This is a genomic window from Vibrio sp. OPT18 (assembly GCF_015163615.1).
GTDB classification, from domain to species: Bacteria; Pseudomonadota; Gammaproteobacteria; order Enterobacterales; family Vibrionaceae; genus Vibrio; species Vibrio coralliirubri.
In genome coordinates this window covers 228612-343954 of the sequence record NZ_JADDYK010000021.1, presented here as the reverse complement: position 1 = coordinate 343954, position 115343 = coordinate 228612, and the positions used below count along the sequence as shown (strand labels likewise).

Genomic DNA, 115343 nt, shown 5'->3' with positions numbered 1-115343 from the left:
GGTTGGTTCGTCGGGTGCGATTCTGTCTTACATCATGTGTAAGGCGATGAACCGCTCTTTCATCAGCGTTATTGCTGGTGGATTCGGCCAAGAAGTGGTTGTGTCTGATGGCGATGAAGAGCAGGGTGAACACCGCGAAACATCAGCTGAAGATGTGGCTGATATGCTGAAAAACTCTAAGTCAGTAATCATCACTCCAGGGTACGGCATGGCAGTAGCTCAAGCTCAATACCCAGTGCATGAAATCACTGAGAAGCTACGAGCGCAGGGCATTAATGTTCGATTTGGTATCCACCCAGTAGCAGGTAGGTTACCGGGTCACATGAACGTACTGCTTGCTGAAGCTAAAGTGCCTTACGATATCGTTCTGGAAATGGACGAAATCAACGATGACTTCGATGAGACAGATACTGTATTGGTAATTGGTGCGAATGACACCGTAAACCCTGCAGCACTTGAAGATCCAAACAGCCCAATTGCTGGTATGCCAGTGCTTGAAGTTTGGAACGCTCAGAATGTTATCGTATTCAAACGTTCGATGAACACAGGTTACGCCGGTGTGCAAAACCCACTGTTCTTCAAAGAGAACACGCAGATGCTGTTTGGCGATGCTAAAAAGAGCTGTCTAAGCATCTTAGAACATCTATAGAGATCACCTCTAAGCAATCTGTAATAACTCGATAAGGAGCTCATTTGAGCTCCTTTTTTTATCTTACGAAAGCGATTCTATGTGTGAGCTCAGTTGCTACTAAGTTAACGAAGCTTATGCAAAACTTGTCGCAATTGAGGTTGGGCTGGTCAATCAGTCTACTAGTACATCTGTACAGTATGGCCGTAATATATCGGACTTTATCTCTGTAACTCGCCATTCTCACTGTTTTTCATGCGGTTAAAAATTTATCTTTGATAGCGAATGGTATATATTTGGTTGATCTATATGAATTTGCGTTGGTTTGTGATCATCAAAAGAACATTTACTCTTCTTATCGCTACGTTGTCTGTGTCTGCAAACGCATTTGCTGACTCTTTACCTGAGCGTATCGATAATTTCACCAAACTCTTTGATCATGAAACGGCTATCGAATCTTACGATATTCGAGTGCTACAGGCTGATTATCCAACACGTTTGATCATGCCGTCTTCTATGCTGCCGCAAACAGCAGAGTACCCGTTAAAAGACATCCAGCGCTTATACCAGTTATCAAAAACCTGTAGCGGTAAACTACCGTTAAGCCCGTTGATTACTGAGCCTTTAGTTTTTACTCGTGCAATGTGTAAAGGCACCAAGCTTTCTGACCGTTGGTTTAGCCGCAGTGGTTTGATTCACCCTGGTGGTGGTTCTTATGCGGCACGATACGTTGAGAAGTACCCAGAAAAGTTCGACTCTCTGAAGCGCTTTATGCATATTCAAGAGCGACCAAACACTGAACACGACGAACTGCTGTCTCGCTTGCAGCAAATGGACAGCGAAGCCATCACCGCGCTGCTTGCTGGTGCGAGTATGTTTGTTGAGCTGGATGAGATGTGGGTAAAACGCGGCGACAGATATTACCTGTATAAAGAATCAGTCTGGAATGAAAACGCCACGCTTGCTGGGTTATCGTTTAGCTTGTCTTCAGAGGGCAACAGCTGTTTTGTCCAGCGTGGTAACGTGTGTTGGGAAATAGAAGATCATTCAGAGCTTCTGCAAGTTGCCATGTTTATCTTGGTTATTGCCAATATCATGCTTGTCTTAGGTTGGGCGATTTACCGCTGGAACAGCAAGAAACAAGAGATGAAGAGTCGCATGCTGGTTCTTCAAATCCTAACGCACGAATTAAGAACACCGATTGCGAGTTTGTCATTGACGGTGGAAGGGTTCAGACGTGAGTTCGAACACTTACCAGAATCGGTATATGATGAGTTCCGTAGGCTGTGTGAAGATACACGCCGTTTAAGACAGTTGGCGGAAGCAAGTAAAGATTACTTGCAATCAGATAACCAACCGCTCGCAACAGAGTGGGTGCCAAGTGTTGAAGAGTGGCTCCAATACAAAGTTGAAGAAGACTTTGCGCCGGGGATTGAACTCCGTGTAAACAAAGATATAGCTGCAAAAGTGAACGTATATTGGTTAGGAACGTGCATCGATAACCTAATCAGAAATGCCGTGAAATACGGCGTGGCTCCAGTAATTCTAGAACTGAATACTTCTGACAAGAAGCTGACATTCAAAGTTATAGATAATGGAGACTTGTCTCGCAAAGATTGGGGGCAACTAAGAAAGCCATTCGTAAGTAAGAGTGGACTCGGTTTAGGTCTGACGATAGTGGAATCTATGGTTGGAAAAATGGGCGGTCACATGACGCTTATCGGCCCCCCAACAACATTTATTTTGGAGATACCTTGTGAAACAGACATTGCTTCTCGTTGAAGATGATAAAAATTTAGCTGACGGTTTATTAGTTAGCCTTGAGCAAGCTGGATATGAATGTTTGCATGCAGAACTGATCTCTGAAGTTGAAGGCTACTGGGAACAAGCGGATCTAGTGATTCTAGACCGTCAACTTCCTGATGGCGACTCAGTAGATTCACTCCCAGGTTGGAAGAAAAAGAAAGATATCCCAGTTATTTTGCTGACGGCTCTCGTGACAGTAAAAGACAAAGTAGCAGGCCTAGATTCAGGTGCAAACGACTACTTAACAAAGCCATTCGCAGAGGCTGAGCTATTTGCTCGAATTCGTGCTCAACTTCGCCTGCCAGATTCTGAAGAACAAGATGCATCAAAAGTTATTGCTCAAAATCTTGTTATCGATAAAGCGACACGTGAAGTGTTTTTCAATGAACAGGAAGTAACGTTAACGCGCACTGAATTTGATCTATTACTGTTCTTGGCAAGTAACCTTGGACGCGTATTTACACGTGATGAACTGCTTGACCATGTATGGGGTTACAACCATTTCCCAACAACACGTACGGTGGACACACACGTTCTGCAACTAAGACAGAAACTGCCGGGTCTAGAAATTGAAACGCTGCGTGGCGTTGGTTACAAGATGAAAGCGTAATGAGAATAGCCTTACTTCCACTATTACTGTTTTCTTGCGTAGCGAATACCGCGCAAGCAACGGATTGGTTTAAGAGCAGCGATGCTCTGACTCAAGTTCATAAACATCTGCTAGATAATGATTTACCCCAGATGTTTGATTCATTAGTGGAAGTTTGGCAAATCAACTCTTCTCAATCACGAGAAGATCACCTCAATGAACTGTTCGATCAAGCATTGAACAAAGATTGTGGTAAAACCCTCACCAGAAAAACACTACCGGATTGGATCAGTTCAGTCGTCGTTAAAAGACACATCATTCAAAGCCCTGGTCGAGATACCTTTCGAGTATCGATTAATGTCGAATCCGAAAACAACATTCAAGACATTACCTTCGAGAAGTGGGTCGATAAGATCGTTTCTTCGGACAGTGAGCTAACCAAAGACAGTGAAGTGGTAAACAACGCATCGGTGAGTCTATACCGCAAGCGTTACAATTTAGCCTCTCAACTTGAATCCGGTTTATATCGTTTAAGCGTAAAAGACGATGGCGGGAAGTCTTGGAGCACTTGGGTTGTTTTGGGGGAAGTCGCCATGCGTCAACAAGTTCGCTGGGCATCAAAAGACACTTGGCGAATCGATAAAAAAGAACTACTCAATCCTTATTGTCCGCTCCCTAAGCTCGAAATCGGTTTGTACGATTACGTTGATGAACACTATGAGCAGGTGTGGGGCAAGAGCTACGAATCTGATTATCCAATGAACCTCACTGGCGAAGAACTTCCCAATGATCGCTATGTTTTGGCGGTTTCAATGGTGCATTCACGCTGGCAAGGCGACATAGCGATAGAACAAGCACAAACTATCAGTAAAACTTATGATATTTCTAGCGAAGAAGAGTTAAAGTAATTTAAAATTGTGCCGTTAACTATGTAAGGGATCTAACAAAGATAAACGGCATGAAAAAAACTACAAAACTACTCGCAGCGTCAATTGCATTCGCCAGTCTTCCTCTTTCAGCAGCAAACTACGCCATTGAAGCGCGTGGTGATGCGATGGGTGGTGTTGGTGTTGTTTCAGCAAACTTCCTAACAGCTCCATTCTATAACCCAGCACTTGTTGCGATTTATCGTCGTAATGATGACATGGGAATGATCACGCCAAGTTTCGGCGGTAACTATAATGACCCTAACGACATGAAATCGAATATCGATAGTGTCGTTGATGCGTCAAACACCGCAGACTTAGATGCAGCGCTTAACAAACTTGATGGCAACCAAGCTAATGTAGAATTGGGTGGTGTTGTCGCGTTTGCTCTTCCTAATCAGTTTGTCGCGGCGAACCTTTTCGCTAAAGCCTATACAGAATCATTTGCGACTCCTAACGTTTACACGACAGGTTCAGATGAAGACAAAGTAGAACTGTCTACTGTTGAAGCGGTTTCAATCGGTGTAGCAGAAGTTGGCCTTTCTCTAGCAAAATACCAAACCTTTATGGGGCAACATATCTCTTTTGGTATCACACCTAAGATCCAACGTATTTACACGTATAACTATGTTGCGTCGGTTAATGATTACGATTTGTCCGACGTTAGAGAAAACAGCGATGGCGACACTGCATTCAATATGGATGCCGGTGCACTTTGGTTCTTCGGCCCGTTCCGAGTAGGTGTTGCAGCAACTAACTTGATCTCTAGAGATATCGAAACCAAAGATACAACAAGAACACTTACCAGCAGCACAAGTAGTGCGACACACCAAGTTGGTGGTAAATACACTTACCAACTAGAGCCGGTTTACACAGTGGGTGCAGGTATCGTATCGGACTACTTTTCTTTTAGTGTTGATTACGACCTAAACGAGACTGAGAAGTTTACTTCGTTCGAAGACAACGAGCAGATGATTCGTGTTGGTACTGAAGTCGACCTGTTACGTCAGCTTAAGCTAAGGGGAGGGTATTACAAGAACCTGGCTTACTCTGATTCCGAAGGAACAGTGACAGCTGGTATTGGTATCTCGCCATTGAACTTGTTTCAGCTAGATCTAAGTGCTAACTACACAAATGAAAATGCAATGGGTGCATCAATCAATTTCCTTGCTAGTTACTAACAGTCCTTATATAGTTCTGCTCCTAAATAAAGGAGCAGAGCATGCTAAACGACTTACCAACCCTTTCTCACGAAGAACAACAGAAAGCTGTTGAACGAATTCAAGAAATGATGACCCAAGGCATCAGCACAGCACAAGCTATCAAAATCGTTGCTGAGCAAATTCGTGAAGAAATGAGTAATAAAGAAGAGTAGGGCATCAGCCCTTCTTTTTTAACACCTTAGTGCACTATAACTAAATATTTTACCCTATAATATATTATCTCGTACATCCCAACTCTTTAGTTACCCTAACCCCCGATCTACCCAAAACCCTTAAATACCATTTATTCAATTAGTTACGTCAGAGTAATCCACTTTTCAGGCCTTTCTTGGTTTTGAGTTGTAATTAAATTACAGTAAGATATGAAAGTAAAACAATCGCCATTATGGGTGTCAGTATTTATGTCGCCGCATCTAAGTGGTTAAATATATTGCGTTTTTTATGGCTAGTGACGTTGTGACTTGTATTTTGAACGGATGAGAATCCATGAATGCTCAGAAGCAGACAAATGAGGATTTCATCGAAGAACAGGGCGAGACAAGCCACAGCGGTAATGTACAAAACCGATACCGCGAATGACTTACCACTGCTTAGAGTAAGCTTCGTTGCCACATATGTGCTTTACAGAACAAATATTTAGGTAGCTTACGAGGCGTAAAGGAGTTGTGTTGAAGTCGATAAAGGAACGACACGTATCAATTTGAGAATGTTAATGATGGCGGTATTACGGATAGTGTGTGCGAATCGATTAGAATTCTGATGAGAGAGCAAAGTTTATGGGCTTGTTAAGTCAGCCGTAAAATGTAATTGCTGACTAAATAGAGAGTAGATATCGACAGGGTATTGATGCGTGTTGATAGAGCATTGAATATTGAGCTGCATGCTAGTCTGGCTAGGCTTAGTCAAACCTAACGACTTGGTTTCGTCCGTTATCTTTAGCTTGATAGAGTGCCTTGTCTGCACGCTTAATGGCTGAACGAATCGATTCATTCTGTGTAAGTTGGGTAAAACCAACGGATGCGGTGATGATAAGCCCTTTGGGCCAAGTGGTTTCGTCCATTGAAGAGTAGAGTTGAGCAATAGTCTCGTTACACTGTAGCGTTGTTTGTTCTATGCAAACTAACAAGAACTCCTCGCCGCCCCAACGATACAATAAGTATTGCTCACCAAGGTTGTCGTTCACCGTTGAGACAAACAGAATAAGAACTTGATCACCGGTTTCATGACCGTATTGGTCGTTGACCTGCTTAAAATGGTCCAAATCAAACAGAGCAATGTGAATTGTCTTTCCTTGTTGTGCGAGGCGTTCAAAATCGTAAAAGGTATCTAACGCTTCGGTTCTGTTACGACAGCCAGTTAGAGGGTCGGTAGTCGCCTTTATCTTTAATTCTTCGATTTCTTGGGCTAACAAGCGCTGTTGGTTTACTGAAAGCATTCTCGCTCGTCTAGCTACGTATGACGCCCCACAGACATAGCAGACTGCGTAGATTACCCATAAGCTAATCAAGATCTGCCATAACATAACCTTGTCCATAATCTTACCGTGGAAAACGATGCTCTCGACCGTGAGAGTATGGTGGCCATCGAGCGTGCTAGCTCCCAGCCCCAATTCAACTGAAACAGCGTTAGTAATATCGACTCCGCTGTTGGTTATCGGGTGGTTGTAGTAGTCAATCCACCATAAAGGGACATTGAAGTAATCTAAATCGATATGTTTTCTATCGGGGAATGAGAAGTCTAAGCGATTGAACTTGTTAGAAATAGGGTCGCCTTGGACGCTGTAGTTGTCGTCGTGGTTACGTATGTAGAATCGAAACCTTGGATCCTCTTGACCTTCATATTCCATATTGATGGTGACAGAATCAAATGTGGAGAGATCTAAGCCTTTACCTTCAGTAGAGAGAACAAATTCAACCTCACAGAAAGGTGAACTATAGGTACGATTAAAGTCACACTGTAACTCAATTTTGTCTTTTGACTTGTATAACGACCCTATGGTGCCGCCATCATGGTCTCTATCTGTGTTTACGCGTGTAGGGTATCTGTCTGGTGTGATGATGTAGTTCTTATCCATGATGGTATGGAAAGAGATCAGCGACAGCACGGTCATTGCCAGGCAAAAAACAGAGAAGAAGATGTTGAGTTGTCTGAATGCTTTGTCGCTCATAATATATTTCGTACGTAAACCTGTAACATTATGCGTGATGGAGTATGCAGGCGCAACTAGGGATTCGATTTTGGATTGAGTTTGGCAAGTATCGTTTGGTCAACAAGCCAGATACAGTCGTTCTTCACCAAAAAATACGCGCCCGGCGATCGATATATGCCTTAATAGCGTTGTTTTTGTTCGGTATTTATACGAGAGGTGACGTTTTTAAGGGGGTAATAATTTAACTGTATAAATAAACAGTATCTATTTGGTTCTTTATTTTGTGTTCCATACGACCAAGCTTTCACCTGTACAGCAAGTTACAGTGTCACTTTATTTGATAATTACATGGGTCGATAGACCAATAAACGCTTTCTAAGTTTTCTAATCTCAGGCGGTAACACCATTGCGACTTCAAAAGCGGGCATATCAGTTAGAGAAAACAAGTAAAGAAGAACTAAGCGCAATGGGTTTAAAGTAACTCTTAGGTTTATTACCAAAGCTACCTAAATTTAATTGAACGTAATTTTAGGGTAAACCGTGATTATGGAACTCCCATGTATCGGTGTTGTGTACTAGCGAATAAGTGTAATGAATCTATGCTTGGCATGGTGTTACAAACAAAACATTGGACAGACATTGCCGTTTAATAATCCCACTAAACACAAAGTACTAACGCTAGAGAGTCGTTAGACAGGTTTGAAAAATGTGTGTGCGAATCTACGTAAGACACACGAACTTTATTAGCTGATGGATTTAAATGAAAGCTCAGCATGTGCCGTTGATAAGAAACATTGGTCGCGTGTGTGAAATCTGAAAAAGAAACAACAGCAATGCCAATGCTCACAACAATTACACACGGCGCAGCGAACCGTGAGTGCAAACAGAGAAGTGGTAAGATAAGTTAAACCAGATGGACAAAGTTTCTCGTCAATCAGATTTGCTGAATGAAGGTTGGATTGTGTAGATGTTGGCCGCACATATAATTATTTGATTTCAAATGCGCTAAGAAAACTCTGAACGGCGCAAGAAGCGTGAGAGTCAGTTGAAACTAAGGTTTTAAGGACAAACGATGAGAATACTACCTTTAGAATTAACTATACGTGACTGCGTATTATGTACGTTATGTTAAATTGGTTTTGGTGTTTATAAGGCAGGTATCTTTGTGTGATGCCCTGCCTTTGTATAGTGTCGATATTCTCTAAATTATACTGTGTATTTAACCATATTGGCTATTTACCATAAAATACCTAATAACCAGTGATAATAATCTTCGATTTTAACCCTGGTATTAGTTAGAGATTAACCGCCAGCAAATTTAACTTTGTAGCCTTTCTTTTCAAGGTGCGCTTTGATCTTATCACGAGCGTCACCTTGAATTTCGATGTTGCCGTCTTTTACTGAGCCACCGCAGCCGCAAACTTTCTTGAGTTCTGCTGCCATTAGTTTTAATGGTGCGTCATCTAGGTCTAAGCCAGTCACGACAGAAACGCCTTTGCCTTTGCGGCCTTTGGTTTCTTTTTGGATTCGAACGATACCATCGCCTTTAGGGCGTTGGACTTTCTCTTCTTCAGGCTTAATACGACCTGTTTCTGTTGAATATACTAGGCTCATAATTTACTTCTTTTGTTGCTCTGCTTTTTGTTTTGCGAGTAAGTAAGCTTCTATATGGCGTTGGATTGCAACCTTGCCGCCTTTAATTAAGCGACCGTTAAACATGCAATACCACGCATTAGGCTCACCGGTGTCATTCTTGATTTGGTAGCCGTTGAAGTTTTCAGTCGAGCCACCAGTTCCTCTCGACTTATTTAATGACATGAATTCTTTTGGATCAATAATAGATGCGGTATCAATCCACCAATCAATACTCTTTTTCACGGCAGCTAGGTTGCCCTGAATAACGTTGTTTTTTAACTTAGCACGCCAAACTGTGTTGTTAGCATCTATCGATTGAAGATGGACGCTTCGGTAAATTGAATTAGCCATATCTATTAATCATCTTTCTGTTTTCACTGCATTAATCATAAGTATACTAATAATGATATCAAGCATAATATGGTAAAAACACCTGTCGAGGTATGGTAATTTGAGAAAAAAAGTCCCTATTTTAACCGACTCTGTGATAATCAATTCATTTGTTGAAAAATTAAACAGTAACGCGACAATAGAAATTATAGATGAGTTGACAGGATTTCAATACTCTCGCAATTCACTGTTAGGCATTTATAGTGATTGGAATCGCTATCATGCGTTCTGTACCAAACATCGTATTAACACACTTCCCGCATCTATAACTGCTGTTCGTCGTTTTCTTGAAACGGAGTCCAACGATAGAAAATACGCATCGCTAAAACGTTACACTGCAACGCTTAGCATGTTACATACTGTGTTGAGCTTTGCTAACCCGATCAAGCACAGGCAAGTTCGCTTTACCCTACTCCACTTACAATCTCAAATGGCCGGTGACGCTAAACAAACCAATGCTATGACATCTGCGCATCTCACTGATTTAAATACGCTGCTCTCCCATGAGAAAGCAAACCTGAAAGAGATCAGAGACATCGCTATTTATAACGTGATGTTCGAGTGTGCTTTAAAACGCTCAGAGCTTAAGGTGTTATCGATGAGTGATGTTGATTACGTTCAAGATCATTACCAAGTAACAGTCAAAGATTCGGCTTATCAGTTGTCACAAATAGCCAGTGCTGCACTTCAACGTTGGTTTTCGTTTACTGGTATACAAGATGAGTTGTCAGTATTTCGAGCGATAGACAAGCATGAAAATATTGGTTTGCAGCCTTTAGATGATTCGTCCATCTATAGGATATTGAGAAGAGCTAGCGACTTACTTAAATTGCCAGAAAATCACCATTTCTCTGGAAACTCGATTCGTGTTGGTGCTGCACAAGAGTTGTCGAAACAAGGTCTTAAGGTTAGAGAGATTCAGAACTTTGGTCGTTGGCTCAGCCCTGCAATGCCAGCCCAATATGTAGGTTTCACGGGAACGGCTGAGAGTGAGAAAATGAAGTTTAAGGCGTTAATACCTTGGCAATGACGGTTCGTAGATTACTGGGATATCACTATTTTGATATAAGTTGTGGTTAAAACGATCGATTTTTAAAATAGCTGGCTTTAAAAACAACAAGTGCTTTGGCAGAAAGCTCAAGGCACTTGTTGGTTCAGCTCTAAGTGAACGAAAATGAGTCAGAAAACCTAAGAAAGGCTCGTTCTCACGCAGTTCTCCAAGAACTGGCTGAATTTGTGGCCGTCATGCTCAACCATTTTAGGGAACATGGAGATTGGCGTCATACCTGGGAAGGTGTTGACTTCGTTTAGGTAGATCTCGTTGTCTTGCGTTAAGAAGAAGTCGATACGAGACAAGTGACGAAGCTTCATCTGAGTGAAGACTTTTCGAGCGCTGTCTGCAATTAATTCACGCTGTTCGTCTGTTAAGTTACTTGCTTCAACTTCAGTAATCGAGTGACTGTCTGCACTGTACTTCTCTTCGTAAGAGTAAAATGCGCCGTTCGGTGCAATCACCTCACCCGGCTTGCTGATATGTAGCTCGCCATCGATTTCATAAGCAGCAATTTCTAGCTCTCTAGGCACCACTGATTTCTCAACCAATACTTGGTCCGAGAAAGTGAACGCCTTGTTGATAGCCTCGCTTAACTCTTCTACTTGGTTAACTTGGTAACAACCTACAGAAGAACCTTGACGAGCCGCTTTCACAAACACTTTACCCCACTTTTCAAATGCTTGAGTTGCTTGTGAGTGATCTTGATCATTGTTGTCTGATAAGAACAGGTACGGCGTGTTTGGAATACCGAGTGCGTCGTACCAAAGCTTTGACGTGATTTTGTTAAAGCTGTTGTTACTCGCTTCTGAACCACAACCTAGGTATGGAATTTTAGCCATTTCAAACAGGGATTGAATGTCACCTGTTTCACCTGGGAAGCCGTGGATGCAAGGCACAATGAAATCGACTTTAGATGCTAAATTGTCACCGCGTAAGGTTTGGTCGTTAATATCAAGATAAACCAATTCACCAGAATCAAGACACCAGCCTTCGTTTTTAATTTCAACTCTTACAACGTTAAAATCTGCAACGCTATTGAGTTGTTCAAAAAGGTAATTGGCTGAAACTAAAGACACTTCATGCTCTGAAGATCCACCGCCGCAAAGTAGAAGGATGTTTGTGGTGTTCATGGGTAAATTCGGTCCTTGAAACTAGGAGTACTGACTTCAATGATAAACAAAAGTCGAGATAGGTACAGTGTTTTGATTGTTAAAATTGCGTTCGAAAGATCGAGCGATTAACTATTAAACAAAACAGCGAGTCTTAAAACAAAAGAAGGAGCATTTGCCCCTTCTTTATGAATCAAAACTTAGTTCAACTTGTTAAGCGTAGGGTATTCAGAGTTCTTGATGTCATCAATGCTCTTAACGAACGGCTTCAAGTTTTGGAAAGTGTTCGGCAGTGTTGAGATTGCCTTTTTAGCTTCTAAGCGTGTTGCGTAGTCACCATAAAGTACCGTGAACCACTTAGTGCCGTTAACCATTTTGTAGTTTTCCCAAACTGGTTGAGAAGTCGTAGGTAGCATTTTCACGAAAGAATCGACTTTACTTTGGCTGCCAACAGCAACAACTTGAACGGTGTAACCAAAACGTTGGTTCATGTCTTGTTGTTTCTTGGTTGGGCCTGTCACTACGGCAACTGGCTTCGCTTTAGTCGTTTGAGCGACTTTCTGTTCAACAGGTTCGGTTCTGATAACGTTGACAACATTTTCTTCAACAACGCTTGTTTGCTCAGATTGAGATACAACTGGAGCTTCAACTTTTGCCGTTTTGTACTCTTCTTGATAACTATCTGAAGTGACATTGGTAACGTAGTCGTCAGATACACATGCAGCCAAGAGCAGTGGCAAAGTCACAATTGCAAATTTTTTCATGGAAAGCTCTATATCCTTAATAATAATTACTATAAATCATGCCGATACGTCGGTTTAGAATCAAGTTAACTTTGAGATTATACACCATTACTGGGTGACCTATTTCACAAACTTTATGCAGTGTTTGCTTATTCATCTGAATTCGGTGAATTTGCCATCAACCCGTAAGTGCAAAGTAAGTTACGATGAACTTACGTGCATTGCTAGGATATGTCTATGAATCATCTTGATCCCCTACTTAAACCCCGTTCAATCGCTGTTGTTGGTGCTTCTCAACGAGAAACGCGCGCAGGTTATATTGTTATGAACAACTTATTGCACGGGGATTTTAAAGGTGCGGTGATGCCGGTTACGCCGAAATATGATTCAGTGGCCGGTGTGCTTTCTTACAAGAACATTTTGTCGTTACCGATTGTTCCTGATCTCGCAATCTTGTGTACCAATGCGACTCGCAATGTCGCTATTTTTGAAGAGCTGGCTGAGAAAGGTATAGCCTCTGTCATTGTGCTTTCTTCAGACATGCAGCAAGAAAGCGATAATGGTGAGACGTATGATGAACGATGCCTAGCGATTGCAAAAAAACACAGCATTCGAGTGTTGGGTTCTAATAGTTTGGGGGTAATTGTCCCGTGGTTAAATTTGAACGCCTCATTCTCTCCAGTGACAGCATTACCCGGTAAGATCGCCTTTATTTCTCAGTCGGCAGCTGTGTGTACCACTATTCTCGATTGGGCTAATGACAAAGAGATCGGTTTCTCGGCTTTTATCTCTATAGGCAATGGCAGCGATATCGAATTCTCGGAGTTATTGGATTATCTGAGCACCGACTCTCACACCGAAGCGATATTGCTCTATGTAGACAGCATTACTGATGCGAGGCGCTTTATTTCTGCAGCGCGTGCGGCTTCGCGCAACCGACGAATTCTGGTGTTGAAAGGCGGTCGAACGGCGAAAGGCAGAGCCGCAGCAATGGCTCACACTGGCGGAGCCGACACATTAGATATTATTTATGATTCCGCAATCCGACGCAGCGGCATGCTACGAGTTAAGAACTTACATGAACTGTTTGCTGCGGTAGAAACACTGACTCATTCAGTCCCCTTGCGTGGTGAGCGTTTAGCAATTGTTACCAACGGTGGCGGCCCTGCGATTATGGCGGTGGATACCCTATTTGACCGCGGTGGTAAGCTCGCAGAGTTTTCAGAAGAGACACTTGATAAGTTGAACAAAGTGTTGCCATCGAGTTGGTCTCATAGCAATCCTATCGATATTGTTGGAGACGCTGGTGATCAGCGTTATATCGACACCTTAAACATCTTACTCGATGGTGATGAAGCGGATGCGATTCTTATCATGCATAGCCCTTCAGCGGTCGCACATTCCGCTAAAACGGCAGAACGAATAGTTGAAGCGATTAAGAAGCACCCTCGCCACAAGCGCTTTAACATCCTGACGAATTGGTCTGGTGAGCTAACAGCAAGGCCCGCACGAAAGCTGTTTACCGAAGCGGGTTTCCCAACTTATCGGACCCCTGAAAGCTCTGTGGTCGCATTCATGCACTTAGTCGAGTACAGACGTAACCAACGTCAGTTAATGGAAACGCCGACTACTGCAGAAAAAGTACACATTGAAGATCTAGCAGATGCGAAAAGTTGGATAGAAAGACAACTACTGGATAAAGATACAGTTAGCCTTGATACTCACCAAAACAGTCAGTTTTTCAAGAGCTTCAACCTCGATGTGTTACCAACTTGGATCGCTTCTGACCCAAGTGAAGCAGTACACATCGCTGAAACGATTGGTTATCCCGTCGCAGTAAAATTACGTTCTCCGGATATTGCACATAAGTCAGACGTACAAGGCGTAATGCTTAATTTAAGAAACAGTAGTGAAGTTGCCAATGCGGCTCAGGCAATTCTCGATCGTTCTCAATTATCCTTCCCTACAGCAAACATCCACGGCTTGTTAATTCAAGGTATGGCCAAACTCGCGGGCGGCCAAGAGTTGCGTATTAAGGTTACAACAGACGAAACCTTTGGCCCAATTATTTTACTTGGACAAGGTGGTTCGGAGTGGGATGAATCGATTGATGCTGCCGCTGCTTTTCCACCGCTCAACATGACACTGGCGCGTTACTTGATTATACGGGCGATAAAAAGTGGCAAGATTCGTCTACAAAAGCTTCCTAACCCGATTGATATAGAAGGCCTTTCTGAATTATTGGTTCGCATATCGCAGATGGTGGTTGATTGCCCTGAAATACACGATTTGGATATCCATCCAGTACTGGCCAACGGAGACAAGTTCACGATATTAGACGCCGATATCATATTGAAAGCCTACGAAGGGGATCCGCAAGAGAGGTTGGCCATTCGCCCTTACCCAGTTGAGCTTGAAGAACGTATCCAGCTAAAAGATGGAACCGAAGTGTTGTTACGCCCTATTCTTCCCGAAGATGAACCGCTTCATGCTGACTTCATTAACCGAGTTTCTAAAGAAGATCTCTATAAGCGTTTCTTTAGTGATGTCGGTGAATTTAATCATGAGGCGTTGGCGAATTTCACTCAGATTGATTTCGATAGAGAAATCGCCTTTGTGGTCGTTCGCGAGGAACAAGGCGTTCCAGCGATCATCGGCGTGTCCCGTGCGCTGATTAACCCAGAGAACACGGACGCCGAATTCGCAATATTGATTCGTTCTGACCTTAAAGGTGTTGGTCTAGGTCGCATTCTTATGAGCAAGGTTATCGACTATTGTCGAGCGAAGCAGACTAAACAGATGTCGGGTATGACGATGCCAACCAATAGAGGGATGCTGACACTAGCTCAAAAGCTCGGTTTTAAGCTAGATATCAGTTTTGAAGACGGTACTGCAGATATGGTGTTACCGTTACTTTAACGCCCACGTCTTTTTAAGATGTTGGATACACCAAGACTTGGCGTCGCCCATTTTGTTGCGTCGCCAAGCCATAACGATATCGATCGGTTGTGGTTCTGTACCCGAGATCTGCTGTAGTACGCCAGATTCAATCAAAGGTTTAGCGACACTATTCGGTAAGGTGCCAATCCCTAGTCCTGATGTCAAAGCCTCTACTTTCGCAGGAAAGCTTGTCACAGTTAAACGTGGCTGTTTTTCTAGAATATTGATGCTTAATGCTGGTTGATCGCGCGCGGTATCTGCAATAGCAATAACCCTGTAACTTTCTCTAGCCTTTTGGTCAAAATCACCAGAACGTTTGTGAACATAGTGGTTTGATGCCGCTACCCAAACCATTTCCATTTTACCGATAACGTCACTTTTCATGTCGTTTGGGATAGTGTCAACCTTTGGGCACACCAACAAATCGGCTCGCCCATCTGAAAGTGATTCCCAACACCCAGCTAAGATCTCTTCTTGTAAACGAACGCGTGTTTTACTGATTTTTCCTAGTTCATCTACCAACGGGAAAAAGTTAGCAATCGGGATAATGCCATCAAAGGCGATGGTCAAATCGAGCTCCCAACCATTGGCTAGAATGCTTGCCTCGTTAACAAGACGTTCTGTTGCTCCAAGAATTACCCTACCTTGTTCAAGTATCAACTGACCCGCTTCCGTGAAATTTGCACGGTGGCCTGAGCGGTCAAAAATCATGATATCCAGATCTTGTTCAAGCTTCTGTATTTGATAACTGAGTGATGAAGGCGCTCTGTCCATTTCATTGGCCGCGGCGGCGAAACTTCCACGTCGGTCGATGGCATCTAATATGTGTAACGCTTCAAGTGTTATTGGACTATGCATTAGTTTTCCACTTTATAAATGAGAGGTCTATCACAAAAATGGAAGCATTCACCAGGTAAATGGAACCATTAAAGGTCTTTTAATACAACGAGTTATACGGTTTAGGTGTGTTTTTAATGACAAAATTACAAATAAATTGAAATGCAAATAATAGTAATTATCATTTAGATCCAATATTATCTTTCGCAAATCAAGATAATACTATGGAATTAAGGTAACTATCAGATGTATAAGCAATCCCTACTCTCTGCTTCAATCGTTTTAGCGCTTTCATCAACATCAGCCTTTGCTGAAGATTATGCCCTATTTGACGAGGTTGTTGTATCTTCGACTCGTACTAATCAACAACTTGAAGATGTTGCTGCGTCGGTAACTGTGATTAACGATAAAGATATCGAAAAAAACATGGTTACGGATGTAGAAGACTTATTTAAGTACACACCAGGTGTCACGGTGACTACGAATTCTCGCCAAGGGATTCAAGGTATTAACATTCGTGGTATGGAAGGTAACCGAGTAAAGGTTATCGTTGATGGAGTATCACAAACTAGCCAATTTACTCCAAGTGGTACTCAGTCATATAACTTCATTAACTCTTCACGCATTGATGTCGATACGGATATGTTGAAGTCTGTCGAGATTGTTAAAGGTGCGGCTTCCTCTCTGTATGGTTCTGACGCGATTGGTGGTATTGCTGCGTTCGAAACAAAAGACCCGAGTGACTTTTTAAAAGACAAAGACTTCGGTGGCCACGCGAAGTTCAACTACTCTTCATCTGATAATACCTTTAGCGAATCGGTTGCTTTAGCAAATCGTATTGGCGACCTCGAAACGTTAGTTGCTTATACTCGCAGAGACGGTGAGCAAACTGATAACTTTGGTACACCTGATGAGCAAGATACTCAGAACAACAACTTGTTGGTTAAGCTTCAGTACCAATTAAACGAACAACACCGTTTAGAGTTTTCTGGTAACTTCATAGAGAATTCTGGTGATACCGATTTAAATAGTGCAAGTTACACCGACTACACTGGCGAAGACTCAACTAGCCAACAGCAAATCGGTATCAAACATATTTGGGATGCTGACCTAGCGTTTGCAGATACTATTACTTGGCAAGCTGACTGGCTGAGCAAAGAAGAGAATGGCGTAACTAATCGTACTTCTAATGGCGGTATGTTCCTACCTCCGGCAGGTAATGTTCAGAAAAAGGACTATATCTACGAGGATGAAGGTTATCAATTTGATGTGCAATTCGATAAGTTCTTCATGACGGGTAATGTAGAAAACTACTTTATCTATGGCGCTTCATATTCGGACAAAGACATTAAAAACGTTAATAACGAATATAACTCCATCAGCGCAGACCAAGTTATTTTCTATATCCCTGCTGCATCTGAAAGAAAGTATGGGTTCTTTGCTCAGAATGAAATGACGATCGGAAATTGGATGATTACTCCGGGCGTTCGCTTTGATGGTTTTGAAACAGATCCAGGTGATACAAGCCAAAACCCAAGTGGTAACCCTGAAGAAGACTATGCTAAATACTCTGATTCAGCGGTAACGGGACGTTTGGGTACAACTTATACTCTAAATGATGAGAATAAGATCTTCGGTCAAATCAGCCAAGGCTTTAGAGCACCAGATTTCCAAGAGCTTTATTATTCATTCGGTAACCCAGCGCACGGCTACGTAAATGCCCCTAACCCAGATTTAGAAGCAGAAGAAAGTATTTCATACGAGCTAGGTTGGCGCCACAACACAAATTATTCATCAAGTGAAATCGCTATCTTCTACAGCGACTACGATAACTTTATTGATACTCAGCCTGTTAGTGGTTCTGGCTCTCCTATGGATCCGACAGTCTATAAGAATATCAACATTGATGAAGCTGTCATCAAAGGTATTGAAGCTTCAAACACGTTATCTTGGAATAGCTTCATGCCAGTACAAGGTGTGAGTACTCGTGTTGCAGCAACGTACACAGAAGGCGAAGACGGTGAAGGTAACCCTCTTAACAGCGTGAACCCTTGGAACGCTGTCGTTGGATTTAACTATGATGCTCCTTCAGCATTATGGGGTACATCACTTAACATTAGCTATACAGCTGGCAAGAAGTCTAGTGATATTAATAGCGTTGGTTTGTCTGATGAAATTTTACCAACTGATTCAGCAACTGTAGTAGACCTAACAGCATACTACTTGCCGATGAAGGATCTTACGCTTAGAGCAGGTCTCTTCAACGTTACGGATGAAGAGTACTACTCGTGGAATGACGTTCGTGGATTCTCACAAGAAGATAAAGATTACACGCAAGCAGGTCGTAACTGGTCAATTACAGCTAAATACGAATTCTAATTCGTTAAAAACCTGAATTGCAGATACTAAAAAGCCAGCTAAATGCTGGCTTTTATTATTTCACTAAAAATTGTATCAAAAAGGGATAAAGTGAAATTACTTCTCTGCCATTTCTTTCTTAACCATTACAGCTGCAGCAATGATGAAAGTGATGACTAGGGCTAGTTCCATGATTAACTCCAAAGAAAATTAACGTTAAACATATAATTCGCGTGGATGATAACACAACAGATACAGAATGATACTTTTTAACCACCAATTTACTTTTTATTCGATTTAGATCAAAAAAGATGCCCTAAAGCATCTTTTTGCAAGTTAACTATTCATGAAACAACTAGATCAACCAGGGAAACCATCAGGGTTGGTTGACTGCCAGCGCCATGTATCTTCAGTCATTTCAGTCAGTGTACGTGTTGCATTCCAACCAAGCTCTTTCTGAGCTTTAGCAGGATCTGCCCAACATTCTGCAATGTCACCCGGGCGACGCTCGACAAGCTTATAAGGGATATCTTTACCGCTCGCTTCCTCAAACGCTTTAACCATGTCTAATACACTTGAACCGTTACCAGTGCCAAGGTTGTAGATATGAAGACCATCTTTGCGCCCTACTTTCTCAAGCGCTGCGATGTGGCCATCAGACAGATCCATTACGTGGATGTAATCGCGAACGCCAGTGCCGTCTTTTGTTGGATAATCGCTACCAAATACAGATAGGAATTCACGGCGGCCTACTGCTACTTGAGAGACAAATGGCATTAGGTTATTTGGGATACCTTGCGGATCTTCACCTAGCTCACCACTTGGATGTGAACCTACAGGGTTAAAGTAACGCAGCAGTGTAATGCTCCAATCCGGATTGGCTTTTTGGAAATCGGTTAAACACTCTTCAACCATTAGTTTACTACGACCATATGGGTTGGTTGCGCTTGTTGGGAAGTCTTCAGTAATTGGCACACTTGCCGGATCGCCGTATACCGTTGCTGAAGAGCTAAATACTAAGGTTTTTACACCCGCATCACGCATTGCATCAACAAGAACTAACGTGCCGTTTACGTTGTTGTCGTAGTATTCAAGAGGCTTTTCCACAGACTCTCCGACGGCTTTCAGACCAGCAAAGTGGATAACCGCTTCGATGTTGTGTTGCTTCATGGTTTCAGTCAAAAGCGCTTTATCACGAACGTCACCTTCAATGAAGTTGGGACGAACGCCCGATACTTTTTCGATACGTTCTAAAACGCTTGGTTTACTGTTGTACAAGCTATCAAAAAGTACAGGTGTCATACCTGCGTTGATCATCTGGATACTTGTATGGCTACCAATGTAACCCATGCCACCTGTAACTAAAACATTCATGCTTAGCAGACCTTTTAATTAAAAATATTCAACCTATTACTTATGATACAACAAGTTAGGGTGAGCTCACAAACACCGAAGCCTATTTACCCTCACGAGCGAACACAAACTGACCTTTTCCTTTGCGTTTCGCTTGGTACATAGCCTCATCAGCAACTTTTAGAATCACGTCAATATCACGCTCTGAGCCATCAACTAAATGAATACCCAAGCTCGCTCCAACATGAAGTGAACGTTGTTTGTAGTTTACTTGTTGCCCGATCAGAACCAACAATCGTTCGGCTAACTTAGCTAACAAGACTTTGTTGGTCTGTTTAATAATAAGAACAAATTCATCACCCGACAAACGTGCAACCAAATCCCCCGCTCTTACCTGAGATAACAACCGGTTTGATACTTCTTTAAGGATTTCGTCACCCGCATCGTGTCCATAATTGTCATTCACTTCTTTGAAGCCATCTAAATCCAAGTAGATAACCGCGAAATTCTGATTTGAATAGTGGCTCGACGTGACAACATCATCCATAACCTTATACAGTTGCGCTCTATTCGCTAACCCGGTTAATGCATCGTGATGAGCCAAGTGTTCGAGTCTTTCCATCTCTTTAACGTTGGATAAATCAGACAGCGTTAATACCATATCAAACTCGTCTTTCTCGTTGTCTGAGGCAACTCGATTCACTTTGACAAACATTGGAACTAACGTACCAGACGCACTCTTCTCCCACACTTCGCCTTGCCATTGACCATAGTTCTCTAACGAACTGCGAATTGTCGGCATTAGTGATGAAAACTGTTGCCACGAAAATACTTCAAATGGTGTTTTGCCCACCAGCAGATCAGAGTGATAACCGAGAAGTTGTGTGACCGCCGGGTTAACCATGGTTATCACATTGGACGAGTTGAGCACGATCAAGCCGTCTTTACTGTTTTCGAAAACACCCGCAGCAATACGTTGGCGACTCATGGCGGTTTCTATGTCGGTGACATCTTGGATTGCATAGAGAATACGCCCATGTTTTGTCAAAGAACGACTGCTCACTCGAAGCCAGCGTTTTGATTGAAAGAGATCGGTGGTTTCCAGTAATTCGTCATTGAGTTCGATATTGGCATCAATAACATCTTGTAAGTAACCCGTTTGCTTGGTCGCGATCAACTCTTGGATCAACAAGTTCTCAAGAAAGGCTTCCGAGCATTTAAAAATATCCCGAGTAGCTGCGTTCGCATGAAGGATGAGTCCTTTTTCATCGACCACCAACAAAGAGTGCTGAACGGTTTCAATGACCTCATTTGCGAATGATTTTTCTTCTTGTAACTTGTCTAACGTAAAATTGATTTGGTTATCGCGATGTTGAAGCCTTTCTAACATGGTATTGAAAGCTCGAACCAGTTCACCGATTTCATCGCGGTTCGTTGCGACTAATTTAGGCTGCTTCGAACGACGCTCAACAAAAGCTTGCATCGCCTCATTGAGGTCAAACATCGGTTCTATAATCAAGCGCTGCACCAATTTGACCAGTACTCCGCCTAACATCACCAGAAACAACAGGTAGACGACCGCAACCTTGAAAATATTAGTTAAGATCGAATTAAACGTCTCTTTCGATATTGTCACTCTCAAGTTTGCGATCACTGCGCCATCCAGCGTCACTGGAACGAGCAAGAAGATGAAATGCTCAGAGATGGCAAATTGATGATCGGCGATATCGTCTAATTCATTTGCGTTTGGCCTTGGAACCAGAGTGTTGCTCACCTGGTAGCTGGCAAAAAGCTGCTCGTTGATGTCATAGAGCTTCACTCTAACAATATCTTTATCTGCGACGAAAGCTGACAAGATTTCTTGAGCCGATGACTTGTCTTCAAATAAAATCGCAGCTTGTAGGTTATAAGCAACACCTTGTGCCAGCACTTTAACACGCTGAATAAGACTCTCTTTCCCCCTCTCAAACGTGACAGTGTAATTTACCGATTGAATCGTGACAAAAGTGACTGCGATGAAGATGATAATGGGTAATATCAGCTTGTTTTTAATCGATATGTTATTAATGAAAGACAACATTATTGGCCCTCCACTATAGCGATTCGTAACAAGTTTGATCCAATAACGTAGTCACCGCGCCTTGCGTTCTCTAGGTTGATCTTAGGTTTGAGCTTATTATCGATGTGCGTGAGCTCAATAACTCCACCTAGGTCTGTAAAGTTAGAGATATCACTGATTGTCACTGTGTGTGGCGAGTGCTCTTGACTACGGAATTGGTTATTTTCACGGTCAGACAAATACGTAATATCGCACTTAGAAGTAATCGACTGTTGAACTTGGATATCGAGCGAACGAATAGATTTCCCCTCTGTAATTGACGTTAGCACTTGGCTTACCTTTTCATCGCCAATCACACAAAAGTTCACAGCGTTCATAGAGCTTTCATCATTCCAACGTATAAAATTCGCAATTCTAAAAAGGTACACCGCTTTCACTTCATAAGGTTTGAAGCTTGCCGCTGAGGTATTCAAAGGCACAATAAGCATCGTTAAAGCGACAAGGCCTAGTTTAAAGAAGCCGAGCTTAATGCGGTGCTTAAGCCATTTAGAATTCATGAGAGATCCTCACATACACCGATTCTTGATTGACGCTTTTCTGAGATGTGAATTCAGCTTGGTAGCCGTCACTCTTACCTATGTTTTCAACAACCACTTCAATCAAAGGCGCTGCGGACGATTTTTTCCATGCAAGACGCGCATCAAAGGTTATTTCATGTGGGTAAGACTGCCATTCATATTGAGTGCCATCGCCTGCTACCCAATAGTCTGGGTAATTCACATTAATGTACTGGCCTATCACATCGAATTGCCAACTTTCGGTGATATTCCACATCAACTGTGCCGTGGCTAAATGTTCATTATCAATATCGTAATAAACACTCGTTTGAGGGCTAGATTTAGGGTCATCACCTTTATTCTCACCTTCTAACGTTGTATAGGCGTAACTCAGGTAACTGGCTAGATCTGGGGTGAGTTGGTAACTCGCGCCTAACTCTAAGCCATAAGTTTTTGCTTTATAATCATCAGACAGCGCACCGACATAGACATGATTCGCGGGGATATCATTTGGGTCATAACTGTGGAAGCGAAGGTTGTCATGTTCACTCTGGTAAATCGTTGCATCGAGTTCGAAATTTGAATTGTTTGAGTAGCGATAACCCATTTCCGCCGTTACGACGTTCTCTGTTTCAAGACTCGAGCTTGATTTATATACATCTAGGTAGCTGTTGTTTGAGTCAGCATTGTAACTATTGAAATAATAGGTGGAATTGGAATCCATATAAGATGGTGCAACAACCGCACGGCTAAGCCCCGCCCATACGGAATGACGTTGAGTTAACTTATATAAACCACGCAATTGAGGTGAAAGCTCAGTTGAATCATTCTGTGTAAAGTGTTCAACCTTGGCACCAAGAGTAATCGATAGCGCTTCCGTCATTTGAATTTGAGACTGTATAAAAGCGTTCGCAATATAATCGTTGGCAGATTGGATGTTGTAGGCTCGACCGTAGTAATCAGGGTTGTACCAATCCACGTCCGAAACTTGGCTAGAGGAGAAATCAAGATACATATATCGCAAGCCACCACCGAGTGTTAGCTGATGGTTTGCCGATAGTTGGTTGATATAAGTAGAGTCAAAATCGAGGGTCGAATAGCTTCCCGGAGCGTCTGGCGCATTATCCTCATTATATTCACCCCATAACGAATATGAGAGCGTCGAACTTTCATCAAAATGGCGAGAGTCGTTGAATTGGACGTAAACAGATTGACTCTTGTTATCGAAATCATTGGCTTGTGATCCGACAAACGATCCTGAGTTATCATATTGAAACGTATACAACTCCGACTCATAAAAGCTTTTCTCACCACCGATACGTAATGACCAATTTTCTTCGGCATTACTTGGCTGAAAAACCATCCCTGCAGTTTGTGCTTTCCATTTTTCAGATTCATTTGTGCGATACGTGGGTTCTTCTCGGTACTTATAAAAGGCACGAGCATTCACACTGTCGTTTAGGCTTAATCCCTGACGAACACTAAATTCATAGTTATCAGTATTAGACGCGACACCGGAGAGATAAGTCCCCTGCGTATAATTAGCAGACTTAGTAATGATATTGACAACACCATTAACCGCGTTGCCTCCCCAAATTGTTCCGCCGGGGCCTTTTAGTACTTCGATGCGTTCGATGTCGGCAAGCACATAATCAACGTCGCTCCAATACGTACCGCCATAGACTGGGCTAAACAAGCTTCGTCCATCCATCATCACGAGCATCTTGTTATATAGCCCATCATGAAAGCCGCGTGTCGAAACAAACCATGAGGTTTCATTGAATTTGGTGACTTTGAGTCCGGGTACAAGCGTTAGGACTTCCGCAATGGTTTTCGCCCCACTGCGCTGAATTCGCTCATTAGAAAGTACGTACACCGACGAGGGAATGTCAGTGAGTTTTTGTGTCACTTTCGAAGCCGTTTCCATTTCGACATCTAACATAGACAACTCTTCAAGGCTCATCGACATGAGTTGGTCTAGAGAGTTTTCTTGAGCAGAGACAAAAACAGGTGTCGTTAATGCTAGTCCTAAACAAACCTGGCGGGATATCATGTGCTCACCTAATATACAGATAGATATTAATCCTTTAATCAATAGTTCAACTATATATAAAATGCCATACTGGTAAATCTACGGTGTCGAAAGTTTGAGTTAGGTCACTGTTTATTTCTGGTATTTATAACACCGTCATTACTTACCTCAACGTAAAGGATTAGCACCACGTGACAACGAAGATTTTGCTTAATTGCGACATGGGAGAAAGTTTCGGCAATTGGAAGATGGGCGATGACGAGTCGGTCATGGAATGGGTCGATATGGCAAACATCGCTTGTGGCTTCCACGCGTCTGATCCGCACGTTATGTCCAAGACGATAAAATTGGCGCAGCACTATCACACTCAAATTGGTGCTCATCCAGGTTATCAAGATCTCGTTGGATTTGGTCGCCGTTCTATTCCACACACCATGGACGAAATCAGTGAACTGGTGTGCTATCAAGTCGGTGCATTACAAGCCCTTTGCCGCTATCACCACACCTCTGTTGGCTATGTGAAGCCTCATGGCGCCCTTTACAACGATATGATGGCAAACATCGATGTGTTTAATGCGGTAGCCCAAGCCGTCGCTGAATTTAACATCCCGTTGATGATTCTCTCTTCATCAGACAATCAACAGTATTTGGATATAGCTGACGATCATGACTTGCCTCTCTTGTTTGAAGCGTTTGCCGACCGTGCTTATTTAAATAACGGACAATTAGCGCCACGTACTCAAAAAGGCTCGGTTTACGTCAATCAAGACGATATCTATAACCAAGTTATGCAAATCATTAACTATGGCTCGGTTACGACTTTAGAGGGCGAAAGACTGCCTATTGAAGCTGATACTATCTGTGTTCATGGTGATAACCCTCAATCCATCGCATTAATTAGAAAAATCAGACAAGACCTTAACGCTTTTAATTAGTATGAAGCGTGTGATTGGTATGAGGCATGGTCTAATCGCTCGCCCAATCGAGTGCCTAATCAATCGATCGTAAGATCTAATTGTTTTGTATTGGCTTGGACACGGAAGTGAGACACGCCAAGTAAGCTAAAAAAGGCAAGATAACAAACGTATGGAAACGAAATGACGACGAATCAGATTGAATTCAATATAGCGCCAATCGCGGAATGCAGCGTTTTGGTGACCTTGACGCTATCGCCTTCAAATAATCAATCTAGCGCCGAATATGCGCAATACATGGCTCACTTTTCCGATGCCATTCGCCAAAATTTAGCATCGGTGTTGATGAATGTGACACCGGCTTACCAAACAATATTGGTCGACTACCTCCCTTATCGAATATCAGAACAGCGGCTCATTGAACAGCTCAATAATTTGTTGAGTCATGCTCTGTCGTCCTTTTCTAGTGTTAGTAAAACTCGCGATACGATTGAGCTTCCTGCCTATTACTCACCAGAAACGGCGCTCGATTTAGACCGATATCAAAACAAAGGCCTGTCGCTCGACGAAATAATTCAGCATCACACCTCACAGACATACAGCGTCAGTGCGATTGGGTTTACGCCTGGCTTTGCGTTTATGTCGGATGTGGTTAATGAGCTTGCCTTGCCCCGTCACACCACACCCCGCTTAAACGTGCCCAAAGGCAGTATCGCCATCGCGGATACTAAAACAGCGGTGTACCCTTCGGATTCACCGGGCGGCTGGAATATTATTGGCAATTGCCCGCTTCCGTTGTTCGATCATAACCAATTGAAGAACGCCGACATCATGCAAAGACCGCTGTCTCTGCTTAATGTTGGTGATACCGTCCGTTTCATCGCGATTTCAAAACAAGAATTTGTAGAGTTGGGTGGAGGCATCGTAAATGGCTAAGACAAAAGCTAAACCAACACTGACAGTGATTAAGCCCGGTCCGTTGAGTTTGATTCAAGACTTTGGGCGATTTGGTGTTGCTCATCTTGGATTAACTCAAGGTGGACCGGTTGATGATTACTCTTATAGCTGGGCCAATCATCTATTGGGTAACCCAGTAAACCAAGCAGCGCTGGAAATCACTCTTGGGCAATGTGCGTTACGAATCGATTTTGATTGTGAGATGGCGCTATGCGGGGGTGATTTACAAGCGAAGCTCGATGGTAAACCACAGCCTAACTGGCGTACTTTTCAAGCTTTTAAAGGGCAAGTTCTCTCATTTGGTTTGCCTAAAAATGGTCTAAGGGCGTATTTAGCTATTAAAGGCGGTTTCGATGTTCCATCAACTCTTGATAGCTGCTCTACAGTCACTCGTGAAAAGATTGGAGGATTAACGCAAGATGGAGAACCATGCCAGCAAGGGCAACAAATAGCTTTTACCCAACATCAACTCTCGCGCCTGTTTAAAGCGTTGAGTATTACCTTCCGATACACGCCTGATTACAATCTACCCGTGAACCTACGAGTGATTGAAGGCTATCAAAGCGAGCTATTCTCCGAGTCAGCAAGGGAGATTTTGTATAACACGCAGTATCACGTTGACCAAAACTCTAATCGGATGGGTTATCGACTCAGTGGCGAGCCCGTCGACTCGCCTGACATTTCGCTGTTGTCAGAAGGCATTGCCCTAGGTGCGATTCAAATTCCACAAGATGGACAACCTATCGTGCTGCTTAATGACAGACAGACCATAGGTGGTTATCCGAAGATTGGATGTGTCGCAAGAATCGATTTACCACGCTTGGCACAAGCAAAACCTGGGCATGCGATATCGTTCAGCAAGGGTGATCGCTTAGGCTTACAAGATGTTTGGTGCCAATGGGCTCAGTTTTTCGGCTATTAGTTTTTACGATGTGTTATGTGCTAAATGCTATGTAGCTCAGAATAATCAACTAGGAATAATTAGCTAGGAAGATGCAGTTTGGATGAGTTTCGGTATCTAAGCAGATGTTGAAATGAAGATTCGGCTTACCTATTACAGTAAGCCGAATTGAAGAAGTTAAGCGCAGTCGATGATGATAGGCTATTAAGCGTGATCTTGACCTGACACCTTTGCAAGCGCTTCTGGGTATCCACGTTCTTGCGTTAAATCTATCGCTCTGTTTTCAATATCATTTAGATTAAGTGACATTGTCACCGAGTGCGTATCTTCAATAGATGCCGCCTCTGATACATCAAACCATTGCTCAGCAACCTTTTGTGCCGCTTCTAATGTTGAAGAAGCTTTCACGACTTCAAGTCGAGCATAGCGTTCACCACAGAATGAAACGTCTGAAGCTCGTAAGCTTGGATCGGTTCCCGGAATCTGTTGTGCACCAAACAAAGGTTTACCACCGACCAATGCAGAGCTGAAACTTGGGATGAACTGAGACATATGCGTTATTGCAGCGCGAGTTCTTAATTCAAGCTGCTCTTCACTCCAACCCGATACGATTTTCTTAAGAAGCTTCGAAGGCAACTGTGGCTGTGACGAGTCTGTCGACGATGAAACAAGCCCCCCCTCAAACAGAGTAATCCCTTCTGTCATACCGTGAAGTTGGAACACACCATCAGCATACGGCGTTAATTGCGCCATGCCTTGCGGTGTGCCTCTCGGGCCATGGAAGATAACCTCTGGCCACTCTTCCTTACATTCTTGTGAAAATGGCCACTCTGTAACGTATGCAGCTTTAAATTCAACAAGTCTTTGCTGCTTAGAGCCAACAAAGTCGTCCACGATACCCGTTTCAAACCCACTCGCATTGATCAAGTAATCGGTCGTTAGTTGGCAGCTTTGGTTTTCGGCATCGGTATAAGTCAAAGACCAACCTTGACCTGTCGACTCAACAGATCGTAATCGGCTGTTGGTTAACACAGTACAGTTAGCTTGTTGCCCCAAAGAGAGTTGAGCGGTCGCAGAAAGTCGGAATACGCTCCAGCCATACTCTTGAACCATCGCAACAGGATACTTAAGAGTCTCTAAATCCGTATGTTTGGCAAAAGGAATGCACCAATCATCAAGCGATGTTGGTTTCAGAGGCTGTGTTTTCGCAGAAAGTGCTAATAAATCTTCTTTGCTGTACAGCTTGTAATACTGTTCCGGATCACCGAGCACTTGGTTGCTTTTATCTTGTTTAACAAGATCGGCATAAGCGCTTTTAATTATCTTGAGACGAGGAAGCAGATCCAACGGCTCTCCACCATCACTGTGCGGAACGGCGATGATTGTCGGACGAATATTGATCGTATGAGGGAATAAGCGGACGGTATCAATTGACTGTGTGAGCAATTGAAGACACTGCTCTACAGAAATATCTCGATACAAATTGCCGCCAGCGTGCAGGTGGCAAATTGGTGGACCATTAACCAAACTCGTCCCTTTTTCTAAGATAGTGACCTTAAAACCCAACTCACTAAAGTGAATCGCGCTCGTTGTTCCGGCAATACCACCACCAACAATGGCAATAGAAGGTTGATTTGTATCCGTTTTGTTGTGGTTCATCGTGTTCTGTAGAATAAGATTAACTGCCGCTATTCTACTTTTGTTCTGCGATGAATTAAAACACATTTTTATCAAGGTCTTAGATAGGCGGGATTTAATATCTATGTAAAAAATATAAATAACCTCTTGACTCAATAACTCCAGATAGAGTTTGAAAGGTTATTCTAACAGTCAAATTTGTCCTAAGTGACGCCACATAAAGGCTGCCTCAGTACTCTTAAAACATAGCGGTTAACTTATCCCTAAAGTTATCCACCGTTTTTGTGGATAACTGTTGATAACGTTCTTGCTAAGTTGCGCAAACCCTTTGTTTACAGGGACTAACCGCTGTTCATTAAATCGGCATTATTGGGCAATTAGTTTTAAAAAATGCTAAAAAGAGTGGAATATAAGGTGCGATATTTTTTACTTATGCTACCAGTTGGTCAAATAAAAAACGGACTAAAGCGACGTATTATAAATAGTGCATGACTAGGGCGTGTTGACCTTTCGTGGTTAAATTTTGTTCGAGATAAAAGCGTTTTAATCGCGGCGAGGGGGAAGTAGCCTAGCCATTCTAAGTAAATCTCCCTCAACAAAGAGTAAAACGCTTTTAGCCGAACCCTTCGGGCAGCGTTTGCTGGTCATTTCTACTACGTTATCGGCTTCTCATGTAGGCTAGCTACACATCAAAGCCTCTGTCTTGTATAAATACCCAGCAACTCGCTGCAAAAACCAGCTCGAAAGATCAACACGCCCTAAATATAATAATCTCACTTTTAGACCGTTTTAAGCGCTTGGCTAGATCTCGCTAGCGACTAGCCAAAATCCTTGTTTACTGGTGCCAACAAACGTTTGATTAAGCTATTCACTACCGCGGCCAATGTGATGAACGTTAGCACCGGTAGCGCTATCCACAACATCGGGTGAAGTGAAGGTTGTAACTCAAAACCAAAGTTCATCACGCCTGCCACGCTGAGCTCAGAACCGAGCGCTGCAATTGATCCTGCGACTAACGCCATTAACCCGTACTCACACCAGATAGTATTGAGAATTCGCTTCCTACTCGCGCCTAATGTTCGATACAAGCGTATCTCTTGTTGTCTTTGAGATAAGCTTAGTCGCAATAGAGTGAAGATAAGCAACAGCCCCGCCACCACACCTAACGCCGCAAGTACCGTTATCGACCAAACAATCTGTTTAAGCAACTCTTGGATCTTGCTACCCATCTTACGAATATCCATCAAACTCACGGTTGGATGATTTCGAGAGAGTTCATTGAGCATCTGATTGTGTTGTTCTTCTAATCTGAAGCTCACGAGCCAAGTAGAAGGAATTGAGCTCAAGACATCTGGAGTAAAGATGAAGTAGAAGTTCGGCTTCATTTCACGCCACTCTACTTTGCGGATGCTATTCACCTTGGCAGAAACATTCTGGCTGTTGATTGTAAATGAAAGCTCATCGCCAATCTTTAGGTCAAGTTGCTCCGCGACATCCGATTCCACAGATACGCCCTGCTCTTGTGTCCAGCTGCCTTCTAAAACTTCATTGTACTCAGGAAAGGTATCTCCCCAAGTGAAGTTGATCTCACGGCTTAGTGCGTCTGTTTCTCCAGAGGTATCACTGTATTCTGACGCTTCAACACCGTTTATCGTCGTTAGCCGTCCTCGGATAATTGGAAACGCTTGAGTACGCTCTACTTCGTTTGCATCAATCGTCTCGAGATAACTGTCTTTCTCATAGCTTGCAATGTTAAGTGCAAACGCATTCGGTGCGTTCTCTGGTAAGGTTTGCTGCCAATCTGACAGTAAATCACTTCTTACCAACCAGATGATAGACAGCAACATCAGTGAAAGCGCTAAAGAGCCAAATTGAATCCCAGTTGCTAATGGTGTGCGATTAATTCGACTTAATGCCAAACGCATAGACGTAGATGTCGGCAACTTACCAACCAAACGCAGAACAAGCGTACTAACGACCGCAAGCACTAAGAACAGGCAAGCGATACCCGCTAGAACTATCCATACCAATAGATTGTCGCCATACATCAGCATCATTGGAATAATCGGTACCAGTAACAAGAGGTATTTCTTGTAGCTTTCATTGGACTGGTGACTTGATTGAATAACGCTGATTGCCGAGGTGTTGACCAAGCCAATTAACGGGATACCAAGAGCAGGAACACCAATTAGGATGCTTGATAAAATCGCCAATATTGCCGGTTCAATACCATAACTAGGAAGTGGCGTTGGTAATAAGTCGCCCAGAGGTATACGAAGCAAAAACTCTAAGCCGATACCGATGGTTATTCCCAGTACTGCACCGATAACCACTAATAGAGATACCTGTACAGACAACCATTTAACGATCCACTGCTTGCTTGCACCTAAACTCTTAAGCATCGCGATGGTTTTGCGACGACTCGCAACATAATGTTGGCACGTGAGTACCAAAGTGGTCGCAGCCATGATCACAACAATAGCCACAGTTAACGACAGATATTGAGTCGTGCTCTCGAACATATCATTAGTGCGACTTGCAGAATCTTGAGTACGCCAGCGATCACTTGGCGTTAATTCTACGCTGTCTTGCGCGGCTTGCAGTTTTGTATCATCACCGTTTAGAAACAGCCTAAAACTAACACGACTGCCCGGTTGAATCGCTCCCGTGGCATCGATATCGCTTGTATGAATCAGCACGGCTGGCATCTGTTGGAATGGGTTAAAGCTTAAGCCTGGTTCTTGAGTGATTCGTCCAGTTATCGCTAGATCGGCATCGCCAATAGTGACATTGTCACCAATCTCAACCTCTAACTGTGCGAATATGCGCTCGTCTAGCCAAAGTTCACCCGGCTTAACATGGTTACTTGATGCTTTGTCAGCGCCCTCTAAGATCATTTCACCGCGTAACGGGTAATTACTTTCAACCGCTTTCACCGTCACTAACTGCATCGAGTTGTCACTGAATGCCATGGTTGAAAAACGAGTCAACTGAGAGCTTTCTAACTGTTCAACCTGAGTTAGGTCTAACAAGGATTGTGGAACTGGGTTTGCTGAGATAAACACGCTATCGGCAGTAAGCGCATCTTTGCCCTGCTTAACAATTACCTGCTCCATACGTTCGGCCAGCGCCGACAATGCAAATACACAAGCAATAATAAGCGTTAAAGCGATTGAAACTGGCCACAACTGACCGTGTCGAATCTCTTCGATACTCCATGAAAACAGGCGTTTATTCAGTCCGTTTGATGAATTCAATTTAGACTTCCTCTATCTGACCGACATGCATCTTGAGTGTTCTTTGGCAACGTTGTGCAAGCTTAGGATCGTGTGTCACCAACACTAACGTTGTGCCGTGGGATGAGTTCAATTCAAACAACAACTCGACAATTTTGGCAGCAGTTTGTTGGTCTAGGTTGCCTGTGGGTTCATCGGCAAAAAGAATTTTTGGCTTAATCATAAATGCGCGCGCCAACGCGACCCTTTGTTGTTCACCACCCGATAGCTGCGACGGCAGGTGATCAAGTCTGTCTTTTAAGCCCACTGATTCAAGCAAAGCCGTCGCACGTTCGATGTCTTCGTCTTCACCTTTAAGTAAACAAGGAAGCGTGACATTTTGCAGCGCAGAAAGGCTTGGAATTAATAAGAAGCTTTGAAATACAAATCCTACCGATTCACTGCGGATCTTAGCCCTTGCCTCATCATCAAGCTGTGAAAGTGGCTGTCCTAATAAACTGATTTCGCCTTTCGTTGGTACATCAAGACCAGCAAGTAGCGTCATTAAGGTCGACTTACCCGCGCCAGACGTGCCGACAATCGCGACAGTTTCGCCTTCACGAATATCTATATCGACGTGCTCTAGGATTGTTAAATGTTCTTGATTAGTAGACACTGTCTTCGAAACAGCTTCTGCTTTAATGATGGATGTATGCATGACTCGACTAATTTCCTTTTTATTCTTTATTTTATTTTCAACCGCTTCTTTGGCTCAAGATACCGACTTAGATTCTAAGTTACTGGTCCTTGGTGATAGCTTGAGTGCTGGTTACAACATGGACATCAAACAGAGTTGGCCAAGCCTGTTACCAGACGCGTTAGCAAAGCATGACAAAACGGTAACCGTGGTTAACGGAAGTATTTCTGGTGATACAACGGGCAATGGTTTAGCTCGCTTACCACAATTGCTTGAAGAACATGCTCCAAACACCGTTCTTATTGAACTTGGTGCGAATGATGGACTTCGTGGGTTCCCACCGAAGCTGATATCTGCGAATCTTGACCAAATCATTGAGCAGATAAAAGCTGCGGGCGCCAAACCTATAATGATGCAGATTAAAATCCCACCGAACTACGGAAAGCGTTATAACCAACAGTTTGAATACGTTTTTGCAGCGCTTGCTGATCAACAAAACGTACCACTTTTGCCGTTTTTCCTAGAGCATATCATCCTCAAACCTGAGTGGATGATGAACGATGGACTGCATCCAAAACCAGAAGCTCAACCTTGGATTGCTGAATTCGTCGCCGAAGAATTATATCAGTATCTTTAAGTTTTAATGGTCTAGCTCAATAAATTTTACACAGCTTTACGTTAGCCTGAGTGCATATCACCGTTAACTGTAAGGTTATTTATGCTGATCGAACCTGTTATCAAGGGTGTGGTAGCCAAAAGCGCTCACCCTCTTGGCTGTCAAGAAGCCGTAAAGCAACAAATCAAGTTTGTTAAGAGTGCGCCGCAAATCAAAGATGGCCCTAAACGAGTATTGATTATCGGCGCTTCCTCAGGCTTTGGCCTTGCCGCTCGTATTGCCCTTACCTTTGGCGGCGCAAAAGCTGACACTATCGGCGTCTCATTCGAGCGCGGTCCAAACGAAAAATCCCTAGGTAGTGCTGGTTGGTATAACAACATCTACTTCAAAAAAGAAGCCGAACGAGAGCAACGCACTGCTATCAACATCGTTGGCGACGCATTTTCGCAAGAAACACGTTCACAAGTTGTCGAAGCCATTGAAACCTACTTCGAAGGTGAGGTGGATCTAATTATCTATAGCTTAGCTGCAGGCGTTCGCCCTAAACCAGATTCCGATGAGTTTTGGCGCTCTGCCATCAAGCCTATTGGTGAAAGCGTAACTGGCGCAACCATTTCTCTGGAACACGACCACTGGGTGACGAATACACTTGAAGCTGCGACGGAAGAAGAAGCCGAAAGCACACTCAAAGTGATGGGAGGCGAAGATTGGGAGCAATGGATAGATGAGCTCATCAACGCTGAATCTATTGCTCCGGGTTGCAAGACAATCGCGTTTTCTTATGTGGGTCCAGAAGTCACACACCCTATCTATTTAGACGGTACATTGGGACGCGCTAAGATCGACCTTCACCAAACCAGCCACGCTCTTAACCTAGAGTTAGCTAACTTTGATGGCAACGCTTACGCGACCGTCTGTAAAGCACTAGTCACTAAAGCGAGCGTTTTCATCCCGGGACTCAGCCCTTACCTACTTGCTTTGTATAAAGTGATGAAAGAGAAAGAGACCCACGAAGGTTGTATCCAACAAATGCAGCGTCTGTTTAACAGCAAACTCTATGGTCAATCAAAAGTACCACTTGATGGTGAGCGATTGATACGTATGGATGATTGGGAATTAGCCCCAGAAACCCAAGCGCACGTAACTGAACTACTAGAACAGATGGATGAAAACAACTTCCAAACTTTAGGCGATTACCAAGGGTTTAAAGAGGAATTTCTGCAATTAAATGGGTTTGCTCAACCATCGGTAGATTATAGCCAGAAACTTAATACAGAAGATTTTATAAAGTTAAAGCCTTAATCTGAAATTATCTCATTACTGAGACCCGGATTCACATTTGAAAACCTCTGCAAAATTGCGGAGGTTTTTTTGTGCAACATTTCTTATACTTAATTAACGCAAGGTTCACAGTTTATTCGGTTCATCATAATTAACACAGGATGTGTTGATGCATTTAGCATAATTGACTCGGAGTCATATGAAGAAAATAAAAACGATAGACTTAGATATTCCAGACGATATGGAGGCCGGTTGGCAGAACATTGTTGACCTCTTAGCTCAAATCACTCAAGTGCCTGCCGCGCTCATCATGCGTGTTCACGCCAACTATATTGAAGTATTCTCGACCAGTCGCAGTAAAAGCAACCCATACAACAAAGGTGATTCTGAAACTTTAGGCAATGGGCTTTATTGTGAAACGGTGATGGAGTCTCAACAACAACTTGTTGTGCCCAATGCCCTCGATGATCCTGCCTGGGAAAACAACCCAGACATAAAGCTCGGTTTAGTCTCTTATTGTGGCATTCCGCTGCTTTGGCCGAATGGTGAATTATTTGGCACTATCTGCATTTTAGACTCGAAAGAAAACCTCTACACACCCACCTATATCAAGCTTTTACAGAGCTTTCGCACCTCGATAGAGTCTCAGCTTAAAACCCTGTTTCAGCATGCCAAGCTCACTCAAATCAATAGAGACTTAAAAAATCGTGTTTACACTCGGACTAAAGATCTTGCGAGTCTTAATTATTCATTAAATCAAGAGATTGATAAGCGAAAAGCAGCAGAGCAAAAGATCAATTTCCAAAAGAATCACGATCTTGGTACCGGTTTTTTAAACCGAAACGCATTTGAATCTCGCTTAAACCACAAGCTACTGTCACAGAGAAGGCTGACAGACAGCTCATTTGCCGTCGTTCATATTGGTTTTACCAACGGCAGACGCATACAAGCACGATACGGCTATAACGCGTTAGACCAAGTGCTTGTTGAATACCGAAAACGCATCGACAGTATTTCTGATATCGATGTATTAACTGCACGCCCTACTTCGGTTGACCTCGTATTGGCGTTTAGCGTTAAAGATTTACACCATCGCCTTGAAGAACTTTGCCAGACGCTCGTTAAAGTTGGTCATTCAGAATTCGACATCGAAAGTGACAAAGTGCATTTGCACGCGTTTATTGGGATTGCAATTACCAACGACGAAGATGACGCGGAAAACATTCTGCAGAAATCTTCTGAAGCGATGTTAGCCTGTAAAGATTCAGGACAAAAGTTCGCTTACTACTCTCAATCTCATACTGAAGAACAAACCCACATCAATAAGATTGAAGGCTATTTGCTTCAAGCCGTTCGTAATGATGACCTTATGCTCTACTTTCAACCCAAAGTTTGCCCGTTGACGCATCGCTGGGTCGGTGCAGAAGCTTTGCTTCGTTGGCGACATCCTGTTTTGGGCGACATCTCTAACGAAACCCTGATCCACATGGCTGAGCAAAACGGTTTAATTTTTGAAGTGGGCAGCTTTGTATTGCGCAATGCGATTGAAACAGCCAAAGAGTGGTCCGAATACGTCGACGATTTCAAAATGGCGGTGAATGTGTCTGCGATTCAACTCAAGAACGTACACTTTGCGGAACAAGTGGTTCACCTACTCGACACCTATCATCTAGAGCCTCGTTTCTTAGAACTTGAAGTCACCGAGAGCGGCCTGATTGCCGACGAAGTGGTTGCCAAGAATACCTTGGAATCTTTGCACGATATTGGCGTTACATTGTCACTGGATGACTTTGGTACGGGCTACGCCTCTTTCAGTTACCTGAAGAAATTCCCATTCGATACTATTAAGATTGATAAGAGCTTCATCGACCAAATGCTTAACTCACACGAAGACTCGGAAATTGTTCGTTCTATTGTTCAAATTGCCAAAAAGCTCGACCTAAAAGTGACGATTGAAGGCATAGAATCGGAGGTTCAGGAGCAATTTATTATCAATGAAGGCTGCGATGTGGGCCAAGGTTACCTTTATGGAAGGCCAATGCCGAGCCAAGAATTCGAACACAGCTTAATCAATCAAAACTATTTGGGGACAACTCGTTACGCTTAAAGCGAAAAAGAGCAGTTAGTTTTGGATTTAGGCCTACTTTCTCTTTACTCTAAAGGTGGTGATTTTTATAATCGCCGCCTTTCTGTTTTTATCTTTCCCCTTATATAGGCATTCCTCGTTATGGATCAGTTGACTGCAAAGCTTAAAAAGCTCGAAAAACAAAACTACCGTGCATATCAACAAATTAAAGGTCAATACGACTTTGCTGATTTTGAATTACACATCGACCACATCCAAGGTGACCCATACGCGTCAGCTTCTCGTTTTCGTGCAACGCGCGCGTGGTCTTTGACCGGGTTAGATTGGCTGAAAGAAAAATCTTACGAATACCAAGTCGCCGCTCGTGACTTTATCGCACGTAGCTTCTCTGAGTTCGCGAAACAAGAGTCTACCGTGTCTATCGCCCTGACCGGTCAAACCGTATTAGACAATACAGCTGTTGTATTCACAGACCACGGCATCGAAATTCGTTTCCGTATTAATCTACCTGCTGATGGTCGTAGCATTCTTGCTAAGAAAGCGAACAACATCATCACTTTCTACTTACCGAAGTTTATTCGTCGCGCGACGCTTGAGCGTGAGTTAAACATCGATGCAATGATCAAACATTGTGAAACGGTTGAAGACCAAGAAGCTCTGCGTGCTCAATTGGATGAAAACAACCTAGCGGCGTTCGTTGCAAACGGCAGTGTGTTACCTCGTATCGCGGGTAACTGCGACCTTCCAATGAAAGACGCGGTACCTTTCGCGGCTCCAGAATCATTGAGTGTTACTTTAAACACGCCAAACCAAGGTGACGTGACTGGCTTAGGCATTCCAAAAGGCATTACGCTGATCGTTGGTGGTGGTTTCCATGGTAAATCGACACTGTTGAACGCCGTTGAACGTTCTATCTACAACCATATTCCTGGTGACGGTCGCGAAGGCATTGTAACTGCGATTGATACGATGAAGATCCGCGCTGAAGATGGTCGATGTGTGCACAGCTTGAACCTGTCAAACTACATCAACCATTTACCTATGCAGAAAGACACGTCTGACTTCAGCACACAAGATGCGTCTGGTTCTACGTCTCAGGCGGCTTGGTTACAAGAATCGATTGAAGCCGGCGTTCAAACTCTACTTATTGATGAAGATACGTCAGCGACTAACTTCATGATTCGTGATGAGCGTATGCAAGCACTAGTGTCAAAAGGCGATGAGCCAATCACGCCACTTGTCGACCGCATTGGTCAGCTTCGTGAAGAGATGGATATCTCTACCATTGTTGTAATGGGCGGCTCTGGTGATTACCTAGATGTCGCGAACACTGTGATTCAAATGCACGACTACCAAGCGGTAGATGTGACTGAAAAAGCAAAAGACGTGATTGCTCAGCACCCTACTCAGCGTACTAACGAATGTGAAACTGCTTTAGAAACGTTTGTACAACGTTCATTGAACCGTGCTTCACTGATGAACATTCTGACTGACGGTAAGTTCCGTGTTAACGCGAAGGGTAAAGAGTCACTGCGTTTTGGTAAAGAGTTCGCAGACCTTTCTGCGCTTGAGCAATTAGAATCACCGTCTGAAGTGAATGCGATCGGTTGGGCTTGGTTCCAATTCGCGCAAACTCCAGGTTGGTCAAACAATCCTGCGAAAGAGTTCAACGCTATTTTAGAAAACGAATGGCACGCTAATATGCCTAACTACGGTGACCTAGCGAAGCCAAGAACATTAGATGTGATGGCTGCTCTGAACCGTATGCGTAAATCTCAGTTCAAGCCCTCGAACTGATTTCGTTAAATATCGGAATTATTGTGCTTCTTGGCTTTTGAAGTTCTAAGTTTCTAACTTTCTTAAGCTATTAAGTAAGCAAATTAACCTTCTACGGCTCTCATTCTGAGGGCCGTAAATTTATCTAATCTCTAATCACCTAACCGCTAGTGTTATCAAAACTCTTTACGCTATAAATTCATAAAACCAATCTTTACATCAATTACTTATCATCTTGTGCAATAAGAAAACTATAGGCGCTGTTTACTGCCATCTAATACTGTCGATCCCAAAAATCATGACATAGCTTTTACAAAACCCTAGTGATATTCAGATAAAGTCCCGATTCGACAGGTGTAACCAAATGTAACAAACCCTTGAGGCTTCAATGAATCATAAACGCGTTAAGATGCGTGACCATAAAATCGAAGTGAACCTATTCAAAAACCGCGTAATCGTCGCGTTTTGTGGGATCTTGATGTTCACTCTTGTCTTAGTCGGTAATCTATACCGACTTCAAGTTGAAAATTTTAAAAGCTATCAAACCCGTGCCGATGGCAACAGAATCAAAGTATTAGCAATCGCCCCTACTCGTGGACTTATTTACGACCGTAACGGCGTGTTGCTTGCAGAAAACAAGCTTGTCTTTGATCTGACGATGATTCCAGAGCAAACCGATGATGTCGATGCAATGCTCGCCAAGCTAGACAAATATGTCCCCCGCGATGCTGAGCAGATCGCTCGTTTCAAAAAACGCTATCACAACACCCGCCGTTTTAAATCTGTGACTATTCTAGAGAACTTAACAGAAGAAGAGATTGCTAAGTTCTCTGTGCATCAGTACCAGTTCCCCGGTTTATCTATCGATACCAGCTTAAAGCGTTTTTACCCGAATGGTGAGGTGCTTACCCATGTTCTTGGTTACGTGGCGCACATCAATGATAGCGATCTCAGAAAGCTTGAAGAACAAGGGATAGAAGCGAATTACCAAGCCACGACAATCATAGGAAAACTGGGGGTTGAACGTTATTACGAAGATATCCTGCACGGCACCAAAGGTTATCAAGAAGTCGAAGTAAACAGCCGTGGTCGAATAGTCCGAACCATTGAGTATGTGCCGCCAGTAGCCGGCAAAGATATCGTGTTAAATATTGACCTTGAGCTGCAAAAATATGTCTTTGAGCAACTTGATCACCGAACTGGAAGCGCGGTTATTCTCGATCCGAAAGACAACAGCGTGTTGGCGATGGCATCAAGCCCGAGTTACGACCCTAACCTATTTGTCGACGGTATTTCGAGTAAGAACTATCAACGCTTATTGAATGATCCGGCTCACCCGTTAGTAAACCGCACTACTCTAGGCGTTTATCCTCCTGCTTCAACCGTTAAACCATTTATGGCTGTGGCAGGACTGCAAGAACATGTCATCTCTGAAGATACCATTCGTAACGACCACGGCGTTTGGAGAATTCCTGGCTCTAAACGAAACTCTAAATCGTGGCGTGACTGGAAACGTTGGGGGCACGGGCCTGTCGATGTCACTCAAGCCATTGAAGAGTCGGTAGATTCATTCTTCTATCAAACTGCTTTTGATTTGGGCATTGACCGAATTTCAAGTTGGATGAACCGATTCGGGTTTGGTGAACCGACAGGCATCGATATCTATGAAGAAAGTACCGCCAACATGCCGACTCGAGAATGGAAGATGATGCGTTATCGCACCCCTTGGTATCAGGGCGACACAGTTCCGATTGGTATTGGCCAAGGTTATTGGACATCGACACCGATGCAACTTGCTAAAGCAACGTCAGTATTGGTTAATCATGGTAAGGTGATGCCACCTCATATCTTGAGAGCCACCTTAGATCACGGCGAAGATTTCAGTACACAACAACTTGTCGAACCGGAGCCAATGCCTTCAATCACCGAAGTACCGGATAGAATTTGGGATGTGCCAATCAACGCGATGCGACTCGTAAACCACGGTAGTCGAGGCAGCGGCAGACGTGCATTTAAGGGAACTGAATACACGAGCGGCGGTAAATCAGGAACTGCACAAGTCTTTGATCTTGGGAAAGATCAGGTCTACAACTCGAAGAAACTCGCTAGGCATTTACTTGACCACGCGCTTTACACGGCTTTCGCACCGTATGAGCACCCTGAATATGTCGCAACTGTGGTTATTGAACACGGTAACGGCGGTTCAAAAGTCGGTGCACCTTATATCCGTAAAGTACTCGACTATGCCTTTGAACATAAAAGTGGCGAGAGCAAAGATCACTCTTAGCACCAATAACTTAAGTCACTACAGCACATAGCGTAATGACGACAAAGCCCCACTTGTGTCACTCACAATGTGGGGCTTTCTATCTTAGGATTCTACTCAACTAGGCAGCTAAAAATGCCTGTCGATTATGAGCTTCTTAATACATGCCATGCTTCACAGAGCGTCTGAAATTTTGCGGTGTTGCCCTCGTCTCTGTCTGGATGCCATCTCAACGCCAGTTGTCGCCAACGCTTTCTAATCTCATGGTGAGTAGCGTCTAAAGGTAGCTCAAACAGGTTTAACGCTCGGCTTCGGTCCATATCGAGCTCATCACCACCCACAAACTTTCTGTACCGAGTCCAAAATTCGTTCAACAGCCTTTTGACTTCGCCTTCGTCCGCTTCATAGTTAACCCAATTAATGTAGTATTCTCGAAGTGGGTCTTGATGATCGATGCTGTGACTGCTTCCGTGATAACGACCATTCATTAATTCGATGTCCATCGCTTGGACTTGTAGCCAACCATCAGGGTGTAAGGTTTCTTGAAGCTGATAAAGCGCATTCATGATAAGGAAGTTCTTCTTAAACAACTCTTTCTCAGGCACTGCATCTAACACTGGCACAAACCCAAGGTCGTTCAGATGAGCTGCCAATGTGTGTACTTTCCATCCGCTTGGCTTTTGCTTAAGCACTTCCATTATCGGCCAAAGCAATGGGTTTTCCATATGGCAATGAAAGTTTGCTCTCACATCTTGATGATTCGACATAGTTGACTCAGTTAGCTTCTCTGAATTAATGGATTTCTAGAACAGTCGATACTATAAGTGACCTATTTCACATCCGTTGCGTATCTTCTTTAATTGAAAGCGATTTTCTACGATTTGTCGAGCTTAAGGACAAACAACTTTCTAACGCTTGGCTTAAAGGCACCTTTCATCGTCAAAAACTGAGTACCATTTCGTTGAATGCAACCGTTAGTAATAAAGCCGCTCTTCTTTGGCACGGATACAAAAAAGGTCAGCAATTTAGCTGACCTTTCACATCTATCCCAATTTTAGGGACGAAGCACTGAACTCACTAGATAACGCCAAGCTCTCTCAGACGTTCCATTAGGTATTCGTTTGCTGTGTACTTTTCAGATAGTACTACTTCTGGTTTCGGGTGAAGGAATAGAGGCAAAGAGATACGAGATTTCTCTTGGCGTTCACCTGATGGGTTGATTACACGGTGAGTTGTCGATGGGAAGTAACCACCTGATGCTTCTTGAAGCATGTCACCGATGTTGATGATCATGTTACCGAAATCACATGGAACATCTAACCACTCGTCATTTTGAGCTTTAACTTGAAGGCCCGGCTCGTTTGCAGCAGGAAGAACCGTCAGTAAGTTGATATCTTCGTGTGCCGCAGCGCGGATTGCACCTGGCTCTTCATCACCTTGCATTGGTGGGTAGTGAAGAACACGAAGCAGAGTCTGTTCACTGCCGTTGATCATTTCTGACAACGCAATAGAGAATTTCTCTTGTACTTCTTTAGGAGCATGAGCTTCAACCCAACCTAGCAGCTCTTGAGCAAAAGCATTTGCACGTTGGTAGTAATCTAGAATCTGTTCTTTCAGCTGCTCAGGAATTTGACCCCATGGGTATACATGAAAGTACTCTTTGATGTCTTTTACAGTGTGCCCCTTAGCAACTTCAGACACTGAAGGTGGAAAATATCCATCTTGTGTTTCAACATTAAAGTGGAAGTTCTCTTTTTCTTCAGAGATGAAGAATTGGTACCAGTTTTCGTAAATTGACTCAACAAGCTCTTTCGGGATTGGGTGGTTCTTAAGAACACCAAAACCAGTTTCACGTAGAGAGCGAACAAATTGTTCTGCTGCGTCGTCAGCAAGGTAATCGACAGTTTCCAGTTTCATGACTTTCTTTCTTGTTATGTAGTAATAGTGCGATTTTAAGGATCGCTTTGTTGTAAATCAAACTTTTGTGAAACTCTAGCAACCGTTTGTCTAGATACTGGGCGATAACGCTACTTTTCAACAAATCTGGTGATTAAAGCCCAATTGAACACTGTTCATTATTGTGTAACACTAATAAAAACTTCGACGAGAGATCTTGATATGACAATCACGCCACTTGCTCAAAATCGACCATTACTGTCATTGACGACGCTGTATCTGATTGTGTTTCTATTTTCAGCGTTTGCTCCCTCTTCAAGAGCGGTATGGATTGCCGAAATTGTCCCAGCGCTTGCGATATTGGTCGGTATCTGGTGGTTATCAACCAAGCTCACCTTCACTAAGACAGCCTACGTTTTGATGTTTATCTGGCTGATTTTGCATACGATAGGCGCAAAATATACCTTCGCGGAAGTGCCATTTGATTGGTTCAATAACATGATAGGTTCTGAACGTAATAACTTTGACCGTGTCGCGCATTTCTCTATTGGCCTTTATGCTTACCCACTCGCTGAGTATTTGATTCGTAAAAAACTGGCTCAACCGGTGCTGGCATGTTTCTTTGCGCTATTTGCGATTATGAGTGTTGCTGCAGGTTATGAAATTATCGAGTGGTGGTACGCGGAGATTGCAGGTGGTGATGAAGGTATCGCGTTCCTTGGTTCACAAGGCGATATTTGGGATGCACAAAAAGATATGCTGTGTGATACCACGGGCGCAATTGTCTCGCTATTACTTCTTAAGCTTCAAGGGCGTGTCAGAGCTTAAAGTTTTATTCTGAGTATCAAAAGTAACGTTGAAATGCCAAACACAAACCGTGCTGTGGCATTTTTAGTTTCAACATAATTTGCTCGTTTTAATATGACTGCTTATTTCATAGTTACCTTGCCACCAACAAACTTGTAGGCTGGTGTACCTCGAACCAAGGTGTCTCGTGCAAATTCAATCCCGCATTCAGGGCATACACATGGCTCTGTCGTAAAATCTTCAACGATACGCTCCTTAAAACATTTCACGAGTGCACCTTTGCCACCTTTCCGATACTTAAAAAGCTGCGTTTTGCATTTGGCACAGAAAATCTGAACCGTCTTGGTCGGTTGTTTCTTGTTTGGTTTAGCCATAGAAGTTAATGATTGAACTCTTTATTTCTTAAGTTTAGGGGTGACAAGAACCAAGCTTATCCCAAGAAGTATAACGGTTGATGAGACTATAAATTGCATGGTGACAGGTTCAGATAAAAGTAATACACCACCAAGTGTCGCGATAACTGGAACAGAGAGTTGTGCAATAGACGCAACCACGGTATTCAGTTTTTTCACTACGTAATACCACAAACTATAACCCACACCAGAAGCCACAGAGCCCGATATAACCGCGTAAATCAAACCTTGTTCAGTGATAGACACTCTGGTTAACGCATTAGGTATAAATACTAATAAGCTCAATGCCACAAGGATAACTAGCGAGCTGAATCCAAAATTAGCGGTGGTCGATTGCAGTGCGTTTGATGATTTCTTTCCTGCCAATGTGTAAACGCCCCACCCAATTCCGGCCAGAGACATCAAGATGATAGAAACTAAGTCAGGTGCCTGTGTCGATTCCGTTGGCATTAACAAATAAACAAGCCCTGCCACAGACAACAAACATCCGCACCACTCAATGAGTGACATTCTGTTTCCAGAAAACAAGTGCGCGGCAATCATCGTAAATTGCACCGCGACAAACAACACCAGAGCACCAAGACCTGCGCCAAGCTCTAAATAAGCAAACGAAAAGCCAAACATATACACGAGCAGTGACAATATTGATGTGAGTTGAAACTGTGATTTGAGCTTTGTGTATAGCGATGTGTTGTTTGCTAACTCACTTTTAGCTTTAGATTGGGAAGATAAAGCTAATAAAATCAGAAGAGTAAGCCCACCAGATAAGATGCGCACGATCGAGAAGCTCAAAGGATCAATCGTTTGATCCATTAAGGCCCAGCGACACAAAACTGAATTAGCAGCAAATGCCACCAGCGTAATAAATGTAATCATCAGAGTTTGCATCGTTTTTTCCTAAATGAGTTATTTGGTCCTAACTGAGTTTTCTGGGAGTTCAATCAACGTCAGGCTTCACCCAAACTTGGCTAAAGTCGAACCAACCTAATGCATTACATTTCGCGTTTTGCAACGTACCACATTGATCTTTATTAACGCCTAACCAGCAATGGAACATTGGAATCAATTGATTGCTTTGGACCAGTTGTTTACCGAGTTGTCTTGCTGGGAATTGCTCGAATTCACCAGAACGCCAACGGTCAATCATGTGACACCATTGGTCGAAGTCTTCTGCCGGGCTAGATTCATCAAGAAAACTGTAGTCCATTAACCAGCCAGCCAAGGCGTCGTCTCTGTTATTGGCGATGCCCATAGGGTTAATCCAAACATCAACATCATCGGCGTGCGGAGGATCGGTTTCGTAACCATAAAGATCAACATCAACGTTGTATTGCTTCAGCACCGTGACAATCGCCTTAGCAAGCGTTGGAAACATTGGGTGTTGGCATTGATACGCCAATCTTATGGTTGGTTTGGAATTTGCTGGTGGACAAACTGGCACCTTCAATTTTATGTCATACCAACCAGGTTTTATGCCATAAGCGTGTAACACGCCCAAATCGATAACGGTCTCTTTTGGAATATGAACAAACAGATCCGCCGCATTCAACGCGTTAGATAAAAACTGTGCCCATGCAGGATCTTGTGCAATACCTTTCTTTCTATTGAGCAGTAAATACGTGCAGCCAGGATCGAGTTCTACTTCATCGCTATCGCCACGGTCCGCCATAACAGGCTTAGAGAGACTTGGGTAAACCATTGAAGAATAAGCCTCATCCACCACCCAAACTTCAACCCGATCAATTAACGGTCTGAAACCAAAGTACCCATTGAAAGCGGTTAACACGAGTTGTTTCTCGTCGTTCTTTTCAATGCGATAAGGTCCCGTTCCAATTGGTCGAATATCGTAATCTTCACCACGTAATGTGATCGGTAAAGTGACTTTGGCGACCGACTCCGTTAGCGCGAGCGGAAAATACTTGTCTGGGCGTGTGAGAAAGACATCTACGACACAATTTGCAGGTGAAGAGACATCTTTGATATGAGAAAACATGTTGAGAGGTTCGAGTGCAAGCAGTGTATCCACAACATGATTGGTTAACAGAGGCTCCCCGTTATGGAAACGAACACCGGGTCTCAAGAAGAATCGCCATTGGTAATCGCTGATTTTTTGCCATGAATGAGCCAGATCGGGTTGGAGCTGGTCATTCTCATCTAGACGAGTCAACCCACTGAATACCTGACAAGCGATATGCTGCTCTGAACGACGCATCGATTTGGTTGGGTTAAGCATTGAAAGCGGTCGGTAATAAGGCAAACGAATAACTTGCTCGCCCTCTTGATACTGTACGCCCAAGTAGTTTTGAATAACTTGCGTGAGTTTGGCAGCATTGTGATCAAGCACTGACAGCGCTTGTCCAATTTTTCCTTCCTGCAAGTAGCGTCTTGCTAGGTTCTCACTGACATCACAACGATTCTGTTTAAAGATAAGTTGAGATAACTTCCCTCGACCAGCTGCTGGTAGCCATTCTACCCACCCTTCTTCTTCAAGCTTGTTGAGTACCATTCGGGCATTACGACGGGTACAACAGAGCACATCCGTGATGTCGTCGAGCTGAACATCAGAATCTTTACCATCGAAGTATTCAAACAGGGTTTCAAATTGAACGCGAAGTCTTGGGCTGCTCATAAAGAGGAAAACTTATTCAAAGGACATTGAATTCAGTTTCCCTATTTTATGGCGTAAAATCAATATTACTGACACGATTTTATTGTGAATTATTGAGTACGACATCCTAAGATGTTATTCAATCTTAAGGGTTAAGTGCTTTTACCGTAAAGGATTACATTACATCGCAGCCAATTTCATTAGCGATTTCACGAAGCTGCTGTTCATCGTCTAATTTTATCGACCATTTACACTCAGAACCGTTAGCTGAAATGACATTTGCCCCTTTTCCGATCAATTGAATTGCATCAACTTGGGCTTGCAGCGTGACTCTATGCTCACCATCTAAACGAACAACCAATTCATGTGCGGTTGCGATGACTTTTCCACTTTTAAACGTTATGACCATGGGCTTCTCGGGTTACTTCTTTAAATACGAATTGCTTGTTCTAAGTACTGATTACTTCTTCTAAAGACAAAACCAGCGTACGACTGCCTAGTCTGTTATCGCTTATGTTTCTTCACCGCAATGGTTAAGCGACTGGTACAAACTAAGCGTTGACGATCATCAGTGATATTGATCTGCCATACTTGAGTAGAGACGCCCAAGTGAATAGGCTCAGCAGTACCGATGACGTGCCCTTCGCGCATTGACCTTACGTGGTTCGCATTGATATCGAGCCCAACGCAATAATAGCCTTCTGGTACGCAGAAGTTTGCAGCCAATGAGCCAAGCGTTTCTGCTAGCACAACCGATGCGCCGCCATGAAGCATACCCAGAGGTTGGTGCGTAAAGTGACAAACCGGCATGGTTGCTACCAAAGAGTTGTCATTTACTTCAGTGTAAACAATGTTGAGGTGTTCAATTAAGGTATTTTTTGAGGTCGCGTTGAAGGTATCTAGGTCAACGGGCTTTTTCCAAATACTCATGTGGGTTCCTTAATTATTGATCTTGTTATCGCGTGCATAGCTTTTTTCTATATTACTGGCTGTTAGTTATCTTACAGCCCTTAGTTATTACGCAAGTTGATGTTAACATGCATAAAAACCGAATACACAGAGGATATTGTATGACGTCATGGATGAAGTTTGCCTCGCTTCTCACACTTGCAGGCCTAACCGCGTGTAGCGCTTCTCCGACAGGCAGAAACCAATTGCTGCTTTTTTCAGATAAAGACATGTCTCAGCTTGGAGCACAATCTTTTGAACAAATGAAAAAAGAACAACCCATCAGCAAAGATGCCAAAACTAACGCTTATGTCCAGTGCGTCGCGAACAGCATCACTCAATATATTCCTAAACAAGGTTTTAGTGAATGGGAAGTTGTTGTGTTTGATAGCGACCAAGTGAATGCATTCGCACTACCTGGCGGTAAAATCGGTGTATACACAGGCTTACTCAAGGTTGCTGTCAATCAAGACCAACTCGCTACGGTTATCGGTCACGAAGTGGCACACGTTTTAGCGGACCACAGTAATGAGCGCCTGTCTCAGTCTCAAATCGCTAATACTGGCTTATCTATTACTAACGTCGCGTTAGGCGCATCAGAATACAAACAGTATCAAGGTATGACGATGGCCGCGTTAGGATTAGGCGTTCAATATGGCGTTATTCTGCCATATGGGCGAACTCAAGAGTCTGAAGCCGATGTTGTTGGTTTAGAGTATATGGCTCAAGCAGGGTTCGATCCAAACCAAAGTGTCAACTTATGGCAAAATATGGCGAAAGCATCAGGTGGAAATCAACCGCCAGAATTGCTTTCTACGCACCCTTCCCACAGTACGCGTATTAAAGATCTACAAGCAACGATAAAAACGCTTCCTCAATCAGGGTCACCAAAACCAAATTGCAAAGCGTAATCTAAGTAAGAATCACCTAGCTGGTGTAGATACAAAAATGCCCTATCCGTATTGGTTAGGGCATTTTTAGTTTCTTGCTAACTAACAGTTCAAGTGCACTATGCAGCTGAATAATTCCAACAACAGAAACTCACTGGTTAAGTACCAAGAATTTGTAATGGTAGGCTTAATAGCTGATCACCAGTAGATGCAAAATACCAGATAACACCAATTAAACTGCTCACTAAACCTACATACCAAACAAACGACACGACTTGCCCGTATTTGTCTAACGGTAACAAGTGACTGTGATGACGTCCTTTCCATTCGATCAGTATTTCAACACTGCCCATAATCAATAAGAAACCAAACAAGGTTAAATTCAACTGATAACTCAATACCACGCCAGCAACGGCAGCCGCGACACACAATACAATACCAAGCACACTGTTCATCGAGAAGCTGATACTTTTAAGAACATGTCCGCCATCGAGAGGCAAAATCGGCAATAGGTTGAACAGGTTTAATAGAGCATTAAATACCGCAAGGCCGGCAAAGAACATTTCGCCCGTCGCCCAATACAGCACCATAAATACTAACGACAATATCAAGCCGAACAATGGCCCCATGATTGAGATAACCACATCTTGCCAACGCGTATTAATCTTTTCATCGGATAACGCCAAGCCACCAAGAAATGGTATCAAATAAATGCCTTTGGTCTTCATGCCAAAGTATTTCATCGCTCTAATATGACCGTACTCATGGAACATTAAACAAGCGATTAAGGCCAAAGCGAACTGAATTGAAAACAACCATGAATAGGCAGCTAAACTCGCAGAAGCAAGTACGACCTTGATTAGCTTGGCGCTTTTTAGCGCTTTCATACCAAGCGACACCAACCCAATTAAGCTAAAACGCTTCTCTGGTTTAGGAGCGACAACAGGTGTTTGTTGTTCGATATCTTTGGTGTTTCGATTGCCTTCGGTAATGGTTTGGCCATTCACCGACGCTTTATACGTCATCTCAAACGGTTGCCACTGGACAGTCGACTCAACGTGACACTGCAACGTTTCTTCGCCAGCGCGTAGTGTAAATTCGTGTTTTCGTGCGTCTTCTTGGTCTGTGGTCGCATCTAATTGAGATACCAAAGTGTTATCCCAATACAACTGTTGCCACCCTGCCATTGACCCCTCTAAACGAAGCGGTTTACCAAGAAACTCTATCGCGAGTAATTCCAAACTTTAATTCCAATTTAATGACTTCTAACGAGTGTCGATATTATGCCGATTTAGCGATCGGCGGTAAACATAAACAAAGTTGTTACATATTGAGCAATTGAACACTATTTGTACCAATAGCTGACATAAACATTCTGGTCACACCTCCAACCACGAATAAACTATTGATTGTAATTATATTATTGATGTTAAGGTGCCGACCCTAAAAAATATAACCTCACAAAATAACAACTATTTCTTTGACTTTATATAAAACATGAATTTAACATGCTGTTTACATTAGAGCTTCAACACCAACAATGCTCAGTGTGTTTTCAAACGATAATAATGAAATTCGATGCCCTAGGAGGGTCAAGGATGAAAACAATACAACGCTCTCTCGTTTCGCTTTCTGTGCTATTTGCGTGCAATTCACTTGCGGCTGGCTTCCAAGTTGCTGAGCATTCTGCCTCAGGTCTTGGTCGCGCATTCTCAGGTGAAGGCTCTGTAGCCGATAACGCGAGTGTACTAGCGAGAAACCCCGCCGCAATGACCCTATTTGATACAGCCCAATTTTCAGGCGCGGTTTCTATCGTTGATCCAGAAGTGGATATTACTCAAAACAATGTTCCAGGTTCTGGCGGACAAAGCCAAGTATCTAAAGACGTAGCGCCACTGCAAGTCGTCCCTGCCGCATACTACATCAGTCCTATCAACGATAAATGGGCTTGGGGCATTGGAATGTTTTCTAACTACGGCGTTGCTACCGATTACCCAGATGATATTTATGCGGGTGATCTTGCAGGTGATACTTCACTAGTGTCAGTGAACTTAAACCCCAATGTGGCGTATCGAATTAACGACCAGTTTAGTGTTGGTGCGGGTGCAAACCTCGTTTACGCCGAGGCTGAACTAAATCGTCATCAAGGCTCTATTTCGAACATCACTGGAGATCCTGCCTCAACAAAACTGATCAGTATGACAGGTGAAACATTTGCATTTGGTTGGAACGTGGGCGCGTTATATGAACTGAATGAAAATAACCGATTCTCTATCGCTTATCGTTCAGAGGTCGACCTCGACTTTGATGATGGTGACTTTACTGATTACACGGGCGGTATCGTGCAAGGCAGTGCTACGACAACAACGGGTCGCCTAAAGATCACATTACCTTCAATCATTGAGATTTCTGCTTTCCACCAACTGACCGACCAATGGGCGATTCATTACGGTTGGCAACAAACTGGGTGGAGTAGTTTTAAAGAACTAAAAGCGACAAGCTCAGATTGTGTAAGTGGCGAGTGTTTCAAAAAGACAGAAGACTATGACGATAACAATCGTTACTCACTAGGTGCTACTTACCAGTTGAATCAAGAGTGGACTTTACGAGCAGGTTTAGCTTATGACGAGCAAGCTGGTGAAGCGACATTAAGCATCCCTGATAGCGACCGTTTCTGGTACAGCGCAGGTTTGACTTATCAGTACAGCCCTAACCTTTCAATCGATGCTGGTTTCGCTCTTGTTCAAAGTAAAGAAGGTGATTTCACCGAAACCAATGAACTTGGTCAGGAACTTGAATTCTCTGGTGATGCAGTCGCTTACCTATCTGCAATTCAAATGAACTACACCTTCAACTAAACGGAATTAAAACATGAAAAAGTTATTTAATGTTTCGCTGCTCGCTTCAGCAATGTTTCTTGCTGGTTGTGGTGATGACTCTTCGAGTTCAGGCGCTTCAACAGCGATTCAATATGAGCAATACATTCAAGATTCACTCGCACAAGCGACGAGCATCAAGTTTCAATTAACGGGTGCTGATATTGCGGTTCCTCTTCCTAGCTTCGCGTTAATGGATACTAGCGACGGTACACTTGGTTTACCAACTGGCGGTGATGATTCATTAACCAACCCTATCGCAGCAATGAACACAATGGATGGCTGGTCTAACTCTATGCCAATCATCATGGACTTTGAAGGCACAGGTTTAGCTGATGGTGTCGCAACTGGTGGTGTTTACCTATTAAAGCTTAGTGGCTCACTCACTTCTGAAACGGCACCAAGTGTTACTGGCGTATTGGCACAAGGAACTCATTTTAATGTTCTATCTAGTGCCTCAACTGACACATTCACCATTGTATTCAACGAATCTCTTGATGCTTCAAGCGAGTACGTATTGGCGCTGTCGAATGAACTAACCGATGCCAATGGTGATCCGGTTGGTATGTCACCAAGTTATGCGGCTTTGAAATCAAGTATAGTAACCTATACCGAAGGTAGCATTGCTCAAGCTCAACAAGTCACTCAAGGGGTTGAAAAGATCTTTGCTGGAGCGACTGCTGCAGGTGCGATTAACCTTGATACTGAAAACATCATTTACTCGACTTGGTTTACTACAGAGTCTGTTGGCGATTCCCTTTTCGCGACAAAAGCCGCAACGGCAACAGGATTGGCTGCGACAAATCTAAATGGTGTTTGGAAAGATAGCGCAAACCCTAACTCAGTTGACCTTTCGGCAGCCTACACAATGCAGTTCGGCTCAACAGAACTGTTCACAACAGCGCTAGCAAACGATACTGACTTTGATAAGTATGTTGCAGGCGACGACGCAACAACTATCGCAACCCTTAAAGGTGCGATCAATGGATTGTATGGTGCTACTGACAACGTTGATGTAACCCAAGGTTTTGTTCAATTACCTTATTATCTAGAAACAAGTGCTACTGAATGGAACTCACAGCCATTCGAATCGGGTATGCCTAGCTTAGCAAAAGTTTCAAGTGCTTTAAGTGATAGTGCCGAGCAAGCAAATATGGTTACTCAGTTAGCTGCTGCTGGTATCGACACAAGCATATTAGCGACAGACCAAACCGAACAGCTAAAGTTAATCGGATTAAACTTAACGATGGCCGATGGTTCTCCACTTGATAGCGAAAGAGTTATTACGAAATACTCTCCAGTTCCTCAAGTTAAATCATTAGAATCTGTCGAGTTCTTGTTATTTACGCCTAATGGTACCGATCCTACTGATATAGTCATTTACCAACACGGTATCACCTCTGCAAAAGAAAATGCTTACGCGTTCGCTTACAACCTAGCGAGAGCTGGAGTTGCTGTTTTGGCTATTGACTTGCCAATACACGGTACTCGTAGTTTGGATGACCAACGTTCTGCAAATGCAGATGTCTTAGCTTATTTAAATCTCACTAACTTGCCTGTAGCGCGTGATAACGTTCGTCAAAGTTCACTAGATGTAATGGGGTTAAGAGCTTCATTAACCGCTTCTTTGCAAGCTGGTTTACTTGCTAGTTCACCTTTGAAGGGATTTAACATAGCTACTGGCTCACAAGTTAAGTTTCTAGGTCATTCGTTAGGAGGTATTGTCGGAACGACAGCTGTTGCGTCTTCTAACCGTACGTTAGGTAGCACAACTGCTGATGCGCTTTATTCATTCAGCGCTGCTGCTATCGAAAACTCTGGTGGCCAAATATCTAACCTTTTGTTGGGTTCACCTTTCTTTGGCCCGCAAGTTAAGCACAACGTAGCCTTGGGGGCTTCGACAGAGTACGCAAGCTATGCAGCTGCTAGCTGTACAAACAGCTCAGATAAACTGTGCTACGAAACATTTGAAAGCAGTGCAACCACAGCACAACTAGCTTCGATGACCGCAGCATTTCAACAGTTCGCGTATGCGGCACAAACCGTGTTAGACACTATTGATCCATACACTAATGCTGATTATTTGCTAGAAGCTTCTACTCAGATGCCAATTTACATGGGTCAAGTGCAAGGTGACGAAACGGTACCAAACACCGTTGCGGATGCACCGTTTGCAGGAACAACACCACTTGCGACAAAACTTGGCTTAACCGTTGTAGATGCAAGTAATACAACGCCAAACGGTACCAATGATTTTGTTAAGTTTGGCAAAGATGCGGTTCACAGCACGTTTGTGGCTCCGCAAGATGATAGTACGCCTCTACCATTAGATTTAAGCCACCACGTTAGCATGCAGACGCAAGCGGTAGACTTCTTATTAGATAATACTTTAACTGCTGCATCTATCGATGGTTCTGTATTGGAATAACCACAAGTTCTAATTGAAACCAAATGCCAGCCTAACCGCTGGCATTTTTATTCCTGTGACTAGCTAACCTTCCCTAGTTAACCGTTTGCATAAAACTTTAAAACACAAATGGTTGATCTCAGCTAAAATTAATCAAGACAGAATACCGTACGACCTCTTTCTTTATTGTAAATAAAGTGGATAATAGCCCCGTAATTTAATACCTAATAAATGTGAGTCCATTATGTCTTCTGAAGCTACTATGCTAGAACGCTGCCAATCTAAATGTGAACTATGTGGTTCTGATTCTTCTCTTACTGCATACGCAGTACCGCCACACAGCCACGTAACAGTGGATCACGGCATCATGGTATGTGACAAATGTCTTGGTGAGATTGACGATCCTAAAGATATCAACCACTGGCGTTGTCTGACTGACAGCATGTGGAGTCAAGAAGCGCCAGTTCAAGTAACAGCATGGCGTCAACTTACTCGTCTTAACTCTGAAAGCTGGGCTCAAGACGCGCTAGACATGATGTACCTTGAAGAAGAAACATCAGTTTGGGCACAAATCGGTATGTCTGCTGATGACAAGCCTCTTGATGTGAATGGCGTTGAACTTAAAAAAGGTGACGACGTAACAGTAATCAAAGACCTGCCAATCAAAGGTACTAACCAAGTGATTAAGCAAGGTACTGTTATCCGTGGTATCAGCGTTGGTGACGATCCTAAGCTTGTTTCTGGTAAAACAAACGGCGGTCAATCAATGTACGTAATCGCTGAGTTCTGCCGTAAGAAGTAATTCTTCTTTTCGCTGAACAAAATCTAAAAAGGCGCTAATGAATAATTAGCGCCTTTTTAATATCTCAAATTTTCACGACTTAAAACTATCAATAAGTTGCTCACGGTACTCTTTAATGACCGACACCAAAGAGCCTTTGATACCACTGACTTGTTTCGAGTGCGGACACCACAACGCGAATCCAAATTTGAATCCTTCCACCATTTGCGCAGAGTGAATGGGCTCTATTAAATGTTTTGAAAATTCAGAGTCGGTAAAAAAAGCCTTAGGAAGAAGTGCCCATCCAAAACCCTCTTCAAGCATTTTGATCATTAACGAAAGCTGATCGATCTCTTCATAGTCAGAGCTCACGATAATCTTTTCAGACATACCTTCATCAATCAGAGACTTCAATACGAACTGCTTAGAGTTCCTAAGTGCGACTAATACTTCGTCTTTATCGATATGTGAGAGTTCTCCCCCTTTCTGTCCGAATGGGTAGAACTCAAAGTGCCCAAGGAAAGTAGAATCAAAACTGTGCATCGCTCGGCTATTATGGGCATTCACAAGTCCAAAGTGATATTCCCCACTTTGTATTCCTTGTTTAATTTCGTTCTTATTCCTAACCAGAAAGTTCACTCGCATCATTGGGAAATCGTGCTTAAGTCGTTTTCGTATATCCACCAAAACACGTTGTGGAACGAAACTAGAATACGCGATTGTTATTTTCTCTAATCCACCATAAGAGAGGCTCAACGCCACTTTGTCAAAAGTACGAGCTTGCTCAATCGTCTGCTTTGCGTAGTGATAAAGGAGGTGTCCGTCCTCCGTTGGTTCAACAGAGCGCCCGACCCGTTCAAAAAGGCTCACCGCCAGATGATCTTCCAAGTTTGTAATCACCTGGCCCACGGTCGTTCTGTGCTTGTTAAGCTTTACCGCCGCCTTGCTAAATGACCGCTGTTCATAGACAGTCACAAACGCGAGAAGTTGTTCAATACTAAAGTTCATTTTGATGTACTTACTTTCTTGGTCATGCATACGAGATAGAAAAACATCTACTGCATCAGAATAATAATGATAAAAAGACAGCGCAAACGTGACTACTGATTTGTACCTTTGCTGCCTATCCTTCCTAGTATATACCTAAACCAGTCTGTATTTGATGGATCTGATCCTCTATATACGATTATTAACATCACCGCATTTCCTTTATCGTTACCTTCTTAAAACGATAGAGACAGACCCATGAACACAATGCCACATGAACTCGTGTGGGGTGAGATCTACTTCCCTCCTTTGCTATTGGTTATCGCGTTAGCTTATGTATTGACGATATTGACTGGCTCAATCGCGACAAAACTTGGGCTACATAAATATGTCGCTTTTCCCGCAATTGCCGAACTAAGCCTAATCGTGATTTTCGTCGGCGTTATCGGTCAATTCATTACCATCTTCTGAGGCATTCACCTTGATTAAACGTTATCTCATCACGCTACTACTGGTCGTTGCCGCAAGCTCTGTGGTTTATAGCTATTACCAATCTTATTCGAGTAATCCCTGGACTAGAGATGGTCAGGTCAGCGCTTACATTGTTTCAATTACTCCCCGAGTTACAGGGCAAGTGACTAAAGTCCATATTGAGGACAACTCACAGGTGGCTAAAGGCGACTTGCTGTTTGAGATCGACCCAAGCATTTATCAAGCGGCCTACAATAAAGCGTTGGCGACACAGAAACAGGCTCGCGCGCTCTTAGCAAAAGCTAAAAACGAAGAGCAACGCGCGTTGAACTTAGAAAAGAGAACACCTGGCGCTATGCCAGTGCTGACATTGAATAACCTGAATAACGCGGTTGAGACAAATGCAGCTAACGTTGCACTAGCAAAAGCCAACGTTGAAGAAGCGCATTTAAATCTTGAATACACCAAAGTGTACGCGCCAACCAACGGTTACATTACGAACTTAAATCTACGAGAAGGCTCTCAAGTCGTCGCCAATACACCGGTAGTCGCATTAATCGATGAAGACAGTTTCTGGATCGAAGGCTATTTCAAAGAAACTGATCTGGTGAATGTTGGCCCTAACGACAAAGCGCTTGTCACTCTTATGATGCACAACAATATTCAATTAGAAGGCCATATCAAAAGCATTGGCTTTGGTATTGCAACACAAGACGGCAGCACAGGTAATGACCTTCTTCCTAACGTGAACCCAAACTTTCAATGGATTCGTCTTGCTCAACGTATACCGGTCAAAGTAGAGCTTGATAATGTGCCTGAAGACTTACAACTTCGTGTTGGCATGACAGCTTCACTCAAAATAATCAAATAGTTGGATGGCTTTTATGTTCAGTGCATCAACCAAAGAAGCCATTAAAGCGGCTCTCGCTATTGTTATCTCTATCTGTGTTGCGTTGTGGTTTCAATGGGAGAAACCTTATTGGGCGGCAATTGCGGTTGCGGTCATGGCACTGAACGAGAGCTTTGCACATTCAATAAACAAAGGCCACAACCGATTAATGGGCACTTTGTTAGGGACGGGTTATGCCTTTTTCTTGATTGCGATGTTTTCTCAGGATCGCTTTCTGTTTTTGATGTTTTTCACCTTATTTCTCGGTACATGCATCTTCATGTCGAGTGATGAAAAATACGGTTATGTCTTTTCTATAGGCTTTGCAGTTTGCTCCATCATCTCTTGTATGGGTGGATTCGATAACCAGATTACATTCTATTTTGCAGTGCTTCGAATACAAGAAACTCTATTAGGCGTTATCACCTTCTCGATTGTTTATCGTCTAATCTGGCCTGTAAACACTGAGCAGAACTTTGTACAACGTTTTGAAACAAGCAGAGAAACACTGATAACAGCAATGAGCGATACCAATAACCTTGATATAGAAGCCCTAGAATCCAATACCGCTAATATTGAAAAGCTCTATCAACTGTTGGATTTGCCGCTCGCTGGCAGTTATCACCTAAAAGAAAATATTCACGCATGGCGTTTACGAATCAACGAAATGGCGCATATTCAAGAGCGTCTGCTTGAGATCGCCTCGGGCGAACTGACTCAAGCTATTGATTGGGTCGCTCTCACCCAAAAAATGGAAAAACTGGAGTTAATGGCACCAAACTCGTCATTGATTGATGATGTGCCATTTGTGATGAGTGAGAAGAATAACGTTTCTTGGCACCATGAGCACCGTACCTTTGTTCAACACCTTAATGAAGATGGGAGAAAAGTCTTACAAGGTGTCTCGATGTTCGTCACGTCGTTATTGGTTTGGATATACCTGCCTGTACCGGGTGGTTTTATTTTCCCGATGATTGCTGGCATATTTTCTTCAATGCTTCCAACTATGCCGCCAAGTGTTATTAAGGATGCGTTTTTTGGTGTCATTGGAACGGGCACGGTTATCTTGCTTCAATATATCTTTATCATGCCGATGATGACTGAATTGTGGCAATTGGCGTTGTTCTATTTCATCAACAGCATAGTGATATGGAAAGTGTTTGCGACACCTAAACTTATGGTGCATCGAATACTTGGTATAAACCTGCTGGTCGTACTGACATCTGGCGCGCTTAATCTAACACCGGTTTATCAGATTCAAACACCATTGCTAATGTTAACCACACTGCTCATCATTTTGATGATAGGAAAATTATTCACAGACCTATTTAGAGTCAAAAGTATCGCTTAGTCTCGTTACGCGGAATCGCTTAACTTGGTATAAGAAAAACAAAAAAGGCGCAAATAAGCGCCTTTTGAATATCTATTACTTACTGACTTATATGGCTTGCTGACTCATATAGTTTACTGACTCAAGATCAGTTGTTGTTTAGCCACACATCTTGGTTTTGTGGAGCTTTCTTCTTCTTTTTCTTCTTGCCTGTACCAGCCGGTGGCGCAACAGGTTTTAGTGCAGCGATAAGTTCAGCTGTCGCTTCTTCATCCACTTCAAAGCCTTCTATTTGCTCACGCTCAAGACGAATCTTGTTCTTCTTCTCGATGATTTTGAAGTGGTGGTAATCTTCGTGATCGATCAGAGATAACGCAAGACCAACCTCACCTGCACGACCACTTCGGCCGATACGGTGCATGTAGTCTGATGGGCTACGCGGCAAGTCAAAGTTGATTACCACAGGAAGCTTCTCAATATCCAGACCACGTGCCGCGATGTCTGTCGCGATAAGAACGTCGATCTCGCCAGATTTGAAATCTTCTAGGATACGTGTACGTGAACCTTGTCCTTTATCGCCGTGGAATACTTCAGCGATGATGCCGCGCTTGTAAAGCTTGTCTGCTAGGTGCTCACAGCTGTTCTTCGCATTAACGAAGATCAGAGCTTGGCGCCATTCGTGTTGTTGAATTAGGTGTGCGAGTAACGCTGTCTTGCGACCTTTTTCTACTTCAAATACACGTTGAACCAGTGTGCTCGCATTGGCACTTTGAAGTTGAACTTCAATTGGATCATTCAGTAGTTCGTGAGTCAGCGTTTTAACTTGCTCAGGGAAAGTTGCAGAGAACAACAAAGTTTGTTTCTTGCTCGGTAAGAGCTTCAAGATTGCATCAAGTTCTTCGGTAAAACCTAGGCTTAGCATTCGGTCAGCTTCATCAAGCACTAACGTTTTTACTTTGTCTAGCTTGATAGCGTTGCTTGAAATAAGGTCAAGCAGACGACCCGGTGTTGCCACCAAGATATCAGTGCCGCCACGTAGCGCCTGCATCTGAGTGTTTACCGATACACCACCAAACACACAAACCGTTTTAATCGCGCCATTGAAATGCACAGCGTAAGACTTAACGCTGTCAGCTACTTGCTTAGCAAGTTCGCGAGTAGGAACTAAGATAAGGCCTGAAACAAAGTTACCTTTGCCTGAACGACGGTCCAGAGGTGCATCTTCATGAATCTTTTGTAACAGTGGAAGTGCAAATGCTGCGGTTTTACCTGAACCGGTATTTGCGCCTGCAATTAAATCGCGTCCTGCTAACACACTTGGAATAACTTGCGCTTGGATAGGCGTTGGCTGTTGGTATTCAAGCTCAGATAAACGAGCCATCAAAGGAGAGATTAAGCCAAGATCAGAGAAGTTGGTTGGTGTAGTGGTGTTAGTCATTAATTGCAGGAACTCAAAGCTAAAATAATAGCGCGCTATATTAACGTATTTCAGCAGTATTACGTAACTAAATCGCCCTTTCGCTTCTATTTCACTGATTAATATCCGTTAGAAGCGAAGTTATCGATGTGAGAACCTCGATAGTCGCCGTACCAACTTCGTCTAAGAGTATTCCAGCTACACAATTGTCGTGGGTTGCAGTTAGTTCAGCCACCCTGCTACCGTTTGTTCCGGTGCATACGAGTTCGGCTCGGTTAGCCAAACAGCGACTGCATCTGGTGTAGCGACGAGTGGCTCAAAATTGATATTAAATTGCCATTCAGACTCACCACGTTGATAACCATCGTAAACCACAACAAAATCATGCTCGAGTTTCTTACCCCTGTTCTCGCCCGCCTTAACACTGGTGACTTCGTTCATCGCCAGTAAAGCAATATGAGCAACATAATCACCTTTGCCTTCATAACTTACACTGAACGTATCGCCTTTATGATTGACCGTTAGCTTGGGGTTATTTTGTTGTTTAATCGAAGGTAACGTTCTGTCTAACCAGTTAAAGTAACCGCGCCACTCTTTTCCATCGACAACAAAGCCCGGCGTGTAAACCCCACTTGTTACGCCATAAGCTTTATACAGTCGTTGCTTCTGACTGAACGCCTTGCTCGCGAACTTGTCGCCCCAACCTAGGTAATCCCAATAATCAACGTGATAGGCAAGCGGAATGACTTGTGTCCACAGTTTTGGATGGTCTTCAAAAGTACTGAGGTAGGCATCAGCAGGTGGACAACTTGAACAACCTTCAGAGGTGAAGAGCTCGATAACCTGTGCGGGCTGGCCTTGATTACTCCAGGTTTGTGCAAGCGACACTGAGGAATAGAAGCCGATCGGTAAGGCAAATAAACAAAGTTTGATCAATGATGAATTGCGTTTGGCGTGTGACATACCGAGATCCTTGTACAAAACGAATTGAATGGCGCTCAAATACAGACCGTGATGCCTAGGTTTTTCTTTCAGGTGCTTAATTTGCGAAGAGATAGAGTTTATTTCAGATACAAAAACGCCAGCTTTAGAAGCTGGCGTTTTCTTAAAATTCTATATTTACATGTTAACGCTGAGATTAACGGTTGATACCGATATCGCGTTGCATGTGACCAGATAGGTCGCTTGCGTAGTAACTACGTGGAGAGTTGTCTACGAAAAGAATATCGAAAATGTGTGCAATCAATCCTTTGAAGTTAACCGAGTAGGTCTTCTTATCCATAGAGTTAGGAACAGCGATAGTATTCATTTGTACTGCTTGAGCCATGATTGCCTCTCTATAAATTTATTAATGTGTTTCGTTCTGATGACAAGAATAATAGGTGATCTTTTGCAGGTTAAAAAATGACTAAAATTAGATTTTGGGATTAGTTTTTCTAATAAAACAAACCATTAACAATATCACAAAATAGATATGCAGACCATGTGAGTATATATTCAATATAGTGTTTAAATCATGCATTTAGTACAAATACCCCGCAAACAACAGTGGCCAATGTCACAGAAAATTTACATAAATAAATTTTCCACTTCATCAGCCACGTGTTCATTATCGACTTTTCGATAAGTTATATTTGTTTTTAATTTACTTGTTCAATGCCTGGCTTCTTCGCATAAACCGACGCTATAACCGCAATCGTCATAGTCGAAATCAGCACAGCAAGCGACCAATAAGTTGGGATAGCCCACTCACTGTCAACCAATAGCATTTTCACACCGATGAACACCATGATGAATGCCAGTGCCGGTTTCAAGTAGATGAACTTGTCCATCATACCTTGCAGTACAAAATACAACGAACGAAGGCCAAGTAACGCGAATACGTTTGCCGCTAATACCAAGAACGGTTCTTGTGTTACCGCAAAGATCGCAGGGATAGAGTCCAATGCAAACATCACGTCCATCACTGCAATCGCACCGATAACCAACATCATTGGAGTGAATGCCCATTTAGCACCCTGTTTAACCAATAATGCAGGACCATGGAAATCTTCAGTTACCGGCATCACTTTACGAAGTAGCTTTTCAGGCAGTGTATTCACACTCTCCTCTTCGCCCTTGTCTAATGCAAGCTTAATACCTGTACCAATCAAGAACGCAGCGAACACGTAAAGTACCCAATGGTATTCCGCCAATAGCTGTGCGCCTAGTGCGATCATAATTGCACGAAGCACCAATGCACCAATTACCCCCCAAAGAAGCGCACGAGGTCTTAGATGCTCAGGAACTTGGTATTGAGCAAAGATCATCGCAAAAACAAACAAGTTGTCTACGCTAAGGGATTTTTCTAACAAGTAACCCGTTATGAATGACACGGTTGCTTTTTGCGCCGTGTAGTCACTGTTCGGCGCATAAATGTCCCAAAACAGGTAAATAGAGCCAGCAAACAAAAACGCAAGTACAAACCAGAAAACACTCCAGATTGCCGCTTTCTTGATAGTAACGTTACCGCCACGAGTCTGATAGATATCAATAGAGACGAGAATAACCGTCAGCAGGAAAAAGCCCGCATAAGTCGTCATGATTGGCGATGAAAAAAAGGATTCACTATTTGTAGATAATAGAGATTGAGTTGAGTTCATTATTCCTCCGGGCGGAAGAACTGTACAAAGACCTTCCGCAAACAAAGCATATCAAGCTCCATTACGGATCTTGACTGTGATTGCGTTGGTCTCGTTGAAGTGAAATATGGGATTTCACCTTTACATACCGGATAGACTCTTGGCCTAACGAGATGACGATATGTAAACTTGCGCTAACTACTCCCCAAACGCGTGGATAATAATCCTCTGATTGTGTTTCGTCTATATAAATTTGCACGGAAAAAGCAAAAAAGGAGCAATCTGCTCCTTTTTTATTTCTTTCACTTACGCTTGGTATAGCGTGTATTGATAATAAGAATACTGCGACTGTTCAAAAGCTAGTCTTATCCAGTGCGCAGAACCATTACAAACCTGTAGTGGGCACCAAATACACTAACGCTGACCAAACTGATACCCAACCGACAACCGCTACCGCATCTAACCAATCTTTCTTATCCATACATATCTCCACAAGAACGCGACCTGCAGAGATGAAGCATAAACAATGCCAATTTTATAAATGACCCAAAGTAATAACACTAAGTATCAGCGTCATCTGTGGTTATCTAAAACACTCCATGCAATTCAACGGTTCATTGTGTTGAAGCGACTCTGGGTGGTCTTGCAGAAACTCAATGAAGCAGTCTGCCATAGAGTCAGTGGTGACCGTGCCATCACCTATCATGTCCAACACAGCGTTATAACCCTCTTTCCCTTTCATTGTGTAGGCAGACGACGCACCACGGTAAATACGGTTGCGAGAAACAGCCTGCCAACCTGAATCATCAGAGTGGATTTCTAGATGGTGAATCCTGTGCCCTAAAGGCGCTTCTTTGTGGTAACAAAACCTCAGGTTATGCGTATAAGGGAAGCTGCCTGAACCTGTACCCACAACGCCATTATCCAGCGCGTTATTGATTGCACCTTCAAGCATGCCAGCGATCGTTTCACCTTTTACTTCATACACACCAATGGGTACGGCAAACGGTAGTAGTTTTCCGGCAATATCGGCAACTGAAACATCGCCGCTATTCAGTGAATTTCTAACACCACCTGCGTTGTGAATAGCAAAGTCAACATGATGCCCTTTCTTGTTCATTAGATGGTGAAATGATTGAGCAACCAACGGCGCGAGTTGGCTCGGGCCCTTATCATCTGGAATACGTACATGGCGAAGTTTAGTCTCTGCATGAGCAATCACTTGTTGCTGAAGCTTTCGAACTCGCGGCTGGTATTTATCCGTCAGAATGCTCTGCAGCTCAGGATCTTTCTTACACACTGCGATATTGGGGTGATTGTTTAAAAATTCACACGCCATATCGTGGGCATCGTCTTGCCCTACTTCACTCAGTTTCGCGTCTATAAAGAGTCGACGGCCTAATAGCAGTTCATTCTTACCATTGAATTGCGTCACTTTACCTTGAGAATCGAACTCGATTTCGCAGTGTCCTAAGCTCATGGCGTGGAAACCCGCTTGCACAACATAGGTATCGCCAATTTTCACACCGTATTCATCATCCTTAACTAAGCCGATATCAGAAAAATCACCTTGTAAGCGATGACTATGACCACCAACAATGACGCCAATACCTGTTACGTTGGCTGCTAACTCTAAATCAGCTTCGTAACCAAGATGGCTAAGTAACACAATCTTGTTGATGCCTGCTTGATGGATTTGCTCAATGGTCGCTTTTGCTGTTTCCAAAGCATTTTCAAACGGTGTATCGATATCTGGGTTAGCGATGCCTGCCATCTTATCGATGCTTAAGCCGAATATTGCGACCTTCTCACCATCAAACTCTTTCGTTATAAAAGAAGCACTTCGTGTTTCAGGCAGATAAGGCTTAACAATGTCGTTGTCCGCTAGCGTATGAGTTTTATTGATATCCTCATTCGATAGATTCCAGTTACCGGCCAACAGTGGGAATTTGATTCTTTTCGCGAAAATCGCAACGGGCTCATTACCCATGTCTAACTCGTGATTACCGAGCGTCATGGCATCTATATTAAGGGCATTCAACAAATCGGCGTTGGCTTTTCCTTTGAATAAAGAAAAGTACAAAGTGCCCTGAAAGCAGTCGCCAGCGTGCAGGAACAAGGTTCCAACCTTCTGACGCTGGGCATCTTGTTCTATTTGTTTGAAGCGTGTTGAAATTCGAGCAAAGCCACCAGCACTGACATAAGGTTCAATGATGTGGTTGTTCATTTTAAGTGATAGCTGTAACGAGGTTGGTTCAAAGTATGAGTGGGTGTCGTTGATGTGTGCCAACACTATTTTTGCTGGCTTATTCTTTTTAGTCATATTTTCTTCTCTCTTTGTCCCTTCATACTAGGTCGAGAATCATGACAGAATCGTGAATTTTATGAAACTGCACTGCAAAAAAATACTCGAGATAGATCAAAAATCTCATTTTGCACCGTATTAATAAACAACGGGTTTTGTGACAGGTGAGCATACCGGATTTGGATTTTTCGATTATGATTAAAGATATCTGTTAGCTTTCAAACAATTAGCAGAGCCTTCCGTTAGGAGTAAGCCTATGCAACTAGAAAGAATCGAGATTTCTGGCTTTCGAGGTATCAAGCGCATGTCACTCGCGTTTGACGAGCTAACCACGCTTATTGGTGAAAATACTTGGGGTAAGTCTTCATTATTGGATGCCCTTTCCGTCGTTCTGCCCTCAGACGGTGTGCCATATCACTTTGAAATGACCGATTTTCATGTCGATTACTCAGTTTCACATCCACAATCTCAACACCTTCAAATTGTTCTCGCATTAAAAGCTAACGATAAGAGCGAGCTTAACGCAGGTCGTTATCGCAAACTCAAACCTATTTGGGTTCAAGATGAGTTTGGCGTATTCCGCATCTACTATCGAATCAGCGCGACGTTAGAGCAGTATGAGACAACCACACATTATGCATTTCTTGGTTTGGACGGTAATCCGCTCAAGCTTCATCATTCAGAAAAGCTCGCTCAAGAATTAATGACCTTACATCCCGTCATCCGTTTGCGTGATGCAAGGCACTTTGATCGTCCTTTCAACGGCAAGTCCCTTAACCACAATGCTCACCTGCCGACTAATGTTCACGCTAATAACGGGCACGCTAATCATGCAAATTCAAACGGGAATCATCACACGAGCAATGGCACAAACGGAAACGGCGCCAATAACAGTAATGGTCGCCAAGCAAGAATAGAAAAACGAATCGACAATACCTGCCGTCGTCTAATGGCGATTCCCGGTCATGTTAATAAAGGTGAAATGCGCAGTAGCCTAGAGTCGATGCAAAGTTTGATTGAGCACTATTTTTCTTTCAAAAGTACTTCTCGTCGTAACCCTAGAAAACAGCGAGACGGATTGCTTTATTCTGCGGGTGCCAATGATCAGAGTATTCATCAACTTGTCGAAGAGACCAAAAACAAACAAACCCGCTTATTATTCATGGGGTTACTTAACGCTTATCTACAAGCTAAAGGGCCAAACGACTTAAGGCGATGTGCGCGTCCTCTTTTGATCCTTGAAGATCCAGAAGGCCGATTACACCCAACACACTTGGCAAGGGCTTGGAGCTTGATGCAGAAGTTGCCCATGCAGAAAATCCTCACCACCAACAGTGGCGACCTACTCGCAGCAGTTCCACTTCAATCGATTCGTCGCTTGGTTCGTCAGTCAGATAAAACCATCGCCAATCAACTCAACATGAACCACTTCAGTAAGGATGAACTTCGTCGAATTGGTTTTCATATCCGCTTCCACCGCTCTGGGGCGCTGTTTGCTCGCTGTTGGCTATTAGTAGAAGGTGAAACCGAGGTTTGGTTGTTCAATGAACTTGCCAACCAATGTGGCTATAACCTAGCAGCGGAAGGTGTGCAGATTATTGAGTTCGCCCAATCAGGACTTAAGGCGCTGATTAAGGTCGCGCAAGAGTTTGGCATTGATTGGCATGTAGTGACTGACGGCGATGCCGCGGGTAAAAAGTATGCAGCGACAGTGTTATCGAAACTCGGTAATGATCAGGAAAGACATCGACTCACGGAACTGCCTGATAAAGATATCGAGCATTACCTTTATATGAATGGGTTTGAGAGCTTTTTCCGTGACATGGTTAAGATTCCATACGATCACCCTATCCCTCCGAAGAAAGTGGTTGCCAAGGTATTGAAGAAACACGCAAAGCCTGACCTTGCACTAGCCATTGTTTCTCATTGCGAGAATCAAGGACAAGAATGCATACCGCTTTTGTTAAGGTGGACATTAAAACGCGTGATCACCATGGCGAACGGAAATACCTAAGCATAATTTGTCTTATAGATACTATCAGTTGCTCTACTGATGAAATATTTAGCTAGTCGAATCAACCAAAAAAGGCACACCAAACGGTGTGCCTGTATAAATCGATATACAAATTAATTGGGGGTTATCTTGCAAGAGTTCACAGTGACTAACTAAGGTTAGGTTAACGAATTAAGCCTTTGCTTGTTTAGCGTGTTGTTCAACAACTTCCGAAGATTGAGTCGATTTCTCGTGAAGCCATAGCCCCGTTGCTTTCATCAAGTATCCAAATACACCACCAAGCAGTAAAGATGGCACTACAAGTTGCCAATCACCACCTGCAGCAAACGTCGCACAGCAACCAATGAAGGTGCCTGGGATATAACCTAGCCACGCTTGTTTCGCTTGAATACACATAAAGAAAGCCACAATAGCAGTAATCATGTAGCCTAAAATCTCTAACCCTGCGAAGGTTGAGCTTTCGATAATCACCATTGCCCAGAATACGCCAGTCATGTTGGTCAATAAGCTACCTGCTAGTCCTTTAACGCCGCCTGTTGGCGAAGCAAAGTAACTGGTGCAACCTAAAAAACCTGCCCATGACAATAAGCCGAAATAGATAGCAATCCATCCCCATAGACCTGACAAAATACCTGTTGTTAATGAAATCGCGACTAATGTACTCATACTATTTCTAAAGCCTAATTACGTAATTGAACGCAACCGGATTTAGCCTCACTTAAAATCAAGTAAGCATACTATGGGAAGATAGCCCTTATTTAGCCGATCACGATCACATTAATAATGTATGCAGTTGTTCATTTATCACTAGATAGAGACCGAAATCGCTTATTCAACACATTTAGTTATCTGAATTTTATCAAATCTACGTTACAGAACCGACCGTTTGCCTTTCATCATGCGCTTACCTTCACGCTTGATACATTCAGCAAGTGGGTTCTCTGCCATGTCAGCACGCCAAATAAAGGACAAGGTTCTTTCCATTTCAAGCTCAGGAACATTCAACGTCACCAGTTGACCTGACTCAACAAACTGTTCGACATCTAGATAAGGTAAACACGTTAAATATGGGCCGTTTGCAACCAAACTTCTTAAAACAGGAACGTGTTCATACTCTCGCCAAACATCGAGATCGCCAATTAAATGGTGAATAGAACTATCAAAAACTTTGCGAGTACCCGAACCATGTTCGCGTAATACCCACTTTGCTTGTTCTAATTGCGCCAAGCTGACTCGTTCACGCTTCGCAAACGGGTGATGAGCCGATGCAACCACCGTTAAATGGTCAGTACACCACACTTCTTGATGAACTCGGTTGTCATCACAACGACCTTCAATAACGCCTAAGTCATATTGATAATCTAATACACCATCAATGACAGCATCGGTACTTTGCACGCCGAGCGAGATTCGCATCTCGGGAAAGTCGTTATCAATAATACTGATGAGATCCGGAACGAGGTGTTCCGCCGGAGTTTGGCTAGCACCTAATTTGAGTTCACCACTCAACAAATGCTGCTCGTAAAAACCCATCTCTATTTGCTGCGCATCTTGCAGTAAACGCTTCGCTTTAGGCCTTAGCCACATGCCCCAATGAGTCAGGGCCATTTGCTTGCCCTGCCTTTCAAACAAAGGCCTTCCGAGCATTTTTTCCAACTGTGCAAGAGACATACTTGTCGCCGACTGAGTCAACGCCAATTTGTCTGCTGCCTGACTAACGCTCCCGGAGTCTGCTACTGCATCAAATACCGCGAGTTGCTTTAATGAATAACGCAAAATTCATCCTTAATGCTTTTAATTATTTGTGTCCTGATGCTCGTTTTTTATAAAGCCGATGAGCAATCAATTTCATTCTACGCGTAACCAAATCTATATCAATAAATTTGATGTGGTTTCTAAAAATTATCAATTTTACCTCTACCCCTCAACGCCCTAATCTGAAATGGCAGGACACAACGAGCCCTGCAAAACATTACTGATTAACCAAGTCATTAACACTAGGAATTACACATGACGGATTGTTCAAGGGGGGGATATGGCAACCAGCACTTCTGAAAATCATCAACTGTTCTCACCAACAGAAATGATGGCGGAAGCAGAGAAGTTTGCATTAAGTAAAGCAAATAAAACCAGCAGCATGACATTGAGTTTGGCAATCATGGCTGGCGCATTCATCGGGCTTGCTTTTCTATTCTACATCACGGTAACCACGGGCAGCGCTGATGCTGGATGGGGATTAAGTCGCTTAGCCGGCGGTCTTGCCTTCAGTATGGGTTTGATCTTGATTGTGATTTGCGGTGGTGAGCTATTTACCAGCTCAGTGTTATCGAGCATCTCATGGGCTAACAAGCAAATCACCTTTACGAAGATGCTGTCTATCTGGGGCAAGGTGTATGTCGGCAACTTTATCGGTGCCATGTTCCTATTGGCTTTGGTAAGCGCTGCAGGCTTGTATCAACTGGATGGCGGGCAATGGGGCTTAAACGCTCTAAACATTGCTCAACACAAGCTACACCACAGCCCTGTTCAAGCGTTTGCTTTGGGTGTGCTTTGTAACTTGTTGGTGTGTTTAGCCATTTGGTTAACGTTCAGCTCTGCTAACGCAATGACCAAAGCAATGATGACCGTGTTACCCGTTGCAATGTTCGTAAGCTCAGGCTTTGAACACTGTGTGGCGAATATGTTCATGGTTCCGCTAGGCATCACGATTCAAACATTCGCACCAGAAAGCTTCTGGATGCAAATCGGTGCAACACCAGCGCAGTACGCAGACTTAAACGTCATGCAATTTGTCACCGCAAACTTAATACCAGTGACAATCGGCAACATCGTGGGTGGTTCAGTATTGGTCGGCTTAGCCAACTGGAGTATCTACCGTCGCCCACAACTTAAAGCAGCAAAAATTACCGCTATTACACAAACAACAGAAATTACGTCAGTTAAGGAAATTACTATGAACACAGCAACTACTATCAAGCAAATCATGAACACTCAACCAATTACACTGAGCGTAGAAATGCCAACATCAGTCGCGATTGATACACTTTTAGACGCGCAACTTGTTAGCGCTCCTGTTTGCGATGTTGAAGGCCGTCTAGTGGGTATCTTCTCTGTTCATGACGTAATGGTTGACCTTTGGTGCCAAGATTACATCCCAACTAAAGGCCAGAAAGTCGTAGACCTAATGAGCCGTGACGTTGTGGCAATTGATGCAAACGACAAGCTAGTAGATGTTGCTGAGTTCCTATGTATCGATAAAGAACAACTGTACCCGACAACAAGCATGGGCTATGCCACTCGCCTGACTTCTCTTTCTTTAGAAGAACGTGCAAAAGCAATGAAAGTAAGCCAACCACATATGCTTCCAGTGCTAGAAAATGGCGTAATGGTCGGTGTGCTGACTCGCACAGAAGTGATGCAAGCGTTACGTCCAATCTACGGCGACCGCCTAAACGTGGTTCCACAAGCTGAACTAGAAACAGCTTAACTAATCTAAAGCTGAACTATTAGGGATTAGTAGTTCAGCTAGATAACTCAGTCATGGCAACGTTGACTGGCTAGAGGTAAATGGTGGCTTTTAACGTACTAAACGGTTTGACACAAAACAGACCTAAACGCGTTGCCATTTATCTCAATAAAAAAGGCGCAAAGTGAAAACTTTGCGCCTTTCTCTATTTCTAACTGCTGACCTATTTAGTATCGACCAAACTTTTGATGTTTCTAAAAAATGTTGATACCTGTCAGAAAGCTAGAAAGCTAGATTACTTCTTTACGCCTTCAACGTGTAGATCCATATCTACATAGCTTGAAGCTCCCATTACTGGAATGTTGAAGTCAGCAAGCTCTAGACGAGTTGTACCAACGAAACCTGCACGCTCACCGCCCCATGGATCTTGACCAGCACCGATGAATTCAGCTTCGATAACGATAGGCTTAGTTACACCGTGAAGTTTAAGGTCACCCATTACTTCAAGTTTGCCTTCACCTTTATCAACTACTTTTGTGCTGTTGAATGTTGCATCTGAGAATTTGCTTGTATCAATGAAGTCAGAGCTACGGATGTGCTTATCACGTTCTGCGTGGTTTGAATCAAGGCTTGTTGTATCAATCGTTACGTTCACTTTCGATGCTTCAACGTTGCTCTCATCAAATGAGAAGTCACCTGAGAATGTGTTAAAACGACCTTGGATAAAGCTGTAACCCAGGTGGCTAACTTTAAAGTTAACTGAAGCATGCGCACCTTTTGTATCAATCACGTAATCAGCGGCGTTCGCAGCGAAAGGCATTGCCATTGCAAATGCTAATCCTGTAGCGATAATTGACTTTTTCATTTTGAAGCTCCTATCATTTTTCGTAGCGTATCGTCTTTGTCGATAACGTGGTGTTTTATCGCCGCTAAGGCGTGCACTGATGCCATGATGATCAGTACCCATGCAGCATAGTAGTGAATCGTTCCTGCGAGATCAGATTGGTTTGCAAACAGTTCACCCATACTTGGTACAGTGAACCAATTGAATACGTCGATCCCGCGACCATCTGATGTTGAAATCAAATAACCTGAAATAAATAAAACCGCTAAGTTAATGTACATAAAGCCGTGAGCGATCTTCGCTGCTGCAACTTCATAGCTTTTACCTTCCACTTTAGGTGACACGGTAACTAACTTCCAAACCAAGCGGATAAAGGTAAGAGCAGCCAAAATAATGCCTACCGAACGGTGGTAGTCTGGTGCTGTTTTGTACCACTCGCTGTAGTATGAAAGATCAACCATCCACAGGCCTACACCAAACAAACCAAATATCGCGAGTGCTGAAATCCAATGCATCGCTCTAGCTAAAGGGTTGTAATTTCTAACGTTGTTGTCCATGCATCTCTTCCGAATGTTAACGAATCGTGTAGTTTTGAAAAGCGTACCCTACACTAAGTTTGTGTAACATATTATTTACCAAGCTTTACAATAGTTACATCATTGCAAATTAAACGAGTTATTCAAATTATTTGAACAAGTTTGGGCTAAACGTTAAATTTCAACAATTTGCTCGATTTCGTAGAGCTCATCTGAGATGTCTAACATTTTGCGTTCCATCACTTTCTGAGCGTCTTCTATCCCCTTGTTGTAGTAAACAGCACCAAACTTTTTGCTGATGAAATCGACCAAGAATTCCGTGTCGAACTGACCAAGCTCCACATCAAGTTCATCTTGCAGGTACTTTTGGAGCGTATGAGTAAGCTCAGACTTTTGTTTCGAATCTAATTGAATGGTCATGAATGTTTCCAAATAAAGAGTAAGTAGATCAATTGTGATTTGCTGACTAGACTATAGTCGAGGTAACTAGCTAGAATTCCTCATAATTTAGAATACAGACCAGTAGAGCGCCAGTGCTATCCATAAAATCACTCAGCAATGGTTAATTTTGATAGAGAGATCAAGAACTCGCACTTTGACGATAGGTAACGGAACCGCAATTACCGTACTATTGCCCATCAATAAGATAGTAGCTGTGTATAAGGGACTTCATTGTTATTAGATCTAGTGATTAAAAGCGTTAATCAGTTTCAAGACGATTGCCTAAAGCTCTGTGAACGCCACTACCCTACTGTACACAATCAAGGGATCAGTGAACATCATATAGGTAAGGCATTTGCCCGCCGAATGGAGCACACCTTCGTTAGCTTTAATCATGCAAGCAACATCAGCCCACTTGAAATGCTTTCCTCTAGAGAAACGCCTCGACACTTCCGAATATCTTCCGAAATCGGTACCGTTTGGATGATCAGTCATCATATGGTGAGCGCCGGGAAAACCTGTCGTAGAAAGTTGATGTTGGACATCCATAATTGGCAACAAGAGTATGGATTTTCCATTCAACCCAATGACGTTTTGATCATTGTCTCCGACCATTGGATTAGCCGAAGTAAAAACAGTGGTGAATTACTCCATTGGTGGATGGGTGAGCTCCCAGACGAGGTTACGGAATATAGCCAACAAGGTATCACGCTAAGAGAGAGTGATTCTCAATTCGCCACTGAGTTAAATAACAACTTTAAAATCAGCCCTTGCTTTATTAAATTTGGACACCCTTTAAAACGGTCAGGAAATCAACAACTGGTTCGTAAATACCTGCAACTTTATGCGGTACTTCAATGGCAGTAGGAATACGGGTCAACTTTTTCGTTCAGTTTTGAAAGTACATTGTTAGACCTCTATCCCAATATTTTATAAAAACACATATCAAGCCCTGCCCAATAATCATTCAAAGTTTATCTTCGATAAAATAATAGCTTATCAGATCATCATTCATATTTTGAGAAGTAGATATCATTTATATGCAAACGGAACTGCTTGTTGATATTGCAACTTTGACATTCCCCCATAACTTGGGGCTTTGTCCCTACTTTTAACTGGTGTATTTACGCTGAAAGCTTATATTGGTTGATGTTGATATGAGATAGATTACTCAGAGATTAAATTCACAATGATCATTATTAATGGTGAATGATAAGTAATTTTAATGACTAATATCAATTATCATGCTGTTTTTTCGTTAATTATATTTAATTAAATATTGGCTCTACAAATGAGTTTTTATTAATTGACAATTTACTTACACCTGTCAATATTGTGACAGCCGAGACATGTACGTCCGCCATTGAATAACCCCTCTTTACTAGCGACTATGATTTTATCAGACAGAAGTGAATTTATTAGCTGTATATCCGTAGATGCTGATATGCAGTTTATTGCGAAATACCAAGACCTGACGCTTAGAAGCGTCTATCAACCTATATTCGACTCTTCTATGACTCAAATAGGTGTTGAGGCTTTGGTGCGCATTTCAAATAACAAAGGTGATATTGTTCGTCCTGATCACTTCTTTCATTCCGACGAAACCTCAAGCACAGACAAAATCAATGTCGAGAGGCTGAGTCGAGCGATTCATATCCGTAACTTCGCACAATCGACAATCCGTCATTTACATCTATTTTTGAACGTTCTTCCAAACGTTGGTGAGTTGTTTGCTGCAGAAAAGGTCAGCGATAGCTTGTTAGCTAAACGCCTTCACGAGCTTAACCTTTCATGCGAACAGATAGTGATGGAGTTGGTAGAGTTGAATGCAGAAAGTGAAGAGCGTTTAAAAGATGCCGCCCTTTCGCTTGCGGATAATGGCTTTCAAATAGCGGTCGATGATTTTGGCACACAAGCATCAACCGAACAGCGCGTTCGTCATATTAACCCTCATATCATCAAGATAGACCGCTCGGTTATGTTGGACTTTGAACAAGGCGACACTCGAGAAATGGAGTTAGTACTTGATCTTGCAAACCAAATTGGCGCAAAGACAGTGATTGAAGGCATAGAAACCCAACAACAACTCGAAGCGATGCAGGGCTTAGGCTTCAATATGTATCAAGGCTACCACTTAGCCATGCCAAAGCCGATTGAGTTAGATATACGCCTAGCAATCTAGAATCGCCCTATTCTTCTCAAAGCCGCTTGCCCACTGGGTAGCGGCTTTTTTAATGCTTATCTATTCGTACCCATTTGCCGCTCTCACGTGTAAACACATTTCAGGACGGGACAACAGGTATAAAAAAGCCCAGTCGAATTTGACTGGGCTGGCTTAAAAGAATCTGTTTTATATCAATCCCTAATAACCCGCAGTGGACGGTTTGATTCTATATAGAACAGCGAACATCACTGGTACTACTATTAGCGTTAGTACGGTAGCAAAGCCTAAGCCTGCCATGATGGTAATCGCCATCGAGCCGAAAAATGCATCGAATACCAAGGGAATCATGCCCAAGATAGTTGTTAGTGCTGCCATAGATACCGGTCGCACACGGCTGATCGCACTGTCGACAACCGCTAAATATGGGTCTTTACCTGTTTGTAGCTCACTGTTGATTTGGTCAAGCAGTACGATACCGTTCTTCAAAATCATGCCACTTAGACTCAATAGACCTAAGAACGCAGTGAAGCTGAATGGCATATTAGTACCTAGCAGACCAATCGAAACACCAATGATAGAGAGTGGTACCGTAAACCAAATCACAAGTGGCTTACGAACCGAGTTAAACAGAAGCATAGTGATGATAAACATCAACAAATAACCCATTGGCAGTGAACCAAATAGAGATTCTTGTGCATCTTTAGAACTCTCGTACTCACCGCCCCAACTAATGTTGTAACCTGCTGGTAAATCGAGTGCTTCAACCTTTGGTTTTACGCGAGCAAACAAGCTAGCTGGTGTTTCATCACCTAACACATCGTGATCAGCCAGAACCGTTAGCGTACGCTTTCTGTCACGACGTTGAATCAGTGGCTCAGACCATTGAAGCTCAACCCCATCAATCACTTGTTCTACAGGAATGTAAGTTTGCAGTGATGGGCTCCAGATCTTCACATTGTTTAGTGATTCAAAATCAAAACGCTCTTCTTCAGGCAGGCGTGCCACGATAGGTAACATGTGCGTACCATCGCGCAGTAAGCCGATGTTGTAACCACCAAACGCCATCTGTAGTGTCTCAGACAGATCCGTCTTTGAAATGCCAAGGCGACGTGCCTTTGATTCGTTAAACAGTGGCACGAGCTCTTTGGTGCGTTCACGCCAGTCGTGACGTACGTTTCGAGAACCAGGATCCGCCAACAAGATATCTTCTACCTCAACAGCGATGCTGCGAAGGATCTGCGGGTCTGCACCGCTAATACGAGCTTCAATTTTTGAAGCTGGCGACGGACCAAACTCAATCAATTTAAATTGGAACGTAGGTTGTTCAAATTTATTGGCTAAGTCCTTGTCTAACCCTTCGAGGACTTTGAACATAGCGTCTCGGTCAGTCGTTCGTACCTGCAGTTGACTGTACGCTTCGTAACTTTTCTCGGGTTGGTATGTCAGCGCAAAACGTTGCATGCCCTGTCCAACCGTTGTTGTCACAAACTCAACGTCGTCTTGCTGGCGAATGTAGCTTTCAACTTTTTCTGTTTGCTTGATCGTTTCACGTACATCGGTGCCTTCTGGCATCCACATGTCTACGTAAAACATTGGGGTATTTGACGGCGGGAAGAACTGCTGCTTCACCATACCAAAACCGACGACAGAAACTGCTAATAGCGCGACCATACTAACTACAGTAAGCCATCTAAATCGAAGTGCTACTTTCAGACACGCACCGAATACCACAAACAGGATGCCTTTGTATGGGTCTTCGTTCTCATCAACCTTGTCTTCTTCTTTAAGCAACATCTCGGCAAGGAATGGCGTTAGTGTTAGTGCAGTTACCCAACTCAAAAACAGTGAGAAACACAGTACCCAAAACAGTGAACCCATGAATTCGCCTGTCGCATCTTTCGACAAACCAATCGGTGCAAACGCTGTGATAGCGATAATGGTCGCACCTAACAGTGGCCATTGTGTTTGCTTCACGATGTCTTTCGCTGCTTGAAGCTTGGTTTTGCCTTTCTTCAAGCCAACCAAAATACCTTCAACGACAACAATCGCGTTATCCACCAACATACCCAGCGCGATGATCAAAGCACCCAGCGAGATACGGTGCAGTTCAACATCGTTGTAGTCCATCAAGATGAACGTACCGAACACCGTCAGTAGCAGTACTAAACCGATGATCAAACCACTGCGTAAGCCCATCGCGAACAGAAGTACGATGATAACAATTGCGACCGCTTCCACTAGGCTTATCAAGAAATCAGCAACGGACTTGTCCACTTCCTGTGCTTGGTTGTAGAAGTAATTCAACTCAACACCGGCTGGCTTAATGCTTTCTAAGCGATCAAGTTCTGCATCAAGCGCATTACCGATTTCCACCACGTTTACGCCCGATGAGAACGCAATGCCGAGGTTGATGGCCGGTTTGCCGTTGTAAGTTAATACATTACCTGGTTTTTCTTGGATTCCGCGAGTGACATCAGCGACATCTTTCAAACGAATTAGGTTACCCGTATCGCGACCATGAATGATTAAGTTTTCTAACTCTTCAACCGTGCTCAGCGTGCCGTTAGGTTTGATGGTTAGGCTTTGACCATTGAGCATTACCTCGCCTGCCGATACCACACTGTTTTGCTGTGCGAGCAATGCTGTCACCGTCGACATGTCTAGGTTTAACGCCGCTAAACGCTCAAGTGACATCTCTAAGAACAATTGCTCTTGTTGGTCGCCTGCGATACTTACCTTGCCTACGCCTTCAACCAGTTCGATTTCACGTGTGAGATAATCAGCATACTGTTTGAGCTCGACGTAATCATATCCATCCCCCGTCAACATGATCATCACGCCAAACACATCACCAAAATCATCGATGATCTGAACAGAGTTAACACCACTCGGTAGCGTTGGCTGTAGGTCATTGATCTTACGACGCATTTCATCCCAGATTTGAGGTAGCTCATCCGGACCATAGTCCATCTTCATGCTCACCATAATTTGAGACATGCCATTCGACGAGGTTGAGGTAATCTTGTCGATATAAGGCAGCTGTCGTATCTCTTTTTCAAGTGGATACGTCAACTCCTCTTCAACTTCCATTGACGTTGCGCCAGGGTAAGTTGAAATAATCATTGCATCTTTAATGGTAAAAGCTGGGTCTTCTAAACGGGATAGGTTGCCAAAAGACGACACACCGCCAATGGCTAAAATGACTAGAAACAGCCAGCTGATTACTTTGTTTTTTATTGAATATTCTGCGATATTCATTCTGCTTTTCCTGACAATTGGATTCCGTCACGGAGTTTTCTTAGATTCGAGTTTACGAGTCGATCACCTTGCTCAACGCCATGAGCGATTAATGCGCCTTGGCCACTGATCTTGTCGACTTCTACTTCGCTTTTGAATGCTTGTCCGTCTTCCATTTTCCACACATAGAACTGATTCCCTTCAGAGCCCGCTTCTAGCGTTGTCATTGGTAATTGGTAGCCTTGAACATCGCTCAGGCCCGCTTTCGCCATATCTACATTGACCGTAACGCTCGTGCCCGGCAGAATTTCACTTTCAGGCTGCTGCATCTGCATCCAAAATTCGTAGGTACGGGATTGTGGGTGCAGTTCACTGGTGTGTTCTAGATACGTCAGTGGGTATTGGCCTGTGTGACCGCCAAAGGTCGCCTCAGGACGATAGCTATTTGAACGCATGTCTGGGCTAATTGACGCCAAGATCGAATCTGATACTTGAATTCGCACATACACCTTGTCGTTCTGGTACACACTCAGTAGTGTTTCTCCAGGCGTCGTATTTTCGAATCGTTGCTTATCGACAGTTGAAACTGTTCCTGAGAACGGCGCTAAAAGTTCTGTGTAACTTAGCTTGCGTTTCGCCGCCGCCAAATTCGCTGATGCGAGCTTATAGTTAGCCGTCAGTTGGTCGTGTTCTGATTGCGATAACATTTCGCTGCCAAACATCTCAGTACCACGGGCCAGCTGCTTGCTTGCCAGCTTGAATTGAGATTGAGCGTCAGTCAGATCTTGGACGTACGTTGCGTTATCTAAGGTGGCTAATAACTGCCCTTTTTCGACATTGTCGCCCGCTTCTACTAATACTTGTTGAATCTCGCCTGCTAGCTTAAATGCCAAGGGAGTCAATTCAGCTGGCATCACCTGTCCATTAAAACTTCTGAACTGATTAGTCAGCGGTGCGCCAACTTCAAAGGTAGACACCAACAAAGGCGGTTGTTCACGGTGTACAGCTTCATTGTTACAGGCTTGAAGTAACAGCGCCGACGCGACAACAACTGACAATTTTGAAAGGTTCATTAAATACCGCCCTCACGAAGCCAAGCTTTTACTTGTTGTCCGTCTGATAACACATCCACACCCGCTTCAACGATAAGATCACCAGACGACAATCCGTCGATAACCTTGCCTTGCTCATCAAGAAGGACTTGTACTTTAGAAATCAATTGAGAGTCAGGGTTATAACGCCATAGTTCACCATGGCCTGCGTCTTTATTTAACCAAGCTGAATCCACAATACCAATGCCGTAGTCAGATTTACTTTTCTGAACTTCAACTTGCGCTGTCATACCAGAAAGTAGATTGATGCCTTCTGGCTTTTCTATAGACACAACTGCTTGGTAGCTGTTGGTGTCTTCATCTGGTTGCGTTGAGATTTCTTTAAAGCGAGTCGGGATACGAATGCCGCGGTGGCCGTCCATCACAACCCACATGTTTGAGCTCGTTAGGTCTTGAATAGAACGGTCTTCAAGCTTTGATACTGGAATTGAAAACGTTACATCCATTTCACTGTGATTCAAAATATTCAGTACTGGCTGCTTTTCTGCGATCAATTGATATTGCTTTCCAAACACCATCGATACCACGCCATCGAATGGAGCAACTAAGGTAGTGTAGCCAAGGTTTGTTTTTGCTTGGTCCAACTCAACTTCAGCGGCAGTAAAGGTGTTCACGGCTTGGTCGTAGTAATCGGTACTGACCAGTTTTTTCGCATATAGCTCAGAAGCTTGTTTGTATTGGCTGTTTGCCAGATCAAATTTAGCTTGGGCAGCATCAACGGCAATACGGTAATCCGTCGCGTCTAATACGGCTAACACCTGACCTTTCTTCACTTCTTGTCCCATACGAACATCGAAGGTTTCTATATCTCCGCCCACTTGAAAAGAAAGTGCCGCACGGTCAGTTGCATCAACCTTTGCAATGAAGCTATCAAGATCGATATCAGTCTGTTGCGGGATTTCGAACAGCTTGACTGGCTTGATTACCTGCTCATTTTCCTCTGACTGAACTTTGTCACATCCAGTTAGAGAGCCTGCGAGCAATAGTGCTGCAATAACAGCTCCCATGCGCTTGCTCGATATGGCATTGATAGACAAATTGGACTGCATGATGCCTCTCCATTTAATTATTATGATTTATTACACAGGTGGGCAGTATATTTAATATTAAATAATTCTCAAGCTTTACTTTCCAGTTGTGCAGTATTTTTTATTTCAGTAAAAACAGTGTAGAATGTGGTAATCAGGTAATTATGTGAAATGAAGATGACCGAAAAGAAACAAGGTAGAAGAAGCGCAAAAGACGCTGAAGAGACTAGATTTTTGATCATGGGTGTTGCTGCGGATATGTTCTGTGAGCAGGGTTATGATAGCGTTTCGCTTCGTAACATCAGTGAGAAAGCAGGTGTATCGCATAGCCTTATCCGCCACCACTTTGGTAGCAAAGAAAAGATTTGGCATGCGATAAGCGATTGTTTACACGCTTATTTTCAGTCTTATATTGCTAAGATTATGGAAGAATTACCAAAAGACGTCGCACCAAACATTACTATCTATTTATTTAGTATGCGCCTCTTTAGCAACATGATTCACTCACGAAAACCGATGCAACTTATCACTGACTCTGTTCGTCAAAAAGATAACTTGGTCGATTACTTTATCGACAATGTTGGCGATGTCGAAAAAGAAATCAACATGTTAGCTGAACAATATAACGATGCGAATCCAGAGAGCTTGATCAACATTTATGAGATTAAGTGGCAAATGATCATGTATGCGCACGGTGCAGTATGTCTCACTCCCTTTATGGAAAGCACTTGGAATGAAGGTGATATGGTCACCTCACCCGAAGACGCCCTACTTAAGCATTGGCAGCTTTTCAACACGCAGATGGTGAGCAAGTTCAATATTGGTGAAGAGTGGGTTCTAAATCCAACCTCGATTGAAGAGCTGATTTACGAAGTGCCCTGTGTATGGAAGTGCAATCAAGAACATCATTAATCCAATGTTTTTATCTTCCTTGGTCGTAATTTGATTTACTTGAAACAAAAATGCGCCGTTACAGAACTAACTGTAACGGCGCATTTTTATATGTATAGTTCTTTAAACTGGAGCTTTGGCCAGTTTGTTAGCGACGGGCTTTACCGCGATTTTGATGAATCTTAAGCTTTGCTTTCATCTTACGCTTTTCTGATGAACGACTCTTGCTGCGACCACCACGATCGGGCGCTAGATCTTTTTCAAGGCTTGGTTCAAAGCCCTCTAGCCACTCTTGAGGCAAGCGAGTATCAAGTAATCGCTCAATATCACCCAATAGGTAAGCTTCATCCTGACTCATCAAAGAGATCGCTAATCCACTGTTGCCCGCACGACCAGTTCGTCCGATACGGTGAACGTAATCTTCTGCTTTGAATGGCATGTCATAGTTCACAACTTGTTCTAGCTGCTGAATATCAATACCACGAGCTGCCACGTCGGTTGCGATCAACGCACGAACTTTACCTGACTTGAAATCGTCCAGTGCTTTTTGACGCGCACCTTGGCTCTTATCGCCATTGATTGATGCCGCTTTAATGCCGTCTAACTTAAGCTCTTTAACGAGAGCATCAGTACCCTGCTTGGTCTTTGTGAACACCAACACTTGTTGCCAGTTTTTTGAGCCAATCAAATACGCCAATAATTCACTTTTACGCGACTTATCTACCGGGTAAACCATCTGTGTTACGGTTTCAGCGGTGCTGTTTTTTGGCGTAACTTGAATTTCACTTGGCTTTTGCATCATACGGTGTGCAATCGCTTTGATTTTGTTATCAAACGTTGCAGAGAAGAACAGCGTTTGACGCACTTCGTTCATGCGAGAAAGAATACGTTTGATGTCAGGCATGAAACCCATATCTAACATACGGTCAGCTTCATCCAGTACCAGTACTTCCGTTTGGCTCAACATGATGTTTCTAGTGAACATGTGATCAATAAGACGACCAGGCGTCGCGACCAGAATATCTGCACCACCGCGTAGGTTATCAGTTTGCACCTTCATGCTAACGCCGCCGTAAGCCACCACGACTTTAATGTCGGTGCCCTTTGCGTAGCTAGTTAAGTTATCGAAAACCTGTTGTGCCAATTCACGAGTTGGTACTAACACAAGCGCACGAACGAGCTTAGGGTTCGGAATAACATTGTCTTTTGTCTCGATTAATCTTTGAATAATCGGTAAACCAAACGCGGCCGTTTTACCTGTACCCGTTTGAGCACCAGCAAGTACATCTTTGCCTTCTAATACCAATGGAATCGCTTGTTCTTGAACGCTGGTCGGAGCCGTAAAATTAAGCTCTGATAGCGTGGCAAGAAGATGCTCAGATAATCCTAGTTGGTTAAAAGATTTTGTAGATTCAGACATAGTATGATGCTCAAAGATTAAATAGGCGCGGATTGTAGCAAACCTGTATTACGCTGTTTACCTTTCCTTTTGATTTTTCTTCATTTGAAGCGCATTAAACTTCTTAGCCTCCTCTAAAACGTTGGGATAAAGCTCATTAAAGTGACACTGCAACGTATCGTAGTGACGTTCGAGGTCATCGTAACATGCCTCGAGCATACCGAGCTTAGGTCTTCTCAACGCCATTCGCTGCAATACCACCTCTATAGAAGACATGTCTTGATAGCTCTCTAACCATCTGTGCTCAGCCATTTTCTGATGAACCATAACGAAATTTTCTGGCCAGTGTGGTTCTTGATGTTCAAAGATCTGCTCATGGCTATCGAAACAAAAACGCTCTAATGTCTGCAGTGAAAACTGAGCCCAATGATTGGCTAAGCAGTGATCCCAAAATACATCGAGTGCGATAGGCGCAAAGCGTCGTGTTTGGTCTGAGAAAAGTGATTTTGCAGAACGAGATACATCATGACGATCAGTATAGCTATCAACAAATCGATGAAGCCTAATGCCGTCAGAAAGGGAATCAGAATAGTGTTTATTAGGGTCGCCTTTAACAAAATCACCTAACAGGTTACCTGCTAAGTTACTGTTACAGTGCTTGGCGATGTGAAGGTGTGCGAGAAAGTTCATTGAACCTCATTAAAGTATCGAGAACTAAGTAACATGGTAAACGTACTCGTTTATCTTCGCGAACTTTAATGAGGATAGTTTTGGTATGACGTGTGAGCGAATAAGATTTGCTCAGTTTAGAATTGTTTGCTTTGAGAAGCTTTAGCTAAGAAAGCTTTTAGCTTTAAAACGTTTCAGTTGAAACTGAATTAAAGATCTTGAAAGCTTAGTTCGAAGACTTGAAAAGCTCTTCTGCTAACTGTTTCACTGTCTGCTCATAGTCAGACAAATCAATGCCAATTTCCATAGCATCTAACAACTCTAGACTTTCGTCATTATAAGATTGGTCACTCATTGTGCCCCCTCTATTCCTTGATGTGGACATGATGTCCTATTAACTAGTGCACCATCTTGGACTTATATTATGTCACTTTGATGAACGCACTCTACTCTACCCATTCCATATTCATAGCTTAAAGCTACTCGCGATCATTAACGCTTTTTTACGCTAAAGGGGTATACGCGAACGACATATGTACTGCCACCTTACACCAAGTACAACAAATTACTCTATAAATTTTGAAGCCGGTCATGGTCAAACGTTTGCTTTGCTCATTTGAATGCTGCCACGCCTCTTTAAGTAAACATTAATTTACAGTGGATATTTTTAATTACATTAGGCATTGCATTTGGAATTAAACTCAATCAGAATACTTCAAAATCGAGATATTCTTTGGGTTTATGCGCTTAAGCTAGAAGAATTACAATGAAAACACACCCTAACGTAAAGAATTATATACAATGAATAAATCAAAGGTTTTTGGTAGTACTTTGATCATTGCAGGCACAACCATTGGTGCTGGCATGCTCGCTCTTCCACTTGCTTCTGCAGGTATTGGCTTTTCAACTTCACTTTTCTTGATGCTGGGTTTATGGGCGTTAATGGCCTTTACGGCGCTATTAATGGTAGAGCTTCACCAATTCGCAGAATCTGACGCTACCCTGCACACGTTAGCTCACACCATTTTAGGGACAAAAGGAAAGTGGATTGCGAGCTTCGCGGTGATGTTTCTTTTCTACGCTCTGTGTGCGGCATACATAGCTGGCGGCGGTGCGCAATTTAACCAACGAATTTCGGATATCGCGGGTATCGAACTCAACGCTCAAATCACCACGCTTCTATTTACCCTATTAGTTGCTGGCGTTGTGACGATTGGTACACACAGTGTTGATAAAGTTAACCGCGTTTTGTTTGGCTTAAAGCTTATCGCAATGGTGTTGGTACTTAGCTTCCTAGCGCCAAACATTACCTCTCAATACTTAATGAGCATGCCTTTACAGCAAGGCCTGATTGTGGCGGCGATTCCGGTTGTGTTTACCTCTTTTGGTTTCCACGGCAGCATCCCATCAATTGTTCGATACCTAGATGGTGACGTTCGTTCTTTACGTAAGGTAATGATTATTGGCTCGGCACTGCCTCTGGTTATCTACGTTTTCTGGCAAAGTGTTACTTTGGGTGTGATTAGCCAAGAGCAATTATTGTCTGATACAAGTTTAGGCGCGCTATTAGTCTCTCTATCGCAAACTGTCCATCAATCCAACCTAAGCGTGATCGTCGGTGTGTTTGCGGACCTTGCACTGCTGACATCTTTTATTGGTGTGAGCTTGGGTTTATTTGAATTCATGGGCGACTCACTGAGCAAGAAACTAGGTAACGCGAAACGTGTTAAGACAGCTGCTATCACCTTCTTACCGCCACTGGGTTTTGCCTTATTTTACCCACAAGGCTTCATCATGGCTTTAGGCTATGCAGCCATTGCACTTTCAGTGCTCGCGATTCTGTTACCAACAGTGATGGTATACAAGGTTCGTTACACTGATTTCTCTGTCAAACCTCAATCTGCAGAAGCAAGTTACCAAGTGTTAGGCGGTAGCAAAGCGTTGTTTTTAGCAGGTAGTGTTGGCGTATTTATCATTGCGATTCAAATCCTTATATCAGTAGGGTTATTACCGTCTTTGGGCTAATAAACTCATACAGGATATAAATACTTGATTGAGATCTCATAATTAGCATGACGCTATCATTAATTTTCACAATTAGTCGATTGAAGTCACATTTTTATTTAGGTCGGTTATTTAGAGTCCACGGTAAAGGATTTACCGTGGAGTTTTTATGAAAGAAGTACAATTTCGAACGATAGACAAACTGTTTATCAAAATGTCGATCAACGACAAGTTTTGGGTCATTTTCTTAATCTTTTTTGCCGCTCTGGCAAGCCTAACTGGACTGAACTACGTCAACAAAATGGAACACATTGACGTAACTGCAAAACAGCAGGTCGAGTATCAACTACAAGGCATTTTATCAGCATCAGATTCCCCTGCTTCTGTTCGCTCTGTTAGCCAGCAAACTCGCGCTCAACAAACCACTATTTCAAACAATGGTTCGGTGACTGCCACAGCACTCGCACAAGATGGCAACTACTACTCACTTACCGTTTCAACTAACGATATACAGAATCAAAAGCAGCAAGCACTTTACACTTTATTACTGAGCTTTTTGTGGTGTGTGCCTTTTGGTCTTTTCTGTTACTGGGTAGCGACTTTCCTAGGCGGCGCACTTTGGGTTCTTTATTCAACGACTCAAAAGATTGGTGATGGTGACTTAACATCACGCCTTGGCTTCCACCCTGGCCGTGATGAGTTCGGCACGATTGGCTGTGCGCTTGACCGTTCAATGGACACGCTTAGTGAGTTAGTCAACAACGTAAACCACAGTGCAGCAACGCTAAGTGAAACGTCGGCTTCTTTCGAAACAGAGATGAAGCGCAGCGAAACACAAATCATGAGCCAAAACGCCTCTCTAGACTCTGTAGCGACAGCAATGGATCAGATGACAGCTTCAGCAAATGAAGTCTCTAACATCTCTGCACGCTCAACGGAACAAACCGAGCAAGACGCGCAGCAAATCAACGATAGCCACGCGAAAGTTCAACAGGCAATCTCGGAAATCACCACCCTTTCTTCTTTGATTGAGCAAACCTCATCTTCTGTTACTAGCTTGAATGTGAATACGAGCCAAATTAACGAGGTCATCACGACGATCAATGCTATTTCAGAGCAAACTAACTTACTTGCTTTGAATGCCGCGATTGAAGCCGCTCGTGCGGGCGAACAAGGCCGTGGTTTCGCTGTTGTTGCTGATGAAGTAAGAACACTGGCAAGCCGCACTCAGTCGGCTACAGTAGAAATCCAAGCGATGATTGAACGCTTACAGCAAGAGAGCCAAAATATCGCGAAGATCACCGAACAGACGGTTGATCAAGCGCAAACCAGTAGCCAACTGATTTCGGACATTGGTCACGACGTAAACTCGATTGCAGATTCAGCTCAAGCACTGATGGACATGAGTATCCAAATCGCAACATCGGCAGACGAGCAAAGTAACGTTGCCAATACGATTGCAGCTGAACTTAACGATATTCGCAGCCAATCCGATGTGATTAAAGACGTGGCTCAGAATTCTTCAAATGGCGTCTCTAGGCTAACAGAAGCGTCAGTTTCTCTGTCTCAGACGTTGGCACGATACCGTACTTAAGGCTCAACTGGCGAACTAGCAGCGCGAATTGAAAACAAACTAATGAGGACTCGTAATGGGTCCTTTTTTTTGGCTTTTGTTTAATAACATTACAAGAGGCATGGTCAATAACGATGACATTATCAATTACCATGAAGCAAGTCGCAAAGGAGAGATTAAGAAGTGTCAGAACTGTCTAATATTCGAGCTTAGGAGTAATCTAATTGAACGGGTCTTTTTTCGCTTACCCTCTTGCTGCAGGTGACACATAATGAATAAAACAGAAACACCAAACACCGACGACATTACATGCCCTTTATGCCAACACGACGAGTATCTGCTTTCAGAAAGTGGAGAGAAGTTTACTTGTGCATCTTGCGGTTTCCATACCAAACAATTTAGTAAGGTAGTCAGCCTTCAATTAAACTCTACCCCACCAAAGCTGCAGAATTCGATATACCACCATTTGAGCAGTGCTTGCCATTAATCCAAACTGAAATTTCTTCTAAACTGTAGATATCCTGAGCCGCGAGTTCTGCTGAGTCGGCTTCGGAGTCTACGACTGCTTCATCAATACTCGGGCGTAATCGAAACGATTGGATACCCGCGCGAACACCAGCCTCAATCCCTTTCAACGTATCATCCACGTAGATGCACTCATTCGGTAGAAAGCCCATGTTCATGGCCGTGTACATGATTAGATCAGGCTCTGGCTTCCAGCTGTTAGCATCAAAAGCTGAGAACACTTTGCCTTTGAAGTCGTCTAGCATGCCTGTCATCGCCAATGAAGATTCAACTCTAGATTTCGGTGCATTGGAAGCGATACAAAACTCGATGTCTTGTTGTTTGAGGAATTCAATAAGTTCGATAGCGCCATCCATCGGCTTTAAATGACGCTGGAACAGTGCTTCTAATTCAGTGCGATATAACGGTTCAAGAGTATCAATCGAGATAGATAGCCCAAGACGTTCTTGTGTATCCATTAATATGTCGGCTAGCTTCCCGCCTTGAAAGTGCGCATAGCAGTCGTTGACGTTTAGCTCCGCCCCAAAGCCAGTGAAAACGTTCACCAAAGCTTGGCAGCACAGCTTTTCACTATCGATAAGTGTTCCGTCACAATCGAAAATCACACATTTAGTCTGTTCTAACCGCATAGGTATCTCACTTAGATTGAATCCAAGTTTTATCCTATAGTGTTCTTTCAATGGGCGAGATGATTGAGGTAACAGTTTGCGGACACAGGCTTATTTCTCTTCGCGAAATATGGAGTTGATCACTTTATCGCTCGGCATAAGCAACAGTTTTCATCAAATTAGCCCAGATGCTACGAAATCAAATGCTGCGAGGTTTACATAAGCGACTCAATTTCAGGGGAAAATATAAATCACTACTTTCTAGCCGGATCGTGATGAATAGATAAAAAATAAGACTTATAGGCTACTCAGATAGAGCGACAATTAGCTAACAACCGACTCTTCTAATACCTTTGCTTCAATAGTAGGTGCAGACGCATATTCTATAGTTCCAGTATCGGGATACGAATCTCGGATAGCGACAAACTCGGGTAAGTGTTTCAGTAGCAATTTAGTTAGCTGAGGATCAAACTGGTAACCACACTCTCGCTCGAACAAATCGACCACCATATCTAACGGCCACGGTTCTTTGTAGCAACGTGCACTAAGCAGCGCATCAAACACATCGGCTACGGCAGTGATACGAGCAAACAGGTGTATTTCATCACCTACTTTGCCATTCGGGTATCCAGCACCATCCCAACGCTCGTGATGTTCGTTAGCAATAATTGCCGCGAGGTTGGTAATATCACCGGACCCGCTCTTCAATAAGTTATAGCCAGCCGTAGTATGAAGCTTCATCACCTCCCACTCTTGGTCGGTTAATTTCCCAGGTTTATCCAAGATCGATTCAGGGACAGAAATCTTACCCACATCGTGCATTGGGCTGATGATCTCAATCATCTCGACTTCGCGATGGCTCAAGCCACGATACTTCGCAAGCAGTGCAGACAACTTAGCTACACGCTTAACGTGATTACCTGTTTCGCCAGAGCGGGTTTCAATTGCTTCTCCGAGAACATGAATCATATCCTTTTGAATATTCAAGGTCTGTTTCTGAAGCTTTAAGATTCGTTTGTTCTTATTGGCCAACTCTTTCTTTTGGCGCAGAGTAACGAATTGCATCAAAATGATCAGGCTTAAACCCGCAATCACCATCGACAGCCCCAATAACAACTGGAAGTTTTTGCGAATAAAGGATGAAGGCTCGTTAATGAAAACCGCTTCGTCAGGTAACGCGTTTGCACTAATCCCGTATCGCTTCATTGCGGGGTAATTAAATACAAAACGCTTGTTGTCTCCTGGAGTTAGCGGTGTCGTAAAACCAAGAGGAAGATATTTATCCAATGCATCGACAGCCTCTTCACCCATGCTTTGTGAGTGATTAACGTAGCCACCGAGTACATCACCCGAAATATAGAACTGCCACAAAGCAAACACCGGAGCAGCACTCGCTTTTGACAACGTATCCGCAATCTCTTGGTAAGTGTGGTAAACCCCTTGCTTCAACTCGGTGTTGTAATGACTGAGCAACACCGCATCGTCCGCAGAGATCCCTTCTAAAAACTGGCTCGTATGCTCCAGCGACAAGTCGCGAATTTCTACGAGATTGATATTTGGAAATTCAGCCATCATTTTGTTCATTTCTTTATGAATCAATTCAGACGTGACACTGTAATCATTTACAAAATAGAGATTCTTTAGATTAGGTCTTAATTTGGAGATCAGCTTAATATTAACGTCTATCTGATCGTTTTCATAAAGCACGGTTGCTCTGTCAGACACCGCGTACATGTCGGTGCTGAAATCATTGATGCCGGCTGCAACGACAGGTGTGGAGCGATCAATCAAATTAGGCAGAGATTCAAGAAAATTGGCCGCGTTATCGTCCGTCGCAATTACGCCATCAAATTTATAACCTGCATATTTCGCACGTAAGTAGTGCGCAAGAGATTCGTAATACTCAGGGCTGTGGACACGCTTTGAATCCAAATACTCTATTGAGAGTTTAACTTCGGTTTGAGACTGGCTGAACGCACTGTCTATCCCTTTTTGGAAGTCAGCAGTCCATTGATAAGAAGGTTCGTATGAGTGTAAAACTAGGATGCGTTTTATATCCCAGTCGTTAGCAAAGCTGAGTGAAGAATAAGCGCTAACACACAATACAGCGATTGATATCAATAGCTTGTACATACAATACCCTTTAAATAAGACGGGGTATTGTACTTAGATTAACGCTTTGTCAAAGAATCTTTAGTTCTCGATCCACACTTTATCGCAAGAAGCATGATCTTGTGCCCAAAAATCGTGTAACTGCTTAGCAAAGTTGTTGATACTTTGACCATTTCCAGCAACGAGATCCGAGATCAATAGGGCATCATCTGCTTCTGTGACGATAGCGCTCGCCACAACTTCACCATTTTGAGTACCAATATATAAGACATGATCGTCAGAAAGCATAATTTGGCTCAGGAACTCAAGCATATGTGCCCTTTCGGTTTCATCTTGGTAAACGCTTGCTTGGTTAAGTGAAAATAGCACGGTCAATTTATGGAAATCGACTTTATGCAGTTCATCAATTTGGGAAGGAGTTTGATCTTGTGCTAAGAGTTGGTATGTCTTGGATGGAAGTTTGCTTTGATAAAGTTCGCGGCCGAGGAGGCTCTCTTTTGCGGGGTAAGCAATATCGAGCTGACTAAACAGCCATTGGTTTTTCTTGTATGCAATTTCAGGTATTTCGTTATTCATTCTTTTAGTACCTACGGTTAGTATCCCCAAATATCGCAGTTATTTGGAAGACATACGGTCGGCTGAGGTGCCGAGCTACAAGCAGAGAGCATACAGAGCATGACCAAGGCCAACAAGTACTTTAAATGCTTCATATTTTTCATTATCCAACAACATCCTTTAAGAACTTAACGAAAAGCTCTACACTCGTATTCAAGCTTTCAATATCCTTATAGTAAACAGAACTATATAAATAAAAAGGACTTCTTATGAAAAAAGCCTTAATAGCAGCAGGTATCGTCACAATGTTAGCAGGCTGTTCGGACAACGAGGTTGGCGACGTCTCACTGGGTTTCTTCACAATGAAGGATATCAAGATGTCTTCATTAGATGACGATAAGATCGCAGGTGTGACCTGTCATATCGCATCAATCGAAGCAAACCTTAGCCTTTCTGATCCAAGTGATAGCTCTATCTCTTGTCGTCAAACAGGTGAAATTACACCAGAAATGATTGCTCAAATAGACAAGAGTAAATCTGGCGAAGTGGTATTCAAACAATCGAAAAGTATCTTCTTTAAAACAATGAAGGTTCGTCGTATCTACGATGCAGAGAATCAGTCGCTGCTTTACTTGTCTTACACCACCAAAGAAACGGAAGGCAGTTTCAAGCATAGCCTTTCAACTGTTCCTCTTTGGGGTACAGAGGCTTACGTAGATCCAGCAACACTTGTTCCTGCTGAATAGCCTTAAGCACAAGTAAGCCTAATCACCTGTACAGACATTGTGCAGGTGATTCAAAATGTAATAAAAATGAAAGAAACAGAAACAAAATGTGATATCATGCGGCAAAATTTTTTCACTGTATTTTTCATATGAAGTTTCCTGGACAGCGTAAATCTAAGCACTACTTTCCAACTCACGCACGTGATCCGTTGGTCAACCAAATTCAACAAACACCTAAACTACACCGCGCAACAGTGGTCGGTATAGGTCAAACGATTGTTGACATCGAAGCCCGTGTTGACAACGAGTTCCTAGAAAAATACGAGCTGAGTAAAGGTCACTCACTGGTATTGGAAGAAAGTAAAGCAGATGCGCTGTATGAAGAGTTAGTTGAGCGCGGTTTGATCACGCATCAATACCCTGGCGATACTATCGGCAACACACTACACAACTATTCCGTACTTGCAGACAGCAAATCTGTCCTGCTTGGCGTGATGTCTAAGAAGATTGAAGTTGGCTCATTTGGTTATCGTTACCTTTGCCGCACTTCTTCTCGTATGAATCTAAACCACCTTCAAACTGTTGATGGTCCAATTGGTCGTTGTTACACGCTGATTTCTGAAGATGGCGAACGTACGTTTGCAATCAACGAAGGCCACATGAACCAACTTCTTCCAGAAAGCATTCCTGAAAAAGTGTTCGAGAAAGCGTCTGCATTGGTTGTGTCGTCATACCTAATGCGTGGCAAACCTGAAGATCCGATGCCAAAAGCGGTACAAAAAGCGATTGAATACGCGAAAGCGCACAATGTGCCTGTTGTACTAACACTTGGTACTAAGTATGTGATCGAAGGCAACGCTGAATGGTGGCAAGAATACCTGAAAGAAAACGTAACCATCGTCGCGATGAACGAAGATGAAGGTGAAGCGCTAACGGGTGAAAAAGATCCTCTATTGGCTGCTAACAAGGCACTTGAGTGGGTTGACCTAGTTCTATGTACTGCTGGCCCTATTGGTCTATACATGGCAGGTTACACTGACGAACCAGCGAAACGCGAAACCACACTGCCATTATTACCGGGTAACATCCCTGAGTTCAATAAATACGAATTCAGCCGTGCGATGCGTAAGCAAGACTGTAAAGACCCAGTAAAAGTGTACTCTCACATTGGACCTTACCTAGGTGGCCCACTTGAGATTAAGAATACCAATGGCGCTGGCGATGGTGCACTTTCAGCACTACTTCACGACATGGCAGCAAACAGCTACCACCACGTGAATGTACCAAACTCAGAGAAACACGAACATACTTGTCTAACTTACTCTTCACTGTCTCAAATTTGTAAGTACGCAAACCGTGTAAGCTACGAAGTGTTGACTCAGCACTCTCCTCGCCTTTCTCGTGCACTACCTGAACGCGAAGATAGCTTAGAAGAAACATACTGGGATCGTTAGTCGACCATAATAGGCAGTTACCTCTTAAAGGTTAACGCCAAGTGAGATTACCCATTCCTTGAAGGGCTGCTATATGCAGCCCTTTTTGTATACAACGCCAATATAACGGCAGCTCAAGGTAATCAGATCGAATATTTTGCTCGTTTAAGACTTGATCTCGCGCAATGACTCTTTAGATCTGTTATCTTCCAGCACATAATTCGTGTGGTTTGCCTTTACTTGGCAAATTTATACAGTACTATCGCCACGCAAACGGTTACGTACCACCTTTCGGTTCTGATATAAGGATCAAATATGCTGTCTGATATTGATATTTGTCGCTCTACTCCCCTTAAAAACATCAGTGAGGTTGCCAAGCAAGCTGGCCTGCACCACAACGAACATCAGCCATTAGGGCAATTCAAATCTAAAGTGTCTCTAACATCACTTGAACGCCTCGCCAACCAACAAGATGGTAAATTAGTCGTAGTCACGGCGATCACACCGACACCTCTTGGTGAAGGCAAAACCGTCACTACTATCGGATTAGCACAAGGCCTCGCAAAGATTAACCAATCGGCCATGGCCTGCATTCGCCAGCCTTCAATGGGTCCGGTATTTGGCGTAAAAGGCGGTGCTGCGGGTGGTGGTTACTCTCAAGTTGCCCCTATGGAACAATTAAACCTGCATCTCACGGGCGATATTCATGCTGTTACGGCCGCTCACAACCTCGCCTCTGCCGCCATTGATGCACGTTTGTATCATGAACAGCGTGAAGGGTTAGAAGCCTTTGAAGCACGCTCAGGCTTAAAAGCACTGGATATAGACCCAAGCAGAATCGTTTGGCGACGTGTACTTGACCACAATGATCGCGCATTACGCATGATTACAGTTGGCAAGAACGAAGCAGACAAAACAATTAACGGCTTTGAGCGAGAAGATGGATTTGATATCTCAGCCGCTTCAGAGCTGATGGCTATCCTTGCTCTAGCCAATGACCTTCAAGATTTGAGAAAGCGCATCGGACGAGTGGTACTTGCTTACAACAAACAAGGCTTGCCGTTAACCGCAGATGATTTCAACGTTGCAGGCGCAATGACCGTAACAATGAAGGATTCTATTGAACCAACATTGATGCAAACCCTTGAAGGCGTTCCGACCCTAATTCACGCCGGGCCTTTCGCGAACATTGCACATGGTAACTCTTCAATTATTGCCGATAAGATAGCGTTAAAACTGAGTGACTTTGTCGTGACCGAAGGTGGTTTTGGCTCAGACATGGGCTTTGAGAAAGCGTGCAACATAAAAGCGAAAGCGTCGAACAAAAAGCCCGATTGCGCTGTGGTTGTTGCTACATTACGTGGATTAAAGGCCAACTCTGGTTTATACGATTTAAGACCGGGGACTCCATTACCTGATTCAATCTTTAATGATGACCAAGACGCGCTTGTTGCAGGCTTTGAGAACCTTAAATGGCACATCAACAACGTTAAGCAATACCAAGTGCCTACAGTTGTTGCGATTAACCGATTCCCACAAGACTCAACTCAAGAGCTCGATGTTTTGAAACAGATGATCACCGACTTCGATCCAAGCGTTAGCGTTGAAGTAAGCGAAGCATTTGGTCAAGGTGGCGAAGGGGCGACTCAACTGGCTCACGCCGTGGTAAAAGCTTGCCAAAAACAGAGTGAATTTACGCCTTTGTATCACTCAGAGCAAAGCCTAGAAGAAAAACTGATGGCAGTCGCTGAAGTTGGCTATGGCGCGGCAAGTATTTCGCTATCTCCACTGGCTAAAAAACAACTGGCTGAATTCAAACTGCATGGCTTTAGCGACCTATCGGTTTGTTTGGCAAAAACACCACTATCGATCTCGACAGAAGCACACGTAAAAGGTGCACCCACCCAATTTGACGTGCCCGTTAGAGAACTAAAACTGTGTGCTGGTGCTGGCTTTATTTACGCGTTGTGCGGCAATGTGATGACCATGCCAGGCTTGCCTGACAAACCGGCGTTCATGTCGTTAGATATTGATAGTAATGGAAATATCGTCGGCCTAAGCTAGATGCTCTTAATTAGATAAATGGCAATTAATCGCGATTAATTTGGCTCAATTTTCAGACCGGTGTTCTATATTGAGCAATCATGTCCTAACGAAGTGATTGCTCAACAATCAAGCCCAAGTGCAAAAAGTTGCACTAAAATCGTAGTTATATGCGAATCTTGTTTTAACTTCTGGGTAAAGATCACATTAAAAACCTTATAAAATATATAGTATTGCGCTGATTCTTTGAGGACAGTGATGAATACAAGTATAAAAAAACTAGTCAGCCAATTTCTATGTACCATCTTTGCCCTAGGACTAGTCCCTGCCCTCTACATAAACTCTGAATTTGACAGGGTTGAAGCTCAGCACACGCTAAATATCAAACAGTCCAGCCAGAACCAGATCGAATACAGCTTTCACGAACTCGCTGTTATTGTTGAGCAAATCTCTAACTCTGTTCCTTCAATCGCCGACTCTCAAACACTACTCCGAGCGATTCAAGAACCTTCTATTATCCATAAAGAAACCCTGCAAGATCTTTGGGTGATGTTAGCTCGTGGCCAAAAATACTATTCTCAGCTTCGTTATCTCGATCTAGCTGGAAACGAAGTGTTCCGCGTTAACTACAAAGACGGTAAAGCAACTGTCGTCCCAGAGAACGAACTGCAAAACAAATCCTCTCGAGATTACTACAAGATGCTACAGAAGTTAGAGATTGGCGATGTCAGCTCTAGAGGCATTGACTTAGAAATGGAAAATGGAGAAATCATCCACCCATTAACGCCGGCGCTTCGCATTATGACGCCAGTCGCTGAAGGGAATCGAATTATTGGTTACTTCATTGCAAATCTAAACATGCTTGAGATTTACAAGCGTCTTCATTACCAAATAGGAGACTCAGCCGCAGTCCCGGTCATTCTAAATAAAACTGGCCATGTCATCATGGGGCCCGACCCGGCTGAATCATTTGGACATGTTTTAGAGTCACGTTCAGACAAGACATACGCAAAGCTATATCCGGCGCTTTGGAAAGACATTCAATCCAACTCTTCGTCTAGCTATTTCGATGGTAAGAACTGGTATTTCCACTCTGACATCAGCCCAAAGATAAAGCAGTTTGCAGGCCCTATTTACATGGTTCTTCACATTGAAAATCAGCATTTCAGCAGTCAATACCGACAAGAAAAACAAGCGATTGTCGTTCAGATCATCACCTTATCTTTCTTGATTTCGATGATCTCCGCTGGCTTCGTATTGTGGAACAGCAACCACAAGAAGAACAGTATCGAGAGCCAACTTGCTAAGGCTGCGATGAATGGTATGTCTGCCTTGGTGATTACCGACAGAAACAACCGAATCATCAAGGTAAACCAAGAGTTCACCCGTGTTAGTGGCTACGAGTTAGAAGACGTAAAAGGCCGCCAACCGTCCATGTTTGCTTCTGGTCGCTACAACGAAGAGTTCTACATCAAGATGTGGAGCATCATCAAAGAGAAAGGCATGTGGGAAGGCGAAGTGGTTAATCGTCGTAAAGACGGGTCTTTGATCACGGAAATACTACGAATCCAAACCATCAAAGATTCGAAAGACGTGATTCAGTTTTATGTCGCTTCATTCGTGGATATCAGTAAACACAAAGAGCTAGAAAACAAACTGAGAAACCTGAGCGAAAAAGATGCCCTGGCTGGGTGTTGGAACCGTCGTAAGTTCGATCTTGAGCTGAGAGATGAGTGCTCTCGTGTGAATCGTTACCCTACTCGCGAACAGTCTTGTTTAGCAATTTTGGACATAGACCACTTCAAACGCATCAACGACAGATTTGGTCACGATTATGGTGATCGCGTCATTCAAACCGTTGCTCAGGTGCTACAACGTGAATGTCGAGAAACTGATTTTGTGGCTCGTATTGGTGGTGAAGAATTTGGCGTTATTCTGCCTCATACCACAACTGAAGAAGCCGAATATGTGCTTAACAGATTGAGAATCGCAGTCAGTATTGAGCTCGACAACGTGGTGACGGTCAGTGGCGGAATCACCAACCTGACTAACGACCCTGCTCTTAACTACAAGTGCGCCGATCTAGCACTCTATGAAGCCAAAGCAGCAGGCCGAAATAGTGTGTGCCTGTTCCTAGACAGCGAAATGAGCGAAATCGCCTAACAGAAAATCAATCTTGTTCCGCTAGGCTATCAGTTTGGCGGTTTAGCAACCCAATCCTTTCAATCAGCTTGGTGCTGGATAAAACTCTAGTTTGTTCCCTTCTACCACCAGAATACAATCCATGTTCGCAGCATGAGCAGCCTGCTTACCTAGGTTCGTATCTTCAAACACAACACATTGCTTTGGCTGCAAACCCATACCAAAACACGCATCCAAGAAAGTATCCGGATTTGGTTTGTGATTCTTAACGTCAGTTGCTGTCACTAGGATATCGAGCTTACTCAAGATATCTGTCTTATTCAGTAACTGTTCGGCACTTTTACGTTGACTGCCCGTTCCGACTGCAATCTTCTTATTACCCAGATGCTCTAACAACAGAGAGTGAGTACAAGGGATAACGTCTCCTTTGTCTTCAATAGCCGCAAACGACGCCATCTTAAACGTAGAGACCGCTTGTGGGTCGAGCGATAAACCGTATTTGCTGTTCACCTCACCGGCTATCTTATAACTCGGCATGCCACCCAAGCTATGCAGCCAAGACGCTTCAAAATGAAAGCCGAACTCTTCAGCCGTTTGCTGCCACGCCTTTACATGTGCAGGCATTGTATCGATCAACGTACCGTCCATATTAAAGATTAATCCTTCATATGCCGTTAAATCTATTTTCATCACTACTACCACTCTTTAATAAAGTTACTGATACCATAACCAATATTCAGTATCATGGCGCCATATTACCGTTCAAAATGGATGTTTATGTTACAAATATCTAACTCTGTATCGATTCAAGACTGGGAACTCCAGTTAACAGCGATCAGAGCACAAGGAGCCGGCGGTCAGAACGTCAATAAAGTATCGAGCGCGATACATTTACGTTTTGATATCAAGCACTCCACTCTACCTGACTTCTATAAAGAAAAGCTTCTCGCACACAAAGATAGCCGCATCACTAAAGATGGCGTGATTATCATTAAGGCACAGCAATATAGAACGCAGGAACAAAACCGAGATGACGCTTTAGTGCGTTTGAAAGAACTTATCTTGGAAGCAACAAAAGTTCAAAAAGTGAGACGAGCGACTAAGCCAACACGTGGCTCTCAGAAAAGACGTTTAGAAAGCAAGAAACAGAGAAGCACCACCAAACAGCTGCGTGGAAGAGTGAGCTGATGGCTTCATGCGCTCAGAGGACACATCACCCTAGAAATATCTGTCAGTTTAACTAACGAATAGATCCATTACACTGTTTATTTGAAAGAAAGACTACTGCTTCTTTTTGACCGACAAAATCAGCTTGATCAACAACAGGCGCTCTTCGCTGGTCAGCAGACGACTGACCGCCGCTACATCTTCCGCTGTCGCTTGTGATGCACCAACAATATCAAGTACCACATCCAAATCCGTCACTTTTAATGTTCTGGTGATTGAACGATACTGAGACATCTTGATGTCCGCTTCGCCGCGTTCAATCCGTTGATAGGTTTTTAAACTCATTCCTGCACTCGAGGCTAACTTTTCTTGAGACAAGTTGGATTGTTTCCTACGCTCAATCAGCGCCAATATTATGGGTTCTTGTGACATAAGCTCATCCTCAAAAGACAGTTATGTCCTAAATTCAGCAAGAAGCAGACCATATTGACTTGTGATGGTTTACATAAGCTATCAAAGGCATATTATTCGCTTGATAAAAACCGTTACGTTTCATAAACCTTCACACTGATATCAGTTGTGAACGTACAGGCTAGGTAACTTGAGTATTCAAGTGTTGGGAAATTAGAAAAATTGCAAATTGCGAATAAGAAAGACGTCATATTGGAAATTGCGAATCGTTATAAATTGGCATTTCCTTGCATTAAGCACGCATTAGAAACGGACAATACCCGTTCAGAAATTATTGCAGTGCAGCATAGGCTACTGACTTACAAAGAAGTGCTTTTGCACGTAAGTATGTTGGAAGAGAAAGAATTGAAGCAGGCCTTTTCTGCTCTGAACCAAAATGAAAAAGGTGTCGCACAAGGCGGTATTCAAAGCATTAACGACGCAGTCAAAGAGATGGATGTGATTGTCGAAAGATACAGTAGAAAAGCGTCTACTGTACTGAGTGTGTAACCAATTAGTATCAACGAGTAGCTTTAACCTTTCAACGGCTTAACAAACAGAACAAAGCAAAAACGGCCAGTCATTCAACAATGACTGGCCGTTTGTTTAACTAACATGAAGACGTGGGTATCTAACGAGACATCGCTCCTCTAAACCCACCTAGTAACATCAACGCACCTAGCAAGCCAAACGACACACTGCCTCCTGAGCTAGATGAGCTTCGACCAGCATAGGCAACTCGTTTTGCCTCTGTTGCAGAAAACTGGACTGTTTCCGTGCTATCGATTACCCCGTTAGTTACATCCGTAATCCAATCTTTATAATCATATATCTCGGTAAATACAGATGTTACGCCGATACCCGCACCACAAGTAGTCGGCCCAAAGCTTGTGATGCCAACCTGCTCGTAAGTTGAACCATTTTCCCAAAAGACCGGTCCGCCTGAATCACCTTGGCATGTACCACCATAGAGGCCATTATCCGGTCCATTACCATTGAAGCAAATTTGCTTTTCAGTGACTAAAGAACCAAATACAGCCTTGCAATTTATCGTATCAACGTATGTAAGGTCTACTCTTTGTAACAGATTGGTGCTGTCCTCGCCTGACTTTGTATTGCCGTGACCTACTGCGACAAAGCTATTATTGATACCCCGATAAGTGTCAAAAATAGGGATTTGAGTTTCAGCAGATGTACTCAAGCCAAGAGATGACTCTAACTTCAAGATAGCAATATCATTCGGTAAAAGATTTGCTTCAAGGTCTGAATAGTCACTGCGATAGTAAACGTCAGATACTCGTACTTTCTGAACACCACCATTTGGAAACAACGAAGTGTCTTGTAGTTGAGGGACGACAACAGTAAACAACTGACCTTCTTCATCACCGTAAATACAGTGCGCCGCTGTCAATACATGGTAATTATCTAAGATAGTCGCACCACAGTAAGGGCCTGTAGAATAAACACCGTCATAATCAATACGATCAATGAACAAGCTTGCCATCGAAGGAAATTCCGTCACTGAAGCGTCGCTACCATTCACAATATAAGGTGTTACACCCACATCAGGAGTACTTTCGTCCGTGTTTTCCGTTGCCATAACACTTGATGTGTAAATCAATGGCGCTAAAAGCCCTAAAACGGCTTTACGAACCGGACTCATTGTATGGTTTACGTTCATAGTTAACTCCTTGTAACCCCTACTACTTATTGACAAAAATGATGAATCGTCACCATAACACGTCACAACCGTGATTATAGTAAGTATTTGTAACGATATCGCCACATATCTCATTTTATAAACGAATTTTAAGTAACCGTTGTTAGTGGGTAACGCTAAACCTAATGCGCTCACAAAAACAAAAAAGCCTACCGTTAGGCTTCCCAGTAAAGAGAAGCAAACAATAGGCTTTCATTTAGCTTAGTGGTTTCTCTTAAAAGAGATTAGCCACGGTAGTAACGTTGAGGTACGAATGGCATTTTTTCTACTGTCATTGGTAGCTTCTTGCCACGAACTTCAGCGAACACTTCAGTGCCAATAACCGCTAGGTCAGTACGAACGTAAGCCATAGAAACAGGCTTGCCCGCGTTAGGACCCGCAGTACCGCTTGTTACAACGCCAACCTTGTTGTCTTCAGCATCGAACAGCTCAGCGCCTTCACGTACTGGAGCTTTAGTCTGACCAACAAGACCAACACGCTTGCGTTGAACGTCTTTAGTCGCGATTTGCTCAAGGATGATATCAGCGCCAGGGAAACCGCCTGCACGTTCACCGTCAGTACGACGCACTTTTTGAATGCCCCATAGGAGGCTAGCTTCGACTGGTGTTGTTGTTGTATCTAGATCGTGACCGTACAGACATAGACCACACTCAAGACGAAGTGAGTCACGAGCACCAAGGCCAATCCACTCAACTTCAGCTTCTGAAGTCAGCTTACGCGCTAGTGCTTCAGCGTGATCGTTCGGTACTGAGATCTCGTAGCCATCTTCACCCGTGTAGCCACTGCGGCTCACGATGCATTCAACGCCATCGATATCGACTTTTTGAACATCCATGAACAGCATGTCTGCAACGCTTGGTTGGAAACGAGCAAGAACTTCAGACGCTTTAGGGCCTTGAAGTGCCAATAGAGCGCGGTCATCAATCACTTCCATCTCTACGTCAGCTGGAAGGTGCGCAGTAAGGTGGTCGATATCTTGTGTTTTACAAGCCGCGTTCACAACAACAAATAGGTGATCGCCTAGGTTTGCAACCATAAGGTCATCCATGATGCCGCCCTGCTCATTAGTAAAGAACGCGTAACGCTGTTTACCAGAAGGAAGGTCGATAATATCTACAGGAACCAAAGATTCTAAGACAGCAGCTGCGTTCGCACCATGTAGACGAAGTTGCCCCATGTGAGAAACATCAAAAAGACCGGCAGCGTCACGAGTGTGCAAGTGCTCTTTCTTTACACCTAGTGGGTACTGAACTGGCATATCGTAGCCAGCGAAAGGAACCATCTTAGCGCCTTCTTCAACGTGAAGTGCATGCAGTGGTGTTTTTAGTAGGTCTTGATTAGCGTGTTCTTGAGTCATTTTATTCTCCATGAAGCGTTGCAGGCTGTCCAAAATCGAGTCTGCCGCTTATATCTCTATTTAGAGTCGCCTCTAACGATACGGATTAACGTTAGAAACAGTAGATAGTAAAAAGTGATGTCTTTTATATAGGCTTATATTGTTAGCTTTATATATCTGAATAGCTGTACAAATCCCATACAACTCACTTTCTAAGAATTCACTTCAGTAAACTTCAATCAACATGAGTAAACCGTGTTCACTATAATAAACAAGCCTGAGTAAGTTTTACACCCTTAACAAGATTAAAACAGCTCAAAATGTGACATTTAACAATTTAAATACAATTTATAGATACATACAAAAACGCGATATTGATGATTTTCACATCAATATCGCGTCTGTTGGCTAACGTTCGAAACAAAAGCAAACGTTTGCATTCACTATAAGAAATTCTAAGTTTGTTAACTTATTTTGCAGTCACCCACAAAATGAGTGCATCTTCTGTACTGGTCGAAATCAGCATGTGGCCCATATTGGCATCGTAATACATGCTATCGCCTTCGCTCATTGGCACAGGTTCGTAGAATTCTGAGTAGAACATCACATCGCCAGAGATGATCATTAAGAACTCTTCACCGTCATGACGCACCCAATCATTATACTCTTCAAAAGTACGTGCTCTCACGCGGCTCTTAAACGGCATCATCTTCTTATTAGAAAGCTCAGTCGCAAGCAGCTCATGTTCATAAGTCGGTGTTGGGTGTGGTTTACCTTGGCCTGCCTTGGTTAAGTCGCGACGTCCTGTTGCCACTTTTTTCCTTGGTGGCTCAAAGAGTTGCGGCATATCTATTTGCAAACCCATCGCCAATTTTTGCATTGCTTGAAACGTTGGTGAGATCTGTTCGTTCTCGATTTTGCTGAGCGTAGAACGCGCCAAGCCTGTTCTTTGGCTTGCTTCTTCTAGCGTAATCCCAAGCTTGCCGCGGATATCTTTAATACGCTGGCCAAGCCTAAGTGGTTCGATATTCTGGTCTAACGTTTCCTTCGCCAACGTTAAAGATGGGTACTCATCATAAATGTCTTCTGACATAGGTCCCTCATTAATTTCTTGCTTCCTGTCTATTAATTTCATTGTTGCATGAAGCGCTTTGTTGATTAAAGAGCACACAGAGAAATAAAGCGTGCTCCCCGTAGCAAAACAAGAAAAGTTGTTTCCTATTGGAAATTTTTGTTGAAAATTGATTTTATCGGAGCTATGTTATCGACTTGTTAGATGAAGAGATGCTACTTCAGCTTGCAGCAAATGATAGATTTAACATTTGTAAGAGCTGTTTTTTACCCGAACTTTTTGGGAAACAATTCGTGCTGCATTGACCCTACAACGATCGCTTAGACGCTGTAAGAGTATATTTATAACGCAATTCACGTTTATCTATACCTATATAGCGCAAACGATACCGATGCAGAAATCAACGTAAGACCTAATGGACTATAAAAACAATCACCATTAGCTTAATGAAAGGTCTCGACAATGAACGCTTACCAAAACCATAGCTTAGACAGTTTTTTCTCTACGAACCTATCTGCGACTGACGACGCAGTATTTGCTGGAATCCAAGCAGAAAACACTCGTCAAAACGAACAAATCGAACTTATTGCTTCTGAGAACATCGTTTCTAAAGCAGTAATGCAAGCTCAAGGCACTTGCCTAACCAACAAATACGCAGAAGGCTACCCAGGCCGTCGCTACTACGGTGGTTGTGAGCACGTAGATACAGTTGAAGCTATCGCGATTGAACGCGCAAAACAGCTGTTCAAATGCGAATACGTAAACGTACAGCCTCACTCAGGTGCTCAAGCGAACGGCGCAGTTAAACTTGCCCTACTTCAGCCTGGCGACACTATCCTAGGTATGTCTTTAGACGCTGGTGGTCACCTTACACACGGTGCGCGCCCTGCAATGTCTGGTAAGTGGTTCAACGCAGTTCAATATGGCGTAGACCGCGACACACTTGAAATCGATTACGAAGCGGTTCGCGCTTTAGCAATCGAAAGCCAACCTAAAATGATTATTGCTGGTGGTAGTGCTATCCCACGCGTTATTGATTTCGCTAAGTTCCGCGAAATCGCTGACGAAGTTGGCGCTATCCTAATGGTCGATATGGCACACATCGCGGGTCTTATCGCGACAGGTGCTCACCCTAGCCCACTACCACACGCACACGTTGTGACTACAACAACGCACAAAACACTTCGTGGCCCACGCGGCGGCATGATTCTTACTAACCACGAAGACATCAACAAAAAGATCAACTCTGCAGTGTTCCCTGGCCTTCAAGGTGGCCCATTAATGCACGTTATCGCGGCTAAAGCAGTGGCGTTTGGCGAAGCACTTGGCCCAGAATTTAATACTTATATTGATTCAGTGATCGACAACGCAAAAGTTCTTGCTGAAGTGTTGCAAACTCGCGGTTGTGACATTGTGACTGGCGGAACAGACACGCACCTAATGCTGGTTGACCTTCGTCCTAAGGGCTTGAAAGGTAACGTAACTGAAGAAGCATTAGAGCGTGCAGGGATCACATGTAACAAAAATGGCATACCATTCGACTCAGAGAAGCCTATGATTACTTCTGGCATTCGTTTAGGTACGCCAGCTGGAACCAGTCGTGGTTTTGGCACTGAAGAATTCAAACTTATCGGTGAATGGATCGGCGATGTTCTTGACGGCTTAGTTGAAAGCCCTGAAGGCAACGCTGAAGTTGAGCAACGTGTTCGCAAGCAAGTTAAAGAGCTTTGCAAACGCTTCCCTCTTTACCGTTAAACCGTTTTTAAGATTTAAATTAAAACCTCATAAATTTTTGGAGAATAAGCAATGGACAATACACTAAAGTTTGCAGACAGCCACGAGTGGGTAAAAGACAACGGTGACGGTACTGTGACTATCGGTATTTCTGAGCACGCTCAAGAGATGCTAGGTGACGTTGTGTTTGTTGACCTGCCTGACACTGACGACGAAATTGAAGCTGGTGAAAGCTTCTCTCTAGTTGAATCAGTGAAAGCTGCTTCTGATATCTACGCACCAATCTCTGGCGAAATCGTAGAAATCAACGAAGAATTAGAAGATAGCCCAGAGCTAATCAACGAAGAACCTTATGAAGGTGGTTGGATTGTTAAAGTGAAGATGTCTGATGCGTCTGAACTAAACAACCTTAAAGATGCGGAAGAATACCTAAGCTCTATCGAAGAAGACTAATAGGTAACCTCATTACGATAAAGCTGCTCTTTTGAGCAGCTTAATTTTAGGGGCTAGCTCACGGCTCCAGAGAGAAAGTAGAACATATCATGACTGAATTACTTCAAAGCCAATTACTGAAAGACTTGGGTACGCAAAACGAGTTTGTTGCTCGTCATAACGGCCCTAATAAAGCAGACCAGCAAAAAATGCTTGAAGCGATCAACGCGACTAGCTTAGAAGCACTGATCGACGAAACGGTTCCTGCACAAATCCGTCTTGAAAAACCAATGACACTTGCTGCGCCACTGAGCGAAATGGACATGCTGACCTCTCTTAAAGAGATCGCTAACCTAAACCAAGTGAAACGTACTTTCATTGGCCAAGGCTACTACAACACATTCACTCCAAACGTTATTCTACGTAACGTTTTAGAGAATCCAGGCTGGTACACAGCTTACACACCATACCAACCAGAGATTTCTCAAGGCCGTCTTGAAGCTCTACTGAATTACCAACAAATGGTAATGGACTTAACTGGTATGGAAATCGCGAACGCGTCTCTTCTTGATGAAGCGACAGCGGCTGGCGAAGCAATGACACTGTGTAAGCGTGCAGGCAAAAGCAAGAGCAAAGTATTCTTCGTTGCTGACGATGTTCACCCTCAAACACTAGAAGTTGTTAAAACTCGTGCCGAGTACATCGGTTTTGAAGTAATGGTTGGTGCTCTTGAAACACTTCCAGAGCAAGACGTATTTGGTGCGTTGGTTCAATACCCTGGTACAACAGGTGAAGTTCGCGACCTAACAGACATCATTGCGAAAGCTCAAGCAAACAAGACTCTTGTAACGGTTGCAACTGACCTACTTGCTTCTGCTCTACTTAAGCCAGCTGGCGAAATGGGCGCAGACGTAGTAATCGGTTCAGCGCAACGTTTCGGTGTTCCTATGGGTTACGGCGGTCCACACGCTGCATTCATGGGTACTCGTGAAAAGCATAAGCGTACAATGCCAGGTCGTGTAATCGGTGTATCTATCGATACTCACGGTAACCAAGCGCTACGTATGGCAATGCAAACTCGTGAGCAACACATCCGCCGCGAGAAAGCGACATCAAACATCTGTACAGCTCAAGCACTTCTAGCAAACATGGCGTCTTTCTACGCGGTTTACCACGGTGCAGAAGGCCTTCGTACTATTGCTCGTCGTACACACCACATGACAGCTATCCTAGCGGCTGGCCTAACTAAAGCTGGTTACGAGCTAACGAACAACAGCTTCTTTGATACCATCACGCTGAACACAGAAGACAAGACAGATGCACTGTACGCAAAAGCGCAAGCAGCAGACATCAACCTTCGTCGACTTGTTGGTAAAATCGGTATCAGCTTAGATGAAACAACCACAGTCGACGACGTGAATGCCCTATTCGCAATCTTCGACGTGAAAGAAGACGTTCAAGCGCTATCTTCTGACATTGCATCAAACGAGTTTGCAGCAATTCCAGAAAACTGCCGTCGTGAATCAGAGTTCCTAACTCACCCAGTATTCAACACGCACCACAGCGAAACGCAAATGATGCGTTACCTAAAACAGCTTGAGAACAAAGACTTCTCACTCACGCACGGCATGATCCCACTGGGCAGCTGTACAATGAAGCTGAACGCTGCTGCCGAGATGATTCCAGTAACATGGCCTGAGTTTGGTTCTATTCACCCATTCGCACCTCTAGAGCAAGCGGCGGGTTACACAGCATTAGCAAAAGATCTTAAAGAGAAGCTATGCGAAATCACTGGTTACGACGATTTCTCACTACAGCCTAACTCTGGTGCATCTGGCGAATACGCTGGTCTAATCGCTATTCAACGTTACCACGCAAGCCGCGGTGAAGCTCACCGTAACGTTTGTCTGATCCCAAGCTCTGCGCACGGTACTAACCCTGCAACAGCATCAATGGTTTCTATGAAGGTAGTGGTTGTTAAGTGTGATGAAGATGGCAACATCGACATGACAGACCTAGCAGCGAAAATCGAGAAGCACAAAGAAAACCTATCAAGCATCATGATCACTTACCCTTCTACGCACGGCGTATACGAAGAGCAAGTGAAAGAAGTGTGTGAACAAGTTCACGCAGCGGGCGGTCAGGTTTACCTAGACGGCGCGAACATGAACGCTCAAGTAGGCCTAACTTCACCTGGCTTCATCGGTTCAGACGTATCTCACTTGAACCTACACAAAACATTCTGTATCCCACACGGTGGTGGCGGTCCGGGTATGGGTCCTATCGGCGTTAAATCGCACCTAGCACCTTTCCTACCAGGTCACATCGAAAACGGTGTACAAGGTTCTGACTACGCTGTATCAGCTGCAGATCTAGGTAGTGCTTCAATCCTACCTATCTCTTGGGCTTACATCGCGATGATGGGCGAACCTGGCCTAACAGACGCAACGAAAGTAGCGATTCTGAACGCGAACTACGTGATGGAGAAACTACGTCCTCACTACCCTGTTCTTTACCGTGGCACTAACGGCCGCGTAGCGCACGAATGTATTATCGATATTCGCCCGCTTAAAGAAGACACAGGCATCAGCGAAGAAGATATTGCTAAGCGTCTAATGGACTTCGGTTTCCACGCGCCTACGATGTCTTTCCCAGTAGCTGGCACACTAATGGTTGAGCCAACTGAGTCTGAAGATTTAGAAGAGCTAGACCGTTTCTGTGAAGCGATGATCGCAATCCGTCACGAAATGGCAGCAGTGAAAGCGGGTGAATGGCCACTAGACAACAACCCTCTAGTGAACGCACCGCACACACAAGTTGACCTTTCAGGCGCAGAATGGGATCGCCCTTACTCTCGTGAGCTGGCTTGCTTCCCATCGAAAGCAACCAAGAACTCGAAGTACTGGCCTACAGTTAACCGTGTAGACAACGTATACGGCGACCGTAACCTAATCTGTTCTTGCCCAAGCATCGATAACTACGAAGACTAGTTTTTGTAGATTTTAGATAAACAAAAGCGAACCACTTGGTTCGCTTTTTTGTTTTTTTGATTCCAGATTATTTGGCTAATTAAGCATTGACCTTACCGTAAGGGAAAGGTTTAAGGTTGATCTAAACCAACACTGAATTAGGAATCAATTATGGGATGTTGTAACAAAGCACCAAAAGGTGGAGCCCCTCTTGGCTTACTTTTAAAGGTCACGCTTGGGATTGGTCTTTTTGTTTTTCTGCTGGCGTTGTGGCAGTAGAAATCTCTCTATACCCAATCAAACAGAATATGGTACATAGTGTTCAAATTAACTATGCGCGTCGCCGATCTGCTGGCTATCTCTCAAGCTCAATTTTATTTCGTATGTAAGTTGGGATAGCGAGCTTGTCGTCTAGACTGTCAAATTTTGACTCAGTATTAGCGCCAACAATCTCGTTTAGCTCATCAAAGCTAACCCCGATGACTCTCGATGCCGTCATAAGACCATTAATAAACGACTTCTTTTCACGCTTTTTCTGGACTTCACTCACTGGTATTTCACAATAATCACAATATTCTTGAGTGAGTAATGCCAACAACTCAACTTTCGATTCCATATCTATACCTTTAATAGAAATATATCGCCCTATTATCAGACAGTTAAAGAATAAATTCTAGATAATAGATATAAGCGTAATTTGTAATGCCCATTTGAAAAATTGACAGGCAAATGTCGAAATTTATCATCTAGTTTTATTTATATTAAAATCAGATATTTACACACATTAAACTAGTATTTTAACCATTAGAACCTATCCCTACCTCAAAGCTAGTGAAACTCTATAAATCCAATGCTTGACCCTATACGGTAAGGTGTTTATATTGTCGCCCGCCCAACGGGGCACATCCTAAAATACACACCGGCCATCCTGCCATCATTCGTGTATTTATATTGGTGTTGTGAACTTCCATGCTAACGAAACTTCGTCCTTTTACTCGTGAATCGGGAGCACTTATGCATCTTTCGGTTCCAATCATTTTGACTCAAATAGCTACCCAAGCGATGGGATTTGTCGATACGACAATGGCTGGCCAAGTAAGCCCTGCGGATCTTGCCGCTATTGCTCTCGGCACTAGCCTTTGGATTCCTGTGTTGCTGCTACTGCGTGGCGTGATTATGGCGTTAACGCCTGTTGTCGCATACCACCGAGGCGCACGTGACTTTCAAAGTATCTCTGTTGAATTCTTCCAGATGGTTTGGCTCGCATTAATTGCTAGCGTGCTGCTTATCGCTTACTTAGTGAGTGCTAAACCGATCTTAGAATGGATTGGTGTAGCCGCCGAGATTATCCCTATCGGCAGTGATTATGCGTTTGCCCTCGCCTTTGGTGTGCCGGGTATTGCCCTGTTCTACACCTTGAATGGTTTCTGTGAAGGTATGAACAACACTAAAGTACCAATGATCATTTCTGTGGTTGGTTTATTGGTAAATATTCCGGTCAACTACGTGCTTATCTACGGTAAGTTCGGCTTCCCTGAAATGGGCGCTGTAGGTTGTGGTTGGGCGACAAGCTTGGTGTACTGGTTAATGTCGGGAATGCTATATTCCTACATTAAAGGTCATCACCATTACAAAACCATCATCAACTTTTCAGATGCGAAGCCAAAAGCAAAAGAGATGCTTCACCTTCTAAGATTAGGTTTACCTATCGGGATGAACATTGCAGTGTGTGGCAGCATCTTCGCGGTAATCGCACTGATGATTGGTCGTATTGGTGCTGAGAACGTAGCAGCAGCTCAAATTGCACTTAACATCTCGAGCCTGACTTACGTTATTCCAATGAGTATATCGTTTGGCATTACGATTCGTGTTGGACATGCATTAGGTGAGAAAGACGAACTTGGCGCGATTGAGCGCAGCAAAGTCGGTATCTTGGTTGCAGCGTTAATTTCATTGCTTTCAGTAGCGATGTTCCTTTTGTTCCCTGAGTGGATCATCAGGCTTTACACTACCGATCCTGCGATAAGCGCAACTGCAGCAGTATTGTTGACCTTTACAGCAATGTACCAATTCAGTGATGCATTGCAAACGTCTGCTAACGGTGCATTACGTGGCTATAAAGATACTAAGATCCCAATGATCTTAGCTATCGCTTCTTACTGGGGCTTGGCACTACCACTCGGGATGGTGTTGGGCTTAACAGACCACATTGTTCCAGCAATGGGTGAAGAAGGCTTTTGGATTGGCATTCTAACGGGATTAAGCGTATCAGCTGCGTTGATGTTGCTTCGCTTGCGACACGTAATTAAGAAGCGTGACTTGCCACCAGCAGATGTTGCAATAGCAAGCTAAGATAGACAAATAAGCTAATACAAAAAAGCGCGTTATTGCCACTTGGTAATAACGCGCTTTTTTATTAAATGTCTATAAATCAGTTTATGTGTTCGGTTTAACACTCGTCGTTAACTACTTCAACTGTACATACACAACCATCAGCTGGGCATGTATCTCCACTTGTTCTACCACCAAAAGAGTCATAGAGAACATAACAACCAGATGGAAGATCGTCTATTATCGCGCCGCCAAGATCTCCGGTGGTAAACGGGTATTCATAACCAACCACTGTATACCTATTAGCAAAATCAGAGGTTAAGCTGTCATCGTCTGACAAGGTAAGGAAATCGAGCATGTTCAATTTATCCCCTGATTCCCCTCGGCTTTCCGGGCAAAGAGTTCCCCAGTCAACTTCAACACTGCCGATACCAAAATCGATAACATAGTTGCTCTGATCACTTGGGTTGCTAGCAGCCGGATCTAATCCAACAATAATCGCTTTAGAAGTTACCTGAGTGATTACGCCTTCCATCGCACCCGCAACACCTTCAAGTACCGCTTCTCTCGCTGATTCTTGAATACCGAGAAATCTTGGAGCCGCAGTTACAGCCAACACTCCGAGTATGATAATCACCACGATCAGTTCAATTAAAGTAAATCCGTTTTTCTTCATGACATACACATCTTTTGATAACTTAAATATTCGATAACCCAATGAATTACCTATAACTATACACCTCAAATAGGACTCATAACACTCTACGGCTATCGGTTTTTATAACGCTGGTATGTGGTATTTGTTCCCTTTAGAGGCATCAAAGATAACTGGAAGCGTTGTCACATAAGGTGTCAGCGGGTTTAAATTCGAACAAATGCGTGGGGCAACTGAAAGTATCGATGGAAGAAGGTTTAATTGATTTATTTGAACTGAGGCACGCTGCGTATAACCAAAGTTAGACCATTTTTTGACTCGGTCTTTCTGTTTCTACACCTAAGAAAGCAAGAAACAAAATAGAACCCATAAAAAAACGCGCTACTACCATAGGTAATAGCGCGTATCTATCAATTGTTGTACGACTATCGCAACATTAGTTCACTGCTTTAACGTAAGGAAGTACTCGGAATCCATCACGTACTTTTTGGCTTGGAATGTAATGACGGAAAGCTAAGTTAAACACACCAGAGTCGTTCTCTGTTTTGATGTTGTTGACTGCATCATCACCACAACCAAAGCTTACTGTGTAAGTGCCATCTGCATTTTTCTCAGCCGTGTTTGAGCTTACGTTCGCCACTTCACCAAACATGAAACCTTGCTTGTTGTAGACAGTTACCGACCAAAACGCTTGGTTTTTAGGGTCATCAAAGGTTGCCTGATGACAAGTGTCTGCCGGGAAGTTGCCAGAGACTTCATAAATATTGTCATCTAACTGCGCGCCACCCCAACCGATAGCCGCACCCACTGCGTACTTCTCTTTGGTAAACATCTCTTTTGAAGCATCTTCAGGGCTGGTAAACATACCAAACGTCGCCTGAGCACCATCGCGTTTTAGTAGTTTTGGCATTTCCATCTTAAGGTTTTTCTCTACCTGATCGAATGATTTCTCATCCACTTGCATTGCCATGAATTCGCCGTCTGCTTTTGCATCAATGCTCATCTGATCTTGGATTTTATGAACTTCATCTTTGGTGAACGTCGCATCAGTACGAACGATGACATACACGTGGTCGCCACTGTGAGTAGAAAGATCAAACGTACCAGAACCGTATTGCATTGGCTGAATGCGGTGGTCTTCTGTAATCACCTCCATCGACATGTATTTGCCTTCAGGAATCTCAGGTAGCGTAATCGTCGCGCCTTGTGAAACGTTAATCACAGCCATTGAGTAGTAAGTGTCTCGGTTCATTCGAACCACAGGCTGTTTATCGGTTGGCGTGAGTTCGCGTTTGTGTAGGAATTTATTAACGCCAACAAGCTCCTGGTTTTTCAAATATTGGCGTGACGTTTCGTACACCGCGTAATTGTCGACGGTAGTCACTTCACCATCGGCATTGAAGAACTCTGTCAGAGTTGAAACTTCTTCGGCTGCGTAAGAAGAAAGAGAAACTGCGCTTAAACCTAAAACTACTAATGCTAATTTTTTCATTGTTGACCTCTAATAAAATCGATAACGCTAAATCAATACATAGTCCATTTGTTTTTGTTCGAACAGTTAGTTTGTTAACCGCTCAACTTGTGAACAATGTTATCAAGGCAGCATAAATTCACAAATGACATCGCCGTATAAGAGATATGCAGCGAAGTAATGTTACTTATCAACCTTTATTCTTGATTAAAATACAAACAATACAGTAGCCTATTTATAGACCATGCAATTCAGTATTTCCAAGGTGAGTCTTTAACAAAGATATGTTGATCGCGTATGTCGAAATTATTTTCGACTACCCTTAGTAAAGGTGATTTAAATAGTTGCTTTAACTAACAATATTTATCTTTTCGCCATCTGGTGACCTGAATCTCACTTGATTAATTAGTCAATAGGTAAGCAAATGAACCCAACGTTAGACTCTATAAACCAACTAAAGCAGCAGATGGAATCCTCGGTCATCGGCCAGCAACATATGGTCGACACATTACTGGTTGCACTACTTACAAATGGTAATGTTCTGCTTGAAGGATTACCCGGAACAGCAAAGACTCGTTCTATCAAATCATTGGCTTCTGCCCTACAAGTTGACCTTGGTCGTGTTCAATTTACGCCGGATCTTCTGCCTTCTGACGTAACGGGCACAGAGGTATATCAAGACGTAGATGGCAAACCGACGCTTACCTTCCAACCGGGCCCAGTTTTCAACAATCTATTGCTGGCCGATGAGATCAACCGCTCCCCAGCAAAGGTACAAGCTGCTTTGTTAGAAGCAATGGAAGAGCGACAAATCACTGTAGCTGGCAAGACTTACAAACTGCCTGATCTATTCATGGTTTTAGCAACACAAAACCCGGTGGAACAAGAAGGGACATACCCACTGCCAGAAGCGCAAATGGACAGATTTATCATGAAAATAAATCTCGATTATCCAGATGCGGATGCCGAAGAGCAGATCATTAAGATGGTTCGCAGTGAGGAAAAACCAAGCACTGAGAAGCCCGCCCCCATTGATCCTCAATGTATTTTTGATGCTCGTGATCAGCTACGCGACGTACATTGTAGCGACGCGGTTCTTAAATACATTGTTGCGATTGTGGTGGCTACCAGACAACCCGAGTTGTACCCAGAATCTCCCCTTTCACAATGGATTGGTGTTGGTTCAAGCCCACGTGCAACCATCGCGTTAGACAAGTGTTCACGAGCGATGGCATGGTTAAACGGTAAGGACTTTGTCGACCCTGATGATGTTCGTAAAGTGGTTCATGGGGTGCTGCGTCACCGTCTGATTCTGTCTTACGATGCACTGGCTGAAGGCGTCAGTTCAGACAGAGTCATAGATGAGATTTTGTCTCAAGTTGCAGTAGCGTAACGCGAGAGGTCACCATGGAGACGAAACCAACAATTGATCCCGATATCTATACCAATCTAAAGGCATTGCGATTGTTGAAATACAAGGCGCATGGCTTTGACTTTCTACCGAATCAGCCAATCAACAGTGCGTTAACGGGTCGCCACGTTTCGAAGCTACGTGGACGTGGATTGAACTTTGAAGAGATGCGTCACTACCAGATTGGTGACGATATTCGCACCATGGATTGGAAAGTGACGAATAGAACGGGCAAGCCACACGTCAAAATATTCTCTGAAGAACGCGAGCGTAACGTTTATGTCATGGTCGATCAGCGCACCAGCATGTTCTTTGGCAGCACAGGTCGAATGAAATCTGTGGTTGCTGCAGAAATCGCAGCTTTGATTGCTTGGAAAGTCATAGACAGTACCGATCGTGTGGGCGCCATTATTTATAACGACAGCACTGCTCTGCCTATTTCACCGCAACGCAGCGCAAATCACGTACTCAAAATACTCAATGAGATTACGAGCAAGAATCAGCAGCTCAAAGCGGGAAAGGCTCAAGACACCCAATCCAATTCGTTCGCCAAATTGTTTCATCAGGCGCAAAGGTTGGTTAAGCATGATGGGTTAGTGATCTTGATTACCGATGGCTACGGCTATAACGAGCGTAGCGAAGAACAAATCAAGGTGCTGTGTCAGCACAACGATGTGGTGTTGTGTCATGTTACCGACCCACTGGAACATGATTTAGCCACGCTTAATAAGATGGTACTCAGCGACGGGCAATTGCAATTATCCGTATCAGGCCAAGAAGCACAGTTACGCGATGCATTTGCCAAAGACGTGGTTCAAGCCATAGATAATTTCACGGCAGTGGCGAAGAAATATCGAATCCCTGTATTGCCTTTCAACACCGTCGATCCCACCGATGTTCAGCTTAGAAAAGCACTCGGCGCGAGTTAAATAACTGAGAATGCAGACTATGACGACTAACACTGGGCTTGAGCCTTTACAGCCAGAGAACGTGAATCCATTGATGGCCTCTTTGTCTGAGCCTTCTTTGCCAGAAAGTATCTCGTGGTTACCGAATGCACCAGGCTGGTACTGGCTGCTCTTGTTGCTGTTTTGCTTCGCTTTATATCGTGTCTATTTGGTTATTCAAAAGTACTTAGCAAACACATACCGACGCGCTGCCTTGGTAGAGCTCGAGCAACTCTCTTTAGAGGCTCAATCTGGTGACATTTCATCATTTCAAAAGCTACCACAACTGCTACGAAGAACCGCATTGTACGCCTTTCCTCGTACAGAGGTCGCCCCTTTAACCGGCACAGATTGGGAAAAGTGGTTAGATGACCATTGCACTAATCGCCAATTTTCAACCGAGTTCTCTACATTAGAACTTTCAGGCGTACTTGCTCAACTCGCCTACTCTTCAGCAGCGACATTAACGGAAGAAAAACGAAACGCCATCATGGAGAACGTTGCACTTTGGATAAAGCATCACGAGGTGTCACATGATTGAATTTGAATACCCGATAGCGTTTGCACTGCTCTGTTTACCTTTTGCCGTGTATTGGTTATTGCCCGTTTACAAAGAGTCAAAAAGCGCGATTCAAGTGCCCTTTTTTGATCGTCTGATTGCCGTCTCTTCACAAGAGCCCTCTGAAACCGCGGTCAAGATGAACCGTCGTAAAGTGCAATGGCTACTGGTCATTATCAGCTATCTTGCTCTTATCGTTGCGATTGCCAAACCGATGTGGGTTGGCGAACCAATTGAACAAAAGAAATCCGCTCGTGAAATTATGGTCGCACTTGATCTGTCAGGTTCGATGTCTGAAGAGGACTTTGCCGATAAACAAGGCAATAAACACGACCGTTTAACGATTGCAAAGCAGGTGTTGCGAGAGTTCGCAGCCCAGCGAGAACATGACCGATTAGGGTTAATCTTGTTTGCAGACTCTGCGTATGTTCAAGCGCCATTTACTGAAGATATTGACGTGTGGCAATCGCTGCTCGAAGACGTTGAGCTTGGCTATGCTGGATTTCAAACTGCTTTTGGCGATGCAATTGGCTTATCAATTGCCGTATTCGAACAAGAACAGAGCCGCCAAAGAGTGATGATTCTGCTAACCGATGGTGATGACACAAGCTCGAAAATGCCTCCTGTCAAAGCCGCCGAAATCGCCGCCAAATATGGTGTGAAGATTTACACTATTGCAATTGGTGACCCGACTACCAAAGGTCGCTACAAGATGGATCTTCCAACATTAGAGAAGGTATCAGCAGCTACTGGCGGGCAGATGTTTCATGCCATGGATCGAAAGCAACTCGAACAAGCTTACGCAACGATCGACGAACTAGAACAGCAAGAGTTCGAACTTTTATCTCACCGTCCTAAACACAGCTTGCACCACTATGCGTTTGGCGTGTGTTTGGTGAGCAACCTACTCGCCGCCTTAATCGTGTTTGGTGCAAATCTGCGTCGTCAAAGGCGTCATCAAAAAGAAATAAAGCACGTTATTCGCCGCAGAGAGGAGCTAACCAATGACTGATTTCAATACATGGTTTGGTGGCGATATCACCCAGTTTCATTTCATGCGCCCATTATGGTTGTTAGCGCTGGTCCCGTTCGTGTTGTTTTATCGCGCACTCGTTCAACAAGACGATTTGGTCGCTCAGTGGCAGCCTGTCATGTCTAAAAACATGGTGGAACATCTGTCTCTCAA

At 43.4% G+C, this 115343-nt stretch carries 95 protein-coding genes and 1 pseudogene (1 of these 96 only partly in view); 47 read left to right on the top strand and 49 right to left on the bottom strand.

Annotated elements, in window-relative coordinates:
* From pntB to IQQ51_RS03815, 6 genes are all read left to right on the top strand, one after another.
* A protein-coding gene (pntB, locus tag IQQ51_RS03840; protein ID WP_017064580.1) for a Re/Si-specific NAD(P)(+) transhydrogenase subunit beta crosses the window boundary here: on the top strand, positions 1-649 show its 3' end. It extends 749 nt beyond the left edge of the window; 649 of the gene's 1398 nt are visible here — the last part of the coding sequence; its start codon lies beyond the left edge, outside the window; it ends in the stop codon at positions 647-649.
* Between the two features lie 288 nt (positions 650-937).
* Positions 938-2410, top strand: a complete 1473-nt coding sequence (gene vxrA, locus IQQ51_RS03835) for a sensor histidine kinase VxrA (protein WP_048608294.1) — start codon at positions 938-940, stop codon at positions 2408-2410.
* Entirely contained in the window at positions 2385-3044 is a 660-nt protein-coding gene (gene vxrB / locus IQQ51_RS03830) for a response regulator transcription factor VxrB (RefSeq protein WP_017060099.1), read from the top strand. The genes vxrA and vxrB overlap by 26 nt, the downstream gene beginning before the upstream one ends.
* Positions 3044-3931 carry a DUF2861 family protein gene (locus IQQ51_RS03825; RefSeq protein WP_048608296.1) on the top strand — a complete coding sequence of 296 codons (888 nt, stop codon included), beginning with the start codon at positions 3044-3046 and terminating at the stop codon, positions 3929-3931. The genes vxrB and IQQ51_RS03825 overlap by 1 nt, the downstream gene beginning before the upstream one ends.
* A gap of 50 nt (positions 3932-3981) precedes the next feature.
* Positions 3982-5130 carry a conjugal transfer protein TraF gene (locus IQQ51_RS03820; RefSeq protein WP_193840420.1) on the top strand — a complete coding sequence of 383 codons (1149 nt, stop codon included), beginning with the start codon at positions 3982-3984 and terminating at the stop codon, positions 5128-5130.
* A gap of 41 nt (positions 5131-5171) precedes the next feature.
* Positions 5172-5324, top strand: coding sequence for a YoaH family protein (locus IQQ51_RS03815; RefSeq protein WP_004731009.1), 153 nt, complete (start codon positions 5172-5174; stop codon positions 5322-5324).
* Positions 5325-6070: 746 nt separating this feature from the next.
* Here IQQ51_RS03815 and IQQ51_RS03810 read toward each other — a convergent pair.
* The 3 genes from IQQ51_RS03810 to IQQ51_RS03800 all read right to left on the bottom strand — a co-directional run bounded on the left by IQQ51_RS03810 (position 6071) and on the right by IQQ51_RS03800 (position 9307).
* Entirely contained in the window at positions 6071-7339 is a 1269-nt protein-coding gene (locus tag IQQ51_RS03810) for a GGDEF domain-containing protein (protein WP_193840419.1), read from the bottom strand.
* A gap of 1284 nt (positions 7340-8623) precedes the next feature.
* On the bottom strand, positions 8624-8935 hold the full coding sequence (yciH, locus tag IQQ51_RS03805; RefSeq protein WP_008221404.1) for a stress response translation initiation inhibitor YciH: 312 nt from the start codon (positions 8933-8935) through the stop codon (positions 8624-8626).
* A gap of 3 nt (positions 8936-8938) precedes the next feature.
* Positions 8939-9307: a DUF3319 domain-containing protein gene (locus IQQ51_RS03800; RefSeq protein ID WP_017060095.1), complete on the bottom strand. Its 369-nt coding sequence runs from the start codon at positions 9305-9307 to the stop codon at positions 8939-8941.
* A 100-nt stretch (positions 9308-9407) separates the two neighbouring features.
* Between IQQ51_RS03800 and IQQ51_RS03795 the strand changes: the two genes are divergently transcribed.
* Positions 9408-10376, top strand: coding sequence for a tyrosine-type recombinase/integrase (locus IQQ51_RS03795; protein WP_193840418.1), 969 nt, complete (start codon positions 9408-9410; stop codon positions 10374-10376).
* 158 nt (positions 10377-10534) lie between these two features.
* On the opposite strand, the gene IQQ51_RS03790 is transcribed toward IQQ51_RS03795, so the two are convergent.
* Both IQQ51_RS03790 and IQQ51_RS03785 read right to left on the bottom strand, forming a co-directional pair.
* Positions 10535-11530 (bottom strand): D-alanine--D-alanine ligase, encoded by a 996-nt coding sequence (locus IQQ51_RS03790; RefSeq protein ID WP_193840417.1) that lies wholly within the window; start codon positions 11528-11530, stop codon positions 10535-10537.
* Between the two features lie 179 nt (positions 11531-11709).
* Positions 11710-12273, bottom strand: coding sequence for an SPOR domain-containing protein (locus tag IQQ51_RS03785; protein ID WP_017060092.1), 564 nt, complete (start codon positions 12271-12273; stop codon positions 11710-11712).
* Positions 12274-12489: 216 nt separating this feature from the next.
* Between IQQ51_RS03785 and IQQ51_RS03780 the strand changes: the two genes are divergently transcribed.
* Positions 12490-15171, top strand: coding sequence for a bifunctional acetate--CoA ligase family protein/GNAT family N-acetyltransferase (locus tag IQQ51_RS03780; protein ID WP_193840416.1), 2682 nt, complete (start codon positions 12490-12492; stop codon positions 15169-15171).
* On the opposite strand, the gene IQQ51_RS03775 is transcribed toward IQQ51_RS03780, so the two are convergent.
* Positions 15163-16050 (bottom strand): LysR family transcriptional regulator, encoded by an 888-nt coding sequence (locus IQQ51_RS03775; RefSeq protein ID WP_193840415.1) that lies wholly within the window; start codon positions 16048-16050, stop codon positions 15163-15165. The genes IQQ51_RS03780 and IQQ51_RS03775 overlap by 9 nt on opposite strands.
* A gap of 225 nt (positions 16051-16275) precedes the next feature.
* Here IQQ51_RS03775 and IQQ51_RS03770 point away from each other — a divergent pair, with 225 nt between their 5' ends.
* A complete protein-coding gene (locus tag IQQ51_RS03770) occupies positions 16276-18408 on the top strand; it encodes a TonB-dependent hemoglobin/transferrin/lactoferrin family receptor (RefSeq protein WP_193840414.1) in 2133 nt (710 codons plus the stop codon).
* A 339-nt stretch (positions 18409-18747) separates the two neighbouring features.
* Here IQQ51_RS03770 and galE read toward each other — a convergent pair whose 3' ends face one another.
* The 4 genes from galE to IQQ51_RS03750 all read right to left on the bottom strand — a co-directional run bounded on the left by galE (position 18748) and on the right by IQQ51_RS03750 (position 24409).
* Complete coding sequence (gene galE, locus IQQ51_RS03765; protein ID WP_193840413.1) at positions 18748-19761, bottom strand: UDP-glucose 4-epimerase GalE; 1014 nt, start codon at positions 19759-19761, stop codon at positions 18748-18750.
* A gap of 82 nt (positions 19762-19843) precedes the next feature.
* A complete protein-coding gene (locus tag IQQ51_RS03760; protein WP_193840412.1) occupies positions 19844-21820 on the bottom strand; it encodes a diguanylate cyclase in 1977 nt (658 codons plus the stop codon).
* On the bottom strand, positions 21820-22356 hold the full coding sequence (locus IQQ51_RS03755) for a YfiR family protein (RefSeq protein ID WP_193840411.1): 537 nt from the start codon (positions 22354-22356) through the stop codon (positions 21820-21822). Before IQQ51_RS03755 ends, IQQ51_RS03760 begins: the two co-directional genes overlap by 1 nt.
* A complete protein-coding gene (locus tag IQQ51_RS03750; RefSeq protein WP_193840410.1) occupies positions 22346-24409 on the bottom strand; it encodes a TonB-dependent receptor plug domain-containing protein in 2064 nt (687 codons plus the stop codon). Before IQQ51_RS03750 ends, IQQ51_RS03755 begins: the two co-directional genes overlap by 11 nt.
* 170 nt (positions 24410-24579) lie before the next feature.
* On the opposite strand from IQQ51_RS03750, the gene IQQ51_RS03745 reads away from it, so the two are divergent.
* The 3 genes from IQQ51_RS03745 to IQQ51_RS03735 all read left to right on the top strand — a co-directional run bounded on the left by IQQ51_RS03745 (position 24580) and on the right by IQQ51_RS03735 (position 27181).
* Positions 24580-25323 (top strand): 5-oxoprolinase subunit PxpA, encoded by a 744-nt coding sequence (locus tag IQQ51_RS03745; RefSeq protein WP_048660176.1) that lies wholly within the window; start codon positions 24580-24582, stop codon positions 25321-25323.
* Positions 25324-25485: 162 nt separating this feature from the next.
* A complete protein-coding gene (locus IQQ51_RS03740; RefSeq protein ID WP_193840409.1) occupies positions 25486-26238 on the top strand; it encodes a 5-oxoprolinase subunit B family protein in 753 nt (250 codons plus the stop codon).
* The gene (locus tag IQQ51_RS03735) at positions 26231-27181 is read left to right on the top strand and encodes a biotin-dependent carboxyltransferase family protein (RefSeq protein ID WP_193840408.1); all 951 of its coding nucleotides are present in this window, start codon (positions 26231-26233) and stop codon (positions 27179-27181) included. Before IQQ51_RS03740 ends, IQQ51_RS03735 begins: the two co-directional genes overlap by 8 nt.
* 183 nt (positions 27182-27364) lie before the next feature.
* On the opposite strand, the gene IQQ51_RS03730 is transcribed toward IQQ51_RS03735, so the two are convergent.
* From IQQ51_RS03730 to IQQ51_RS03720, 3 genes are all read right to left on the bottom strand, one after another.
* The gene (locus tag IQQ51_RS03730; RefSeq protein WP_193840407.1) at positions 27365-28819 is read right to left on the bottom strand and encodes an FAD-dependent oxidoreductase; all 1455 of its coding nucleotides are present in this window, start codon (positions 28817-28819) and stop codon (positions 27365-27367) included.
* A gap of 797 nt (positions 28820-29616) precedes the next feature.
* Positions 29617-32055 (bottom strand): ABC transporter permease, encoded by a 2439-nt coding sequence (locus IQQ51_RS03725; RefSeq protein WP_193840406.1) that lies wholly within the window; start codon positions 32053-32055, stop codon positions 29617-29619.
* Between the two features lies 1 nt (position 32056).
* Positions 32057-32731 (bottom strand): ABC transporter ATP-binding protein, encoded by a 675-nt coding sequence (locus tag IQQ51_RS03720; RefSeq protein WP_004730959.1) that lies wholly within the window; start codon positions 32729-32731, stop codon positions 32057-32059.
* Between IQQ51_RS03720 and IQQ51_RS03715 the strand changes: the two genes are divergently transcribed.
* The 5 genes from IQQ51_RS03715 (at position 32730) to mrdA (ending at position 40756) form a co-directional block, all read left to right on the top strand.
* Positions 32730-33347 (top strand): arylesterase, encoded by a 618-nt coding sequence (locus IQQ51_RS03715; protein ID WP_193840405.1) that lies wholly within the window; start codon positions 32730-32732, stop codon positions 33345-33347. The genes IQQ51_RS03720 and IQQ51_RS03715 overlap by 2 nt on opposite strands.
* A gap of 81 nt (positions 33348-33428) precedes the next feature.
* Positions 33429-34628 carry an enoyl-ACP reductase FabV gene (fabV, locus tag IQQ51_RS03710; RefSeq protein ID WP_193840404.1) on the top strand — a complete coding sequence of 400 codons (1200 nt, stop codon included), beginning with the start codon at positions 33429-33431 and terminating at the stop codon, positions 34626-34628.
* 178 nt (positions 34629-34806) lie between these two features.
* A complete protein-coding gene (locus IQQ51_RS03705) occupies positions 34807-36714 on the top strand; it encodes a GGDEF and EAL domain-containing protein (RefSeq protein WP_193840403.1) in 1908 nt (635 codons plus the stop codon).
* A gap of 120 nt (positions 36715-36834) precedes the next feature.
* Positions 36835-38490, top strand: a complete 1656-nt coding sequence (locus IQQ51_RS03700; protein ID WP_193840402.1) for an ABC-ATPase domain-containing protein — start codon at positions 36835-36837, stop codon at positions 38488-38490.
* A 367-nt stretch (positions 38491-38857) separates the two neighbouring features.
* On the top strand, positions 38858-40756 hold the full coding sequence (mrdA, locus tag IQQ51_RS03695) for a penicillin-binding protein 2 (protein WP_193840401.1): 1899 nt from the start codon (positions 38858-38860) through the stop codon (positions 40754-40756).
* A gap of 125 nt (positions 40757-40881) precedes the next feature.
* On the opposite strand, the gene IQQ51_RS03690 is transcribed toward mrdA, so the two are convergent.
* Complete coding sequence (locus IQQ51_RS03690; RefSeq protein ID WP_048612688.1) at positions 40882-41502, bottom strand: DNA-J related domain-containing protein; 621 nt, start codon at positions 41500-41502, stop codon at positions 40882-40884.
* Between the two features lie 310 nt (positions 41503-41812).
* Complete coding sequence (locus tag IQQ51_RS03685; protein ID WP_004730947.1) at positions 41813-42652, bottom strand: isopenicillin N synthase family dioxygenase; 840 nt, start codon at positions 42650-42652, stop codon at positions 41813-41815.
* A 201-nt stretch (positions 42653-42853) separates the two neighbouring features.
* On the opposite strand from IQQ51_RS03685, the gene IQQ51_RS03680 reads away from it, so the two are divergent.
* A complete protein-coding gene (locus IQQ51_RS03680; protein ID WP_048612504.1) occupies positions 42854-43459 on the top strand; it encodes a DUF2238 domain-containing protein in 606 nt (201 codons plus the stop codon).
* Positions 43460-43560: 101 nt separating this feature from the next.
* On the opposite strand, the gene IQQ51_RS03675 is transcribed toward IQQ51_RS03680, so the two are convergent.
* The 5 genes from IQQ51_RS03675 to IQQ51_RS03655 form a co-directional block, all read right to left on the bottom strand.
* On the bottom strand, positions 43561-43812 hold the full coding sequence (locus IQQ51_RS03675) for a hypothetical protein (protein ID WP_017067298.1): 252 nt from the start codon (positions 43810-43812) through the stop codon (positions 43561-43563).
* A 21-nt stretch (positions 43813-43833) separates the two neighbouring features.
* The gene (locus tag IQQ51_RS03670) at positions 43834-44739 is read right to left on the bottom strand and encodes a DMT family transporter (protein WP_193840400.1); all 906 of its coding nucleotides are present in this window, start codon (positions 44737-44739) and stop codon (positions 43834-43836) included.
* A 49-nt stretch (positions 44740-44788) separates the two neighbouring features.
* Complete coding sequence (locus tag IQQ51_RS03665; protein ID WP_122080927.1) at positions 44789-46480, bottom strand: SgrR family transcriptional regulator; 1692 nt, start codon at positions 46478-46480, stop codon at positions 44789-44791.
* 154 nt (positions 46481-46634) lie between these two features.
* Positions 46635-46868 carry a DUF3389 domain-containing protein gene (locus IQQ51_RS03660; RefSeq protein ID WP_017064605.1) on the bottom strand — a complete coding sequence of 78 codons (234 nt, stop codon included), beginning with the start codon at positions 46866-46868 and terminating at the stop codon, positions 46635-46637.
* Between the two features lie 95 nt (positions 46869-46963).
* Positions 46964-47389, bottom strand: coding sequence for a hotdog fold thioesterase (locus tag IQQ51_RS03655; RefSeq protein ID WP_017060067.1), 426 nt, complete (start codon positions 47387-47389; stop codon positions 46964-46966).
* 140 nt (positions 47390-47529) lie between these two features.
* Here IQQ51_RS03655 and IQQ51_RS03650 point away from each other — a divergent pair, with 140 nt between their 5' ends.
* On the top strand, positions 47530-48318 hold the full coding sequence (locus tag IQQ51_RS03650) for a M48 family metallopeptidase (protein ID WP_048612506.1): 789 nt from the start codon (positions 47530-47532) through the stop codon (positions 48316-48318).
* 137 nt (positions 48319-48455) lie between these two features.
* Here IQQ51_RS03650 and IQQ51_RS03645 read toward each other — a convergent pair whose 3' ends face one another.
* Positions 48456-49538: a site-2 protease family protein gene (locus IQQ51_RS03645; RefSeq protein WP_193840399.1), complete on the bottom strand. Its 1083-nt coding sequence runs from the start codon at positions 49536-49538 to the stop codon at positions 48456-48458.
* A 357-nt stretch (positions 49539-49895) separates the two neighbouring features.
* Here IQQ51_RS03645 and IQQ51_RS03640 point away from each other — a divergent pair, with 357 nt between their 5' ends.
* From IQQ51_RS03640 to IQQ51_RS03630, 3 genes are all read left to right on the top strand, one after another.
* On the top strand, positions 49896-51155 hold the full coding sequence (locus IQQ51_RS03640; protein ID WP_193840398.1) for an outer membrane protein transport protein: 1260 nt from the start codon (positions 49896-49898) through the stop codon (positions 51153-51155).
* 13 nt (positions 51156-51168) lie between these two features.
* The gene (locus IQQ51_RS03635; RefSeq protein ID WP_193840397.1) at positions 51169-53601 is read left to right on the top strand and encodes a VolA/Pla-1 family phospholipase; all 2433 of its coding nucleotides are present in this window, start codon (positions 51169-51171) and stop codon (positions 53599-53601) included.
* A 223-nt stretch (positions 53602-53824) separates the two neighbouring features.
* Positions 53825-54382: a PhnA domain-containing protein gene (locus tag IQQ51_RS03630; protein ID WP_048608355.1), complete on the top strand. Its 558-nt coding sequence runs from the start codon at positions 53825-53827 to the stop codon at positions 54380-54382.
* A 72-nt stretch (positions 54383-54454) separates the two neighbouring features.
* Here the strand turns inward: IQQ51_RS03630 and IQQ51_RS03625 are convergent, their stop codons facing one another.
* Positions 54455-55369, bottom strand: a complete 915-nt coding sequence (locus IQQ51_RS03625) for a LysR family transcriptional regulator (RefSeq protein ID WP_193840396.1) — start codon at positions 55367-55369, stop codon at positions 54455-54457.
* 237 nt (positions 55370-55606) lie between these two features.
* On the opposite strand from IQQ51_RS03625, the gene IQQ51_RS03620 reads away from it, so the two are divergent.
* Genes IQQ51_RS03620 through IQQ51_RS03610 form a run of 3 tightly spaced genes read left to right on the top strand, consistent with a single transcriptional unit; the run spans position 55607 to position 58059 of the window.
* A complete protein-coding gene (locus IQQ51_RS03620; protein WP_004730923.1) occupies positions 55607-55819 on the top strand; it encodes a DUF1656 domain-containing protein in 213 nt (70 codons plus the stop codon).
* Between the two features lie 10 nt (positions 55820-55829).
* Positions 55830-56690 carry an HlyD family secretion protein gene (locus IQQ51_RS03615; protein ID WP_050620771.1) on the top strand — a complete coding sequence of 287 codons (861 nt, stop codon included), beginning with the start codon at positions 55830-55832 and terminating at the stop codon, positions 56688-56690.
* Between the two features lie 13 nt (positions 56691-56703).
* Positions 56704-58059, top strand: a complete 1356-nt coding sequence (locus IQQ51_RS03610) for an FUSC family protein (protein ID WP_048612511.1) — start codon at positions 56704-56706, stop codon at positions 58057-58059.
* Between the two features lie 127 nt (positions 58060-58186).
* Here the strand turns inward: IQQ51_RS03610 and IQQ51_RS03605 are convergent, their stop codons facing one another.
* The 5 genes from IQQ51_RS03605 to IQQ51_RS03585 form a co-directional block, all read right to left on the bottom strand.
* The gene (locus IQQ51_RS03605) at positions 58187-59476 is read right to left on the bottom strand and encodes a DEAD/DEAH box helicase (protein ID WP_050644831.1); all 1290 of its coding nucleotides are present in this window, start codon (positions 59474-59476) and stop codon (positions 58187-58189) included.
* A gap of 201 nt (positions 59477-59677) precedes the next feature.
* Positions 59678-60418, bottom strand: a complete 741-nt coding sequence (locus IQQ51_RS03600; RefSeq protein ID WP_193840395.1) for a DUF1223 domain-containing protein — start codon at positions 60416-60418, stop codon at positions 59678-59680.
* Between the two features lie 175 nt (positions 60419-60593).
* Positions 60594-60782 carry a hypothetical protein gene (locus IQQ51_RS03595; protein WP_017059812.1) on the bottom strand — a complete coding sequence of 63 codons (189 nt, stop codon included), beginning with the start codon at positions 60780-60782 and terminating at the stop codon, positions 60594-60596.
* Positions 60783-61095: 313 nt separating this feature from the next.
* A complete protein-coding gene (locus tag IQQ51_RS03590; protein WP_048613684.1) occupies positions 61096-62097 on the bottom strand; it encodes a TerC/Alx family metal homeostasis membrane protein in 1002 nt (333 codons plus the stop codon).
* A 562-nt stretch (positions 62098-62659) separates the two neighbouring features.
* Entirely contained in the window at positions 62660-64399 is a 1740-nt protein-coding gene (locus IQQ51_RS03585; protein WP_193840394.1) for a bifunctional metallophosphatase/5'-nucleotidase, read from the bottom strand.
* Positions 64400-64637: 238 nt separating this feature from the next.
* Here IQQ51_RS03585 and IQQ51_RS03580 point away from each other — a divergent pair, with 238 nt between their 5' ends.
* Complete coding sequence (locus tag IQQ51_RS03580; protein WP_193840393.1) at positions 64638-66395, top strand: ATP-dependent endonuclease; 1758 nt, start codon at positions 64638-64640, stop codon at positions 66393-66395.
* A gap of 171 nt (positions 66396-66566) precedes the next feature.
* On the opposite strand, the gene IQQ51_RS03575 is transcribed toward IQQ51_RS03580, so the two are convergent.
* Together IQQ51_RS03575 and IQQ51_RS03570 are read right to left on the bottom strand one after the other, a co-directional pair.
* A complete protein-coding gene (locus IQQ51_RS03575; RefSeq protein WP_193840392.1) occupies positions 66567-67061 on the bottom strand; it encodes a DUF1097 domain-containing protein in 495 nt (164 codons plus the stop codon).
* A 204-nt stretch (positions 67062-67265) separates the two neighbouring features.
* Positions 67266-68171 carry a LysR substrate-binding domain-containing protein gene (locus tag IQQ51_RS03570; RefSeq protein ID WP_010429535.1) on the bottom strand — a complete coding sequence of 302 codons (906 nt, stop codon included), beginning with the start codon at positions 68169-68171 and terminating at the stop codon, positions 67266-67268.
* 259 nt (positions 68172-68430) lie between these two features.
* Here IQQ51_RS03570 and focA point away from each other — a divergent pair, with 259 nt between their 5' ends.
* Positions 68431-69882 carry a formate transporter FocA gene (gene focA / locus IQQ51_RS03565; protein ID WP_193840391.1) on the top strand — a complete coding sequence of 484 codons (1452 nt, stop codon included), beginning with the start codon at positions 68431-68433 and terminating at the stop codon, positions 69880-69882.
* A 274-nt stretch (positions 69883-70156) separates the two neighbouring features.
* Here the strand turns inward: focA and IQQ51_RS03560 are convergent, their stop codons facing one another.
* The 3 genes from IQQ51_RS03560 to IQQ51_RS03550 all read right to left on the bottom strand — a co-directional run bounded on the left by IQQ51_RS03560 (position 70157) and on the right by IQQ51_RS03550 (position 71661).
* Complete coding sequence (locus IQQ51_RS03560; RefSeq protein WP_029223680.1) at positions 70157-70726, bottom strand: YceI family protein; 570 nt, start codon at positions 70724-70726, stop codon at positions 70157-70159.
* Positions 70723-71262 carry a cytochrome b gene (locus IQQ51_RS03555; protein WP_193840390.1) on the bottom strand — a complete coding sequence of 180 codons (540 nt, stop codon included), beginning with the start codon at positions 71260-71262 and terminating at the stop codon, positions 70723-70725. Before IQQ51_RS03555 ends, IQQ51_RS03560 begins: the two co-directional genes overlap by 4 nt.
* 153 nt (positions 71263-71415) lie before the next feature.
* Positions 71416-71661 carry a DUF2164 domain-containing protein gene (locus IQQ51_RS03550; protein ID WP_017059821.1) on the bottom strand — a complete coding sequence of 82 codons (246 nt, stop codon included), beginning with the start codon at positions 71659-71661 and terminating at the stop codon, positions 71416-71418.
* 252 nt (positions 71662-71913) lie between these two features.
* Between IQQ51_RS03550 and IQQ51_RS03545 the strand changes: the two genes are divergently transcribed.
* Positions 71914-72549, top strand: coding sequence for a hypothetical protein (locus tag IQQ51_RS03545; RefSeq protein ID WP_052879599.1), 636 nt, complete (start codon positions 71914-71916; stop codon positions 72547-72549).
* A gap of 577 nt (positions 72550-73126) precedes the next feature.
* Positions 73127-73864, top strand: a complete 738-nt coding sequence (locus IQQ51_RS03540) for an EAL domain-containing protein (protein WP_029235240.1) — start codon at positions 73127-73129, stop codon at positions 73862-73864.
* Positions 73865-74044: 180 nt separating this feature from the next.
* Here the strand turns inward: IQQ51_RS03540 and IQQ51_RS03535 are convergent, their stop codons facing one another.
* From IQQ51_RS03535 to IQQ51_RS03525, 3 genes are read right to left on the bottom strand one after another with little or no spacing between them, the layout of a single operon-like run.
* Positions 74045-77104, bottom strand: coding sequence for an efflux RND transporter permease subunit (locus IQQ51_RS03535; RefSeq protein ID WP_193840389.1), 3060 nt, complete (start codon positions 77102-77104; stop codon positions 74045-74047).
* On the bottom strand, positions 77101-78156 hold the full coding sequence (locus tag IQQ51_RS03530) for an efflux RND transporter periplasmic adaptor subunit (protein WP_193840388.1): 1056 nt from the start codon (positions 78154-78156) through the stop codon (positions 77101-77103). Before IQQ51_RS03530 ends, IQQ51_RS03535 begins: the two co-directional genes overlap by 4 nt.
* Positions 78156-79244, bottom strand: a complete 1089-nt coding sequence (locus IQQ51_RS03525; RefSeq protein ID WP_193840387.1) for an efflux RND transporter periplasmic adaptor subunit — start codon at positions 79242-79244, stop codon at positions 78156-78158. Before IQQ51_RS03525 ends, IQQ51_RS03530 begins: the two co-directional genes overlap by 1 nt.
* A gap of 150 nt (positions 79245-79394) precedes the next feature.
* Between IQQ51_RS03525 and IQQ51_RS03520 the strand changes: the two genes are divergently transcribed.
* The gene (locus IQQ51_RS03520) at positions 79395-80135 is read left to right on the top strand and encodes a TetR/AcrR family transcriptional regulator (RefSeq protein WP_048608410.1); all 741 of its coding nucleotides are present in this window, start codon (positions 79395-79397) and stop codon (positions 80133-80135) included.
* 127 nt (positions 80136-80262) lie between these two features.
* Here the strand turns inward: IQQ51_RS03520 and IQQ51_RS03515 are convergent, their stop codons facing one another.
* The 3 genes from IQQ51_RS03515 to IQQ51_RS27730 form a co-directional block, all read right to left on the bottom strand.
* A complete protein-coding gene (locus tag IQQ51_RS03515; RefSeq protein ID WP_017059829.1) occupies positions 80263-81534 on the bottom strand; it encodes a DEAD/DEAH box helicase in 1272 nt (423 codons plus the stop codon).
* A 57-nt stretch (positions 81535-81591) separates the two neighbouring features.
* Positions 81592-82203 (bottom strand): ACP phosphodiesterase, encoded by a 612-nt coding sequence (locus IQQ51_RS03510; RefSeq protein WP_193840386.1) that lies wholly within the window; start codon positions 82201-82203, stop codon positions 81592-81594.
* 205 nt (positions 82204-82408) lie between these two features.
* Complete coding sequence (locus IQQ51_RS27730) at positions 82409-82537, bottom strand: hypothetical protein (protein ID WP_017059831.1); 129 nt, start codon at positions 82535-82537, stop codon at positions 82409-82411.
* Between the two features lie 446 nt (positions 82538-82983).
* Between IQQ51_RS27730 and IQQ51_RS03505 the strand changes: the two genes are divergently transcribed.
* Both IQQ51_RS03505 and IQQ51_RS03500 read left to right on the top strand, forming a co-directional pair.
* Entirely contained in the window at positions 82984-84207 is a 1224-nt protein-coding gene (locus tag IQQ51_RS03505; protein ID WP_193840385.1) for an aromatic amino acid transport family protein, read from the top strand.
* A 148-nt stretch (positions 84208-84355) separates the two neighbouring features.
* On the top strand, positions 84356-85780 hold the full coding sequence (locus IQQ51_RS03500) for a methyl-accepting chemotaxis protein (protein ID WP_050650444.1): 1425 nt from the start codon (positions 84356-84358) through the stop codon (positions 85778-85780).
* Positions 85781-86187: 407 nt separating this feature from the next.
* Here the strand turns inward: IQQ51_RS03500 and IQQ51_RS03495 are convergent, their stop codons facing one another.
* The 3 genes from IQQ51_RS03495 to IQQ51_RS03485 all read right to left on the bottom strand — a co-directional run bounded on the left by IQQ51_RS03495 (position 86188) and on the right by IQQ51_RS03485 (position 89580).
* On the bottom strand, positions 86188-86913 hold the full coding sequence (locus tag IQQ51_RS03495) for an HAD-IA family hydrolase (protein ID WP_193840384.1): 726 nt from the start codon (positions 86911-86913) through the stop codon (positions 86188-86190).
* Between the two features lie 303 nt (positions 86914-87216).
* A complete protein-coding gene (locus IQQ51_RS03490; protein WP_193840383.1) occupies positions 87217-89025 on the bottom strand; it encodes an HD domain-containing phosphohydrolase in 1809 nt (602 codons plus the stop codon).
* 60 nt (positions 89026-89085) lie between these two features.
* Positions 89086-89580: a hypothetical protein gene (locus IQQ51_RS03485; RefSeq protein WP_193840382.1), complete on the bottom strand. Its 495-nt coding sequence runs from the start codon at positions 89578-89580 to the stop codon at positions 89086-89088.
* A gap of 248 nt (positions 89581-89828) precedes the next feature.
* On the opposite strand from IQQ51_RS03485, the gene IQQ51_RS03480 reads away from it, so the two are divergent.
* The 4 genes from IQQ51_RS03480 to IQQ51_RS03465 all read left to right on the top strand — a co-directional run bounded on the left by IQQ51_RS03480 (position 89829) and on the right by IQQ51_RS03465 (position 95923).
* A complete protein-coding gene (locus IQQ51_RS03480) occupies positions 89829-90305 on the top strand; it encodes a CreA family protein (protein ID WP_017059837.1) in 477 nt (158 codons plus the stop codon).
* A 128-nt stretch (positions 90306-90433) separates the two neighbouring features.
* A complete protein-coding gene (locus IQQ51_RS03475; protein ID WP_048613717.1) occupies positions 90434-91738 on the top strand; it encodes an inosine/guanosine kinase in 1305 nt (434 codons plus the stop codon).
* A 294-nt stretch (positions 91739-92032) separates the two neighbouring features.
* Positions 92033-93781 (top strand): formate--tetrahydrofolate ligase, encoded by a 1749-nt coding sequence (locus tag IQQ51_RS03470; RefSeq protein ID WP_193840381.1) that lies wholly within the window; start codon positions 92033-92035, stop codon positions 93779-93781.
* Between the two features lie 237 nt (positions 93782-94018).
* The gene (locus tag IQQ51_RS03465; RefSeq protein ID WP_193840380.1) at positions 94019-95923 is read left to right on the top strand and encodes a diguanylate cyclase; all 1905 of its coding nucleotides are present in this window, start codon (positions 94019-94021) and stop codon (positions 95921-95923) included.
* 63 nt (positions 95924-95986) lie between these two features.
* On the opposite strand, the gene IQQ51_RS03460 is transcribed toward IQQ51_RS03465, so the two are convergent.
* Complete coding sequence (locus tag IQQ51_RS03460; RefSeq protein ID WP_193840474.1) at positions 95987-96592, bottom strand: beta-phosphoglucomutase family hydrolase; 606 nt, start codon at positions 96590-96592, stop codon at positions 95987-95989.
* A gap of 87 nt (positions 96593-96679) precedes the next feature.
* Here IQQ51_RS03460 and arfB point away from each other — a divergent pair, with 87 nt between their 5' ends.
* Positions 96680-97090 (top strand): alternative ribosome rescue aminoacyl-tRNA hydrolase ArfB, encoded by a 411-nt coding sequence (gene arfB / locus IQQ51_RS03455; RefSeq protein WP_017059842.1) that lies wholly within the window; start codon positions 96680-96682, stop codon positions 97088-97090.
* A gap of 93 nt (positions 97091-97183) precedes the next feature.
* Here arfB and IQQ51_RS03450 read toward each other — a convergent pair whose 3' ends face one another.
* Positions 97184-97501, bottom strand: coding sequence for a helix-turn-helix transcriptional regulator (locus IQQ51_RS03450; RefSeq protein ID WP_193840379.1), 318 nt, complete (start codon positions 97499-97501; stop codon positions 97184-97186).
* A 201-nt stretch (positions 97502-97702) separates the two neighbouring features.
* On the opposite strand from IQQ51_RS03450, the gene IQQ51_RS03445 reads away from it, so the two are divergent.
* Positions 97703-98029 carry a hypothetical protein gene (locus tag IQQ51_RS03445; protein WP_193840378.1) on the top strand — a complete coding sequence of 109 codons (327 nt, stop codon included), beginning with the start codon at positions 97703-97705 and terminating at the stop codon, positions 98027-98029.
* 121 nt (positions 98030-98150) lie between these two features.
* On the opposite strand, the gene IQQ51_RS03440 is transcribed toward IQQ51_RS03445, so the two are convergent.
* The 3 genes from IQQ51_RS03440 to IQQ51_RS03430 form a co-directional block, all read right to left on the bottom strand.
* Complete coding sequence (locus IQQ51_RS03440) at positions 98151-99200, bottom strand: S1 family peptidase (RefSeq protein ID WP_193840377.1); 1050 nt, start codon at positions 99198-99200, stop codon at positions 98151-98153.
* Between the two features lie 263 nt (positions 99201-99463).
* A complete protein-coding gene (gcvT, locus tag IQQ51_RS03435; protein WP_193840376.1) occupies positions 99464-100597 on the bottom strand; it encodes a glycine cleavage system aminomethyltransferase GcvT in 1134 nt (377 codons plus the stop codon).
* Positions 100598-101045: 448 nt separating this feature from the next.
* The gene (locus tag IQQ51_RS03430; protein ID WP_017064652.1) at positions 101046-101669 is read right to left on the bottom strand and encodes a helix-turn-helix domain-containing protein; all 624 of its coding nucleotides are present in this window, start codon (positions 101667-101669) and stop codon (positions 101046-101048) included.
* A gap of 441 nt (positions 101670-102110) precedes the next feature.
* Here IQQ51_RS03430 and IQQ51_RS03425 point away from each other — a divergent pair, with 441 nt between their 5' ends.
* The 3 genes from IQQ51_RS03425 to gcvP all read left to right on the top strand — a co-directional run bounded on the left by IQQ51_RS03425 (position 102111) and on the right by gcvP (position 106804).
* Positions 102111-103403, top strand: a complete 1293-nt coding sequence (locus IQQ51_RS03425; RefSeq protein ID WP_017064653.1) for a serine hydroxymethyltransferase — start codon at positions 102111-102113, stop codon at positions 103401-103403.
* Between the two features lie 51 nt (positions 103404-103454).
* Positions 103455-103835, top strand: coding sequence for a glycine cleavage system protein GcvH (gcvH, locus tag IQQ51_RS03420; RefSeq protein WP_017064654.1), 381 nt, complete (start codon positions 103455-103457; stop codon positions 103833-103835).
* A gap of 89 nt (positions 103836-103924) precedes the next feature.
* Positions 103925-106804, top strand: a complete 2880-nt coding sequence (gene gcvP / locus IQQ51_RS03415; RefSeq protein ID WP_048608445.1) for an aminomethyl-transferring glycine dehydrogenase — start codon at positions 103925-103927, stop codon at positions 106802-106804.
* 334 nt (positions 106805-107138) lie between these two features.
* Here the strand turns inward: gcvP and IQQ51_RS03410 are convergent, their stop codons facing one another.
* The gene (locus IQQ51_RS03410; protein WP_086773885.1) at positions 107139-107399 is read right to left on the bottom strand and encodes a hypothetical protein; all 261 of its coding nucleotides are present in this window, start codon (positions 107397-107399) and stop codon (positions 107139-107141) included.
* Positions 107400-107752: 353 nt separating this feature from the next.
* On the opposite strand from IQQ51_RS03410, the gene IQQ51_RS03405 reads away from it, so the two are divergent.
* On the top strand, positions 107753-109135 hold the full coding sequence (locus IQQ51_RS03405; protein ID WP_193840375.1) for an MATE family efflux transporter: 1383 nt from the start codon (positions 107753-107755) through the stop codon (positions 109133-109135).
* Positions 109136-109232: 97 nt separating this feature from the next.
* Here the strand turns inward: IQQ51_RS03405 and IQQ51_RS03400 are convergent, their stop codons facing one another.
* Entirely contained in the window at positions 109233-109790 is a 558-nt protein-coding gene (locus IQQ51_RS03400; protein ID WP_082152297.1) for a prepilin-type N-terminal cleavage/methylation domain-containing protein, read from the bottom strand.
* 415 nt (positions 109791-110205) lie between these two features.
* Positions 110206-111261: a DUF1254 domain-containing protein gene (locus tag IQQ51_RS03395; protein WP_193840374.1), complete on the bottom strand. Its 1056-nt coding sequence runs from the start codon at positions 111259-111261 to the stop codon at positions 110206-110208.
* Positions 111262-111664: 403 nt separating this feature from the next.
* On the opposite strand from IQQ51_RS03395, the gene IQQ51_RS03390 reads away from it, so the two are divergent.
* The 5 genes and pseudogenes from IQQ51_RS03390 to IQQ51_RS26615 form a co-directional block, all read left to right on the top strand.
* Complete coding sequence (locus IQQ51_RS03390) at positions 111665-112633, top strand: AAA family ATPase (protein WP_193840373.1); 969 nt, start codon at positions 111665-111667, stop codon at positions 112631-112633.
* A gap of 14 nt (positions 112634-112647) precedes the next feature.
* The gene (locus tag IQQ51_RS03385) at positions 112648-113580 is read left to right on the top strand and encodes a DUF58 domain-containing protein (RefSeq protein WP_193840372.1); all 933 of its coding nucleotides are present in this window, start codon (positions 112648-112650) and stop codon (positions 113578-113580) included.
* 19 nt (positions 113581-113599) lie between these two features.
* On the top strand, positions 113600-114139 hold the full coding sequence (locus tag IQQ51_RS03380) for a DUF4381 domain-containing protein (protein ID WP_050620809.1): 540 nt from the start codon (positions 113600-113602) through the stop codon (positions 114137-114139).
* A complete protein-coding gene (locus IQQ51_RS03375; RefSeq protein WP_193840371.1) occupies positions 114132-115169 on the top strand; it encodes a vWA domain-containing protein in 1038 nt (345 codons plus the stop codon). The genes IQQ51_RS03380 and IQQ51_RS03375 overlap by 8 nt, the downstream gene beginning before the upstream one ends.
* Positions 115162-115343, top strand: a pseudogene (locus IQQ51_RS26615) (transporter); the annotation flags it as partial. The gene IQQ51_RS03375 and the pseudogene IQQ51_RS26615, both read left to right, overlap by 8 nt.

What these genes read in the sequence shown, in the direction of transcription:
- vxrA (WP_048608294.1), top strand. Translation starts at nt 938, where the DNA reads ATGAATTTGCGTTGGTTTGTGATCATCAAAAGAACATTTACTCTTCTT.
- IQQ51_RS03825 (WP_048608296.1), top strand. Translation starts at nt 3,044, where the DNA reads ATGAGAATAGCCTTACTTCCACTATTACTGTTTTCTTGCGTAGCGAAT.
- IQQ51_RS03820 (WP_193840420.1), top strand. Translation starts at nt 3,982, where the DNA reads ATGAAAAAAACTACAAAACTACTCGCAGCGTCAATTGCATTCGCCAGT.
- IQQ51_RS03815 (WP_004731009.1), top strand. Translation starts at nt 5,172, where the DNA reads ATGCTAAACGACTTACCAACCCTTTCTCACGAAGAACAACAGAAAGCT.
- IQQ51_RS03810 (WP_193840419.1), bottom strand. Translation starts at nt 7,339, where the DNA reads ATGAGCGACAAAGCATTCAGACAACTCAACATCTTCTTCTCTGTTTTT.
- yciH (WP_008221404.1), bottom strand. Translation starts at nt 8,935, where the DNA reads ATGAGCCTAGTATATTCAACAGAAACAGGTCGTATTAAGCCTGAAGAA.
- IQQ51_RS03800 (WP_017060095.1), bottom strand. Translation starts at nt 9,307, where the DNA reads ATGGCTAATTCAATTTACCGAAGCGTCCATCTTCAATCGATAGATGCT.
- IQQ51_RS03790 (WP_193840417.1), bottom strand. Translation starts at nt 11,530, where the DNA reads ATGAACACCACAAACATCCTTCTACTTTGCGGCGGTGGATCTTCAGAG.
- IQQ51_RS03785 (WP_017060092.1), bottom strand. Translation starts at nt 12,273, where the DNA reads ATGAAAAAATTTGCAATTGTGACTTTGCCACTGCTCTTGGCTGCATGT.
- IQQ51_RS03780 (WP_193840416.1), top strand. Translation starts at nt 12,490, where the DNA reads ATGAATCATCTTGATCCCCTACTTAAACCCCGTTCAATCGCTGTTGTT.
- IQQ51_RS03775 (WP_193840415.1), bottom strand. Translation starts at nt 16,050, where the DNA reads ATGCATAGTCCAATAACACTTGAAGCGTTACACATATTAGATGCCATC.
- IQQ51_RS03770 (WP_193840414.1), top strand. Translation starts at nt 16,276, where the DNA reads ATGTATAAGCAATCCCTACTCTCTGCTTCAATCGTTTTAGCGCTTTCA.
- galE (WP_193840413.1), bottom strand. Translation starts at nt 19,761, where the DNA reads ATGAATGTTTTAGTTACAGGTGGCATGGGTTACATTGGTAGCCATACA.
- IQQ51_RS03760 (WP_193840412.1), bottom strand. Translation starts at nt 21,820, where the DNA reads ATGTTGTCTTTCATTAATAACATATCGATTAAAAACAAGCTGATATTA.
- IQQ51_RS03755 (WP_193840411.1), bottom strand. Translation starts at nt 22,356, where the DNA reads ATGAATTCTAAATGGCTTAAGCACCGCATTAAGCTCGGCTTCTTTAAA.
- IQQ51_RS03750 (WP_193840410.1), bottom strand. Translation starts at nt 24,409, where the DNA reads ATGATATCCCGCCAGGTTTGTTTAGGACTAGCATTAACGACACCTGTT.
- IQQ51_RS03740 (WP_193840409.1), top strand. Translation starts at nt 25,486, where the DNA reads ATGACGACGAATCAGATTGAATTCAATATAGCGCCAATCGCGGAATGC.
- IQQ51_RS03735 (WP_193840408.1), top strand. Translation starts at nt 26,231, where the DNA reads ATGGCTAAGACAAAAGCTAAACCAACACTGACAGTGATTAAGCCCGGT.
- IQQ51_RS03730 (WP_193840407.1), bottom strand. Translation starts at nt 28,819, where the DNA reads ATGAACCACAACAAAACGGATACAAATCAACCTTCTATTGCCATTGTT.
- IQQ51_RS03715 (WP_193840405.1), top strand. Translation starts at nt 32,730, where the DNA reads ATGACTCGACTAATTTCCTTTTTATTCTTTATTTTATTTTCAACCGCT.
- IQQ51_RS03720 (WP_004730959.1), bottom strand. Translation starts at nt 32,731, where the DNA reads ATGCATACATCCATCATTAAAGCAGAAGCTGTTTCGAAGACAGTGTCT.
- fabV (WP_193840404.1), top strand. Translation starts at nt 33,429, where the DNA reads ATGCTGATCGAACCTGTTATCAAGGGTGTGGTAGCCAAAAGCGCTCAC.
- IQQ51_RS03705 (WP_193840403.1), top strand. Translation starts at nt 34,807, where the DNA reads ATGAAGAAAATAAAAACGATAGACTTAGATATTCCAGACGATATGGAG.
- IQQ51_RS03700 (WP_193840402.1), top strand. Translation starts at nt 36,835, where the DNA reads ATGGATCAGTTGACTGCAAAGCTTAAAAAGCTCGAAAAACAAAACTAC.
- mrdA (WP_193840401.1), top strand. Translation starts at nt 38,858, where the DNA reads ATGAATCATAAACGCGTTAAGATGCGTGACCATAAAATCGAAGTGAAC.
- IQQ51_RS03690 (WP_048612688.1), bottom strand. Translation starts at nt 41,502, where the DNA reads ATGTCGAATCATCAAGATGTGAGAGCAAACTTTCATTGCCATATGGAA.
- IQQ51_RS03685 (WP_004730947.1), bottom strand. Translation starts at nt 42,652, where the DNA reads ATGAAACTGGAAACTGTCGATTACCTTGCTGACGACGCAGCAGAACAA.
- IQQ51_RS03680 (WP_048612504.1), top strand. Translation starts at nt 42,854, where the DNA reads ATGACAATCACGCCACTTGCTCAAAATCGACCATTACTGTCATTGACG.
- IQQ51_RS03675 (WP_017067298.1), bottom strand. Translation starts at nt 43,812, where the DNA reads ATGGCTAAACCAAACAAGAAACAACCGACCAAGACGGTTCAGATTTTC.
- IQQ51_RS03670 (WP_193840400.1), bottom strand. Translation starts at nt 44,739, where the DNA reads ATGCAAACTCTGATGATTACATTTATTACGCTGGTGGCATTTGCTGCT.
- IQQ51_RS03665 (WP_122080927.1), bottom strand. Translation starts at nt 46,480, where the DNA reads ATGAGCAGCCCAAGACTTCGCGTTCAATTTGAAACCCTGTTTGAATAC.
- IQQ51_RS03660 (WP_017064605.1), bottom strand. Translation starts at nt 46,868, where the DNA reads ATGGTCATAACGTTTAAAAGTGGAAAAGTCATCGCAACCGCACATGAA.
- IQQ51_RS03655 (WP_017060067.1), bottom strand. Translation starts at nt 47,389, where the DNA reads ATGAGTATTTGGAAAAAGCCCGTTGACCTAGATACCTTCAACGCGACC.
- IQQ51_RS03650 (WP_048612506.1), top strand. Translation starts at nt 47,530, where the DNA reads ATGACGTCATGGATGAAGTTTGCCTCGCTTCTCACACTTGCAGGCCTA.
- IQQ51_RS03640 (WP_193840398.1), top strand. Translation starts at nt 49,896, where the DNA reads ATGAAAACAATACAACGCTCTCTCGTTTCGCTTTCTGTGCTATTTGCG.
- IQQ51_RS03635 (WP_193840397.1), top strand. Translation starts at nt 51,169, where the DNA reads ATGAAAAAGTTATTTAATGTTTCGCTGCTCGCTTCAGCAATGTTTCTT.
- IQQ51_RS03630 (WP_048608355.1), top strand. Translation starts at nt 53,825, where the DNA reads ATGTCTTCTGAAGCTACTATGCTAGAACGCTGCCAATCTAAATGTGAA.
- IQQ51_RS03625 (WP_193840396.1), bottom strand. Translation starts at nt 55,369, where the DNA reads ATGAACTTTAGTATTGAACAACTTCTCGCGTTTGTGACTGTCTATGAA.
- IQQ51_RS03620 (WP_004730923.1), top strand. Translation starts at nt 55,607, where the DNA reads ATGAACACAATGCCACATGAACTCGTGTGGGGTGAGATCTACTTCCCT.
- IQQ51_RS03610 (WP_048612511.1), top strand. Translation starts at nt 56,704, where the DNA reads ATGTTCAGTGCATCAACCAAAGAAGCCATTAAAGCGGCTCTCGCTATT.
- IQQ51_RS03605 (WP_050644831.1), bottom strand. Translation starts at nt 59,476, where the DNA reads ATGACTAACACCACTACACCAACCAACTTCTCTGATCTTGGCTTAATC.
- IQQ51_RS03600 (WP_193840395.1), bottom strand. Translation starts at nt 60,418, where the DNA reads ATGTCACACGCCAAACGCAATTCATCATTGATCAAACTTTGTTTATTT.
- IQQ51_RS03595 (WP_017059812.1), bottom strand. Translation starts at nt 60,782, where the DNA reads ATGGCTCAAGCAGTACAAATGAATACTATCGCTGTTCCTAACTCTATG.
- IQQ51_RS03590 (WP_048613684.1), bottom strand. Translation starts at nt 62,097, where the DNA reads ATGAACTCAACTCAATCTCTATTATCTACAAATAGTGAATCCTTTTTT.
- IQQ51_RS03585 (WP_193840394.1), bottom strand. Translation starts at nt 64,399, where the DNA reads ATGACTAAAAAGAATAAGCCAGCAAAAATAGTGTTGGCACACATCAAC.
- IQQ51_RS03580 (WP_193840393.1), top strand. Translation starts at nt 64,638, where the DNA reads ATGCAACTAGAAAGAATCGAGATTTCTGGCTTTCGAGGTATCAAGCGC.
- IQQ51_RS03575 (WP_193840392.1), bottom strand. Translation starts at nt 67,061, where the DNA reads ATGAGTACATTAGTCGCGATTTCATTAACAACAGGTATTTTGTCAGGT.
- focA (WP_193840391.1), top strand. Translation starts at nt 68,431, where the DNA reads ATGGCAACCAGCACTTCTGAAAATCATCAACTGTTCTCACCAACAGAA.
- IQQ51_RS03560 (WP_029223680.1), bottom strand. Translation starts at nt 70,726, where the DNA reads ATGAAAAAGTCAATTATCGCTACAGGATTAGCATTTGCAATGGCAATG.
- IQQ51_RS03555 (WP_193840390.1), bottom strand. Translation starts at nt 71,262, where the DNA reads ATGGACAACAACGTTAGAAATTACAACCCTTTAGCTAGAGCGATGCAT.
- IQQ51_RS03550 (WP_017059821.1), bottom strand. Translation starts at nt 71,661, where the DNA reads ATGACCATTCAATTAGATTCGAAACAAAAGTCTGAGCTTACTCATACG.
- IQQ51_RS03540 (WP_029235240.1), top strand. Translation starts at nt 73,127, where the DNA reads ATGCAGTTTATTGCGAAATACCAAGACCTGACGCTTAGAAGCGTCTAT.
- IQQ51_RS03535 (WP_193840389.1), bottom strand. Translation starts at nt 77,104, where the DNA reads ATGAATATCGCAGAATATTCAATAAAAAACAAAGTAATCAGCTGGCTG.
- IQQ51_RS03530 (WP_193840388.1), bottom strand. Translation starts at nt 78,156, where the DNA reads ATGAACCTTTCAAAATTGTCAGTTGTTGTCGCGTCGGCGCTGTTACTT.
- IQQ51_RS03525 (WP_193840387.1), bottom strand. Translation starts at nt 79,244, where the DNA reads ATGCAGTCCAATTTGTCTATCAATGCCATATCGAGCAAGCGCATGGGA.
- IQQ51_RS03520 (WP_048608410.1), top strand. Translation starts at nt 79,395, where the DNA reads ATGAAGATGACCGAAAAGAAACAAGGTAGAAGAAGCGCAAAAGACGCT.
- IQQ51_RS03515 (WP_017059829.1), bottom strand. Translation starts at nt 81,534, where the DNA reads ATGTCTGAATCTACAAAATCTTTTAACCAACTAGGATTATCTGAGCAT.
- IQQ51_RS03510 (WP_193840386.1), bottom strand. Translation starts at nt 82,203, where the DNA reads ATGAACTTTCTCGCACACCTTCACATCGCCAAGCACTGTAACAGTAAC.
- IQQ51_RS27730 (WP_017059831.1), bottom strand. Translation starts at nt 82,537, where the DNA reads ATGAGTGACCAATCTTATAATGACGAAAGTCTAGAGTTGTTAGATGCT.
- IQQ51_RS03505 (WP_193840385.1), top strand. Translation starts at nt 82,984, where the DNA reads ATGAATAAATCAAAGGTTTTTGGTAGTACTTTGATCATTGCAGGCACA.
- IQQ51_RS03500 (WP_050650444.1), top strand. Translation starts at nt 84,356, where the DNA reads ATGAAAGAAGTACAATTTCGAACGATAGACAAACTGTTTATCAAAATG.
- IQQ51_RS03495 (WP_193840384.1), bottom strand. Translation starts at nt 86,913, where the DNA reads ATGCGGTTAGAACAGACTAAATGTGTGATTTTCGATTGTGACGGAACA.
- IQQ51_RS03490 (WP_193840383.1), bottom strand. Translation starts at nt 89,025, where the DNA reads ATGTACAAGCTATTGATATCAATCGCTGTATTGTGTGTTAGCGCTTAT.
- IQQ51_RS03485 (WP_193840382.1), bottom strand. Translation starts at nt 89,580, where the DNA reads ATGAATAACGAAATACCTGAAATTGCATACAAGAAAAACCAATGGCTG.
- IQQ51_RS03480 (WP_017059837.1), top strand. Translation starts at nt 89,829, where the DNA reads ATGAAAAAAGCCTTAATAGCAGCAGGTATCGTCACAATGTTAGCAGGC.
- IQQ51_RS03475 (WP_048613717.1), top strand. Translation starts at nt 90,434, where the DNA reads ATGAAGTTTCCTGGACAGCGTAAATCTAAGCACTACTTTCCAACTCAC.
- IQQ51_RS03470 (WP_193840381.1), top strand. Translation starts at nt 92,033, where the DNA reads ATGCTGTCTGATATTGATATTTGTCGCTCTACTCCCCTTAAAAACATC.
- IQQ51_RS03465 (WP_193840380.1), top strand. Translation starts at nt 94,019, where the DNA reads ATGAATACAAGTATAAAAAAACTAGTCAGCCAATTTCTATGTACCATC.
- IQQ51_RS03460 (WP_193840474.1), bottom strand. Translation starts at nt 96,592, where the DNA reads ATGAAAATAGATTTAACGGCATATGAAGGATTAATCTTTAATATGGAC.
- arfB (WP_017059842.1), top strand. Translation starts at nt 96,680, where the DNA reads ATGTTACAAATATCTAACTCTGTATCGATTCAAGACTGGGAACTCCAG.
- IQQ51_RS03450 (WP_193840379.1), bottom strand. Translation starts at nt 97,501, where the DNA reads ATGTCACAAGAACCCATAATATTGGCGCTGATTGAGCGTAGGAAACAA.
- IQQ51_RS03440 (WP_193840377.1), bottom strand. Translation starts at nt 99,200, where the DNA reads ATGAACGTAAACCATACAATGAGTCCGGTTCGTAAAGCCGTTTTAGGG.
- gcvT (WP_193840376.1), bottom strand. Translation starts at nt 100,597, where the DNA reads ATGACTCAAGAACACGCTAATCAAGACCTACTAAAAACACCACTGCAT.
- IQQ51_RS03430 (WP_017064652.1), bottom strand. Translation starts at nt 101,669, where the DNA reads ATGTCAGAAGACATTTATGATGAGTACCCATCTTTAACGTTGGCGAAG.
- IQQ51_RS03425 (WP_017064653.1), top strand. Translation starts at nt 102,111, where the DNA reads ATGAACGCTTACCAAAACCATAGCTTAGACAGTTTTTTCTCTACGAAC.
- gcvH (WP_017064654.1), top strand. Translation starts at nt 103,455, where the DNA reads ATGGACAATACACTAAAGTTTGCAGACAGCCACGAGTGGGTAAAAGAC.
- gcvP (WP_048608445.1), top strand. Translation starts at nt 103,925, where the DNA reads ATGACTGAATTACTTCAAAGCCAATTACTGAAAGACTTGGGTACGCAA.
- IQQ51_RS03410 (WP_086773885.1), bottom strand. Translation starts at nt 107,399, where the DNA reads ATGGAATCGAAAGTTGAGTTGTTGGCATTACTCACTCAAGAATATTGT.
- IQQ51_RS03405 (WP_193840375.1), top strand. Translation starts at nt 107,753, where the DNA reads ATGCTAACGAAACTTCGTCCTTTTACTCGTGAATCGGGAGCACTTATG.
- IQQ51_RS03400 (WP_082152297.1), bottom strand. Translation starts at nt 109,790, where the DNA reads ATGAAGAAAAACGGATTTACTTTAATTGAACTGATCGTGGTGATTATC.
- IQQ51_RS03395 (WP_193840374.1), bottom strand. Translation starts at nt 111,261, where the DNA reads ATGAAAAAATTAGCATTAGTAGTTTTAGGTTTAAGCGCAGTTTCTCTT.
- IQQ51_RS03390 (WP_193840373.1), top strand. Translation starts at nt 111,665, where the DNA reads ATGAACCCAACGTTAGACTCTATAAACCAACTAAAGCAGCAGATGGAA.
- IQQ51_RS03385 (WP_193840372.1), top strand. Translation starts at nt 112,648, where the DNA reads ATGGAGACGAAACCAACAATTGATCCCGATATCTATACCAATCTAAAG.
- IQQ51_RS03380 (WP_050620809.1), top strand. Translation starts at nt 113,600, where the DNA reads ATGACGACTAACACTGGGCTTGAGCCTTTACAGCCAGAGAACGTGAAT.
- IQQ51_RS03375 (WP_193840371.1), top strand. Translation starts at nt 114,132, where the DNA reads ATGATTGAATTTGAATACCCGATAGCGTTTGCACTGCTCTGTTTACCT.